91 protein-coding genes, 1 tRNA gene and 2 pseudogenes (1 of these 94 running past the window's edge) are annotated in these 115343 nt (G+C 73.6%); 27 read left to right on the top strand and 67 right to left on the bottom strand.

Translation table 11 applies throughout. From position 1 onward, the window contains the following. The 3 genes from dusB to B124_RS10000 form a co-directional block, all read right to left on the bottom strand. Positions 1-524: the start of a tRNA dihydrouridine synthase DusB gene (gene dusB, locus B124_RS10010; RefSeq protein ID WP_496502368.1), read on the bottom strand. Its footprint begins 613 nt before the window's first position; only the first 524 of its 1137 coding nucleotides appear in the window; it begins with the start codon at positions 522-524; the stop codon falls past the left edge of the window. 163 nt (positions 525-687) lie between these two features. Beyond that, positions 688-2658 (bottom strand): protein kinase domain-containing protein, encoded by a 1971-nt coding sequence (locus B124_RS10005; protein ID WP_496502459.1) that lies wholly within the window; start codon positions 2656-2658, stop codon positions 688-690. A 223-nt stretch (positions 2659-2881) separates the two neighbouring features. After that, positions 2882-4411 carry an MFS transporter gene (locus tag B124_RS10000; RefSeq protein ID WP_496502458.1) on the bottom strand — a complete coding sequence of 510 codons (1530 nt, stop codon included), beginning with the start codon at positions 4409-4411 and terminating at the stop codon, positions 2882-2884. Positions 4412-4749: 338 nt separating this feature from the next. On the opposite strand from B124_RS10000, the gene B124_RS09995 reads away from it, so the two are divergent. Beyond that, positions 4750-8463, top strand: a complete 3714-nt coding sequence (locus tag B124_RS09995) for an AfsR/SARP family transcriptional regulator (RefSeq protein ID WP_496502367.1) — start codon at positions 4750-4752, stop codon at positions 8461-8463. 75 nt (positions 8464-8538) lie between these two features. Here B124_RS09995 and B124_RS09990 read toward each other — a convergent pair whose 3' ends face one another. From B124_RS09990 to B124_RS09980, 3 genes are all read right to left on the bottom strand, one after another. Continuing rightward, entirely contained in the window at positions 8539-9696 is a 1158-nt protein-coding gene (locus B124_RS09990) for an MBL fold metallo-hydrolase (protein WP_496502366.1), read from the bottom strand. Between the two features lie 167 nt (positions 9697-9863). After that, positions 9864-10100 carry a hypothetical protein gene (locus B124_RS09985; protein WP_496502365.1) on the bottom strand — a complete coding sequence of 79 codons (237 nt, stop codon included), beginning with the start codon at positions 10098-10100 and terminating at the stop codon, positions 9864-9866. Positions 10101-10304: 204 nt separating this feature from the next. Beyond that, positions 10305-11687, bottom strand: a complete 1383-nt coding sequence (locus B124_RS09980) for a glycine--tRNA ligase (protein WP_496502364.1) — start codon at positions 11685-11687, stop codon at positions 10305-10307. Positions 11688-11884: 197 nt separating this feature from the next. On the opposite strand from B124_RS09980, the gene B124_RS09975 reads away from it, so the two are divergent. The 4 genes from B124_RS09975 (at position 11885) to B124_RS09960 (ending at position 15193) form a co-directional block, all read left to right on the top strand. Continuing rightward, positions 11885-12952 (top strand): metal ABC transporter substrate-binding protein, encoded by a 1068-nt coding sequence (locus B124_RS09975; RefSeq protein ID WP_496502363.1) that lies wholly within the window; start codon positions 11885-11887, stop codon positions 12950-12952. A 26-nt stretch (positions 12953-12978) separates the two neighbouring features. Beyond that, on the top strand, positions 12979-13752 hold the full coding sequence (locus B124_RS09970; protein WP_496502362.1) for a metal ABC transporter ATP-binding protein: 774 nt from the start codon (positions 12979-12981) through the stop codon (positions 13750-13752). After that, positions 13752-14675 (top strand): metal ABC transporter permease, encoded by a 924-nt coding sequence (locus tag B124_RS09965; protein ID WP_496502457.1) that lies wholly within the window; start codon positions 13752-13754, stop codon positions 14673-14675. Before B124_RS09970 ends, B124_RS09965 begins: the two co-directional genes overlap by 1 nt. Before the next feature lie 98 nt (positions 14676-14773). Continuing rightward, entirely contained in the window at positions 14774-15193 is a 420-nt protein-coding gene (locus tag B124_RS09960) for a Fur family transcriptional regulator (RefSeq protein ID WP_496502361.1), read from the top strand. Between the two features lie 58 nt (positions 15194-15251). Here the strand turns inward: B124_RS09960 and B124_RS09955 are convergent, their stop codons facing one another. The 9 genes from B124_RS09955 to B124_RS09915 form a co-directional block, all read right to left on the bottom strand. After that, positions 15252-16106 (bottom strand): isoprenyl transferase, encoded by an 855-nt coding sequence (locus B124_RS09955; protein ID WP_496502360.1) that lies wholly within the window; start codon positions 16104-16106, stop codon positions 15252-15254. Between the two features lie 125 nt (positions 16107-16231). Next, positions 16232-16978 carry a DNA repair protein RecO gene (recO, locus tag B124_RS09950; protein ID WP_496502359.1) on the bottom strand — a complete coding sequence of 249 codons (747 nt, stop codon included), beginning with the start codon at positions 16976-16978 and terminating at the stop codon, positions 16232-16234. Positions 16979-17083: 105 nt separating this feature from the next. Further along, positions 17084-19042, bottom strand: a complete 1959-nt coding sequence (locus tag B124_RS09945; RefSeq protein WP_496502358.1) for an exo-alpha-sialidase — start codon at positions 19040-19042, stop codon at positions 17084-17086. A 154-nt stretch (positions 19043-19196) separates the two neighbouring features. After that, complete coding sequence (locus tag B124_RS09940) at positions 19197-19889, bottom strand: FadR/GntR family transcriptional regulator (protein ID WP_496502456.1); 693 nt, start codon at positions 19887-19889, stop codon at positions 19197-19199. 101 nt (positions 19890-19990) lie between these two features. Beyond that, the gene (locus B124_RS09935) at positions 19991-20695 is read right to left on the bottom strand and encodes a response regulator (protein ID WP_496502357.1); all 705 of its coding nucleotides are present in this window, start codon (positions 20693-20695) and stop codon (positions 19991-19993) included. After that, positions 20692-22044, bottom strand: coding sequence for a sensor histidine kinase (locus tag B124_RS09930; protein ID WP_496502356.1), 1353 nt, complete (start codon positions 22042-22044; stop codon positions 20692-20694). The genes B124_RS09935 and B124_RS09930 overlap by 4 nt, the downstream gene beginning before the upstream one ends. A 101-nt stretch (positions 22045-22145) precedes the next feature. After that, the gene (locus tag B124_RS09925; RefSeq protein WP_496502355.1) at positions 22146-24296 is read right to left on the bottom strand and encodes an MMPL family transporter; all 2151 of its coding nucleotides are present in this window, start codon (positions 24294-24296) and stop codon (positions 22146-22148) included. A 140-nt stretch (positions 24297-24436) separates the two neighbouring features. Continuing rightward, on the bottom strand, positions 24437-24703 hold the full coding sequence (locus tag B124_RS09920) for a protealysin inhibitor emfourin (protein ID WP_496502354.1): 267 nt from the start codon (positions 24701-24703) through the stop codon (positions 24437-24439). Between the two features lie 10 nt (positions 24704-24713). Next, on the bottom strand, positions 24714-25841 hold the full coding sequence (locus B124_RS09915) for a M4 family metallopeptidase (RefSeq protein ID WP_496502353.1): 1128 nt from the start codon (positions 25839-25841) through the stop codon (positions 24714-24716). 277 nt (positions 25842-26118) lie between these two features. Here B124_RS09915 and leuA point away from each other — a divergent pair, with 277 nt between their 5' ends. Further along, a complete protein-coding gene (leuA, locus tag B124_RS09910) occupies positions 26119-27885 on the top strand; it encodes a 2-isopropylmalate synthase (protein WP_496502352.1) in 1767 nt (588 codons plus the stop codon). A 149-nt stretch (positions 27886-28034) separates the two neighbouring features. Next, a complete protein-coding gene (locus tag B124_RS09905) occupies positions 28035-28784 on the top strand; it encodes a zinc ribbon domain-containing protein (RefSeq protein WP_496502351.1) in 750 nt (249 codons plus the stop codon). A gap of 155 nt (positions 28785-28939) precedes the next feature. Here the strand turns inward: B124_RS09905 and era are convergent, their stop codons facing one another. Together era and B124_RS09895 are read right to left on the bottom strand one after the other, a co-directional pair. Continuing rightward, complete coding sequence (gene era, locus B124_RS09900) at positions 28940-29869, bottom strand: GTPase Era (protein WP_496502350.1); 930 nt, start codon at positions 29867-29869, stop codon at positions 28940-28942. A 92-nt stretch (positions 29870-29961) separates the two neighbouring features. After that, complete coding sequence (locus tag B124_RS09895) at positions 29962-30972, bottom strand: aldo/keto reductase (protein WP_496502349.1); 1011 nt, start codon at positions 30970-30972, stop codon at positions 29962-29964. 62 nt (positions 30973-31034) lie between these two features. On the opposite strand from B124_RS09895, the gene B124_RS09890 reads away from it, so the two are divergent. From B124_RS09890 to B124_RS09875, 4 genes are all read left to right on the top strand, one after another. After that, entirely contained in the window at positions 31035-31919 is an 885-nt protein-coding gene (locus B124_RS09890; RefSeq protein WP_496502348.1) for a LysR substrate-binding domain-containing protein, read from the top strand. A 268-nt stretch (positions 31920-32187) separates the two neighbouring features. Then, the gene (locus tag B124_RS09885) at positions 32188-34305 is read left to right on the top strand and encodes a PhoH family protein (protein ID WP_496502347.1); all 2118 of its coding nucleotides are present in this window, start codon (positions 32188-32190) and stop codon (positions 34303-34305) included. 4 nt (positions 34306-34309) lie between these two features. Continuing rightward, a complete protein-coding gene (ybeY, locus tag B124_RS09880) occupies positions 34310-34807 on the top strand; it encodes an rRNA maturation RNase YbeY (protein WP_496502346.1) in 498 nt (165 codons plus the stop codon). After that, positions 34804-36120 carry a hemolysin family protein gene (locus B124_RS09875; protein ID WP_496502345.1) on the top strand — a complete coding sequence of 439 codons (1317 nt, stop codon included), beginning with the start codon at positions 34804-34806 and terminating at the stop codon, positions 36118-36120. Before ybeY ends, B124_RS09875 begins: the two co-directional genes overlap by 4 nt. A 156-nt stretch (positions 36121-36276) precedes the next feature. Here B124_RS09875 and B124_RS09870 read toward each other — a convergent pair. Next, a pseudogene (locus tag B124_RS09870) lies at positions 36277-37752 on the bottom strand (MFS transporter). A gap of 87 nt (positions 37753-37839) precedes the next feature. Here B124_RS09870 and B124_RS09865 point away from each other — a divergent pair. Beyond that, on the top strand, positions 37840-38733 hold the full coding sequence (locus tag B124_RS09865; protein ID WP_496502344.1) for a helix-turn-helix transcriptional regulator: 894 nt from the start codon (positions 37840-37842) through the stop codon (positions 38731-38733). Between the two features lie 157 nt (positions 38734-38890). On the opposite strand, the gene B124_RS09860 is transcribed toward B124_RS09865, so the two are convergent. Next, positions 38891-39241: an ArsR/SmtB family transcription factor gene (locus tag B124_RS09860; protein ID WP_496502343.1), complete on the bottom strand. Its 351-nt coding sequence runs from the start codon at positions 39239-39241 to the stop codon at positions 38891-38893. A 165-nt stretch (positions 39242-39406) separates the two neighbouring features. On the opposite strand from B124_RS09860, the gene B124_RS09855 reads away from it, so the two are divergent. Together B124_RS09855 and B124_RS09850 are read left to right on the top strand one after the other, a co-directional pair. Further along, a complete protein-coding gene (locus B124_RS09855) occupies positions 39407-40156 on the top strand; it encodes a hypothetical protein (protein WP_496502342.1) in 750 nt (249 codons plus the stop codon). 204 nt (positions 40157-40360) lie between these two features. Further along, positions 40361-40723 carry a cytidine deaminase-like protein gene (locus B124_RS09850; protein ID WP_496502341.1) on the top strand — a complete coding sequence of 121 codons (363 nt, stop codon included), beginning with the start codon at positions 40361-40363 and terminating at the stop codon, positions 40721-40723. A gap of 200 nt (positions 40724-40923) precedes the next feature. Here the strand turns inward: B124_RS09850 and B124_RS09845 are convergent, their stop codons facing one another. The 8 genes from B124_RS09845 to hrcA form a co-directional block, all read right to left on the bottom strand. Beyond that, positions 40924-41754, bottom strand: a complete 831-nt coding sequence (locus B124_RS09845; RefSeq protein ID WP_496502340.1) for an SAM-dependent methyltransferase — start codon at positions 41752-41754, stop codon at positions 40924-40926. Positions 41755-41901: 147 nt separating this feature from the next. Next, positions 41902-42807: a ribonuclease Z gene (locus B124_RS09840; protein WP_496502339.1), complete on the bottom strand. Its 906-nt coding sequence runs from the start codon at positions 42805-42807 to the stop codon at positions 41902-41904. Between the two features lie 16 nt (positions 42808-42823). Further along, positions 42824-43183, bottom strand: a complete 360-nt coding sequence (locus B124_RS09835) for a histidine triad nucleotide-binding protein (protein ID WP_496502338.1) — start codon at positions 43181-43183, stop codon at positions 42824-42826. 76 nt (positions 43184-43259) lie between these two features. Further along, positions 43260-46655, bottom strand: coding sequence for a S41 family peptidase (locus B124_RS09830; protein ID WP_496502337.1), 3396 nt, complete (start codon positions 46653-46655; stop codon positions 43260-43262). Positions 46656-46836: 181 nt separating this feature from the next. Next, the gene (locus tag B124_RS09825) at positions 46837-47586 is read right to left on the bottom strand and encodes a 16S rRNA (uracil(1498)-N(3))-methyltransferase (protein ID WP_496502336.1); all 750 of its coding nucleotides are present in this window, start codon (positions 47584-47586) and stop codon (positions 46837-46839) included. Further along, positions 47583-48677, bottom strand: coding sequence for a nitronate monooxygenase (locus B124_RS09820; protein ID WP_496502335.1), 1095 nt, complete (start codon positions 48675-48677; stop codon positions 47583-47585). The genes B124_RS09825 and B124_RS09820 overlap by 4 nt, the downstream gene beginning before the upstream one ends. 146 nt (positions 48678-48823) lie before the next feature. Continuing rightward, on the bottom strand, positions 48824-49957 hold the full coding sequence (gene dnaJ, locus B124_RS09815) for a molecular chaperone DnaJ (protein WP_496502334.1): 1134 nt from the start codon (positions 49955-49957) through the stop codon (positions 48824-48826). Beyond that, a complete protein-coding gene (gene hrcA, locus B124_RS09810; RefSeq protein ID WP_496502333.1) occupies positions 49958-50983 on the bottom strand; it encodes a heat-inducible transcriptional repressor HrcA in 1026 nt (341 codons plus the stop codon). It lies immediately after the preceding gene. A gap of 143 nt (positions 50984-51126) precedes the next feature. On the opposite strand from hrcA, the gene B124_RS09805 reads away from it, so the two are divergent. From B124_RS09805 to B124_RS09785, 5 genes are all read left to right on the top strand, one after another. Next, positions 51127-51831 (top strand): MBL fold metallo-hydrolase, encoded by a 705-nt coding sequence (locus B124_RS09805; RefSeq protein ID WP_496502332.1) that lies wholly within the window; start codon positions 51127-51129, stop codon positions 51829-51831. Between the two features lie 25 nt (positions 51832-51856). Beyond that, positions 51857-52684 (top strand): DUF3097 domain-containing protein, encoded by an 828-nt coding sequence (locus tag B124_RS09800; RefSeq protein ID WP_496502331.1) that lies wholly within the window; start codon positions 51857-51859, stop codon positions 52682-52684. Between the two features lie 505 nt (positions 52685-53189). Continuing rightward, positions 53190-54422 carry a helix-turn-helix domain-containing protein gene (locus tag B124_RS09795; RefSeq protein ID WP_496502330.1) on the top strand — a complete coding sequence of 411 codons (1233 nt, stop codon included), beginning with the start codon at positions 53190-53192 and terminating at the stop codon, positions 54420-54422. A gap of 122 nt (positions 54423-54544) precedes the next feature. Next, a complete protein-coding gene (locus tag B124_RS09790; protein WP_496502329.1) occupies positions 54545-54964 on the top strand; it encodes a recombinase family protein in 420 nt (139 codons plus the stop codon). Then, positions 54961-55158 (top strand): hypothetical protein, encoded by a 198-nt coding sequence (locus B124_RS09785; RefSeq protein WP_496502328.1) that lies wholly within the window; start codon positions 54961-54963, stop codon positions 55156-55158. The genes B124_RS09790 and B124_RS09785 overlap by 4 nt, the downstream gene beginning before the upstream one ends. Before the next feature lie 356 nt (positions 55159-55514). On the opposite strand, the gene hemW is transcribed toward B124_RS09785, so the two are convergent. The 4 genes from hemW to lepA form a co-directional block, all read right to left on the bottom strand. Further along, positions 55515-56753 carry a radical SAM family heme chaperone HemW gene (hemW, locus tag B124_RS09780; RefSeq protein ID WP_496502327.1) on the bottom strand — a complete coding sequence of 413 codons (1239 nt, stop codon included), beginning with the start codon at positions 56751-56753 and terminating at the stop codon, positions 55515-55517. Between the two features lie 150 nt (positions 56754-56903). Then, on the bottom strand, positions 56904-59285 hold the full coding sequence (locus B124_RS09775) for a SpoIIE family protein phosphatase (RefSeq protein ID WP_496502326.1): 2382 nt from the start codon (positions 59283-59285) through the stop codon (positions 56904-56906). 594 nt (positions 59286-59879) lie between these two features. Then, positions 59880-61772 (bottom strand): AMP-dependent synthetase/ligase, encoded by a 1893-nt coding sequence (locus tag B124_RS09770; protein ID WP_496502325.1) that lies wholly within the window; start codon positions 61770-61772, stop codon positions 59880-59882. 185 nt (positions 61773-61957) lie between these two features. After that, positions 61958-63826 carry a translation elongation factor 4 gene (lepA, locus tag B124_RS09765; RefSeq protein WP_496502324.1) on the bottom strand — a complete coding sequence of 623 codons (1869 nt, stop codon included), beginning with the start codon at positions 63824-63826 and terminating at the stop codon, positions 61958-61960. A 189-nt stretch (positions 63827-64015) separates the two neighbouring features. Between lepA and rpsT the strand changes: the two genes are divergently transcribed. After that, positions 64016-64282, top strand: coding sequence for a 30S ribosomal protein S20 (gene rpsT / locus B124_RS09760; RefSeq protein WP_496502323.1), 267 nt, complete (start codon positions 64016-64018; stop codon positions 64280-64282). Positions 64283-64459: 177 nt separating this feature from the next. Here the strand turns inward: rpsT and B124_RS09755 are convergent, their stop codons facing one another. Together B124_RS09755 and holA are read right to left on the bottom strand one after the other, a co-directional pair. Next, positions 64460-66250, bottom strand: coding sequence for a trypsin-like peptidase domain-containing protein (locus tag B124_RS09755; protein WP_496502322.1), 1791 nt, complete (start codon positions 66248-66250; stop codon positions 64460-64462). A gap of 38 nt (positions 66251-66288) precedes the next feature. Continuing rightward, a complete protein-coding gene (gene holA, locus B124_RS09750) occupies positions 66289-67305 on the bottom strand; it encodes a DNA polymerase III subunit delta (RefSeq protein WP_496502321.1) in 1017 nt (338 codons plus the stop codon). A 59-nt stretch (positions 67306-67364) separates the two neighbouring features. Here holA and B124_RS09745 point away from each other — a divergent pair, with 59 nt between their 5' ends. Further along, positions 67365-67652 carry a hypothetical protein gene (locus tag B124_RS09745; protein WP_496502320.1) on the top strand — a complete coding sequence of 96 codons (288 nt, stop codon included), beginning with the start codon at positions 67365-67367 and terminating at the stop codon, positions 67650-67652. Positions 67653-67683: 31 nt separating this feature from the next. On the opposite strand, the gene B124_RS09740 is transcribed toward B124_RS09745, so the two are convergent. The 10 genes from B124_RS09740 to B124_RS09695 all read right to left on the bottom strand — a co-directional run bounded on the left by B124_RS09740 (position 67684) and on the right by B124_RS09695 (position 81462). Next, a complete protein-coding gene (locus B124_RS09740) occupies positions 67684-68568 on the bottom strand; it encodes a YceI family protein (protein ID WP_496502319.1) in 885 nt (294 codons plus the stop codon). Between the two features lie 207 nt (positions 68569-68775). Beyond that, positions 68776-69570 (bottom strand): hypothetical protein, encoded by a 795-nt coding sequence (locus B124_RS09735; RefSeq protein ID WP_496502318.1) that lies wholly within the window; start codon positions 69568-69570, stop codon positions 68776-68778. A gap of 188 nt (positions 69571-69758) precedes the next feature. Continuing rightward, a complete protein-coding gene (locus tag B124_RS09730) occupies positions 69759-72353 on the bottom strand; it encodes a ComEC/Rec2 family competence protein (RefSeq protein ID WP_496502455.1) in 2595 nt (864 codons plus the stop codon). A 214-nt stretch (positions 72354-72567) separates the two neighbouring features. Beyond that, positions 72568-73611, bottom strand: a complete 1044-nt coding sequence (locus B124_RS09725) for a helix-hairpin-helix domain-containing protein (protein ID WP_496502317.1) — start codon at positions 73609-73611, stop codon at positions 72568-72570. A gap of 583 nt (positions 73612-74194) precedes the next feature. Continuing rightward, positions 74195-75055 carry a DegV family protein gene (locus tag B124_RS09720; RefSeq protein ID WP_496502316.1) on the bottom strand — a complete coding sequence of 287 codons (861 nt, stop codon included), beginning with the start codon at positions 75053-75055 and terminating at the stop codon, positions 74195-74197. 159 nt (positions 75056-75214) lie between these two features. Then, positions 75215-75991: a hypothetical protein gene (locus tag B124_RS09715; RefSeq protein WP_496502315.1), complete on the bottom strand. Its 777-nt coding sequence runs from the start codon at positions 75989-75991 to the stop codon at positions 75215-75217. A gap of 370 nt (positions 75992-76361) precedes the next feature. Beyond that, a complete protein-coding gene (leuS, locus tag B124_RS09710; RefSeq protein ID WP_496502314.1) occupies positions 76362-79217 on the bottom strand; it encodes a leucine--tRNA ligase in 2856 nt (951 codons plus the stop codon). Positions 79218-79474: 257 nt separating this feature from the next. Continuing rightward, positions 79475-79708 (bottom strand): hypothetical protein, encoded by a 234-nt coding sequence (locus tag B124_RS09705; RefSeq protein WP_026276023.1) that lies wholly within the window; start codon positions 79706-79708, stop codon positions 79475-79477. A 3-nt stretch (positions 79709-79711) separates the two neighbouring features. Continuing rightward, positions 79712-79894: a hypothetical protein gene (locus B124_RS09700; protein ID WP_496502313.1), complete on the bottom strand. Its 183-nt coding sequence runs from the start codon at positions 79892-79894 to the stop codon at positions 79712-79714. A gap of 68 nt (positions 79895-79962) precedes the next feature. Further along, positions 79963-81462, bottom strand: coding sequence for an MFS transporter (locus tag B124_RS09695; protein ID WP_496502312.1), 1500 nt, complete (start codon positions 81460-81462; stop codon positions 79963-79965). 107 nt (positions 81463-81569) lie between these two features. Here B124_RS09695 and B124_RS09690 point away from each other — a divergent pair, with 107 nt between their 5' ends. Next, the gene (locus B124_RS09690; RefSeq protein ID WP_496502454.1) at positions 81570-82493 is read left to right on the top strand and encodes a helix-turn-helix transcriptional regulator; all 924 of its coding nucleotides are present in this window, start codon (positions 81570-81572) and stop codon (positions 82491-82493) included. Between the two features lie 411 nt (positions 82494-82904). Here the strand turns inward: B124_RS09690 and B124_RS09685 are convergent. The 6 genes from B124_RS09685 to B124_RS09660 all read right to left on the bottom strand — a co-directional run bounded on the left by B124_RS09685 (position 82905) and on the right by B124_RS09660 (position 86796). After that, a tRNA-Ala gene (locus B124_RS09685) sits at positions 82905-82977 on the bottom strand. A 100-nt stretch (positions 82978-83077) separates the two neighbouring features. Beyond that, positions 83078-83713: a histidine phosphatase family protein gene (locus tag B124_RS09680; protein WP_496502311.1), complete on the bottom strand. Its 636-nt coding sequence runs from the start codon at positions 83711-83713 to the stop codon at positions 83078-83080. Further along, positions 83706-84137 carry a ribosome silencing factor gene (rsfS, locus tag B124_RS09675; RefSeq protein ID WP_496502310.1) on the bottom strand — a complete coding sequence of 144 codons (432 nt, stop codon included), beginning with the start codon at positions 84135-84137 and terminating at the stop codon, positions 83706-83708. Before rsfS ends, B124_RS09680 begins: the two co-directional genes overlap by 8 nt. A 100-nt stretch (positions 84138-84237) precedes the next feature. Then, positions 84238-85923 (bottom strand): LCP family protein, encoded by a 1686-nt coding sequence (locus B124_RS09670; RefSeq protein ID WP_496502309.1) that lies wholly within the window; start codon positions 85921-85923, stop codon positions 84238-84240. Positions 85924-86020: 97 nt separating this feature from the next. Next, positions 86021-86620, bottom strand: a complete 600-nt coding sequence (gene nadD / locus B124_RS09665; RefSeq protein WP_496502453.1) for a nicotinate-nucleotide adenylyltransferase — start codon at positions 86618-86620, stop codon at positions 86021-86023. After that, the gene (locus tag B124_RS09660) at positions 86617-86796 is read right to left on the bottom strand and encodes a hypothetical protein (protein ID WP_496502308.1); all 180 of its coding nucleotides are present in this window, start codon (positions 86794-86796) and stop codon (positions 86617-86619) included. Before B124_RS09660 ends, nadD begins: the two co-directional genes overlap by 4 nt. A gap of 249 nt (positions 86797-87045) precedes the next feature. Here B124_RS09660 and B124_RS09655 point away from each other — a divergent pair, with 249 nt between their 5' ends. Then, positions 87046-88122 (top strand): M48 family metallopeptidase, encoded by a 1077-nt coding sequence (locus B124_RS09655; protein ID WP_496502307.1) that lies wholly within the window; start codon positions 87046-87048, stop codon positions 88120-88122. Positions 88123-88271: 149 nt separating this feature from the next. On the opposite strand, the gene B124_RS09650 is transcribed toward B124_RS09655, so the two are convergent. The 5 genes from B124_RS09650 to proB all read right to left on the bottom strand — a co-directional run bounded on the left by B124_RS09650 (position 88272) and on the right by proB (position 93507). After that, the gene (locus B124_RS09650; protein WP_496502306.1) at positions 88272-89357 is read right to left on the bottom strand and encodes an SCO2583 family membrane protein; all 1086 of its coding nucleotides are present in this window, start codon (positions 89355-89357) and stop codon (positions 88272-88274) included. A gap of 167 nt (positions 89358-89524) precedes the next feature. After that, positions 89525-90016 carry an SCO2584 family spore wall biosynthesis protein gene (locus B124_RS09645; protein WP_496502305.1) on the bottom strand — a complete coding sequence of 164 codons (492 nt, stop codon included), beginning with the start codon at positions 90014-90016 and terminating at the stop codon, positions 89525-89527. Between the two features lie 195 nt (positions 90017-90211). Continuing rightward, on the bottom strand, positions 90212-91519 hold the full coding sequence (locus B124_RS09640) for a glutamate-5-semialdehyde dehydrogenase (protein ID WP_496502304.1): 1308 nt from the start codon (positions 91517-91519) through the stop codon (positions 90212-90214). 180 nt (positions 91520-91699) lie between these two features. Beyond that, positions 91700-92185: a DUF8830 family protein gene (locus B124_RS09635; protein WP_496502303.1), complete on the bottom strand. Its 486-nt coding sequence runs from the start codon at positions 92183-92185 to the stop codon at positions 91700-91702. Between the two features lie 248 nt (positions 92186-92433). Next, positions 92434-93507: a glutamate 5-kinase gene (proB, locus tag B124_RS09630; RefSeq protein WP_496502452.1), complete on the bottom strand. Its 1074-nt coding sequence runs from the start codon at positions 93505-93507 to the stop codon at positions 92434-92436. Positions 93508-93880: 373 nt separating this feature from the next. Here proB and B124_RS09625 point away from each other — a divergent pair, with 373 nt between their 5' ends. The 3 genes from B124_RS09625 to B124_RS09615 all read left to right on the top strand — a co-directional run bounded on the left by B124_RS09625 (position 93881) and on the right by B124_RS09615 (position 97901). Continuing rightward, positions 93881-95995 (top strand): hypothetical protein, encoded by a 2115-nt coding sequence (locus B124_RS09625; protein WP_496502302.1) that lies wholly within the window; start codon positions 93881-93883, stop codon positions 95993-95995. A 309-nt stretch (positions 95996-96304) separates the two neighbouring features. Then, a complete protein-coding gene (locus B124_RS09620) occupies positions 96305-96880 on the top strand; it encodes an IS607 family transposase (RefSeq protein WP_496502301.1) in 576 nt (191 codons plus the stop codon). After that, positions 96861-97901 carry a hypothetical protein gene (locus tag B124_RS09615; RefSeq protein ID WP_496502300.1) on the top strand — a complete coding sequence of 347 codons (1041 nt, stop codon included), beginning with the start codon at positions 96861-96863 and terminating at the stop codon, positions 97899-97901. Before B124_RS09620 ends, B124_RS09615 begins: the two co-directional genes overlap by 20 nt. Here the strand turns inward: B124_RS09615 and obgE are convergent. The 8 genes from obgE to B124_RS09575 form a co-directional block, all read right to left on the bottom strand. Then, the gene (obgE, locus tag B124_RS09610; RefSeq protein ID WP_496502299.1) at positions 97898-99337 is read right to left on the bottom strand and encodes a GTPase ObgE; all 1440 of its coding nucleotides are present in this window, start codon (positions 99335-99337) and stop codon (positions 97898-97900) included. The two genes, B124_RS09615 and obgE, sit on opposite strands and share 4 nt — an antisense overlap. A gap of 180 nt (positions 99338-99517) precedes the next feature. After that, on the bottom strand, positions 99518-99775 hold the full coding sequence (gene rpmA, locus B124_RS09605; protein ID WP_496502298.1) for a 50S ribosomal protein L27: 258 nt from the start codon (positions 99773-99775) through the stop codon (positions 99518-99520). A gap of 13 nt (positions 99776-99788) precedes the next feature. Next, positions 99789-100112 (bottom strand): 50S ribosomal protein L21, encoded by a 324-nt coding sequence (gene rplU, locus B124_RS09600; protein ID WP_496502297.1) that lies wholly within the window; start codon positions 100110-100112, stop codon positions 99789-99791. A gap of 192 nt (positions 100113-100304) precedes the next feature. Next, the gene (locus tag B124_RS09595; protein WP_496502296.1) at positions 100305-101654 is read right to left on the bottom strand and encodes a phospholipase D-like domain-containing protein; all 1350 of its coding nucleotides are present in this window, start codon (positions 101652-101654) and stop codon (positions 100305-100307) included. Between the two features lie 202 nt (positions 101655-101856). Continuing rightward, on the bottom strand, positions 101857-106434 hold the full coding sequence (locus tag B124_RS09590) for an Rne/Rng family ribonuclease (RefSeq protein WP_496502295.1): 4578 nt from the start codon (positions 106432-106434) through the stop codon (positions 101857-101859). Positions 106435-106655: 221 nt separating this feature from the next. Continuing rightward, complete coding sequence (locus tag B124_RS09585) at positions 106656-107447, bottom strand: TIGR03936 family radical SAM-associated protein (protein ID WP_496502294.1); 792 nt, start codon at positions 107445-107447, stop codon at positions 106656-106658. Between the two features lie 192 nt (positions 107448-107639). Further along, a complete protein-coding gene (locus B124_RS09580; RefSeq protein ID WP_496502293.1) occupies positions 107640-108482 on the bottom strand; it encodes a hypothetical protein in 843 nt (280 codons plus the stop codon). A gap of 162 nt (positions 108483-108644) precedes the next feature. Further along, entirely contained in the window at positions 108645-109199 is a 555-nt protein-coding gene (locus B124_RS09575) for a GNAT family N-acetyltransferase (protein WP_496502292.1), read from the bottom strand. A gap of 176 nt (positions 109200-109375) precedes the next feature. On the opposite strand from B124_RS09575, the gene B124_RS09570 reads away from it, so the two are divergent. Further along, positions 109376-109837 (top strand): hypothetical protein, encoded by a 462-nt coding sequence (locus tag B124_RS09570; RefSeq protein ID WP_496502291.1) that lies wholly within the window; start codon positions 109376-109378, stop codon positions 109835-109837. Positions 109838-110038: 201 nt separating this feature from the next. Here B124_RS09570 and B124_RS09565 read toward each other — a convergent pair whose 3' ends face one another. From B124_RS09565 to B124_RS09545, 5 genes and pseudogenes are all read right to left on the bottom strand, one after another. Continuing rightward, positions 110039-110425: a rodlin gene (locus B124_RS09565; protein ID WP_496502290.1), complete on the bottom strand. Its 387-nt coding sequence runs from the start codon at positions 110423-110425 to the stop codon at positions 110039-110041. 128 nt (positions 110426-110553) lie between these two features. Beyond that, positions 110554-110865: a hypothetical protein gene (locus B124_RS09560; protein WP_496502289.1), complete on the bottom strand. Its 312-nt coding sequence runs from the start codon at positions 110863-110865 to the stop codon at positions 110554-110556. 322 nt (positions 110866-111187) lie between these two features. After that, positions 111188-113155, bottom strand: coding sequence for a TIGR03960 family B12-binding radical SAM protein (locus B124_RS09555; RefSeq protein WP_496502288.1), 1968 nt, complete (start codon positions 113153-113155; stop codon positions 111188-111190). A 90-nt stretch (positions 113156-113245) separates the two neighbouring features. Next, entirely contained in the window at positions 113246-114940 is a 1695-nt protein-coding gene (locus B124_RS09550; RefSeq protein WP_496502287.1) for a CYTH and CHAD domain-containing protein, read from the bottom strand. A 137-nt stretch (positions 114941-115077) separates the two neighbouring features. Continuing rightward, positions 115078-115343: pseudogene (locus B124_RS09545) on the bottom strand (IS110 family transposase); the annotation flags it as partial.

Genomic DNA, 115343 nt, shown 5'->3' with positions numbered 1-115343 from the left:
AGGGCGATCGCCGTGACGCCCTCCTCGACGGCGATCCGGCCCGCGTCCAGGTACGTCAGGTGGTCGTCGTCGATGCCCTTGCGCATCTTCATCGTCACCGGCAGGTCACCGGCGCCCGCGACGGCCTCGCGGAGGATGGCGCGCAGCAGGTTCCGCTTGTACGGGAGCGCCGAGCCGCCGCCCTTGCGGGTCACCTTGGGCACGGGGCAGCCGAAGTTGAGGTCGATGTGGTCGGCGAGATCCTCGTCGGCAATCATGCGGGCGGCGCGGCCGGTGTACGTGGGGTCCACCCCGTAGAGCTGGATGGACCGCGGCTTCTCCGTGCCGTCGAAGTGGACGAGCCGCATCGTCTTGGCGTCCCGCTCGACCAGCGCCCGCGTCGTGATCATCTCGCTGACGAAGAGGCCCCGGCCGCCGGAGAACTCCCGGCACAGCGTGCGGAACGGCGCGTTCGTGATCCCCGCCATGGGCGCGAGCACCACGGGCGGAGAGACGGTGTGCGGGCCGATCTGCAACTCGGACATGCGGGGGACTACCTCGATGTGTACGGGGACGGACCCTCTATTGTCCCTCACCGGGGCGCGGGCGCGTACCGTACGTCCTCCCGGCCCCACGTCAGCGGTCCTCGTCGCGGCGTACCCGCACCGCAAGCGCTGGCCCCCCGGCCGCCGTGTCCGGCGCGGGGCGTCAGCTCCGCAGCGCGCCCCAGGTGTCGGGGCCCACCTGGCCGTCGACCGCCAGGCCCCTGGCGCCCTGGAACTGCTTGACCGCCGCCTCCGTGCTCGGGCCGAACATGCCGTCCACGCCGCCGTCGCCGAGGTCGTAGCCGCGGGCGCGCAGGATGCACTGGACCTGCACCACGCGCTCGCCGCTGTCGCCGCGCTGGGTGAGGGCCGTGCCCGAGTAGTACGTGCACGAGTCCGCCGGGTCCGCGGGCGGCGGCGACGTCGTGGCGGGGGCGGTCGGCTTCGCCGACGTGGCGTCGGGGCGGGCGGGCTCCCCGGTGGGGGCGGAGGTCTCGCCGGGGTCCTCGGTCGGCTGCGCGGTGCCCGCGGCGGACGGGCTCGGGGACGGGGAGGCGGACTCCTCGCCCCGGTCCCCGTCCTCCTCCTTCGACGGCTTCACCTTTCCCGGCCGGCCGCCCGCCGAAGCGGGAGCGCTGGAACTCCGGTCCGCCCCGCGCGCGTTCGCCGCGTCGTCGCCGTCGTCGCCGTCGCCGTCGCCCAGCCACCCCGGCACCGTGAACGCCAGCGCCGCCACGGCCGCCACCGCGACGGCGGCGCCGGCCAGCATCAGCGGGCGGCGGCGGCGCGACGGCGGGCGCCGTGCCGGGGTGCCCGCGGTGTCCTGCGGGCCCTGCCCGTACGGGGTGAACTGGCCCTGCGGCACGGCCTGGCCCTGCGGCACGGCCTGGCCCTGCGGCACGGCCTGGCCGTACGGCTCCGCCTGCCCCTGCGGCACGCCCGGTTGCGGCCCGCCCGGCGGCTGGCCGCCAGGCCCGTACGCACCTGCCGGCCCCGGGGCTCCCAGCCCCGGCCCCGGCCCGCCGGCGCCGCCCGCCGCGGACCCCGCCGCCGCGTTCAGCGCCTCCGGCGGCATCGGCGGCGTGTGCGACTCCGGCGCCGGTCCGAACCCTCCCCCTACGCCCGGGGGCGTGGGGGTACCCCCGGCCCCCGCGCCCGTACCGGAACCGGAACCCACGGCACCGGCACCCGCTCCGGGGCCGGGGCCGGGGCCGGGGCCGGGGCCGGGGCCGGGGCCGGGGCCGGGGTCCAGGTCCAGGTCCAGGCCGCCCAGCCGCATCGTCTCCGCCGCGCCCGGCAATGGGGGTACCCCCGCCAGGAAGGGCGCAGCCGGCGGGGGAGGCTCCCCCGCCGCCACCGCCGCCAGCAGCCGCCCCGCGCGCAACGCGTCCGCGCGCCGCCCCGGGTCCTTGTCCATCAACTCCCGCAGCGCCCCCCTCAACGCGCCCGCGCGCCGCGGCTCCGGCAGCGGCTCCACGACGATCGCGCTGATCGTCGACCACGTGGACGACCGGCGGAACGGCGACATGCCCTCCACCGCCGCATACAGCGTCGCGCCCAGCGACCACACGTCCGATGGCGGCCCCGGCAGCTCGCCGCGGGCCCGCTCGGGGGACAGGTAGTCGATGGAGCCGACCATCTCGCCGGGGGCGGTCAGCCGCGTCGAACCGTCGTCGCCCGGGTCGTCCATCGCGGCGATGCCGAAGTCCGTGAGGACAACGCGGCCACTGCGGGCCAGCAGGATGTTCGCGGGCTTCACGTCACGGTGCAGGACCCCCGCCCGGTGCGCAGCGGCAAGAGCATCGACGACCTTCGCGCCGATGCCGGCGGCCTCCGCCGGATCCAGCACGCCGCGTTCGCGTATGACGTCGTCCAGCGAAGGCCCGTCGATCAGCTCCATCACGATCAGGGGCCGGCCCTCGTGCTCCGTGACGTCGTGCACGGCGATCACGCCCGGATGGTCGACACGGGCCGCGGCCCGCGCCTCCCGCTGCATCCTCAACCGCAGCTCCCGCGCGTCGTACGCCGCGCCCTCGCCGAACGCGCGCAGCTCCTTCACCGCGACCTCACGGCCCAGGACCTCGTCCACGGCACGCCACACCGTGCCCATGCCGCCCTGTCCGAGCCGCCCCACCACGCGATACCGCCCGGCAAGCCGCCGGCCGACCCCCGCTTCGCTCTCCCCCACGACTGCCCTTTGCCGTCCGGTGCGCGCGCCGGTCCGATGCGCGCACGGTGTCCGTGCCTGGGGGCAGCCTAACGGGCCAGGGTGACAACGGAGGCGGGCGTGCCCGCCGGGGCGCGGAGCGCGCGGAGGGGCACCGCGGCGCGCACGGCACCCCCGCGGCCCCCTCCGCTCACTTCTCCGCGCCCACACCCGCACCCCTGCCCCCGTCTTCGTCCCCGCCGCCACCACGCAGCGCCGTGAACGCCACCGCCGCCACCGCCAGCGACAGCACCGCGCTGAGCACCCCCACCGCCGCCAGCCCACCCGCGAACGCCTCCCGCGCCGCCCCCAGCAACTCCGCGCCCAGCGGCGCCGGCAGCTCCTCCGCCACCGCCGTCGCACCCGCCATGGTGTCGCGCGCCCCGTCCGCCGCCGCCGCCGGCGTGCCGGACGGCACCCCGCCGTCGACGTCGGCCCGGTACACCGCCGTGCCCACGCTCCCCAGCACCGCGATGCCCACCGCCACGCCCAGCTCCGTACTCGTCTCGCTGATCGCCGACGCCGCCCCGGCCTTCTCCGGCGGCGCCGAGCCGACGACCAGCTCGGTGCCGAGCGCCAGCGCAGGCCCGAGGCCCGAGTTCACCAGCGCGTACGCCACGACGATCACCGCGATGTCCCCGGAACCGCCCGGCTCGACCCGGCTCAGCAGCAGAAACCCCGCCGCCGACGCCACCAGCCCCGCACCCATCACCGGCCCCGGCCGGAACCGGCGCGCGCACACCGGTGCCACCACCGAAGTGAGGACCAGTACCCCCGCCGGCGGCAGCAGCCACAGCCCCGCGCGGAGCGCCGACTGCCCCGCCACCAGCTGGAGATACTGCGTCACGAACAGATACGTGCCGCTCACCGTCACCGCGCTCACCCAGAGGATCAGCAGCGCACTGCGGAACGACCGGTCGGCGAACAGCGCCAGATCCAGCAGCGGGTTGGCCAACCGCCGCTGCCTGCGCAGGAACAGCGCCCCCGCGCCCACCCCCGCCGCGGCGGCCAGCAGCGGTACGACCGCGAGGCCGTGCGCCAGCTCCTTGATCGCGTACGTCACGGAAAGCATCGTCACCAGCGACAGCACCACGCTCGCCGGATCCACCCGGCCCGCGTCCGGGTCCCGCGACTCCGGCAGCACCAGCGGCCCCGCCACCAGCAGCAGCGCCATCACCGGAATGCCCAGCAGGAACGCCGACCCCCACCAGAACTTCTCCAGCAGCGCCCCGCCCAGCACCGGCCCGAGCGCGACGCCGAGGGAGAACATCGCCGCCCAGATCGCGAACGCCAGGCCGCGCTGCCGCGGGTCGAGGAACAGGTTGCTGATCAGGGAGAGCGTCGACGGCATCAGCGTCGCCCCGGCCACGCCCAGCAGCAGCCGGGCGACGATCAGCGCCTCCGGGCCCGGCGCGTACGCGGCGGCGACGGACGCGGCGCCGAAGGCGGCGGCGCCGGTCAGGAGCAGCCGGCGGCGGCCGATGCGGTCGCCGAGCGTGCCCATGGTCACGAGGAAGCCGGCGATCATGAAGCCGTAGATATCGATGATCCACAGCATTTGTGTATTGGTGGGCTGCAGGTCGGCCGCGAGGTGCGGCACGGCCAGGTGCAGGACGGAGATGTCGAGGGCGAGGAGGAGGGTGGGCAGGGCCAGCACCGCGAGCCCGGCCCATGCGCGCAGCCCGGCGCGGTCGCCGGCGCGGCCGGGGGCGGGAGCGGGAGCGTCGGAGGCGGGGGTGAGGTCGGTGTTCACGGAGTCCCTCCGGGGGCGGGCGGTCGGGTCGGTGGGGGCTGCAGGGGTCTGTGGGGGTCGGGGGGCGGTGGGGTCGGCCGGCCCGTCGAGTCGGCCCGCCGAGTCGGTGCTACGGGGCCGACTGTGGGGCTCCGCGCTCTCGGCCCACTCCAGATCCGCTCTCGGCCGGCGTCCGCGACTCCCCCGCACCCGCGCCCAGGCACCCGGACCCGGCACCCCCGCGGATGCGAGTACGCGTTGTCGGACCCGCTGCGTACCGTTGAGGTATGCGATTCGGGGTCCTCGGTCCACTGGCGGTGTGGACGGACGTCGGCGAACCGGTCAAGGTCGCCGAGCGGAAGGTGCGCGCGCTGCTCGCGGACCTGCTGCTGTACGAGGGCCGTACCGTCTCCGCCGGCCGCCTCATCGAGGATCTGTGGCCCCCGGACGCCCGCCCCGCGAACCCGACGGCGACGCTGCAGACCCGCGTGTGGCAGTTGCGCCGCGCGCTCGCCGCCGCCGAGCCCGGGGCCCGCGAGCTGGTCATACGCGAGCACAGCGGCTACCGCCTCGCGGCAGAGCCGGAGTCCGTCGATGCCGGCTGTTTCTCCTCCCTCGTCACGCAGGCTCGTGCGTCCGACGCACCGGACGTACGGGCGGGGCTGCTGCGGGAGGCGCTGGCGCTCTGGCGGGGCGGCGCCTACGAGGACGTGGCCGACGAGGACTTCGCCCGCGCCGGGGCGGCCCGGCTGGCGGAGAGCCGGCTGACGGCGATCGAGGAGCTGGCCCACGCCCGGCTCGCCCTCGGCGAACACGGGCCGCTCACCGCGGAGCTGGGCGACCTCGTCGAACGCCACCCACTGCGGGAGCGGCTGCGCGCGGCGCACATGACGGCGCTCTACCGGGCGGGGCGGCAGAGCGAGGCCCTGGCCGCGTACGGCAAGCTGCGCCGGCACCTGGCCCGGGAGCTGGGCCTGGCACCCGGCCCGGAGCTGGCGGCGCTGCAGCGGGCGATCCTGGCGCAGGACCCGGCGCTGGCGCCGGAGGCCCCGACGGAGGCCGGGACGGGCGCGGGGGCTGTCGGCGTGGCTGGGCCGGGTGCGGCGGAAACGGATGCGGCGGACCCGCGGGCGGCGGACACGGGTGCGGCGGGAGCGGGGACCGCCGACCCGGGCACCGCAGCGGCGGGCAGGATGCGCAACGTCCCCGGCACCCCCATGCCGGGCATTCCGGCGACCGCCGCCACGCCCGCGCCCGGACCCGAACCCGCCCCGCCACCGTCCAACCTCCCCGCCCCCGTCACCGAACTCATCGGCCGCGACCGCGAGGTCACCGACGTACGCAAACTCCTTCACACCGAACGCCTCGTCACCCTCGGCGGCCCCGGCGGCGTCGGCAAGACCCGGCTCGCGCTCGAAGTCGCCGCCCAGGCCCTCACCGACGCGCCCGGCGACTTCCCCGACGGCGTCTGGCTCGCCGAACTCGCCGGCCGCCGCTGCGACGACGACCCCGCCGACGTCGTCGCCCACGCCCTCGGCGTCCATGACACCGACGGCCGCCCCACCCACGACGTCCTCGCCGACGCCCTGCGCGCCAAACGCCTTCTCCTCGTCCTCGACAACTGCGAGCACCTCGTCGAGTCCGTCGCCCCGCTCGCCGCCGGCCTCCTCCGCGCCGCCCCCGGCCTGCGTATCCTCGCCACCAGCCAGGAGCAACTGGCCATCGCCGGCGAAACCCTCTACGCGGTACCGCCGCTGGCCCTCCCCGCACCCGGGGCCGCCGAAGACGCGGACCGCACCGCCGCGTCCGCCGACTGCCTGATGGAATCCAGCGCGGTACGGCTCTTCCTCGCCCGCGCCGCCGCCGCGGCCCCCGGCTTCCGGCTCGGCCCCGACGACACCGCCGCCGTCGCCACCGTCTGCCGCCGCCTCGACGGCATCCCCCTCGCCCTCGAACTCGCCGCCACCCGCGTCCGCGCCCTCGGCGTGCACCGGCTCGCCGAACGCCTCGACGACCGCTTCCGCCTCCTCGCCGCCGGCAGCTCCCGCCGGGACGCCCCCGAACGGCAGCGCACCCTCCGCGCGATGATCGAGTGGAGCTGGGAACTCCTCACCCCCGCCGAACAGGCCGTCCTGCGGCGGCTGTCCGTCTTCGCCGCCGGCACCACGCCTGCCGCCGCCGAAGCCGTCTGCGCCGGTACGGACATCGCCCCCGCCGACATCGCCGACCTGCTGGCCCGTCTCGTCGACCGCTCCCTCGTCGTCGCCACCCCCGGCCCCGAAGGCCCCCGCTACGGGCTGCTGGAGTCGGTCGCCGCGTACGGCCACGAAGAGCTGACCGCCGCCGCCGAACGCCCCCGCGCGCTACGCGACCACGCCGCCTACTACGCCACCCTGGCCGAGCGCGCCGCACCCCACCTCTTCACCCGCACCCAGGCCCGCTGGCTCACCTGCCTCAACGCCGAATCCCGCAACCTGCGCAAGGCCCTCGACACCGCCACCACGACGGGTGACGCCGCCCTGGCGCTGCGGCTGGCGAACGCGCTGGCGTGGTACTGGTACCTGCGCGGACGCCACCGCGAAGGCACGAGAGCGCTGACGCGGGCGCTGGAGACGGGCAGGGCGACGGCGGCGGGGCCCGCGGGCGTCGCCGGGCTACGGGCCACCGTCGCCGCCTGGCACGCCGGCTTCGCCCTGCTCGACGCGGCGGCCCACGTACCGCCGGACGCCGAGACCGACGGAGCCGGTGCGTACCGGACATGGGGAACGCCCGGCGACGACGGCCCGTACCCGCAGCCCGCACCGGACGGAACCGGCAACAGCCCCGGCCCCGATACCGCCGGAGCCACGACCTACGGGACACGCGGGCCTCGGGGCGACGGCCCGCGGCCGGCCGGCGGCGGCCACGGCCCCCGCCCCCGTCCCACGGCTCTTCCCGCTCCCCCCGCCGCGACCGCCGAGTCGGACACCGCGACCGCCGAGCCGCCCGTCCCCAGGGCCGCCGCCGACAGCCGGGCAGTGTGGTTCCTCGCCTACGTCGAGGCCGGCTACGGCAGCATCCCCCGCGCCGCCGTGCTCACCGACCGGGCGCTGGGCGCGTTCCGTGCCCGCGGCGACCGCTGGGGCGAGGCCGCCGCGCTCGTCGTCCAGGCGATCGTGGCGCTCTTCAGCGGCAACCTCGCCGCGCTCGCGCGGAACTCCGCGACCGCCGCCCGCATCTTCGACGAACTGGGCGAGGACTGGGGCCGGCTCGAAGCCGGCGAGGTCATGGCCAGCCACGCCGAGATCACTGGCGACTACGCACGAGCCGCGCGGCTGCACCGCGACGACGCCCGCCGGGCGGAGAAACTCGGCCTGTGGGCCCAGCAGTCGTACCGGCTCGCCGGGCTGGGCCGGGTCACGATGCTCACCGGTGACCTGCCGGAGGCACGGCGGCTGCACGAGCGGGCCAGGTCGCTGGCCACCGCGCACTTCGACCCGGTCGGCGAGGAGTTCGCCGAGATCGGCCTCGGGATGGTGGCCCGCAGGGCCGGCCGGCCCGAGGTCGCCGAGGCGCATCTGCGTCCGTGGCTGGCGTGGTGGCGCGGGCACAGCAGCCTGGCGGCTTCGCGGGGAGTGGCGCTGATCGCGGTGGAGCTGGGCTTCATCGCCGAGCAGCGCGGAGACATCGCGGAGGCGCGGGCCTTGCAGCGCGAGGCGCTGGCCGCCTCGCTCGGCTCGGAGGACCCGCGGGCCACGGCGCTGGCGCTGGAGGGCCTGGCGGGCGTCGAAGTGCTGGCCGGCGACCATGCGCCGGCGGCCCGCCTGCTCGGCACCGCCGCCGCCCTGCGCGCGGCGTCGGGCGCGCCGCTGCCGGCGGCGGAGCGGGGCGACGTCGACCGGATCACGGCCCGTGCGACGGCGGCTCTCGGCGCGGAGCCCTTCGCCGCCGCGTACGAAGAGGGCCGCACGATGCACCCTGCCGACCACCCGGCCACGCACTCCGCCCCGTACCCGGCCTGACCCCGAGCCGACACCGGGCTCCGCCCGCAGCGAGCACCCCCGGCGCACCCCACCCGCCCCGCGGCCCTGCCGCGGCTACCGTTCCGCCGGCCTCGGCTTCGCCGCCGCCTTCGGGCCCCCGGCCTTACGGCCACCGCCGGTGCCCGGCTGCGGGCGGCGCTCCGGCGCGGCGATCTCCTGCCACCACGGCGTCATCGGCAGGTCCCGCGCCGACGGCTCGAAGGGCTCGCCCGGCCGCGGGATCGCCGTGCGGACGCCGTCCGCGGCCCCCGCGGCGGCGGTGCGCTCCGCGGGCTCCTCCCAGCGGTGCGGGGCAAGGTTGAACGTGCCCCAGTGGATGGGCAGCAGCACCCCGCCGCTCAGGTCGAGGTGGGCCCGTACGCCCTCCTCCGGGGTCATGTGGATGTCCGGCCAGAAGTCGCTGTACGCGCCGATCTGCACCATCGCCGCGTCGAACGGCCCGTGCTCGGCGCCGATCCCGGCGAAGCCGGGGAAGTAGCCGGTGTCGCCGCTGTGGAACACCCGGTGCTCCGGGCCGCGCACGGACCAGGACGCCCACAGCGTGCGCTGCTTGTTGCGGATGCCGCGACCGCAGAAGTGCCGGGCGGGCGTCGCGGTGAGGGTCAGGCCGGCGGCCTCGGTGGACTCGTGCCAGTCCAGTTCGGCGATGCGGTCCTGCGGCACGCCCCAGCGCTCCAGGTGCGCGCCGACGCCGAGGGGCACGGCGAACAGCACATCGCCCGCGACCGCCTTGCGGAGTTCGCGGACGGTCGGCATGTCGAGGTGGTCGTAGTGGTCGTGGGAGATGACGACCGCGTCGAGCGGGCCGAGTTCGGCGAGCGGCAGGGGGGCGCGGTGGAAGCGGCGCGGGCCGGCGAAGGTGAACGGCGAGCAGCGGTCGCCGAAGACCGGGTCGAAGAGGACCCGGCGGCCGTCGATCTCGGCGAGCACGGTGGCGTGGCCCAGCCAGGTCAGGCGCAGCCCGCTGGCCGGCGGGGCGGACAGGTCGGGGCGCTGTACGGGGATGGGCCCGGCCGGTCTGCGGCCGTCGCGGCGGAGCAGGGCGCGGATCATCTCGCCGCGGGAGCCGCCGCCGGGCTGCGGGCTGATGGCGGCGGGGACGGGGTTGCGGAACGCGCCGGCCTCCGGGTCGTAGTTCGGCGAGTTGAGGATCCGCGCCAGCCGGGCTCCCGCCGGCTCGGCGCCGAAGGACGCGGGGCGAACTCGACGCATGGGCTACTCCTTGGTGTCGGACTGTGGGGTCAACGGCGGCGGGGACGGTGGTGTTCCGGTTTGCGCGAATCCGTCCTGCCGCGTTGCCTCAAAGCCGGGTGACGACGGCTGCGGAGAGCCGGGCAGAGGGCCGGGCGGCCCGGCGGGGGGAGGCGGTGGTGCGGGGGCTACGTCCCCGGGGCGGGTGGGGCCCCGGAGCCGGTGTCCCCTCCCCCGGCGGCGGCGCCGTGTGCCTCCGCGAGGTGTTCCTCCGCCTTGAGCCAGGGCAGGAACTGGGCGGCTCTGCTCCAGTCGCAACTGTCACATCGCAGTGTGCGCCGGGTGCCGGCGCCCGTGACGTGGACGGTGTGTTCACGGCCGTCCGGGTCGGTGGCGGTGACCCGGCTGGTGGCCCTCGCGTGCATGGCGCCTCCTGCTGCTGGCTCGTGCCGTGCGTGGCTCCTGCTGGCCTGGCGGTGGGGCTCAGTGTGCAGCAAGGGACCCGCGTGCCGCAGCTTGCCGCACGTTTTCCGTACGGTCCCTCCCGTACGGAATGCCTGCGGTCCCCGCATACGGCGACGGCGCCCTTCCCGGCCCGGGGAGGGCGCCGTCGCCGTACAGCGGGCGGGTCAGCAGCCGAGGAGGCGGCCGGCGAGGTAGGTCTCGACCTGGTCGAGGGAGACGCGCTCCTGCTTCATGGAGTCGCGCTCGCGGACGGTGACGGCGTTGTCGTCGAGGGTGTCGAAGTCGACGGTGATGCAGTAGGGGGTGCCGATCTCGTCCTGGCGGCGGTAGCGGCGGCCGATGGCGCCGGCGTCGTCGAACTCGATGTTCCAGTGGCCGCGGAGGTCGGCGGCGAGCCCCTTGGCCTTGGGCGAGAGCTCGGGGTTCCGGGAGAGCGGCAGGACCGCGGCCTTGACGGGGGCGAGGCGGGGGTCGAGGCGCATGACGGTGCGCTTTTCCATCTTGCCCTTGGCGTTGGGGGCCTCGTCCTCGACGTAGGCGTCGAGCATGAAGGCGAGCATGGTGCGGCCGACACCGGCGGCGGGCTCGATGACGTACGGGGTCCAGCGCTCGCCGGCCTCCTGGTCGAAGAAGGAGAGGTCCTGACCGGAGGCGGCGGAGTGGGCCTTGAGGTCGAAGTCGGTGCGGTTGGCGATGCCCTCCAGCTCGCCCCACTGGCTACCGGCGAAGTCGAAGCGGTACTCGATGTCGACGGTGCGCTTGGAGTAATGGGAGAGCTTGTCCTTGGGGTGCTCGAACCAGCGGAGATTGGCCTCCTGCATGCCGAGGGCGGTGTACCAGTTCCAGCGCTGCTGCAGCCAGTACTCGTGCCAGGTCTCGTCCTCGCCGGGCTTGACGAAGAACTCCATCTCCATCTGCTCGAACTCGCGGGTGCGGAAGATGAAGTTGCCGGGGGTGATCTCGTTGCGGAAGGACTTGCCCGTCTGGGCGATACCGAAGGGCGGCTTCTTCCGCGAGGAGGTCTGGACCTGAAGGAAGTTGGTGAAGATGCCCTGGGCGGTCTCGGGGCGCAGGAAGGTCTCGGAGCCGGCGTCCTGGGTGGGGCCGAGGTGGGTGGCGAGCAGGCCGGAGAACTGCTTGGGCTCGGTGAAGGCGCCCTTGTTGCCGCAGTGCGGGCAGTTGATGTCGGCGAGGCCGCCGGCCGGCGGGTGGCCGTGCTTGGCCTCGTACGCCTCTTCGAGGTGGTCGGCGCGGAAGCGCTTGTGGCAGGACGTGCACTCGGTGAGGGGGTCGGTGAAGGTGGCGACGTGCCCGGACGCCTCCCAGACCTCGCGGGCGAGGATCACGGAGGAGTCGAGACCGACGACGTCGTCGCGGGAGGTGACCATGGAGCGCCACCACTGGCGCTTGATGTTCTCCTTGAGCTCTACGCCGAGCGGGCCGTAGTCCCAGGCGGCGCGCTGACCGCCGTAGATCTCGCTGCACGGGTAGACGAAGCCACGGCGCTTGCTCAGGCTGACGATGGTGTCGATCTTGTCGGCGGCCACGGTGCTCTCTTCATTACGACGACGAAGCGGTGCTCCAGGTTACCGGCGGCGGTGCCCCTGGTTTCAAATCGGGGTCGGGCGGTGCGGGGATAACGGGGGGCGGCGGAATGCGTCCGGGTGGCCGCGGGGCGCTCGGGAGGCGGTCGCCGGGTCTTCTCCGTACAATTTTTTGACAATCGTTTCCATCTTTGATGAAAATGAGTGTCATGAGAGCTAGCCGCCGGTCCATATCCGGCCTCACGTCCGCCGCGGCTGCGGCGCTGTCCGCCACCGCGCTGCTGGCCCTGTCCGCCTGCGGCGACGGGTCCTCCGGCACCACGACGGAGGACGGCAAGCTGCGGGTGACCGCGTCGTTCTACCCGATGCAGTTCCTGGCCGAGGAGATAGGCGGGCAGCACGCGGAGGTCTCGACGCTGACGAAGCCGGGGACGGAGCCGCACGACCTGGAGCTGAGCCCGCGGCAGACGGGGGACCTGGCGGACGCGGGGCTGATCATCTATCTGAAGGATATGCAGCCGGCGGTGGACGAGGCCATCGAGCAGTCGGGTGCGGAGCACGTCGTGGAGGCGTCGGAGTTCACGTCGCTGGAGAAGCACGGCACCGAAGAGCACGGGGACGAGGGGCACGGGGACGAGGGGCACGGGGACGAAGAGCACGGGGACGAAGAGCACGGGGACGAGGGGCACGCGGCGGAGGAAGAGGCCGGGGAGGGCCACGAGGGGCACGACCACGGCGGCGAGGACGGCACCGACCCGCACGTCTGGCTGGACCCCGTGCGCTACGCGGAGGTCGCCGAGGGCGTCGGCAAGGCGATGGCGAAGGCCGACCCGGACCACGCCGCCACGTACAAGAAGAACGCCGCGGAGCTGGCGGACCGGCTGCACAAGCTCGACGCCGAGTTCGCCGCCGGGCTGGAGAACCGCCGTACGGACACGTTCGTCACCACCCACGCCGCCTTCGGCTACATCGCCGACCGCTACGGCCTGATCCAGGAGTCGATCACGGGCGTGAGCCCGGAGGCGGAGCCGAGCGCGGCCCGGATGCAGCAGTTGCAGGACATCGCGAAGGACGACGGGGTGACCACGGTGTTCTTCGAGACGCTGGTCAGCGACGAGACGGCGCGCACCCTCGCGGGTGACCTCGATCTGAAGACGGACGTGCTCGACCCGATCGAGGGCGTGACGGACAAGTCGAAGGGTGACGACTACTTCGAGATCATGGAAGCGAACCTCGTGGCGCTGCAGCAGGCGCTCGGGGCGAAGTGAGCCGGGTCTCGGCGAAGGGAGCGGGCGTGAGCGAGCCGGTGGTGAGCCTGCGCGGCGCGCACGCGTCGCTGGGCGGGCGCGCGGTGCTGGGCGGGGTGGACCTGACGGTGGGCCGCGGCGAGGTGGTCGCGCTGCTGGGGGCGAACGGCTCGGGGAAGTCGACGACGGTACGGGCCGTGGTCGGCCGGGTGCCGCTGACGTCGGGCGGCCTCAAGCTGTTCGGGACGCCGCTGGGGCGGTTCCGTGAGTGGCGGCGCATCGGATACGTACCGCAGCGTTCGACGGCCGCCTCCGGGGTGCCGGCGTCGGTGCGGGAGGTCGTGTCGTCGGGCCGGCTGTCGCGCTCGCGGCTGCGCCCGCTGGGGCGGGCGGACCGGGCGGCGGTGGAGCGCGCGCTCCAGGTCGTGGGGCTGGCGGACCGGGCGAAGGACTCGGTGAACCGGTTGTCCGGCGGGCAGCACCAGCGGGTGCTGATCGCGCGGGCGCTGGCCGCCGAGCCGGAGTTGCTGATCATGGACGAGCCGCTGGGCGGCGTGGACCTGCCGAGCCAGCGGATCCTGGCCGAGGCGCTGACCGAGCAGGTGGAAGCCGGTGCGTCGGTGCTGCTGGTGCTGCACGAGCTGGGGCCGCTGCAGCCGTTGATCGACCGCACGGTGGTCCTCGACGGCGGTGTGGTGGCGCGGGAGTACGGGCGCGGCGAGACGGACGCCGCGGCGCAGGTGCACGACCTGGCGTGCCACCCGCACCCGGGCGAGGCGGGCGAGCCGGCCGAGGCGGACAGAACGGGGCTGCTGACATGATGCTGGAATTCCTTGAGCCGCCGTTCATGCAGCGTGCGCTGCTTGCGGCGCTGCTGGTGGGGATCGCGGCGCCGTCGGTGGGCATCTATCTGGTGCAGCGCCGGCAGGCGATCATGGGCGACGGCATCGGGCATGTGGCGCTGACCGGTGTGGCGCTGGGTTTCCTGCTGAACACGAGCCCGGTGTGGACGGCGGTGCTGGTCGCGGCGGCGGGCGCGGTGGCGATGGAGCTGATCCGCTCGTACGGGCACACGCGCGGTGATCTGGCGCTGGCGATGCTCTTCTACGGGGGCATGGCCGGCGGCGTGCTGCTGATCAACCTGGCGCCAAACGGTTCGACGGCGAACCTGACCACGTACCTCTTCGGTTCTGTGACGACGGTGTCGGACTCCGACGTGGTGGCCATCGTGTGGCTGTCGGTGTTCGTGCTGCTGGTGACGCTGGGGCTGCGGCGCCAGTTCTTCGCGATCTGCCAGGACGAGGAGTTCGCGAAGGTCACCGGGCTGCCGGTGCGGACGCTGAACCTGCTGCTGGCGGTGACGGCGGCGGTGACGGTGACCGTGGCGATGCGCGTGGTGGGGCTGCTGCTGGTCAGTGCGCTGATGGTGATCCCGGTGGCGGCGGCGCAGCAGGCGACGCGCGCCTTCGCGGCGACGCTGGCGGTGGCGGTGGCGATGGGGGTCGTGACGACGCTGTCGGGCACGGTGTTCTCGTACTACGTGGACGTGCCGCCGGGCGCGACGATCGTGCTCTTCGCGCTGGGGCTGTTCTTGCTGGTCACGGCGTTGGCGGTGCCGCTGGCGCGGCTGCGGTCCCGGGCCGGCGGCGAAACCGGCGGCACGGGCGGCGGCACGGGCATTTCCGGGGACGGCGCCCTGGCGGTGAAGGGCGCAGGTGCGCGGGCCGGGGGCGGGTCGCGGTGAGGATGGCGGCGGCAGCAGTGCCCGGTTATGCGGTTGCGGCTGGCACAATGGCGGCTCGTGGGGCGGACAGGGCTTCGAGCGAGCAGCAGGAGGCAAGGGTGACGACCGCAGGTCCCCCGGTACGCGGCCGGTCGACGCGACAGCGGGCGGCGGTGGCCGCGGCGCTGGCGGAGGTCGACGAGTTCCGCAGCGCTCAGGAGCTGCACGACATGCTGCGGCACCGCGGCGAGTCGGTGGGCCTGACGACGGTGTACCGGACGCTCCAGTCGCTCGCGGACGCGGGCGAGGTCGACGTGCTGCGGACGACGGAGGGTGAGGCGGTGTACCGCCGGTGCAGCACCGGTGAGCACCACCACCATCTGGTGTGCCGGATGTGCGGCAAGGCGGTGGAGGTCGACGGTCCTGCGGTGGAGCGCTGGGCGGAGTCGATCGCCTCGGAGCACGGGTTCGCGGACGTGGCGCACACGGTCGAGGTCTTCGGCACGTGCGCGGAGTGCGCGGCGCAGCAGCGCGGCTGAGCAGGCCGGTATCGGGCTGAGCGGTACGGCGCCGGGCGCGCCCCGGCGACGGCCCGGGTCAGCTCGTGTGCGCCTCGTGGCCGATCTCGTCGGGGTCGGTCTCGTTCGGGATGGCGCCGCCGAAGCGGCGGTCGCGGGAGGCGTACTCGACGATGGCGCGCCACAGGTCCCGGCGGTCGAAGTCGGGCCACAGGATGTCCTGGAAGACCATCTCGGCGTAGACGCTCTGCCAGATGAGGTAGTTGGACGTACGCCGCTCGCCGGAGGGCCGGATGAACAGGTCCACGTCCGGCATGTCCGGGTAGTAGAGGTACTTCGCGACGGTGCGCTCGTTCACCTTCTTGGGATCGAGGCGGCCGGCGGCGACTTCGCGGGCGATGGCGGCGGCGGCGTCGGCGATCTCGGCACGGCCGCCGTAGTTGACGCACATGTAGAGGGTCATGGCGTCGTTGCCGCGGGTCTGCTCCTCGGCGATCTGGAGCTCCTCCACGACGCTCTTCCACAGCTTGGGCATGCGTCCGGCCCAGCGGATGCGTACGCCCATGGCGTCGAGTTCGGTGCGGCGGCGGCGGATGACGTCGCGGTTGAAGTTCATGAGGAAGCGCACCTCGTCGGGTGAGCGCTTCCAGTTCTCGGTGGAGAAGGCGTACACGGAGAGGTTCTTCACGCCGATCTCCAGGCAGCCTCTGACGACGTCGAGGACGACGGCCTCGCCGACCTTGTGGCCTTCGGTGCGCGGCAGGCCGCGCTCCTTGGCCCAGCGGCCGTTGCCGTCCATGACGATCGCGACGTGTCCGGGGACCAGCTCGCCGGGCACCTTCGGCGCGCGGGCGCCGGAGGGGTGCGGCTCGGGGGCCTGGTAGGCGCGGCGGTGCCGGGTCAGGGAAGCGCCGCGGATCCCTCGTCGTGCCATGTGCCGTGCTCTCCCGTTCCTCGGCGTGGGCCGTGTCTTTCCCGTCCGGTTCCCGTCCGGTGCTCGTCTTGCTGCTCGGCTGGTGCCCGCCTGCCGCCGGTCTCATGGCGGCCGGGCCGTCCCGGCTACCTTTCGACGTGGCGCAGCGAGCGCAGCCCCCGCTCCAGGTGCCAGTGCAGATAGGCGGCGACGAGGCCGCTGCCCTCCTTGACGTGATGTGCTCCACAGCGGTCGGCGGCGTGCCAGTCGCCGGTCAGGAGTGCGCCGAGCAGCGCGAGTACCTCGGGTGACGGTACGACGCTACCGGGTACGCGGCAATCGCCGCACAGCACTCCCCCCGCGTTGACGGAGAAGAACCGATGGGGCCCGTCGAGGCCGCAGCGGGCGCAGTCGCCGAAGCTGGGGGCGTAGCCGTTGACGGCGAGCGAGCGCAGCAGATAGGCGTCGAGGACGAGCTGGGGGGCGTGGGCGCCGCCGGCGAGGGTGCGCAGGGCGCCGACGAGCAGCAGGTACTGCTGGGTGGCCGGCTCGCCCTCCTGGTCGGTGAAGCGTTCGGCGGTCTCCAGCATGGCGGTGCCGACGGTGTAGCGGGCGTAGTCGACGGCGATGGCGGCGCCGTAGGGGGCGATGGTCTCGGTCTGGGTGCACATGGGCAGGCCGCGGCCGACGAGGTCGCTGCCGCGGGCGAAGAACTGGACGTCGACGTGGCTGAAGGGTTCCAGGCGGGCGCCGAACTTCGATTTGGTGCGCCGTACGCCGCGGGCGACGGCGCGGACGCGGCCGTGGCCGCGGGTGAGGAGGGAGATGATCCGGTCCGCCTCGCCCAGCTTCTGGGTGCGCAGCACGATGCCGTCGTCGCGGAACAGGGTCATGGGCCCATTCTTGCGTACGCGGCCACCGTGCGCGCCCGCGTACGGGCCGGAGGGGGCCGGCCCCGGGCTGTGGCAGCCCGGGGCCGGCCCCTGCGCCCGGACGGGCTACCGGGGGTTGACGGTGTCGAGCGGGAGGCGGAGCTGCTGGCCCTTGGGCACGGCGGCGTTGTCGTTGCGGATGGCGGTCAGCTCGCCCTGGTTGAGGGCGCGATGGTAGATGCGCATGTCGTCGAGGTAGCCGTGGAAGCGGTTGGCACCGTCGAGGCGCTGGCCGATGTCGATGCCGCCGATGCCGAACTCCTTTCCGGCGGTGGGTGAGCCGGGCGGGGCGGCGGCGGAGGCGGAGGCGTCGTCCACGCTGAGGGTGAGCTTGCCGTCGGCGCGCTTGAGGGTCACGAAGTGCCAGGCGTTGTCGTTGTACGCCCCGGGGGTCTGGACGCTGACGGCGGCCTGTTCCATCTGCATGCGGGCGATGACGCGGTTGTTCTGGGGCTCGGCGCGCAGCCAGACGGAGGGGGCGTTGCCGCCGACCCCGTAGGCCCACATGATCGCGTGGGCGCCGCTGGTGCGGCCGTACTTGAACCAGCCGGTCCAGGTGAAGTCGCCGTCGCCGACGTCGAGGGAGTCGTTCCACGGGATCTCGACGCGGGCGTCCACGTGGTCGTCGGCGTTGTCGAGGTAGAGCGACTGACCGAACCGGCCGGGGCGCAGGTAGGAGCTGCCGCGGACGTAGGCGGTGTTGTCGCTGCGGGAGACGTCGGGGGTCGTCGGTCCCGGTTCGGGGGCGGGGGCCTGCGGCGGGTCCTCGTTGGGCTGGTCGAGGAAGGCGTCGTTGAAGCGGGCCCAGCGGATCTGCTCGTACGGGCCGGCGGTGCCGGCTTCGTAGAGCAGGCCGACGCGGTCCTCGGCCAGCTCGACCATGTCGGAGTAGGCGGTGGGGCCCCAGTAGATGACGCGGCCCTGCTCCCAGGACTCCCAGGTGCGGCCGTCGTCGTGGGAGGCGCGTACGGACATGACCTTGCGGTCGGCGGGGTGGGCGGGCAGCGAGGCGAGGGCCTGGTCGCCGTGGCGGAGGGTGGCGCCCTGCACGACCGGGGAGACGAGGTCGGGCGTGGTGACGAAGGGGGCATCGAAGGTGGTGCCCCCGTCGCTGCTGACGGCGGCGGCGCGGTTGCCGGTGTCGGTGCCGCGCTCGTCGCGGGCGGCGGCGTAGACGGAGCCGTCGCTGCGCTCGAAGAGGCTGAGTTCCTGGGGCTTGACGTCCGGCGGCTGGGTGGTGCGGGTGTCGTCGGCGCCGATCTTCCAGTTCAGGCCGCCGTCGTCGCTGTAGAGGAGGTGGGCGCCCAGGCTGCCGTCGAGGCCCTCGTGGTTGGCGCCGACGAGCATGCGGCCGGCGTGCTCGCCGGTGGTGAGCTGGATGCCGTGGCCGGGTCCTGTGGCGTACCAGCGGTCCCACTCGGGCTTGGACAGCTCGTCGGCCATGTTGCGGGCGGGGGTCCAGGTCTGGCCGTTGTCGGTGGAGTGCTGGAGGTAGGGGATGCGGACGGTGTCGTCGCCACCGGGGTTGTGGGTGCTGATCAGGGAGATGCGGCCGGTTTCGCGGTCGACGACCGGGGCGGGGTTGCCGCGGGTGTCGCCGTCGCCGGAGAGGACGACCTGCGGTTCTGTCCAGGTGGCGCCGTTGTCGGTGGAGCGGCGGAGCACGATGTCGATGTCGCCCGCGTCGCCGCAGCTGTTGACGCGGCCTTCGGCGAAGGCGAGGAGGGTGCCGTCGGCGGCCCTGGTGACGGCGGGGATGCGGTAGCAGAAGTAGCCGCCGGTGCCCTGCTGGAAGAGCACTTCCTCACTGAACTCCGGTGCGGCTGCGGTTCTCTGGGGGTTCTGGGGGTCCTGTGCGGTGGCGAGGGGGGCCAGTGCGGTCATTCCGGTGCCGAGGACCGCCGCGCAGGCCGCCAGCGCGGTGGCGCGGCGGGGGCGGAGGCTTCTTCGGCGGGAGCGGCCCTGGGCAGGCGCGAGGCGTGGCTGCATGTGGTGCGTCTCGCTTTCGTCGGTACGTCGGGGCACGTCGGGCACGTGGGGGGACGTGGACGGCGATGAAGGGCCCATGTCCTACGTAGGACGTGGGATGTCCACCGCGTAACGTAAAGCCAGCACTCCGTACGGTCAAGGGTCTGTCGCCAGCTACCCGCCGTTCACCTTCCGCCCATGCCTGCGTCGCTCACCCGACGCCGCGCATCGCCTTCCCCGCACGCGCCTCGATGCCGCGGAAGTGGGTGGTCATCGCGGCACGCACGCGCTCGCGGTCGCGGCCCCGCAGCGCGGCGACGATCTCCTTGTGGCGGCTGGCGGTCGTGCGCGGCGAGGGGTCCTCGGCCCAGCCGCGGACGCCGGCCACGCGGTGGAAGACGTTCCAGAACGCGCCGAGGAGCTGCGGGACCAGGGTGTTGCCCGTCGAGCGGTAGAGGACCTCGTGGAACTCGCGGTCCTCCTCGGGGAAGACCTCGCCCTGCGCGGCGCGGGACTCCATGCGCGCGACGATGGCGTCCAGCGCGTCGAGGTCGGCCTCGGGGATGCCCTCCACCACCCGGCTGACCAGGCCCTCTTCAAGGATCTCGCGGACCTGGAGGATCTCGGTGAGGGCGTGCGCGTCGTCGCCGCCGAGCTGCACCAGGGTGCGGAACGTCAGCCCGTCGGCGAGCGGGGTGAGCGACGCCTCGCCCACATAGGTGCCGTACCCGTGGCGGATCTCGACGATGTCGAGGGCCTGGAGCGCCTTGAGCGCCTCGCGTACGGAGTTGCGGCTCACCCCCAGGTCGTCCATCAACTCGGCTTCTGTGGGCAGCACCGCGCCGGGGCGCAGCCCCCGGTCGAGGATGAGCTGCATGATCTCGCGCTGGATCTGGCCGCCCATGCGCTTCCTGCGGTCCGAACGCGGCTGGGGGTGCTTCAGCTCCTGGGACATGGCAGTATCGTACGCACAAGGAGGGACATCCTACGTGTGCTATGGGAAGCTTATCCGGAAGACGAAGAAGATCCGGGAGTGATGAGCCCCGATTCGTAGCCGATGACGACCAACTGCGCCCGGTCCCGCGCCCCCACCTTGCCCATGATCCGGCTCACATGGGTCTTGGCCGTCAGCGGCGACAGCGCCAGCGCCTCGGCGATCTCGGTGTTGTTCAGCCCGCGCGCCACCAGCATCAGCACCTGCCGCTCGCGCTCCGACAGCGCGCCGATCGCCGCCCCGCCGTGCTGCGGCGCGGCCGGCTCCGGCGCCGCCGGCAGCCGCACCAGGCGCTCGATCAGGCGGGCCGTGGGGCCGGGCGAGAGCAGCGCGTCGCCGGCGGCGACGGTGCGGATGGCCTCCAGCAGCGCCGCCGGCTGGGTGTCCTTGACCAGGAAGCCGGAGGCGCCGGCGCGCAGCGCGGCCATGATGTGCTCGTCGGTGTCGTAGGTGGTGAGCACCAGGACCCGTACGCCCGCCAGGTCCTCGTCCGCGGCGATCAGCCGGGTGGCCTCGATGCCGTCGAGCTCGGGCATCCGCAGGTCCATCACCACCAGGTCGACGCGCTCGCTGCGGGTCAGCGCCACGGCCTCGCGGCCGTTGCCGGCCTCGCCGACGACCTCCATGTCCGCGGCGGAGTCCACGAGCATGGCGAACGCCTTGCGCACCAGGGTCTGGTCGTCGGCGAGGAGGACGCGGATGGGCTGGGCACTCATGCGGTACGGCTCCTGTCGGTGAGGGCGGTACGGGCCCCGGGGCGGTCGGCGGCGGCCGGGTCCGCGGCGGCGCGGTCCGCGGGATCGGCCGCCGCGGACTCCACGGACTCCACGGTCTCGTCGCTCTCGGCTCCGGCGGGTGCGCACGGCAGCACGGCGGTGACCGCGAAGCCCGGGGCGTCCGTGCGGCGGGCCGCCTCCAGGGTGCCGCCGACGCTGCGGGCCCGCTCGCGCATGCCGACGATGCCGTAGCCGGGGCGCGCGGTGCCGCCCGCGGCCGGCCCGGCGGCGGCCTGCGCCGGCACCACGGGACCGTCGTCCACGACGGCGATGCGCAGCGCGCCCGCCCCCTCGTCGTAGGTGACGGAAACCCGCACCTGCACGGCGGAACCGGCGTGCTGCACGGCGTTGGTCAGCGACTGCTGCACGATCCGGTACGCCGCCGCCCCCACCCCCCGCGGCACGTCGCGGGCCGCGTCGGCGACGTCCAGGTGCACCCGCGCACCGCCGGCGCGCGCCGCCGCCGCCAGGTCGGGCAGCCCGTCGAGGCCCGGCGGCGGCCGGGTGCCGTCCACGGAGTCGCCGCCGCGCAGCACCTGCAGCGTGGTGCGCAGTTCGGCGCGGGAGTCGCGGCAGGTGCCGGCGATGCCGTCAAGGGCGTCGGCGAGCGCCGCGCGGTCCAGCCGGCCGGGGTCGGCGACCAGCAGGTGCGCGGCCACCGAGGTCTGCACACCGATGAGGGTGATGCTGTGGGCCAGCAGGTCGTGCAGGTCCTGGGCGATGCGCAGCCGTTCCTCGGCGACCCGGCGGGCGGCGGTCTCCTCCCTTGTGCGTTCGGCCCGTTCGGCGCGTTCGACGATGGCGCCGACGTAGTTGCGGTGCACCCGTACCGCCTCGCCGAAGAGCGCGATGGAGATGACCCAGCCGGAGGTGCGCAGGAACTCGGTGCCCTGGTGGACGTCGCGCAGCGTCAGCATGACCACCGCGGCGACGACCAGTCCGCAGGTGACCAGCAGGGTGCGCACCCGCGGTCCGGCGACCGCGAGGGAGTAGACCGCGACCAGTATCGTGGGCGTCGGCGCGGTGTGGATGTTGGCGAGCGAGTGGTACGGGGCCTCGGGGACGAGCGACAGCACGAAGACGCCCATCGGGTAGTGCCGGCGCCAGGCGAGCAGCGCCACCATGAGCGTCAGCAGCAGCCAGCCCGCGGCGTCGGGCCGGTGCGCCGACTCCTCGACCTTGCCGAACAGCGCCAGACACGCGACGACGACGCCGACGACCGCGGTGAACAGAACGTCCCGGCGCGTCGGCTTCTTCAGCCCCGCCAGCCGGGTCCTCACTGACTGCATGACCACCATCCTCCCGTACGGCTCCGGAGGCGGAGCCCCCCGGTACGGACACGCCGTTCACGCGCGCGAGGCGCGCGCGTGAACGGCGTGCCGGGGCCGTGCTAGCGCACCGCCGCCGCGCCCGCGGGCTCCTGCTCCGGCAGCACGTCGGGGGCGGCCGGCACCGTCTCCTCACGTTTCGACAGCGGGCCCGGCCACCAGACCTTCTTGCCCAGCAGCCAGCTCGCGGACGTCACCAGGTAGGTGCGGACCAGGAACGTGTCCAGCAGGACGCCGACCGCGACGACGAAACCCAGCTCGAACATCATCACCATCGGCATCGTCGCGAGCGCCGCGAACGTCGCCGCCAGCACCAGGCCCGCCGAGGCGATCACGCCGCCGGTGCGGCGCAGCGCGGTGAGCGCCGCGGTGCGGGTGTCGGCGCCCTTGGTCGCCTCCTCGCGCATCCGGTGCAGCAGGAAGATCCCGTAGTCGACACCGAGCGCCACGCCGAAGACGAAGGTCAGCAGCGCCAGTTCACCGCCGATGCCCGGGTAGCCCATGACCGGCTCGAAGACCAGGCCGCCGATGCCCATCGCCGCGCCCCACGACGCCACCACGGCGACGGTGAGGACCAGCGGCGCGACGAGGCTGCGCAGCAGGGCGATGAGGATGACGAGCACGGCGGCCAGGGTGAGGGGGATGACGAGCTTGCGGTCGCCGGAGTTGGCGTCCGCCAGGTCCAGCGCCTCGGCGCTGGGACCGCCGACGAGGGCGTCGGCGCCGTCGACGGCGCCGAGTTCGGCGCGCAGGGCGGCGATCGTACGGTCCTCCCCCGCGGACTGCGGCTGGTCGGCGGCGTAGACGGTGATCTCGCTGTACCCGTTGCCGGAGCGCGCCAGCTCCGCGGAGGCGACGCCCTCCACGCCCTGCGCGGCCGACAGGACGGCGTCCGCCTGCGCATCGTTGGCGATCACGGCGATCCCCTGGGCGCCCTGCTCGGGGAAGGCGACCTTCAGCTTCTCCATCGCGGTGATCGACTCGGGCTTGTCGGTGAAGGAGTCCTCCTGCTTCAGGTTGCCCGGCAGGTTGAACGCACCCATCGCCAGCGCGGCGAGCAGCACCACGCCGCCGGCGAGGATCGCCACCGGGCGGCGGCCCACCGAGGAGCCCAGCCGGTCGAAGAACCCGCGCCGCTTGGGCTCGCTGCCGTAGGCGGGGACGAGCGGCCAGAAGATGCGGCGGCCGAAGAGCACCATCAGCGCCGGCAGCAGGGTCAGCATCACGGCGAGCGCGCACAGCACGCCGACCGCGCCGACCGGGCCGAGGCCCGCGGTGGAGTTGAGGTCCGCGGCCAGCAGGCAGATCAGGCCCGCCGCGACCGTGCCGGAGGAGGCGAGGATCGCCGGGCCGCAGTTCCGTACGGCCGTGAGCATCGCTTCCTGCGGCTCTCTCGTGCGGCGCAGTTCCTCGCGGTACCGGGCGACGAGCAACAGCGCGTAGTCCGTTCCCGCGCCGAAGATGAGCACCGTCATCACCGCGGAACTCATCGAGTTGACGGTCAGGTCGAACGCCTTGATGAGGCCGAAGACGATGGCCATGGCGCTCATCGCCGCCACGCCCACGCAGATCAGCGGCAGCAGCCACAGGACCGGGCTGCGGTAGGTGAGGATCAGCAGGATCGTCACGATGCCCGCGGTGGCGTACATCAGCGTGCCGTCGACCTGTTCGTAGACCGCCTCGGCGTCGGTCTGGAAGCCGGCGGGGCCGCCGAGTTCGACGGACAGGCCCTCGGGGGGATCGGCCACGACCTGGTCGCGGATCTCCTCGACGGCCTCCGTCTGGGCGTCCTCGTCGGGCAGTCCGGTGATCGAGAACGGCAGCATCAGGGTGGTGCCGTCCTCGGACGGTACGGCCTGCGGCGTGCGGTCCTGCGCCGTCTCGTACTCGCCGGCTATCTCGCCGGCGTGCTGCGCGGCGAGTTCACGGTCGGCTGCGGTGATGCCGCCGTCGCGCTGGTAGACGAGGATCCCTTCGAGGGTGTCGCCGCCGGGCAGTTGCCCGGTGATCTCGGCCACCTGGGTGGAGTCGGCGCTCCCGGGCAGGTAGTCGACGGCACGGTCGCGGGTCTCCCCGCCGAGCTGGCCCGCGAACGGCACGGCGATGGCGAGGATCACGATCCACAGGCCGAGCACGGCCCAGGGCAGCCAGCGGCGCCTGGATCTCGCGGCCGGGCCGGACGGCGCTTCGGGTGGTGCGGATACGGCGCCCATAGCGGGCTCTCCCTCCGGGAAGCAACGGGACTCGCCCCAGCTTCCCCCGGGAACCCGGCCCGGTGCTTCGCTCCCGGGTGCGAAACCGCACCTACTTCACGGGGTGACCCCCGCCCGTCATTGCTCCCCGGGGAGTACTCCTACGCACCCTCTGTCAAGACCGCCCTGACGACCGCGCGTTGGGCGTCGGTCAGCCGCGGGTCCGCGAAGTGCGCGGTGCGGCCGGCCGCCGTGAGGCGGTACGCGAAGCCGTCCGGTACGCCCGCGGGCGGGCCGGCGCCGCCCTCCGCGAGCGCCCGCCGGGCCAGGGCCTCCAGGCCGGCCGCGTCCGCGCGGCCGGCCGTGTCCAGGGTCGCCTCGCGGGTCAGACCCGCGAAGCCCCCGGTGCGGGTGACGGTGATGCGCATGCCCCCACGCCTACCCCGCCTGCGGCGGGGCACCCTCCGGGGCGGGGTTCTGCCGCGGCACGGTGGCCTCCGCGTCCGTGGGAACGCCCACCCGCGACCACGCCTTGAGCACCGCCTGCTGCTCGGCCCCGGCGCCGTAGCGGGCCTCGGCGGCGGCGACGGTGGCGGCGGCGAACGCCGTGAAGTCGGCCGTGGGGGTGAGGCTGCCGCCGGTCAGTACGTCGTACCAGATGCGGCCCGCGCGCTCCCAGGCGTTGCCGCCGAGGTCGGAGGCCAGCAGGTAGAAGGCGTGGTTGGGGATGCCGGAGTTGATGTGGACGCCGCCGTTGTCGGCGGTGGTGTCGACGTAGTCCGCCATCGTCGCCGGCTGCGGGTCCTTGCCGAGGACGTCGTCGTCGTACGCGGTGCCGGGGGCCTTCATCGAGCGCAGCGCCTCGCCGGTGACGGTGGGGGCGAGGATGCCGGCGCCGATGAGCCAGTCGGCCTGGTCCGCGGACTGGCCGAGGGCGTACTGCTTGACGAGGGAGCCGAAGACGTCGGAGACCGACTCGTTGAGGGCCCCGGACTGGCCGGAGTACTCCAGGTTCGCGGTGTACTGGGTGACGCCGTGCGCCAGCTCGTGGCCGATGACGTCCACGGCGATCGTGAAGTCGAGGAACACCTCGCCGTCCCCGTCGCCGAAGACCATCTGCCCGCCGTCCCAGAAGGCGTTGCCGTACTCCTCGCCGTAGTGGACGGTGGCGTCGAGCGGCAGCCCGGCGCCGTCGACGGAGTCGCGCTGGAAGCCCGTGAGGAACAGCTCGAAGGTGGCGCCGAGACCCGCATGGGCGCGGTTGACGGTGGCGTCCCTGCTGGCCCCGTCACCCTCTTCGTGGACCTTCGTGCCGGGCAGGTCCTGGGTGTGCTGCGCGTCGTAGACCGTGCGCTTCGGCTTGGCGTCCTCCCGTGCCGTGCGCGCGGCGGGCGGGGCCACGAGGCTGCGGACGGCGGTGGTGCGGCGGGTGCGCTGCTGTGCGTCGCGCTCCAGGGTGCGGCGCGCGCGGGCGGACAGGGCCGCGTTGTCCGCGCGGGCCAGCTTGTCCAGCATGTGGGGCGGCACGATGGTGCAGAACACGGGGTTACGTGAGATGGCGTCCATGACCGCAATGTGGCACTAAGTAGTCAACTTGTCACTCACCGAAGCGGATTGTTAGCGATTTCGAGTGGCGTGGTCCCCCGCGGGGTCTCGCATCGTGATACTGATCGGCCGGCGCCATCGCGGCTGGGCTACATTGGTCGGCATCGTGCGTTACGGGCTGCTTCTTCTTAGCCGCCGCGGCGAGGGTCTGCTGTCGTAGACCGACCCCCTCCCCGCGGAGTCCGGTGCTGCCACCCGTCGGTCGACGACCAGCTCGCGCGAAGGAGCCCACGCCACCATGGACCACCCCGGTAACGCCGTCGGCCGCGGTACGCCCGTCACCGCCGCCACCATCCGCCAGCAGCCCTCCGGCATGCCGGTGCACCGCTACCGCCCGTACGACGCCGTCGACATCCCCGACCGCACCTGGCCCGCGGGCCGCATCACCCGCGCCCCCCGGTGGCTCTCCACCGACCTGCGCGACGGCAACCAGGCCCTGATCGACCCCATGTCGCCGGCGCGGAAACGCGCCATGTTCGACCTCCTGGTACGCCTGGGCTACAAGGAGATCGAGGTCGGCTTCCCGTCCTCCGGGCAGACCGACTTCGACTTCGTACGCTCCATCATCGAAGACGGCGCCATCCCCGAGGACGTGACGATCTCCGTCCTGACCCAGGCGCGCGAAGAGCTGATCGAGCGCACCGTCGCGTCCCTGCAGGGCGCCCGCCGCGCCACCGTCCACCTGTACAACGCCACCGCGCCCGTCTGGCGCGAGGTCGTCTTCCGCGGCTCGCGCGACGCGGTGAAGCAGATCGCCGTGGACGGCACCCGGCTGGTCGTGGAGTACGCCGAGAAGCTGCTCGACGACCGCACCGTCTTCGGCTACCAGTACAGCCCGGAGATCTTCACCGACACCGAGCTGGACTTCGCGCTGGAGGTCTGCGAAGGCGTCATGGACGTCTGGCAGCCCGAGGACGGCCGCGAGATCATCCTCAACCTGCCGGCCACCGTGGAGCGCTCCACGCCCTCCACCCACGCCGACCGCTTCGAGTGGATGTCGCGGAACCTGACCCGCCGCGAGCACGTCTGCCTGTCCGTCCACCCGCACAACGACCGCGGCACCGCCGTCGCCGCCGCCGAGCTGGCGCTCATGGCCGGCGCCGACCGCATCGAGGGCTGCCTGTTCGGCCAGGGCGAGCGGACCGGCAACGTCGACCTCGTCACCCTGGGCATGAACCTGTTCTCGCAGGGTGTCGACCCGATGATCGACTTCTCGGAGATCGACGAGATCCGGCGCACCTACGAGTACTGCAACCAGATGGAGGTCCACCCCCGCCACCCCTACGTCGGCGACCTCGTCTACACCGCCTTCTCCGGCTCCCACCAGGACGCCATCAAGAAGGGCTTCGAGGCGATGGAGGCCAGGGCCGAGCAGAGCGGCAAGCCCGTCGAGGAGCTGGAGTGGGCGGTGCCGTACCTGCCCATCGACCCCAAGGACGTGGGCCGCTCCTACGAGGCCGTCATCCGCGTCAACTCGCAGTCCGGCAAGGGCGGCGTGGCGTACGTGCTCCAGCACGACCACAGCCTCGACCTGCCGCGGCGCATGCAGGTGGAGTTCTCCCGCATCATCCAGGCCAAGACCGACGCCGAGGGCGGCGAGGTCACGCCCGCGCAGATCTGGGACGTCTTCCGCGACGAGTACCTGCCCAACCCCGCCAACGCCTGGGGCCGCATCCAGCTCAAGGGCGGGCAGACGACGACCGACCGCGACGGCGTCGACACCCTCACCGTCCGGGCCGACGTGGACGGCGCCGAGACCACCCTCGTCGGCACCGGCAACGGCCCGATCTCCGCGTTCTTCCACGCCCTGCAGGGCGTGGGCATCGACGCCCGGCTCCTGGACTACCAGGAGCACACGATGAGCGAGGGCGCCAGCGCACAGGCCGCCTCCTACATCGAGGTCGCCGTGGACGGCAAGGTGCTGTGGGGCATCGGTATCGACGCCAACACCACGCGCGCGTCGCTGAAGGCCGTCGTCTCCGCGGTCAACCGCGCCGCCCGCTGACACCCGGAACACCCCGGGTCGTCCCCGGAACACCCCGGAACACCCCGGAGCACGCCCGGAGCGCCGAAGCGCCCCGTGCGCCGTCCGTACGCGGACGGGGCGCGGGGCGCGGCTCGTTCACACCGCCTTGACGTGCGCGAGGGCTGACGATGTCCGCCGGTGTGGTTAGCATCACGTCAGCGCGGCAGCGTTGCCGAAGCGTGAGGGAGGTCGACGTGACGCATATCTTCCGCCGGTTCGCCGGCGTGCGGACGTCCTGGCACACCGAGTCCGACGGTGAGTTCTTCTGCCCCGGCTGCGGCGGCGACCGCACCTGCCTCCGGCGCACCGGCAGAAGGCGGTTCACCGTCCTCGGCGTGCCCGTGCTCTCCCGCGGCACCGCGGGACCCGTCGTCGAATGCGCCGACTGCGGCGGCCACTTCGGCCTCGGCGCCCTGGCCGAACCCACCTCCACGCGCTTCGCGCTGCTGCTGCGCGACGCCACCCACGCCGTCGCGCTCGCCGTCCTCCACGCCGGCGGCACCTCCTCCCCCGCCGTACGCTGCACCGCCGTCACCGCGGTGCGCACCGCGGGCTACGACGACTGCACCGAGGAGCAGTTGCTGACGCTGCTGGCCGCCATCGAGGCCGACTCCGGGCGGATGCCCGACCTGTGCCCGGACCTCCCGCCGGAGCAGCGGAACTTCGAGGCGGAGCTGCGCGAGACGCTCGCGCCGCTGGCGCCGCACCTGGTGCCCGCCGGGCGGGAGTCGATCCTGCTCAGCGGCGCGCGCATCGCGCTTGCGGACGGGGCGTACACGCCGCCGGAGTGGGAGACGCTGGCCGTCGTCGGGGACGCGCTGATGCTGACCGCCTCGGACGTCGAGCGGCTGCTGACCTCCGCGCGCATGCCGTCCTGAGAGGCGCGGCGCGGCCCTCGGGTACGGAACGGCCCGGCGCGTACCGCACGTGCCCGTGACCCGTACGGCACGGGCGCACGCCCCCGTACAGGGCGGGCCCGCCCGGCTCGTACGGGACGCGCGCGGGACCCCGGTGCCTCCGCGCGCCCCCGCGCTCAGAACCCCAGCCGCCGCAGCTTCTTCGGGTCCCGCTGCCAGTCCTTGGCGACCTTCACGTGGATGTCCAGATACACCGGCGTGCCCAGCAGCGCCTCGATGTGCCCGCGGGCCTTGGTGCCGATCTCCTTCAGCCGCTTGCCCTTCGGCCCGATGACGATGCCCTTCTGGCTGTCCCGCTCGATGAACAGATTGGCGTGGACGTCCAGCAGCGGCCGGTCCGCCGGGCGGTCCTCGCGCGGCTCCATCTCGTCGACCACCACCGCGATCGAGTGCGGCAGCTCGTCCCGTACGCCCTCCAGAGCCGCCTCCCGGATCAGCTCGGCGACCATCACCTGCTCCGGCTCGTCGGTCAGCTCCCCGTCCGGGTACAGCTCCGGGCCCTCCGGCAGCAGCGGCACCAGCAGGTCGGCGAGCAGGCCGACCTGCTTGCCCTCGACCGCCGAGACCGGCACCACCTCGGCCCACTCGAAGCCCAGGTCCTTCGCCATCCGGTCCACGGCCACGAGCTGCGCCGCGACGGTGTCGGAGTCGGCCAGGTCCGTCTTGGTGACGACGGCGACCTTCGGGGTACGCCGCAGCCCGGCCAGCTCGGCGGCGATGAACCGGTCGCCGGGGCCGGCCTTCTCGTTCGCCGGCACACAGAAGCCGATCACGTCGACCTCGGCCCAGGTGGCGCGCACCGCGTCGTTGAGCCGCTGGCCCAGGAGCGTGCGCGGCTTGTGGTACCCGGGGGTGTCGACGAGCACGAGCTGCGCGTCGGGGCGGTGGACGATGCCGCGCACGGTGTGCCGGGTCGTCTGCGGCCGGCTGGAGGTGATGGCCACCTTCTGGCCGACCAGCGCGTTGGTCAGGGTCGACTTGCCGGCGTTGGGCCGGCCGACGAAGCAGGCGAAGCCGGAGCGGTGCCCGGTGTCAGGGGTGGTCATGGGGAGCATTCTCCCCGACCGCCGGCCGGCCCCGACCGCCGCTCCGGTCCCGGCGCCCGCCGGGGCGCCCCCGCCCGAGTGCCCCCCGGGTGCTACGCGTCCAGCAGCCGCGCCCCACCCTCCGGAGCCAGCCCCGCGAGGATCCCGTCGATCCGCGCCAGGGTGTCCGGGTGCAGCTCGACGCGGGCCGCCGCCACGTTCTCCTCAATGTGCGCCGGCGTCCGGCTGCCCGGGATGGGCACGACGTGGTCGTCCTGGTGCAGCAGCCAGGCCAGCGCAAGCTGCCCCGGGGTGAGCCCCAGGTCGGCCGCGACCGCGCGCAGCGGCGCGAAGCGGTCGTGGTTGGTCTTGAGGTACGCGGCGTCGAAGGCGCCGATGTTGCGGCGGAAGTCGCCGTCCGCGACGTCCGTCACGGAGCCGGTGAGGAAGCCCGTACCCAGCGGCCCCCAGGCGACGACGCCCACGCCCAGCTCGCGCGCCGCGGCGTGCAGCTCCGCGTCGACCGGCGTCCACATCGACCACTGCGCCTGCACCGCGGTGACCGGGTGCACGGCGTGGGCGCGGCGCAGCTGCTCTGCGGTGACGTTGGACAGTCCCAAGTGGCGGACCTTGCCCTCGGCGACCAGCTCGGCCATGGCGCCCGCCGTGTCCTCGATCGGCACCGCCGGGTCGGGGTAGTGCACGTAGTACAGGTCGATGCGGTCGGTCCGCAGATTGCGCAGCGAGCTCTCGGCGTAGCCGCGTACGTACCGCGGCTCGGCGTTGACCGTCAGGCTGCCGAAGGCGTAGTTGACGGGAGTCGTGCGCCCCCCGGCGCCCTCGGGGAGGCTGAGCCCGAACTTCGTCCCCAGCACCACCTCGTCGCGCCTCCCGGCCAGCGCCCGGCCGATCAGGCGCTCGTTGTGGCCGCCGGGTCCGTAGGCGTCGGAGGTGTCGACATGGACGGCGCCGGCGTCGAGGGCGGCCCGTATCGCCGTGACGCCGCGGTCGTCGTCGGTCTCGCCGTACACGCCGGGTGAGAGCACCATCGCGCCGTAGCCGATGGCCGGGGACTCCAGGGAGCCGAGGGTGCGGGCGGGAACGGTGTTCGAAGCTGTCGTCATGCCCGCAAGCCTCCGCGGAATTCGATGGCGGCGTCCAAGACCTACGGCTATAACCGGTGGCTATGGACGTACACGTACGCGACCTGCGCTATTTCACGGCGGTCGCGGAGGAGCTGAGCTTCACGCGCGCCGCCGAGCGGCTGTACGTCTCCCAGCCCGCGCTGTCCAAACAGGTCCGGGCGCTGGAGCGGCAGCTCGGCTTCCCCCTCTTCGAGCGGCGGGCGCGCACCGTCGCGCTCACCCCGCAGGGCGCGGCGCTGCTGCCGGCGGCGCGGGAGCTGACGGCGGGCTGGGCCGAGGCGGTACGGGCCGCGCGGGCCGCCGGGCCCGCCGGGTCGCTGGCCGTGGGCATGCAGACGGCGGTGGGGCGTGACCTGCAACGGGAGGTGCTGGGCCGGTTCCGCGAGCAGGGCTGGCGGATCTCGCTGCGGCTGGTCACCTGGGAGGACCCCACCGCGGGGCTGGCCGGCGGGGGCGCCGACGCGGCGTTCTGCTGGCTGCCGGTGCCGGGGGTGGGCACGGAGCTGACGGCGAAGGTCCTCGTACGCGAGGAGCGCTGGGTGGCGCTGCCGCTGAACCACCGGCTGGCCGGCCGGACGGAGGTGGCCTTCGCGGAGCTGCTCGACGAGCCGTTCGTGGCGCTGCCGCGGTCGGCGGGCCCGCTGCGCGACTTCTGGCTGGCCACGGCGGAGCGGGACGGGCGGGAGCCCGTGGTGGCGCTGGAGGCGTCGTCGCCGGAGGAGGTCTTCGAGGCGGTGGGCGCGGGTCTTGGCGTGGTCCTGCTGGCGGAGGGCAACGCGCGGCTGTACCCGCGGCCGGACCTGGTGTCCGTGCCGGTACGGGGGCTGGCGCCGTGCGAGCTGGCGCTGGTGTGGCGGGCGGACGACGGGCGGCGGGAGGTCGCGGAGTTCGCGGCGGCGTTCCGGGAGGCACCGCCGGCGGCGTAGCCGCGGGCCCCGTACCGGCAGGAACCCGTATCCGCGGGGCCCCGCGGTACCGCAGTGGGCCCTGAGCAGCCGCCCCCGCGTCTCCCACACGTCTGGCGTACCGTCCTCGAAACTCACTGGCCACAGCCGCACCTCACCCCGTTACGATGGCGTCAGGGCCTGCGCGTGGAGCAGGCGCCGGGACCCCGGGGCGTGGTCCGTCCGGCGGGCCCCCTCACAGTTACGCGAGCGAAGAAGTGGGATGAGATTCAGGCCCGAGGGCCGGCCCATGACACAGACACCCGTAAGCCGCACCCCCGAAGAGGGACAGGCCCGCGCCCACATCACCATCCCGGCAAAGCACCCCATGGTGACGGTGCTGGGCTCCGGAGACGCCCTCCTGCGGGTCATCGAGAAGGCGTTCCCCTCCACCGACATCCACGTCCGGGGCAACGAGGTCAGCGCCGTCGGCGCCGCCGAGGAAGTCACCCTCGTCCAGCGTCTCTTCGACGAGATGCTCCTCGTCCTGCGCACCGGAGCCCCCATGACGGAGGACGCGGTGGAGCGGACGATCGCCATGCTCAAGTCCGACCGCGACGACGAGGCCGGCGGCCACCACGCCCCCTCCGAGGTCCTGACGCAGAACATCCTGTCCAACCGCGGCAAGACGATCCGCCCGAAGACGCTCAACCAGAAGCGCTACGTCGACGCCATCGACAAGCACACCATCGTCTTCGGCATCGGCCCCGCCGGCACCGGCAAGACGTACCTCGCCATGGCCAAGGCGGTCCAGGCCCTGCAGTCCAAGCAGGTCAACCGCATCATCCTGACCCGCCCCGCGGTCGAGGCCGGCGAACGCCTCGGCTTCCTGCCGGGCACGCTGTACGAGAAGATCGACCCGTACCTGCGCCCGCTGTACGACGCCCTGCACGACATGCTGGACCCGGACTCGATCCCGCGCCTGATGGCGGCCGGCACGATCGAGGTGGCGCCGCTGGCATACATGAGGGGCCGGGCGATGCCGCTCTTCACCAAGGTGCTCACCCCGGACGGCTGGCGCCCGATCGGCGACCTCCAGGTCGGTGACCTGGTGATCAGCTCCAGTGGCGAGCCGACCCCGGTGCTGGGGGTGTATCCCCAGGGTGAGAGGGACATCTACCGCGTCACCGCGCAGGATGGTTCGTGGACGCTGTGCTGCGGCGAGCACCTGTGGACGGTCAGGACCGCCTCGGACAAGCGTCGCAACAAGCCGTGGCGGGTCCTGGAGACCCAGGAGATGATCGGCAACCTGCGTACCGCACACGCGCGCAGGTACGAGCTGCCGCTGCTGACCGGACCGGCGCAGTTCCCGGCCCGCGACGTGCCGATGGACGCGTACGCGCTGGGCCTGCTGCTCGGCGACGGCTGCATCACGGGCGCCACCACGCCGGCGTTCTCCACTACCGATCCGGAGCTGGTACCGGCCCTGGAAGCGGCCCTGCCGGGCGTCACGGTTCGGCGGAAGGGGCCCGTGGACTACGTCCTCAACCGCGAGACGGCGCCCGGCGACGTCATCACGCTGGAGAACCCCGTCACCCGGGACCTGCGGACACTCGGTCTGCTCGGCTCGCGGTCGGTCTCCACGTTCGTGCCCGACGACTACCTGTACAACACACCCGAAGTCCGTCTGGCCCTTCTCCAGGGCCTGCTCGATACCGATGGAGGTCCGGTCACTCAGTCTGACCGGACGTGCCGGATTCAGTACACGACAACGTCAACCCTGCTCCGCGACGACATCATCTCCCTTGTCCAGTCCCTGGGCGGCGTCGCCTGCACCCGTCGCCGGGCGGCCGAAGGCCGGAAGCCCGGGCGGGCACGGGGTCGCGACGTGCACCACCGCCGCGACGCGCACATCGTCGACATCCGGCTCCCCGAAGGCATCGAGCCCTTCCGGCTCGCGCGCAAGCGCGAGAAATACCACGCCGCCGGTGGTGGCGGCCGTCCGATGCGGTTCATCGACAGCATCGAGCCGGCGGGCCGCGAGGAGACCGTGTGCATCCAGGTGGCGGCGGAGGATTCGCTGTACGTGACGCAGGACTACCTGCTCACGCACAACACGCTGAATGACGCGTTCATCATCCTCGACGAGGCGCAGAACACGAACGCCGAGCAGATGAAGATGTTCCTCACCCGGCTCGGGTTCAACTCGAAGATCGTCGTCACCGGTGACGTCACCCAGGTCGACCTGCCGGGCGGGACCAAGAGCGGGCTGCGTCAGGTGCAGGGCATCCTGGACGGCGTGCAGGACGTCCACTTCTCCACTCTCACCAGCAAGGACGTCGTCCGGCACAAGCTGGTGAGCCGGATCGTCGAGGCGTACGACAAGTACGACGTCAGAACCGGCGTCGACAGGAACGGCAGGGCCTAGACCCGTGTCCGTCGAGGTCAACAACGAATCCGGGGTCGAGACCGACGAGGAGGCCGTGCTCGACGTCGCGCGGTACGCGCTCGCGCGGATGCGGGTCCATCCGCTCTCCGAGCTGTCCGTGATCCTCGTCGACCCCGCCGCGATGGAGCAGTTGCACGTGCAGTGGATGGACGAGCCGGGGCCGACGGACGTGATGTCGTTCCCCATGGACGAGCTGCGCCCGCCCGCCAAGGACGACGAGGAGCCCGTGCAGGGGCTCCTCGGTGACATCGTGCTCTGTCCCGACGTCGCCCGCCGGCAGGGCGCCGCGGCGCCCACCGGCCACTCCATGGACGAGGAACTCCAGTTGCTCACGGTGCACGGGGTGCTGCACCTCCTCGGCTACGAGCACGAGGACCCCGCGGAGAAGGCCGAGATGTTCGGCCTGCAGAAGGCGATCGTCGACGGCTGGCGCGCGGAGCGCGGCGTGACCGGGCCGTCACCGGCGCCCACGGAGCGATGACCGCCCGGCTGATCGCCGCGGCGGTCGTGCTCGTGGGGGTCGGCTGGCTGGCGTCGTGCGCGGAGACCGCGCTGGCGCGCACGACGCGGATCGCCGCCGAGGACGCGGTACGGACCGGGCGGCGCGGTTCGGCGAAGCTGCTGGCGGTGACGTCGGACCCGGTGCGCTATCTGAACGTCGCGCTGCTGGTGCGGGTCGGCTGCGAGACGGCGGCGGGCGTGTTCGTCACGTACGGCTGCCTGCGCTACTTCGACCGCACCTGGGAGGCGCTGACGGTCGCGATCGGCGCGATGGTCCTCGTCTCGTACGTCGCGATCGGCGTCTCGCCGCGCACGATCGGACGGCAGCATCCGGTGGTGACCGCGACGGCCGCCGCGTACGTGCTGCTGCCGCTGGCGCGCGTGATGGGCCCGGTGCCGCGGCTGCTGATCCTCCTCGGCAACGCGCTGACGCCGGGGAAGGGCTTCCGCCAGGGTCCGTTCGCCTCGGAGGCGGAGCTGCGCGCGATGGTGGACCTGGCGGAGAAGGAGTCGCTGATCGAGGACGAAGAGCGGCGGATGGTCCACTCCGTCTTCGAGCTCGGCGACACGCTGGTGCGCGAGGTGATGGTGCCGCGCACGGACGTGGTGACCATCGAGCGGTACAAGACGCTCCGGCAGGCGCTGACGCTCGCGCTGCGCTCGGGCTTCTCGCGGATCCCGGTGACGGGCGAGAGCGAGGACGACGTCGTCGGCGTGGTGTACCTGAAGGATCTGGCGCGGAAGGTGCACATCAGCCGGGAGGCCGAGGCGGAGCTGGTGTCGACGGCGATGCGGCAGGCGGCGTTCGTACCGGACACCAAGAAGGCCGCGGACATGCTGCGGGAGATGCAGCAGCAGCGGATCCACGTGGCGGTCGTCATCGACGAGTACGGGTCGACGGCGGGGATCGTGACGATCGAGGACATCCTGGAGGAGATCGTCGGCGAGATCACCGACGAGTACGACCAGGAGCTGCCGCCGGCGGCGGAGCTGGGCGGTGGCCGCTACCGGGTCACGGCCCGGCTGGACATCGGCGACCTGGGCGAGCTGTACGACCTGGAGCTGGACGACGAGGACGTGGAGACGGTCGGCGGGCTGCTCGCGAAGCAGTTGGGGCGGGTGCCGATCGCGGGGGCGACGGCGGAGGTCGACGTGACGCACGACGCCTCCGACCCGGGGCTGCGGGCGCTGCGGCTGACGGCGGAGTCGCCGGCGGGGCGGCGGAACAAGATCGTGACGGTGCTGGTGGAGCCGGTGCGGGAGGCGGAGACGGAGGCGGAGGAGCGGGGGTAGGGGTACGGCACGGGCGTACGCCCCGGTCCGTACACCGCGGTCCGTACGGCACGGACGTCCGCCCCGGCCCGTACGCCGTGCGCGACGGCCCCCGTACGGGGAGGCGCGGGCCCGGCGTCTTCCGCCCGCCGGCCCCGCGCCCCCCGCCTTTCCCGGCTACGCCGCCGCGCGCGCGGCCCCGCGGCGCAGGCCCACCGCGACCAGCAGCGCCACCGTGACCAGCACCGCCGCGTCCGCCGCCAGGCCCATCCGCAGGCCGTCGAGCAGCCCGCTCTGGCTCGCCGCCAGCGCGCTGAGCAGCGGGATGCCGACGGTCAAGCCGAGCTGCTGGGCACTGGTGACGACGCCGGTGGCGAGGCCCTGCTGCTCGTTCGGCACCCCGGAGGTCACGGTCAGCCCGTACGCGACGATCGCCCACAGGTGGAAGAACGCGGCGACCGCGCCGAAGACGATGACCAGCCACACGCCCGCCGCCGAGTCGCCGATGAGCACCAGCGGCGCGGTGGTCACGCCCTGCAGCAGCAGCCCGGCCTGGAGCGTGCGGTGTGCGCCCCAGCGGGCCACCAGCCGGGGCGCGACGGTGCCGCCGGCGGCGGCGGTCAGGCCCATGACGCCGAAGATCAGCCCGGTGCCGAGGGCGCTGATGCCGCGGATCTCCTGGAGTTAGAGGGTGCCGAGGAAGACGACGGAACTCATCATCGAGAACGTGGCAAGACCGCCGAGCGCGCCCCACCCCACCGTCGGGCGGCGCAGCAGCGGCAGCGACACCAGCGGCTCTTCTGTCCTGGCCTCGACGGCCGCGAACGCGACGAGCAGCGCGGCGCCGACGGCGAGGGTGACGGGCACGTCGGGCCTGCCGAAGCCGTGCTCGCCGGCCGTGGACAGGGCGTAGATCAGCGCGAGGAGGCCGCCGGTGACGGTGGCGGCGCCGGGGATGTCGAGCCGGGGACGGCGGTCGGGGCGGCTCTCGGCGAGCACTCCGGGCGCCACGGCCAGCACGGCGACGGCGGCGACGGCGAGCAGCGCCATCGTGGAGCGCCAGCCGAACGCCTCGGTGAGTACGCCGCCGAGGAGCATGCCGGCGGTGAAGCCGAGCGCCATGATGCTGCCCATGATGCTCAGCGCCCGGGAGCGCTGCGGGCCTTCGGGGAAGCCGGTGGTCAGCAGGGCCATGCCGGTGGGGACGAGGGCGGCGGCGCCGAGGCCCTGGAGGGCGCGGCCGGCGAGGAACGTCGCGGGGTTCCACGCGAGCGTGGCGAGGACAGACGCGACGGCGAAGACGGTGAGGCCGGTGAGGAAGAGCCGGCGGCGGCCGTAGAGGTCGCCGATGCGGCCGAAGAGGAGCAGGAAGCCGCCGGAGGGCAGGGCGAAGGCGGTGACGGCCCACTGCAGGCTGGCCTGGCCGAGGCCGAGGTCGGCGCCGAGTTCGGGGAGGGCGACGTTGAGGATGGAGAAGTCGAGCGCGACCATGAACTGGGACGCGCACAGGAGGAGGAGCACCAGCCGGGCTCGGCCGGTGAAGCGGACGGGGGCGGCGGCCGGGCCGGCCGCGGTGCCGGCCGGCGCGGGTTCGCCGGCGGTGGCGGTGGCCGTCTTCTCGTGGGCGGCCGGGGCCGTGGTCTCGGATGGCATGGGAACAGAGTCCGGCGGCCCTGGGTTTGCTGGGGAGCGGGAACTTATCCTGGTGGCCGTACCACCAGCTACGGACGAGGGGGATCCATGGCAGCGACCGTCACACCGTCCGCGGGCGGCACGAGGTCCCGCAGGCACCGGGAGCTGCGCGAGTTCCTGATGACCCGCCGGGCGCGGGTGAGCCCCGCCGAGGCGGGGCTGCCGGACGGCGGCGCCCGGCGCCGTACGCCGGGGCTGCGCCGCGAGGAGGTCGCGGTGCTCGCGGGCGTGGGGGCCAGTTGGTACCAGTGGCTGGAGCAGGGACGGGACATCACGGTCTCGCCGCAGGTGCTGGACGCGGTGGCGCGGGTGCTGCGGCTGAGCGCCGTCGAGCGGCGGCATCTGTACGTGCTGGCTGGACTGAACCCGCCGGCCCGGACGGCGGAGTACGACCCGGACCATCTGTGCGACGAGCTGAAGCGGGTCATCGACAGTTGGATGCCGCTGCCGGGGCACATCATGGACGCGTACTGGAACACGATCGCGCACAACGACGCGGCGGCCATGATCTTTGGGATGCGGCCGGAGATCTCCGAGAACTGCCTGGTCAACTTCTTCACCGACCCCGTGTACCGGTCCCGTTCGACGCGCTGGGCGCAGACGGCTCCGATCGTGGTCGCGGAGTACCGGGCGGCGATGGCGGAGCGGCTGGACGACGAGGGCTTCCAACTGGTCGTCGACGGGCTGGCGGAGGAGAGTGAGGAGTTCCGCGCGCTGTGGAGCAGCGGGGACGTGGCCGCCGCCGGGCAGACGGCGAAGGAGGTCGAGCACCCGGTCGCGGGCACGCTTTTCCTGGTGAGCACGCATTTGCAGTTGCCGGCCCGGCCGGATCTGACGATCGTGCTGCACAACGCGGTGGAGGGCACGGGCACGGCGGAGAAGCTGCAGTGGCTGACGACCCCGGAGGGCCGCCGCGAGGGCCTGCGGCGCATCGCGGGCTGACGGCCGCCCTTACTCTCCCCCACCCCCGCCGCTGGCCCTGGCGCTGGAGGAGCTGGCGTTCGCCGCCACCGGGCTCTTGGCCGGGCGCGTACGGGAGTTGACCGGTGGGTTCAGCGGCGTAGGTCCCGGTATCCGCCCAGCGTGCGCAGCGCGCTGATCAGCGTCGGCCGGTATCCCGGACAGACCTGCTCACCCCGCCGAGGACGCCCACGGCCTGGAGCAAGCCGGGGAATCCCCGCTCGAACTCCTCGAAACGCAGGGCATTCATCCGGCGGCGCCCCTGGTTGTACTGACTGAGGATCCCCGCCTCGCGGAGCACCCGGAAGTGGTGGCTCAGCGTCGAGGGCGCCAGGTCGAGGCCGAACGTTCCGCAGGCCCTTTCACCCTCGGCTGCCAGCAGACGCACGATCTCGCGCCGCGCCGGATCGGCCAGCGCCTTCAGCACGTCGTCCAGCGACACTTCACCGACAGGCGGCTGATCCAGCGGCTCCCAGCGGCCCGTCAGCATCGTGGCCCCACCCTTCCGAGACATGACGGCATTTCTTCGACAGTCCTTGAAGAGTACAACCCCCTTCCCTTACTCTTCGATACCTGTCGAAGAGATTGGACCACCGTGAACCACCCATTCCATCCCCCGCCTCGACGCCCCACCAGGTCTGCTACCCGCGCCGCCTTGGCCGCCATCGCGACCGCGCTGCTCACCGGGGCACTCGCCGCTCCCTCCGCGGCCACCCCCGCGCTGCCTGACCCCGCCCCGGGCGGTCCCGCCCACCCTGTGGAGCCGGAGGTCGAGGGCCCGGCCAACATCGACACGCTCGACGCCGCCGTACGACCCGACGGCGGCACCCGCGACGGCATCCTCGTCACCTTCGACCGCCGCAGCAGCACCGCCTCCGGCGAGAAGCCGGCCGCGCCGGGCCGCTTCGTCTTCCTCTTCGACAAGTCCATCAGCTTCCACCCGGAGCACTTCCCCACCTGCGACCGCGAGACCATCGAGACGGCCGGCCCCGCCGCCTGCCCTCCGGAGTCCCTGGTGGGCACCGGTCGGGCGGAGACGTACGGGCAGGACGGCGCGGCCGAGGTGAAGGTCTTCAACACCACCTACAACGGCGACGGACGCGGCGTGCTCATCACCATCCCGGCGACGGGCGCGATCTTCGAGAACACCCTCGAACGGGTCTCTGTGCCCTACCGGCCTGACTACCGCTGGGCGTTCGACGAGCTGATCGTGCCAAGTAGCATCTCGCCCCAGGAACGACCGGCGAGCAGCCGGTTCACAGTCGAGTTCGGCGCCACCCGCGAGGCGAACGGGACCACCTACAGCTTCGCGGAGAGCACCGCCCCGCCCGGCCGGCCCCTGGACTTCGGGCTGTGGAGCCGGTTCGTCACCGGCCAGGTCGTCCTGCCCACGGCCCGCGGCTGAGCCCTGACCGGTCCGGCCCGGGACCGGCCCTCGTCTCACGGAGGCGTTCAACGTGCTCGACTGCCGGAACCGACTCACAGGCGCCAAAGTCGACGTGCTGTGAACGGCATCGCAGGGGGATGGACGACGGCGGGAGGGCCTGCGGAGCGTCGCGGGCTGAGGGCCCGGGGTGGGCCGGTCGGGCGGGGACGGCGGGTGGTTCGTATGCTCGGCGGTATGAGCGAGAGCAGCCCGCTGGACCCCGAGGACCGCAAGATCATCACCCTGGCCCGCAGTACGCGTGCGCGCAACGCCGTGCCGGAGGGCGCGGCGGTACGGGACGAGACCGGCCGCACCTACGTCGCCGGCACCGTGGCGCTGGACTCCCTGCCGCTGACCGCGCTCCAGACGGCCGTGGCGATGGCCGTCGCCAGCGGGGCCACCTCGCTGGAGGCCGCGGCGGTCGTCACCGAGGCGGCGGCCCCGGCGGACGCGGACCTCGCGGCCGTCCGCGACCTCGGCGGCCCGGGCACCCCGGTCCTGCTGGCCGCGCCGGACGGCGAACTGCGCAGCACCACCCGGGCCTGACGGCCGGGGTGCGGCGGCGTCCTACGGCCCCCGCGGAGCCGGAGCCGGGTCCGGCTCCGGGCGGAAGCCGATCGTCGCGACCGCCCGGCGCAGCGGCCAGCGGCGGCGGGCGCACGGCGTGAGGCCGTCCGTTGACAACGCCCCGCACACCGGCAGCCGGCCGCCGAGGGCACCCACCGCTCCCAAGTCGCGGTGGCGCGTCAGGGCTTTCGGGCGACGCCGCAGTAGTGTGCGACGTCGATACGCGCGCCGACCTGCGGAGTCTCCGCGGGGTCCGGGCGCCAGCGAGGACAGGAGACGACTCCGGGCTCAAGCAGCTCCAGGCCCGCGAAGAGGCTCTCGACCTCGGCGGCCGAGCGGATGACCAGCGGAGAGCTGCCCCGGCCGTTCCAGAGATCCGCCACCTGGCGCATCGCCTCGGTGTCGACCTCGGTCGTCGGGTGGGAGATCACCAGATAGCTGCCTGGCGGCACCGCGTCCATCAGCCGGCGGATGACCGCTCGCGCCTCCTCGACATCGGGCATGTGGTTCACGATGCCCAGCATGGTGACGGCGACCGGCCTGGTGAAGTCCAGGGTGTGCGCCGCGTCCCGGAGGATCTCCTGCGGATCGTGCACGTCGGCGTCGATATAGGCGGTGGCGCCTTCGGCGGTGCTGGTGAGCAGGGCGCGGGCGTGCGCAAGGACCAGGGGGTCGTTGTCCACGTAGACGACCCGGGCGTCGGGGGCGGTGCGCTGGGCCACCTCGTGGGTGTTGTCGGCGGTGGGCAGGCCGGTGCCGATGTCCAGGAACTGGCGTATCCCGAGCCCGCCGGCGAGCAGCCGGACGGAGCGCATGAGGAACAGCCGGTCCTCACGCGCCGACCTGACCAGGGCGGGGGCCATGGCGAGCATCTCGTCCCCCGCCTTGCGGTCGACGGCGTAGTGGTCCTTGCCGCCGAGCCAGTAGTTCCACACCCGCGCCGAGTGCGGCACGGTGCTGTCCACCCGGGAGTTCGGGTCGAGGGCGTCGTTCGGCAGGGGTTCATTCATCGCGGTGACCTTCTGGCTGTCGTCAAGGGCGTGCCGCTACATACTCGCCGATGGCCGGGGGGCGCGCAGCGGAACCCCGGGTTGTGCCGGGCCGCCGCTCGCGGCAACGCACCACCGCGCCCCGCGGCGTGCCGCCCCCCGCCGCCCTCAGCGCCGCGCCGGCACCGCCACCCGGCCCAGGTCCGTCGCCACCGTCAGCAGCCCCTCGTACCCCGCCTCCCGCGCCTCCCGCGCGAAGTCCGCCGGGTCCGGATAGCGCTGCGAGAAGTGCGTCAGCACCAGGTGCCGTACGCCCGCCGCGACCGCCACCCCCGCCGCCTGCGCCGCCGTCAGATGCCCGTACTCGATGGCCAGCGCGGTCTCCGCGCCCAGGAACGTCGACTCGATGACCAGCAGGTCCGCCTCCTCGGCCAGCGCGTACACCCCCTCGCACAGCCCCGTGTCCATGATGAACGCGACCCGCTGCCCCGGGCGCGGCTCCGAGACCTCCTCCAGGTGCACGCCCCGCAGCGAACCCTCGTGCTGCAGCCGCGAGATGTCCGGCCCCGCGATGCCCGCGCGCGCGAGGCGGTCGGGGAGCATCCGGCGGCGGTCCGGCTCGACGAGGCGGTAGCCGTACGCGTCCACGGGGTGGTGCAGCCGGCGGGCCTCAAGGGTGTACGCGGACGTGGTGGCGATCGTGCCGTCCGCCTCGACCGGGCCGGCCTCGACGACCGCGGTCTCCCGGTACGCGCTCGCGTACCGCAGCCGCTCGTAGAAGTGCAGCCCGCTCGCCGGGAAGTGGACGGTGACGGGGTGCGGGACGCGGTCGAGGTTGAGGCGCTGGATGATGCCCGGCAGGCCCAGGCAGTGGTCGCCGTGGAAGTGGGTGATGCAGACGCGGCTCAGGCCGTACGCGGCCACGCCGGCGCGCAGCATCTGGCGCTGGGTGCCCTCGCCGGGGTCGAAGAGGACGGCGTCGCCGTCCCAGCGCAGCACGTAGCCGTTGTGGTTGCGCTGGCGGGTGGGAACCTGGCTGGCGGTGCCGAGGACGACGAGTTCGCGGGCGGACAACTCCGGGCGGCCCGCCCTACCCGGGCGGCCAGTTCAGGCCGCGCCCGCCGAGCACGTGGGCGTGCGCGTGGAAGACGGTCTGGCCGGCGCCCGCGCCAGTGTTGAACACGACGCGGTAGCCGGTGCCGTCGATCTTGTCCTCGGCGGCGACCTCGGCCGTCTCGCGCAGCACGTCGGCGGTGAGCTGCGGGTCGGCGGCGGCGAGGGTGCCGGCGTCCGCGTAGTGGGCCTTGGGGATGACGAGGACGTGGGTGGGCGCCTGCGGGTTGATGTCGCGGAAGGCGATCGTCGTCGCGGTCTCGCGGACGATGGTCGCGGGCACCTCCCCTGCGGTGATCTTGCAGAACAGGCAGTCGGCCTGCGGTTCCCCGGCCATGTTCCCGGCCTCCTTCGTACGAGTCGGGCGATACGGGCCGCATCGTACCCCGCGGCCCGTACCCGGCGCCCTGCCGCTACTCCCCCGCCGGCTCCGGCGGCGGGCCCGCCGCATCCGGCGACGACTCCGGCTGCGCCGGCTCCGACGACGCCTCCCCCGGCGACGCCTCCCCCGGCGACGCTTCCCCTGGCGAAGCTGGCCCCGGCGCCGCCTCCCCCGGCGTCTCCGGCGGCGCCGCCGCCGGGCTGCGCTCCAGCTCCGCCAGCGCCAGCCGCACCGCCGTCTCCAACTGCGGGTCGCGCCCCTGCGCCCAGTCCTCCGGCGTGAGCTGCACGTCCACGTCCGGATCCACGCCGTGGTTCTCCACGTCCCAGCCCGGCCCCTGGAGCCAGATGCCGTACTTCGGCTGCGTCACCAGCGTGCCGTCGACCAGCCGGTACCGGCTGTCGATGCCGACGACCCCGCCCCAGGTGCGCCGCCCGACGATCGGCCCGATGCCCAGCGCCCGGATCGCCGCGCTGACGATGTCGCCGTCGGAGCCGGAGAACTCGTTGGCCACGGCGACCACCGGGCCGCGCGGCGCGTCCATCGGGTAGCTGACGGGCCTGAGCCCGCGGGCCGCCTCCCAGCCGACGATCCGCCGCGCCAGCTTCTCCACGACGAGCTGGGAGGTGTGCCCGCCGCGGTTGTCGCGGACATCCACCACCAGGCCCTCGCGGGCGACTTCGACGCGCAGGTCGCGGTGGATCTGCGCCCAGCCGGGGCCCTGCATGTCGGGTACGTGGAGGTAGCCGAGCCGGCCCTCGGAGGCGTCCCGCACGTACGCGCGCCGGCCGGCGACCCAGGCGTGGTAGCGCAGCGGCTCCTCGTCGGCGGTGGGCACGATCACGGCGTAGCGCACGTCGCCGCCGTCGGCGGGCAGCACGCTCAGCTCGACCGGCTTGCCCGCCGCGCCCACCAGCAGCGGCGCGGGCCCGGCCAGCGGGTCCACGGGCCGGCCGTCGACGGCCGTGATCGCGTCACCGGGGCGGACGGCGGCTCCGGGCGCGGCGAGCGGGGAGCGGGCGTGGGGGTCGGAGGTCTCGGACGGCAGTATCCGCTCGACGCGCCATCTGCCGTCGTCCGCACGGGTGATGTCGGCGCCGAGGAGCCCCTGCCGCCGCTCCGGGGCGCCCGCGGGGGCGCCGCCGCCCGGCGGGACGACGTACGCGTGCGACGTGCCCAGCTCGCCCTGCACCTCCCACAGCAGGTCGACGAGGTCGTCGTGGGTGGCGACGCGGTCCAGCAGCGGACGGTAGCGCTCCAGCACGCCGTCCCAGTCGACGCCGCCGAGGTCGGCGCGCCAGAAGTGGTCGCGCATCAGCCGGCCGGCCTCGGCGTACATCTGCCGCCACTCCGCGGCCGGGTCGAGCAACTGCCGTACGCGCGAGAGGTCGACGGTGACGTTGTCGCCGTCGCCGTCGTCGAGGTGGCTGGCCTTGCGGTCGGCGGGGACGACCTTCAGCTTGCCGTCGGTGCGCAGCAGGAGCCGGGTGCCGTCGCCGGTGACGGTGAAGCCGTCGGCGTCGTCGGCGAGTTCCTCGACGCGCTGCTTGCCGAGGTCGTAGCGCTCCAGCCGGGTGGTGGGCCCGTCGTCGTCGGGGCCCGCGGTGTCGGTGCCCAGGATGCCGCGCAGCGGGTGGACGAGCCACAGCAGGCCGCCTTCCGCGGCGCGCAGGGTCGAGTACCGGGAGGCTTCGACGGGGAAGGGCAGGATGCGGTCGGCGAGGCCGTCGAGGTCGATGCGGGTGACCGGCGGGGTGTCGCCGGAGCCGGCGTCGTCGCCGTCGTCGGAGCCGCCGCGCTCGGGGGCCCGGCCGTGGCGCTGCGGGCCGAACGGCGAGGGCGTCTCGGCGGCCAGCGTGATCAGGTGGGGGCGGCAGGCGTACGGGAACGACAGGTCGAAGACGTGGCTGTCGTAGACGGGGTCGAAGGCCCGCTCGGACAGGAACGCCAGGTGTTTGCCGTCGGCGGTGAACGCCGGGGAGAAGTCGCGGAAGCGCAGCGGCGTGGCCTCGGCGACGGCCAGCCCGTCGGTGGTGGCCAGCCGTAGCTGCCGCAGCTCGCCGGGGCCCGGGTGGGACCAGGCCAGCCAGGCGGAGTCGGGCGAGAACACCAGCCCGCTGGCGTCGCCGTACGCGCTGGCGTCCACCTCGCGTACGTCGCCCGAGGCGCGTTCGACGAGCAGCACCCGGCCGTCGTGCGCGGCGACGGCCACGCGGCTGCCGTCCGGCGCGACGGCCAGCGCGGTGGCGCGGCCGAGGCGCCCGGCGGCGACGCGGCGGGGGGTGGCCCCGGCGTCGCGGCCGGCGGCGGGGGTGAACTCCAGCGCGTCCTCGCCCTCGGCGTCGGTCACGAACACCACGTGCTCGGCGCCCTCGGCCCGGAACACCCGCGGCATCCGGGCCCGTACGCCCGGCTCCGCGGCCAGCGCACGGGCCGGGCCCTCGCGGTGGGTCACCCAGTGCAGGGTGCCGCGGATCTCGACGGCGCTGCCGCGGCCGGTGTGGTCGGGGCGGGCGGCGCCGAGGTTGTAGCGGGCGCGCAGCGGGCGGGGGCGCAGGTCGGTGCGCTGGCCGCCGAGGCGGATGTCGAGGCGGCGGGGCTCGGTGCCTTCGTCGAGGCCGTCGAGGAGCCACAGTTCGCCGGCGCTGGCGTAGACGACGCGGGTACCGTCGGTGGCGGCGTGGCGGGCGTAGAAGCCGCCGAGTGGGGTGTGGCGGCGCAGCGCGGCGTACGGGTCGGGGGCTGCGGGATCCGGGAGGTCCGCCAGGTCCGCGGAGTACAGCGCGCCGGTGCCCTCGTGGTCGGAGAGGAACGCCAGCCGCCCGCCGGCCCAGAGCGGATACTCGGCGTTGCCGAGGACGGCGTCCAGCCCGGCGGGCCGGGTGAACTCCGCGTCGGGCGCGGTGCGCACCCACAGCCGGCCGGCGGTGCCGCCGCGGTAGCGCTTCCAGTACGCCGCCTCCCGGCCCATGGTCGCGGTGAGCAGCGCGACGCGGCCCTCCGGCCCGTACGCGACGTTCCCGACGGGGCCGAACGGCAGCGTGTGCGCGGGCCCGCCGTCGGTCGGCACGGCGCGCGCCCAGGTGCGGCGCAGCGAGTACTGGCCGTGGGTGGTCAGCGCCAGCACGTCGCCGTCGGGCGTCCAGCCGCGTACGGAGGTCTTGCCGCTGCCCCAGTACGTCAGCCGCACGGGCGCGCCGCCGTCGACGGGCGCGGTGAGGACCTCCGGGTCGCCGTCGCGGGTGGAGGTCCAGGCGACGCAGGTGCCGTCGGGGGCCAGGCGGGGGTGGTCGACCGGCATGTTGTCGGCGCTGACCCGCCAGGCCCGGCCGCCGTCGAGGGGCGCGGCCCAGACGTCGTCCTCCGCCGTGAAGGTGATCAAGTCGCCGTGCAGGTGCGGGAATCGCAGGTAAGCAGGCTGAGTCACGCGATCATCCCATCATGCGAAGGCGGCACTCACCACCGCTTTGCGGTGCGGTGTGACCTTCGTCCTGTAGTCGCTCTGTCCCGGAGTGGAACGAACCGGGACGTAAGCCCGAACTCCTTGGGAAATACCCGCGATCCCAGCGTACGGAACGTCAGGATCCGGGCGTAGGTGGCCTCTCGCCTCAGGACCACCGGCCGGTCGCCGCGAGCACCACCGCACCCGCCGCGGTGCCGGCGGTGGAGGTGCGCAGCACGGTCGGCCCCAGCCGGTACGCCCCGGCGCCCGCGCTCTCGAACGCGGCCAGCTCCTCCGGCGCGACCCCGCCCTCGGGGCCGACCACGAGCACGATCTCCCCCGCCCGCGGCAGCGCCGCCGCGGCCAGCGGCGCGGCGCCCTCCTCGTGCAGCACGGCGGTGAACGCCGCGCCCGCGAGCAGCGGCAGCAGCTCCTTCGTCGAGTGCAGCCCGGCGATCTCGGGGAAGCGCAGCCGGCGGGCCTGCTTGCCCGCCTCGCGGGCGGTGGCGCGCCACTTGGCCAGGGCCTTCTGCCCGCGCTCCGCGCGCCAGCGGGTCACGCAGCGGGCCGCCGCCCACGGCACCACCGCGTCCACGCCGGTCTCGGTCATAGTCTCGACGGCCAGCTCGCCGCGGTCGCCCTTCGGCAGCGCCTGCACGACGGTCAGCCGGGGGCTCGGCGCCGGCTCCTCGCGCACCTCGGCGCAGGTCACCAGCAGCCGGTCGCGGCCCTGTGCGCCGGCCACCGTGCCGTACGCGCCGCGCCCCGCGCCGTCGGTGAGGACGACGTCCTCGCCGGCCTGCAGCCGCCGTACGGACACCGCGTGCCGCCCCTCGGGCCCGGTCAGCGCCAGCACCGCGCCGGGGCGGGCCGCGTCCAGCACGGCGGCGTCGGCGACGAAGACCGGCGCGGTCACAGCACGCCCCCGGGGACATCGCCGGCGGGCTGGGTCGTCCCGGTGAGCGCTTCGGCCAGCTCCCGGGCCAGCAGCTCCACCAGCTCGGCGGCGGGCAGTTCGCGCGCCAGCCGGTAGCCCTGGCCGGCCCACAGCGCCATGCCCTGCGGGTCGCCGACGCGGGCGGCGGCGGCGCGCAGCGGGGAGGTCAGGTGGTGCAGTTGCGGGTAGGCGGCGGGGGCGTACGGGCCGTGTTCGCGTACGAACCGGTTGACCAGCCCGCGTGCGGGGCGGCCGGAGAAGGCGCGGGTCAGCTCCGTACGCGTGAACACCCCGCCGGTGACGGCCCGTTTGTGCACCGCACTGGCGCCGGACTCGGGGCAGACCAGGAACGCGGTGCCGAGCTGCGCGGCGGCGGCACCGGCCGAGAGCACCGCGGCGATCTGCCCGCCGCGCATCAGCCCGCCGGCGGCGATCACGGGGACGTCGACCGCCTCCAGCACCTCGGCGAGCAGCGTGAGCAGCCCGCGGCCCACGTCGTCGTCGCGCGGGTCGTTGCGGAAGCCGCCCTGGTGGCCGCCGGCTTCGACGCCCTGCACGCACACGGCGCCGGCGCCGGCGGCCTGCGCGCGGCGCGCCTCGACGACGTTGGTGACGGTCACGACGGTGTACGTGCCGGCGCGGGCGAAGGCGTCGAGCACGGCCGGCTCGGGGCAGCCGAAGGTGAACGACACCAGCGCCACCGGCTCGTCCAGGAGTATGGCCACCTTGGCGTCGAAGGCGTCTTCCGTGCCGGCCTCGGCGTCGCCCAGCCGGGTGCCGTACCACTCGGCCTCGCCGGCCAACTGCTCGGCGTACGCCTCGATCTGGGCGGGGTCCGGCGGCGCGGAGGGCTGGGGCATGAAGAGGTTGACGCCGAAGGGGCGGTCGGTGACGGCCCTCAGCTGGCGGATCTCCTCGTACATCGCCTCGGGGGTCTTGTACCCCGCGGCGAGGAACGCCAGGCCGCCGCCCTCCAGCACCCCGGCGGCGAGCTGCGGGCAGGATGCGCCACCGGCCATGGGCGCCTGCACGATCGGAAAGGTGAAGAGATCGTTCAGCTCGGTGGGCATGGCCTCATCCTGTCATGCAGGCCGGCCGTCGGCGGCCCCCGCCGGATCATGGAATGCGCACGTCTTCACGCACCGGGGACGCGTACGCCCGACCCGCCGCACCGGGGTCACCTCACCCGACGGGACCCCGGCGGCGACCAGTACGGCTAGCGTCCGCTCCAGGCGTCTTTCAGCCGCGAGAACAGCCCCTGCTGGCCCGGCTTGAACTGGCCCAGCGGACGCTCCTCGCCGCGCAGTTGGGCGAGCTGCCGCAGCAACCGCTCCTGCTCCGGGTCCAGCTTCTGCGGCGTCTCGACCTCGACGTGCACGACCAGGTCACCCCGGCCGCCGCCGCGCAGGTGCGTCACGCCGCGCTGGTGCAGCGGAATCGACTGCCCCGACTGCGTACCGGGACGGATGTCGACCTCTTCCAGGCCGTCGAGCGTCTCCAGATTGACCTTCGTGCCCAGCGAGGCCGCCGTCATCGGGATCGTCACCGTGCAGTGCAGATCGTCGCCGCGGCGCTGGAAGATCGGGTGCGGCAGCTCGCGGATCTCCACGTACAGGTCGCCCGCCGGGCCGCCGCCCGGGCCGACCTCGCCCTCGCCGGCGTGCTGGATGCGCGTGCCGGTGTCGACGCCCGCGGGGATCTTGACCGTCAGGGTGCGCCGCGAGCGCACCCGGCCGTCGCCCGCGCACTCGGGGCACGGGTTGGGCACGACCGTGCCGAAGCCCTGGCACTGGGGGCAGGGCCGGGAGGTCATGACCTGGCCGAGGAAGGACCGGGTGACCTGCGAGACCTCGCCGCGACCGCGGCACATGTCGCACGTCTGCGCCGACGTGCCGGGCGCCGCGCCCTCGCCGTTGCAGGTGCCGCAGACCACCGCGGTGTCGACCTGGATCTCCTTGGTGGCGCCGAACGCCGCCTCCTCCAGCTCGATTTCGAGCCGGATCATGGCGTCCTGGCCGCGGCGGGTGCGCGACCGCGGCCCGCGCTGGCCCGCGGTGCCGAAGAAGGCGTCCATGATGTCGGAGAGGTTGCCGAAGCCGCCGGCGCCGAAGCCGCCGGCCGCGGCGCCGTTCTGCGACAGCGGGTCGCCGCCGAGATCGTAGACCTGCTTCTTCTGCGGGTCCGAGAGCACCTCGTAAGCGGCGTTGATCTCCTTGAACCGCTCCTGGGTCTTCGGATCCGGGTTCACGTCCGGGTGCAGCTCGCGGGCGAGCCTGCGGAACGCCTTCTTGATCTCTTCCTGCGACGCGTCGCGTCCGACGCCGAGGACCGCGTAGTAGTCCGTGGCCACTTATGACTCCGCCAGGATCTGTCCGACGTACCGTGCCACTGCGCGTACCGCTCCCATCGTTCCGGGGTAGTCCATGCGGGTAGGTCCGACCACGCCGAGCTTGGCGACGGCTTCACCGGTGTCGCCGCCAGAACCGTATCCGACGGAGACGACCGAGGTGGAGGTGAGTCCCTCATGGTCGTTCTCGTGACCGATACGTACCCTCATGCCCGGCTCCTTCACCTCACCGAGCAGCCGCAGCAGCACCACCTGCTCCTCCAGCGCCTCCAGCACCGGCCGGATGGTGAGCGGGAAGTCGTGGTCGAAGCGGGTGAGGTTGGCGGTGCCGCCGATCATCAGCCGCTCCTCGGTCTCCTCCACCAGCGTCTCCAGCAGCACCGACAGCACGGTCTGCACCGTGCCGCGGTCGTCCGCAGGGAAGGACTCGGCGAGGTCGGCCACCAGCCGCGGCACGTCGCTGAACCGGCGGGCGACGACCCGGCTGTTGAGCCGGGCGCGCAGGTCGGCGAGGGACTCCTCGCCGAACGGCGCCGGGCAGTCGATGAGGCGCTGCTCGACGCGGCCGGTGTCCGTGATGAGCACGAGCATGACGCGCGCGGGGGCGAGTTGGAGCAGCTCGACGTGGCGCACGGTCGAGCGGGTCAGCGACGGGTACTGCACCACCGCCACCTGCCGCGTCAACTGCGCGAGCAGCCGCACCGTGCGCCCCACGACGTCGTCGAGGTCGACGGCGCCGGACAGGAAGTTCTGGATGGCCCGCCGCTCGGGCGCGCTCAGCGGCTTGACGTCGGCGAGCTTGTCGACGAACAGCCGGTAGCCCTTGTCGGTGGGGATGCGGCCGGCGCTGGTGTGCGGCTGGGCGATGAACCCCTCGTCCTCCAGGGCGGCCATGTCGTTACGCACCGTGGCCGGGGAGACACCCAGGCGGTGCCGCTCGGTGAGCGCCTTGGAGCCGACCGGCTCCTCCGTGCCCACGTAGTCCTGCACGATGGCGCGCAGCACTTCGAGCCGGCGCTCGCTGAGCATGCTGCCCACCTCCGCACTCATCGGTCCCGTCCGGTCGTTCTGCCGCTGGCACTCGACGGCGGGGAGTGCCAGGGTTCCGGGCCAGTGTACGGCCGGGTACGGCAGCTCAGGCAAGGCGACCGGTCACGGTATAGCGTCGGGGCATGAGTGGCGGTTGGGAAGAGCTCGCGCCGGACGTCGTACGGCGCCGCCTGCCCCGCTGGGACGCGACCGCGGGGGCGGTGGGCGGCGCGGAAGGCGTGCTGCTCGTGGACACGGGCGCCTCGCTCAGGGAGGGCGCGGAGCTGCGGCAGGCCGTACGGGACCGCTTCGGCCGCCCCGTGACCCGTATCGCGCTCACGCATCCGCACTTCGACCACGTGCTCGGCACCGCCGCCTTCGCCGGCGCCGAGGTCTACGGCCCCGCGGGCATGGCGGCGCTGCTCCGCGGGCCGGGCCGGGACGAGCTGCGCGCGGACGCTGTACGCCACGGCCTGGACCGGGACGCGGCGGCGGAGGCCGCCGACGTGCTGGTCGCCCCGCGGCACGCGGTGTCCGGCACGTACCCGCTGGACCTCGGGGGCGGCCGGGAGGTGCTGCTCGCCGAGCTGGGCGCGGCGCACTCGTCGCACGACATGGCGGTGTACGTCCCGGGCCGGCCGGCCGTCGTGTTCTGCGGCGACCTGGTGGAGGAGTCGGGCCCCCCGCAGGCGGGCCGGGACGCGGACCCGGCGCGGTGGCCCGCGGCGCTGGACCGGCTGCTGGCGCTGGGCGGGGACGAGGCGGTGTACGTCCCGGGGCACGGCGCGGCGGTCGGCGCGGACTTCGTCCGGGCCCAACGCGACGAGCTGGCGCGGGGCTTGCCGTAGCACCTTCTTGTCGTAGTCTCGCCCCGTGCGCCGCTACGACACCGACCTCACGCCCCCCTGGAAGAAGCCGCAGCAGCCCGCCCCCGAGGTGCCGGCCGACCCGGACCTCGTGGTGGAGGAGGTGACCACGGGATTCTGCGGCGCGGTCATCCGCACGGAGAAGACCGCCGAGGGCCGGACGGTGACCCTGGAGGACCGCTTCGGCAAGCACCGGGTCTTCCCGCTCACCCCCCGCGGCTTCATGATCGACGGCAAGCCGGTCACCCTCGTACCCCCCGGCCGCACCCCCCGCCCGTCGGGCCCCCTGCTCTCCGCCTCCGGCTCGATCGCCGTCCGCGACCACACCCCGCGAGTGGCCCGCGCCGGCCGCATCTATGTCGAGGGCCGCCACGACGCGGAGCTGGTGGAGCGTGTCTGGGGCCACGACCTGCGGGTCGAGGGCGTGGTGGTGGAGTACCTGGAGGGCGTGGACGACCTCCCGTCGGTCGTCGCCTCCTTCGCCCCGGGCCCGGACGCCCGCCTGGGGGTGCTGGTGGACCACCTGGTGCCGGGCACGAAGGAGTGGCGCATCGCGGAGAGCGTGACCAGCGCCCACGCGCTGGTGGTGGGCCACCCGTACGTGGACGTCTGGGAGGCGGTCAAGCCCTCGTCGGTGGGCATCGCGGCGTGGCCGAAGGTCCCGAGGGGCGAGGACTGGAAGACGGGCGTCTGCCACGCACTGGGCTGGCCCAGGGACACGGGCGCGGCGTGGCGCCGCATCCTGGGTTCGGTACGGACGTACCGGGACCTGGAGCCGGCGCTGCTGGGGCGGGTGGAGGAGCTGATCGACTTCGTGACGGCCCCGGGGACGTGAGGGGACGGGGCGGGGTCCGGGCGGGGTCCGGACCGGGGGTCCCAGGCGGGGTCCGGGGCGCAGCCCCGCCGGGGGTCCGGGGCGCAGCCCCGAGCGGGTCCGGGGCGCAGCCCCGCGGGGTCCGGGGCGCAGCCCCGCCGGGGGTCTCGGGGGCGGAGCCCCCGAGTTTCGGGAAGGGGCGGGGACGGGGAACACCCCTTCACTCCGCGACCCGCCCCCGTAGCACCAGCGCCGAACGCGCGTACCGCCGCAACCCCCGCCCCCCGCCACACCCCCCGGCACGCACCGCGGGGAAATCGGGCCGTAACTCGCAGTAACACCCCCCTGATTCGGCCCAAACCGACCCCCGAAAGCCGACTTTCGCCCCGCGGCATGCAGCCCGCCGCCCCCGGGCCCGCAACTCGTGGCAACGCGTCAGCAGCAAGGCGTCAGCGATCTGATCCGAAGAAATCCCCGCCCTATGCTGGCGAGTGGAGGGCACACCACGTCGAACGGGGGTTGCCTCATGGGCGACGACAGCTCAACCGGAGCCCGGCTGCGCGGCTTTCGCCGCCGCCGCGGCTGGACGCAGGAACAGCTCGCCGAGGCCGCCGGGTTGAGCCCAGGCGTGGTCAAGAAGATCGAGCGCGGCGGGACCGCACGCGTGGAGACCTACCACGCCCTTGCCCGCGCGCTGAGGGTCAAGACCTCCGCGTTGTTCGAGCCAGCCGGGCCGCGGCAGAACCCGCACGCGGACGACGCCAACCTGGACCTGCTCCCCCTGCGGCGCGCGATCTCCCCGCCGGTGACCCTCTCGGGTCGCCCCCGGCTCGACGCCGCCACCGAGGAACCCGACCTCAAGCGGCTACGGGCAACCGCCACCGCCGTCGCGCTGGCCTACCACCGCGACCACTACCCGCGTGTCGCGGAGTTGCTGCCAGAGCTGATCCGCTCCGCCCACACGGCCGTCGGCCACTTCGGCAGCGGCGCCGAACGGGACGCGGCCCTGGCCCTGCGCTCCGAGGCCCTGCAACTCGCCGGCCGCTACCTGACCCAGGTCCGCGCCTACGACCTGGCGCACATGGCACTGCGCGACGCCGTGCGCGACGCGGCCCGGATCGGCGACCGGCTCAACGCCGCGTCCGCCGTCATCGGCCAGGCGTGGATCCTGCTGCGGCAGGCCCGCTTCGACGAGGCCGAACGGCTCGCAGCGGACACCGCCGACGAGGTGGAGCCGCGGATCTCCCGGGCCTCCCGCGAGCAGTTGGCTGCGTGGGGATGGCTGCTGCTGCGCGCCAGCGCCGCCGCGGCCCGGAACAACCGCCCCGACGAGGCGAAGGAACTCGTGCAGCTCGCCCGCACGGCCGGCGCCGCACTCGGCGCGGAGGTCACGGAGCACCTGCGAGGCTGGGGTACGTTCGGGCCGCTGACCGTCGACCTCAAGGCGATCGAGAACGAACTGATCGCCGAACGACCCGACCGCGTACTGGAGATGGCCGGCCACCTGCCCCGCGGGGTGGGCAAGGCGACGTCGGACAACTGGAACCGGCACCGCCTCGACGTCGCGCGTGCGCACGCGATGCTGCGGCACGGCAACGAGGCCACCGACGTGCTGATCGCGCTACGGCGGGACGCTCCCGAGTGGTTGCGTCACCAGCGGCTCGCCGCGATCACGTTCGAGGACGTACTGAAGACCCGCAAGCGCAGCCTCACGGGGCCCCAGCGGCAGATGGCGGAGTTCCTGGCCGTGGACGGCTGACGGACACGGTGCGTGCCCCCTCGGACAGGCGCACAGCAATCTGCCACGTTCCGTGCCTGTAGGTACACACTCGGCGCCCCTACGGTCGGTGACGACCTGATCACCGACGACAGGCGAGCGTGATGGAGACTCCCGACACCCACCCGCACCGGCCCACGCTGGCGTTCATCTACGACCGGCACGCCACACTGACGACCGCCGCGCTGGACGAGCGCATAGCGCGATGTCGCCGGTATGCCGTCGAACAGGGCTGGGTGGTCGCCGGAGAGTGGGTGGACCGCGGGGATCAGGCGCTACGTGCCTGGCAGCGGGCGCAGTGGGAGATGCTCACCTACGCCATGCGTCAGGCCGCCGCACCCGCCGTGTGCCTGGTGAACACCTGGGACCGCATCAGCTGGGACCGAGCCGACAGCGCGATCCTGCGCCTCGCGGTCCACCAGGCGGGCGGTCACTGCGTCACCGCCGCGGGAGAGAACGACCTCGAACTGGGCCACGGGCGAATCACCGTCAGCGCCCCGCTGTCACCGAAGGGACGACCGTGACCACTCCCCCGCGCCGTACCTCCACGGCCGGCCCGATCCACCTGTCCGACGTGTTCCCGCCCGCGGACGCCGCTCCGGCCCCGGGCTGCGGCAGGTGCGCCGAACTGGCGGCGGACCGGGCCGCGGCCCGCGGGAAGGGCGACTGGTCGGCGGTGAGCGACGCCAACGTCCTCATCCGCCGCCATCCCCACTGAACCCCGCCTCCCGGCCGCCGGGGCAGACCGCGGCCGAGAGGCGGACCCGGGGCGGGCGACGGTACTCACTCCCGCCCCGGGGCGGGGGCGTACGCGTGCGGGATCGGCGGAGGAATCCGGTCGTAACTCGCGGTAACAGCCCTTGATTCGGCCCGTATCCGCCCTCGCCGGCCGACTTTCGCCCGTCCGCACGCACCCACCTGCGGACCGGACCGCAACCCCACGCCCGGCCCGGCTCCGGCCTCGGTGAAACCCGCGTTGTCAGCGGAGGCGCATACCCTTGGGCGGGTGTGCGGGGATCACGGGGATCACGCGAGATCGTGCGTTCTGTGCACTGTGGGGCGCCGGGCGGACCCTCAGTCCACCAGGTCCCGGACCACCCCGTCCGCCAGCAGCCGCCCCCGCAGCGTCAGCACCAGCCGCCCCTCCTCGTAAGGACCGCGCTCCAAGAGGCCGTCCCCCACCGCCCGCGACGCCGCCGACGCCCCCGCCGGCCGCAGCAGCGACAGCGGGCATCCCGCCGACAGCCGCAGCTCCAGCAGGATCCGCTCCACCCTGCGGTCCTCCTCCGTCAGCACCTCCCGGCCCGCCGCCGGCGACCGTCCCGCCGCCAGCGCGGACGCGTACGGCGCCGGGTGCTTGACGTTCCACCACCGCACCCCGCCCACGTGGCTGTGCGCCCCCGGCCCCGCGCCCCACCAGTCCGCACCGGTCCAGTACAGCTCGTTGTGCCGGCACCGTGCCCCCGTGCCGTCCCCCGCGCCGCCCTCCGCAGCCGCCCAGTTCGACACCTCATACCAGGTCATCCCCGCCGCCGACAGCTCCTCTTCGGCGATCAGGTACCTGTCCGCGTGCACGTCGTCGTCCGTCGGCGGCACCTCGCCCCGCCGGATCCGCCGCGCCAGTTGCGTGCCCTCCTCGACGATCAGCGCGTACGCCGAGACGTGGTCCGGCCCCGCGCCCAGCGCCGCCGCCAGCGACGCCCGCCAGTCGTCGTCCGTCTCCCCCGGCGTGCCGTAGATCAGGTCCAGGTTCACGTGCGCGAACCCCGCCGCCCGCGCCTCCGCCACGCACGCCTCCGGCCGCCCCGGGGTGTGCGTGCGGTCCAGCACCCGCAGCACGTGCTCCCGCGCGCTCTGCATGCCGAACGAGATCCGGTTGAACCCGGCCTCCCGCAGCGCCGCCAGATACTCCGGATCCACCGACTCCGGATTGGCCTCCGTAGTCACCTCCGCGTCCGCCGCGAGGCCGAACTCCGAGCGGATCGCCGCCAGCATCCGCCCCAGGTCCGCCGCCGGCAGCAGCGTGGGCGTACCGCCGCCGAAGAACACCGTCTCGACCTCGCGCGGATCGTCGCCGAGCACCTTGCGGGCGAGGCGGACCTCCTCGGCGAAGGTGGCGGCGTAGTCGTCCCGGGAGGTGCCGCGCAGCTCGGCGGCGGTGTAGGTGTTGAAGTCGCAGTAGCCGCAGCGGGTGGCGCAGTACGGGACGTGGGCGTAGAAGCCCAGCGGGCGGTCGGCGGCCCCGGCGAGCGCCTCGGCCGGCAGGCTCCCGTCCACGGGCGCGGGCTCGCCATCGGGCAGTACGGAGGGCATGCCCCCATTGTCACCCGTCCGCCGGAAAGCCCCGCCGACTCGCTGACTCGCTGACTCGCTGCCCCGCAGACCCCTGGCCCCCGGCCCCGGGCTCCAGCCATGACGGTCTCCAGCCACGGCACGGCCCCGCCCTCAGCCCCGGACCCGGTGTCAGTACCCGCCCGGCTCCGTCCCCCGCGCCTGCAGCACCATCATCGCCAGGTCGTCCCGCGGCGGCACCGGCGCGAAGTCGTGCACCGCCGTCCTGATCCGCTCCGCCACCGCCGCCGCGCCCAGTCCCCTGCAGCACGACAGGGCCTCCGCCAGCCCGTCCCCGTCGTCGAACAGCCGGTCCCCGTACCGCCGCTCCGTCACCCCGTCCGTCACGCACAGCAGCGTGTCGCCGGGCTCCAGGTCGAACGACTGGCTGTAGTACTCCGCGTCGTCCAGCACTCCCAGCAGTAACTGCGCGTCCGCCGCCGCCCGCACCCCGCCGTCGCTGCGCAGCAGCAGCGGCAGCGGGTGGCCCGCGCTGGCCACGGTGCACCGGACGCCGCCGCCGTCCTGTTCGTACGGTACGAGCTCCCCGTACAGCAGCGACAGGAACCGTGCCTGCTCCGGCGGCAGCCCGAAGGCCGTCGCCGCCTCCACCGCCTCGAAGGCGTGCTCCACGAGCGTGCGGTTCAGGCCCGCGAGGACGTCGGCGACGCCGTAGCCCTCGCGCGCCAGCAGCCGCAGCACGGGGCGGGCGAGGCCGGTGACGACCGCCGCCTCGGGGCCCTGGCCGCAGACGTCGCCGAGCGCGAAGCACCAGCGGTCGCTGCCGCTGGGGAAGAGGTCGTAGAAGTCGCCGCCCGCGGCGGCGCCCTCGGCCGGCTCGTAGACGACGGCCGTGTCCATGGCCGGCATCTCCGCGATGCCGCTGGGCAGCAGGCCGCGCTGGAGGACCTCGCTGATGGTCACCTGCCGGGTGTACTGGCGGGCCGCGGAGACGGCGTGCGCCACGCGGCGGGCGAAGTCCGTGACGACGGCGACGACGTCGCCACTGATCCGGGCGACGCCGGCGCGGCCGAGGAGCAGCGTGCCGACGCGCCGGCCGCCGGCGACCAGCGGGCAGGCCAGGGCGGGGCCGCCGAGCCCGTAGCCGGGGTCGCCGGGGCCGCGGGCGACGGCGCCGGTCCCGCCGGGCCAGGACACCGGCACGGGGCGGGCGTCGGACGGCGGCAGCGGGCACTGCTCCAGGGCGTGGCGGAGCGGGGAGATCCGCTCCTCGGCGGCGTGCCAGACCTGGGCGAGGCGCGGCTGGGTGCCGTCGGCGCCTTCGAGCCAGACGGCGCTCCAGTCGGCGAGCCGGGGCACGAGGAGCTGGGTGGCCAGCGAGGCGACCATGTCCTCGTCGAACTGCCCGGCGAGCATGTCGGAGGTCTCGGCGAGGAACGAGAAGGCCCCGACGCCGGCCCAGGGGCCGCCGCCGCGCAGGTCGGGGTCGGTGGCGCTGCGCGGGGTGTGCGCGGTGGCCTGGCTGGGCAGGCGGAGCGCGGCGGTGTGGGCGACGTGCAGGTCGGCGGGGTCGTCGTCGGCGAGGTCGTGGGCGCCGCGCGCGGTCTCGCCGCCGGAGCCGTCCGCGTGGTGCGGTACGCCCCGGCCGTGGGCCTCGCCGCCCCCGTCCCCGGGTACGCCGCGGGTGCCCGCCTCGCCGGTCTCCCGGCCGGGTTCCCCGGCGGCGGCCGAGTCGGCGGCGGCTCGTTCGTCGCCGGCCGAGTCGCCGGCCGGCCCGTCCGCGACGTCACGCAGCGGGCCCATCCGGAACCAGACCGTCTTCTCGCTGCGCCGGTGCTCGACGCCCCAGGCGTCGGCGAGGGCGGCGACGAGCTGCAGTCCGTAGCCGTACGACTCCTCCGGCGCCGGCAGCGGCATCACCCGGGCCGCGTGCCCGTCCGTGACCTCCACCAGCAGCGTCGGCTCCGCGGCCGGCCCGCCGCCGGCCGCGCCGTCCCGCGCCAGACCGGCGGCGGTCGCATCCTCGGCGACCAGCCGGCAGCGCACCCGTACATCGGTGCCGGCGTGCACCACGGCGTTCGTGACCAGCTCGCTGGTCAGCAGCTCGGCGTCGTCGACCTCGGGCCCGGCGCGGCCGGCCAGCAGCTCGTGTACGAACCGGCGGGCCGCCGCGGCGGCGGGCATCCCGGCGGCGAGCGTCAGGGCGACGTCGGTCACGCCCTGCGCGCCGCCGGCGGCGTCCTCGGCCGCACCTTCCCCGGCCGCACCGTCCGCGGAGTCCTCCGCAGAGCTCTCAGCAGGGCCGTCCGCGGTCTCGCCGTCGCCGTCTCCGCCGCTCCCCCGGGCGGCCGTACGGTACGGCCCGGGCGCGGCGCCGCCGTCGTGGGCCTCTACGCCGTGCGCCGGCGGCACGTCCTCCGCACCACCCGCAGCACCCGTACCGTCCGCACCGCCCATACCGTCCGCGTCGTCGGCACCTTCCGCGCCGTCGCCGCCGTCTCCGCTCTCCCTGCCGTCCGGCTCCGCGGGCTCTCTTCGCACAACCGACACCACGGTGGCTCGACGTGCGGCCTGCACTGCGAAGGTCGTCCCCACTGTCCTCTCCCGGCCCAATCCCGGCATACGGGCGTTCCCCACGTAGCCAGAGTGACAGACTGAGCTCGCCCAGATGCACCATGTGACACAACTGGTGACCGGATATGGCCCATCCGCACCCCGCCGCACCGCCCGTATCACCCCTCCTGCCACTCCCGCCCGGCGCTTCACGCCGACTGCGGGCGGCGCGGGGCCGGGTCCGGCGCAGCGGCGAAGCCACAGTTCACCGCGGTGGGCACACGCGCGTACGGGACCGGGGCACCCGCCGGTACGGCCCGGGCCCCGCCCCGGTGCGGGGCCGCGACCGCCGTCAACGAGATCGCGCGGCACACCCGCACGAGGGGCGTGACCAGCACCCCCCGCGCCGCCCGCACACCCCAGAACACCCTTCCCGTATCCCACGGGCGCCCGTGGACAACACCCCGTGGATGGCCGCAGACGCCCGTGGACGACGACAGACACACGCCCGCGCACCGGCCGCAAGCGGCCACGGAGGTACGGGACTTCCGGCCCCGCTTCCGGACCCCCGTACGCCGTCGGAGCAGCCGCGGCTCAGGCTTCCCTGGCGCCCGCGTACATGTCGTCGATCAGGTCCTTGTACTCCCGCTCCACCACCGGCCGCTTCAGCTTCAGGCTCGGCGTCAGCTCCCCGTGCGCGACGTCGAGGTCCCGCGGCAGGATCCGGAACTTCTTGATCGTCTGCCAGCGCTGCAGCCGCTCGTTGAGCTGCCTGACGTACCCCTCGACCATGTCCCGCACCTCCGCCGAGGCGACCAGCTCCGCGTACGGCCGGCCCTCCAGTCCGTTCTCCTTCGCCCAGCCGGCGAGCGCGGCCTCGTCGAGGGAGATCAGCGCGGTGCAGAAGTTGCGGTCGGCGCCGATGACCAGGATCGAGCCGACGTACGGGCAGACGGCCTTGAACTGGCCCTCGGCCTCGCTGGGCGCGATGTACTTGCCGCCGGAGGTCTTGATCAGGTCCTTCTTGCGGTCGGTGATGCGCAGGAAGCCGTCGTCGGACAGCTCGCCGATGTCGCCGGTGTGGAACCAGCCGTCCGTCTCCAGCACCTCGGCGGTCGTGTCGGCCAAGCCGTGGTAGCCCTGCATGACGCCGGGACCGCGCAGCAGGATCTCGCCGTCGTCGGCGATCCGCACCTCGGTGCCCGCGAACGCCTTGCCGACGGTCCCCGTGCGGTACGTGTCGTCGCGGTTGACGAAGGCGGGGCCGGCCGTCTCGGTGAGCCCGTAGCCCTCGAGGACCGGGATGCCGGCGCCATCGAAGAAGTACCCGATCTCCGGGGCCAGCCCGGCGGCGCCGGAGACCATGCCCTTCATCCGGCCGCCGAAGGCGTCCCGGAACTTGCCGTAGACCAGTTTGTCGGCGAGGGCGTGCTTGGCGGTCAGGCCGACGGGCGCGGTGCGCTTGCCGGTGCGGCGGTGGTTGTCCTGGGTGACGCGCGCGTACTCGCGGGCGACCTCGGCGGCCCACACGAAGATCTTGTACTTGGCGCCGCCGCCGGCCTTCGCCTTGGCGACCACGCCGTTGTAGACCTTCTCGTAGGTCCGCGGTACGCCGCACATCTTCGTGGGCCGGACGGCCGGGAGGTTTTCGATGATCTTGTCGATCCGGCCGTCCACGGCCATCACGTGCCCCACCTTGACCTGGCCGGAGAGCAGCGCCTTGCCGAAGACGTGCGCCAGCGGCAGCCACAGGTACTGCACGTCGTCGGCCTCGACGAGCTTGACGTCCTCGATGGCGTAGCCGATGTACGACCAGGTGTCCTGCGACAGCCGCACGCCCTTGGGCCGGCCCGTGGTGCCGGAGGTGTAGATGAGGGTAGCCAGCTGCTCGGGGCGCAGCGCCGCGATCCGCTCGCGTACGGCGTCGGGCTGCTTCTCCAGGCGGTCGGCTCCGCGGCGCTCCAGCTCGGCGAGGGAGAGTACCCAGCCGTCCGGGTCGCCCTCGGCGGCGACCGCGTCCTCGGCGGCGACCACCACGACGTGCTCCAGGTCGGGCAGTTCGGCCCGCTGCTCGCGCACCTTGGCGAGCTGGGCGGCGTCCTCGGCGACGAGCACGCGGCTGCCGGAGTCGGCGAGGATGAAGGCCGTCTCCTCGGCGTTGGTGTTGGGGTAGACGGTGGTGTTGGCGCCCCCGGCGCAGAGGATGCCGAAGTCGGCGAGGATCCACTCCAGCCGGGTGCTGCAGGCGACCGCGACCCGCTCCTCGGGCTGCAGGCCGAGGTCGAGCAGCCCGGCGGCGATGGCGAAGACCCGCTCGGCGGACTGCGCCCAGGTCAGCGACCGCCACTCGTCCCGCTCCCCGCCCGCGGCGGGGACGGGGTACTGGAACGCCTCCCGGTCGGGGGTGGACTCGACGCGGTCCAGGAAGAGCGCGGCGACGGACGGCGGGCGGCTGTCCAGCTTCGTCTGGGTTTCGGTCTCGGTCACTGCATCCTCCGGCCCTGCTCTTCGCTGGTAACTGGCGAGTAACCAGCAGATTAGAGGGTGACCGCGGGCGGCGTAAGGGTTTGCAAGGCGTCGGATAGGTCTCGAAGCCGGGCCGGCGGGTGCCCCGCGCCGGCCCGGTCCCTACGGCTCCGCCTGCGGTCCGCCGCCGCGGGCGCCCGCGGCGGCTACTTCTTCGCCTTGCCGTCGCTCTCATCCGAGGACAGCACGGCGATGAACGCCTCCTGCGGCACCTCCACGCTGCCGACCATCTTCATCCGCTTCTTGCCTTCCTTCTGCTTCTCCAGCAGCTTCCGCTTGCGGGAGATGTCACCGCCGTAGCACTTGGCGAGGACGTCCTTGCGGATGGCGCGGATGGTCTCGCGGGCGATGACGCGCGAGCCGATCGCCGCCTGTACGGGCACCTCGAACGCCTGCCGCGGGATCAGCTCCTTGAGCTTGGCGACGAGCCGCACACCGTAGGCGTACGCCTTGTCCTTGTGCGTGATCGCGGAGAACGCGTCGACCTTGTCGCCGTGCAGCAGGATGTCGACCTTGACGAGCTGGCTGGACTGCTCGCCGGTGGGCTCGTAGTCGAGGGAGGCGTAGCCGCGGGTCTTGGACTTGAGCTGGTCGAAGAAGTCGAAGACGACCTCGGCGAGCGGCAGCGTGTAGCGGATCTCGACGCGCTCCTCGGAGAGGTAGTCCATGCCGAGCAGCGTGCCGCGGCGGTTCTGGCACAGCTCCATGACCGAGCCGATGTACTCGCTGGGGGTGAGGACCGTCGCCCGTACGACCGGCTCGTAGACCTCCTCGATCTTGCCGACCGGGAACTCGCTGGGGTTGGTGACGACGTGCTCGGTGCGGTCCTCCTCCACGACGCGGTAGATCACGTTGGGCGCGGTGGCGATCAGGTCGAGGTTGAACTCGCGCTCCAGCCGCTCCCGGATCACCTCCAGGTGCAGCAGGCCGAGGAAGCCGACGCGGAAGCCGAAGCCGAGCGCCGCCGAGGTCTCCGGCTCGTAGACCAGCGCGGCGTCGTTGAGCTGGAGCTTGTCCAGCGCGTCGCGCAGCTCGGGATAGTCGGAGCCGTCGACCGGGTAGAGCCCGGAGAACACCATGGGCTTGGGGTCCTTGTAGCCGCCGAGCGGCTCGGTGGCGCCCTTGCTGAGCAGGGTGACGGTGTCGCCGACCTTGGACTGGCGGACGTCCTTGACGCCCGTGATCAGATAGCCCACCTCGCCGACGGACAGCCCGTCGGCCGGGGTCATCTCGGGCGAGTTCGTGCCGATCTCCAGCAGCTCGTGCTGGGCGCCCGTGGACATCATCCTGATCCGCTCGCGCTTGCCGAGCGTGCCGTCGACGACCTTCACGTACGTCACGACGCCGCGGTACGAGTCGTAGACCGAGTCGAAGATCATCGCGCGCGCGGGCGCGTCCCTGACCCCCACCGGCGCCGGCACCTGCCGGACCACCTCGTCCAGCAGCTCCTCGACGCCCTCCCCGGTCTTCGCCGAGACCCGCAGCACGTCGGCGGGGTCGCAGCCGATGAGCCCGGCCAGCTCGGCGGCGAACTTCTCCGGCTGCGCGGCGGGCAGGTCGATCTTGTTCAGCACCGGGATGATCGTGAGGTCGTTCTCCATCGCGAGATAGAGGTTCGCCAGGGTCTGCGCCTCGATGCCCTGGGCGGCGTCCACCAGCAGGATGCAGCCCTCGCAGGCGGCGAGGGAGCGGGAGACCTCGTACGTGAAGTCGACGTGCCCGGGGGTGTCGATCATGTTGAGGATGTGCGCCTCGCCGCTGCTCCCGCCCGCCGAGGGGGACCACGGCATGCGTACGGCCTGGGACTTGATCGTGATGCCGCGCTCGCGCTCGATGTCCATACGGTCGAGGTACTGCTCGCGCATCTGGCGCTTGTCGACGACTCCGGTGATCTGGAGCATCCGGTCGGCCAGCGTCGACTTGCCGTGGTCGATGTGCGCGATGATGCAGAAATTGCGGATCAGCGCGGGCTCGGTACGGCTGGGCTGCGGCACGGTGGTTTCGGTCGCGGGCACCTAGGGGTCCTGTCGGGAGAAAGGGCGTGTCTGCACTCGTCGCCCCCATGGTCCCATGCGCGGGAGGCCGGGGACGGTTTGGGCGGCTGTCGCGGCTGCTGGTAGCCTGAGCCACTGTGCCTGGACCCGGTGAGGTCCGGCAGAGCAGGTCCACAGGACATTTTCCGAACATCTTCAAGAGGCAGCTACGTGGCGAACATCAAGTCCCAGATCAAGCGGATCAAGACCAACGAGAAGGCCCGGCTGCGCAACAAGGCCGTGAAGTCCGAGCTGCGCACCGCGATCCGCCGTACCCGCGAGGCCGTCGAGGCCGGGGACGCCGAGAAGGCCGTGGAGGCGCAGCGCGCCGCGGCCCGCAAGCTGGACAAGGCGGTCAGCAAGGGCGTCATCCACAAGAACCAGGCGGCCAACAAGAAGGCCGCGCTCGCCAAGCGCGTCCAGGCCCTCCAGGGCTGACCTGACAGCAGCACCGAGAAGACTGCGCGCCGCTGCGGTGAGCGCCGGTCCTCTTCCCGTGATACCGGCCGGGCCCTCTACCCCGGCTCGCGGACAGACTTCGTAGTACGCCACGCTACGTGGATGCCCCCGGACCCACTCCGGGGGCATCGCTGTGTCCGGGGCCGCCCGCGGGGCCTACAGTCCCGCCTTCGACTCCAGGTAGCGCTGCAGCGCCCCCGTTGCGGCCGTCTGCGCCGCGTCGCCCACCCTGCGGAGAAAGGCCAGCAGCCGCGACCGGGCGTCCCTGCGCTCCTCGGCGGGCGCGTCCGGGTCCTCGACCTCGTGTACGTCCGATTCGAGGGCCGCCGCGCCCGCGCCGCCGAAGCGGGCGATCAGGTCCAGCAGATCCTTCGCCGGGGTGCCGAGATGGGCCGTACCGGCGACGTTCTGCAGCACGGTGCTCTCCCAGGCGTGTATGAACTGCGGGTTCACATTGATCGTGTACGCCGCTCCCGGCCGGTCGGGAAGCCGGATCGCCGCCGCAGGCGCCGCCTGGGGGACCAACTGGTCCACCGACGCCTCCGCAGCCGGTCCGGTACCCGGCTCGGTGCTCGACCCGGTGCCGTCGGTCAACTCGCTCTCCAGCCGGTGCCGCAGCCGCAGCAGCCGGGACTCACGCTCCTGCCGCATGTCCAGCTCCAGCCGCCGTCCCTCCTTCGCATACCGGCTCACCATCTCCGCCGCCGCCGGACCGTCAAGACCCATCGCGCGTATCTGCGCCTCGGCAACGGGCGCGTCGTCGACGCACTGGGCGAGGAAACGGGAGAAGTCGTCGAACTCGTCGGCCAGGCCGGCGCGGCCGGACAGCTCGGCCCCGCCGAAGAACTTGTAGACCTGGCCGGCCGCGGTGGCGTAGCCGTCCTGCCGGATCCCGCGGCGGCCGGTGGCGACGAGCCACTGCCGGAAGAGCGAGATCAGCCGGTCGGCCTCGGCCGCGTAGAGCCGTCCGTGGGGGATGTAGACGCGGAACAGGAGATGGGGGTCCTCGGGGGTGGTGGTCCCGGTGGTACTGCCGTCCGCGGCCGGGCTCGCGGCGTACGTATCCGCCCAGAGCTGTAGCGCGGCGGACAGGTCCGCGTAATCCCGGCCCTTCGTCCGGTGGACGTCCTGGGCAAGTTCCCTGACGAAGGCCCCGACAGGCGACGGGTCCCCCTGCGCCGACGACGCGACGATCGACTGCCACATGTCCGGCCAGAGCCGGTACTGTGGCACAGGCCGCAACATCCCCCGGCGCGCCCACGCCTCGGTAATGATGTCCGTCAGCAGGTCCGGATCGATGTCGACGCGGTCCAGGAGAGCGCGCAGATCCCGCTTCGCCTCCGTGCTGAAGCCGGGGGTTGGCAACCGCTCCGCCAGCTCCGGCACGTACCGCGCCATCACTTCCACCGGCATCATCCGTGTCGTATCCCCCCAGTCCGCCCGGACGGAACTCACCAGCATGCCGACGACCTCCCCGGAATCCGGCACGTGGACCGCCGCGCCCCCGAACCCCGCGAGATCCCTCCCTCCGTGGACGGCGTTGAGCTGGATCCACCCGGCCCCCAAGGGCTCCGCGGCAGCGATCTCAAAGGCTGCGTATGCGCCGTCGTCATAGCCGCTGGGGAAGCCTTGCACCGATACGCGCTGACCGGACCGCGGACGCCAGGGAAAGGCAGGCAGCCGGACCGGTGCGGCCGCCACCCGGTGCCGCAGGTGCAGCAGCGCGATGTCGACGAGCCCCTGCCCGCAGGGGACGACATCGACGGCGGTGGGCTCCGTCTGCACCATCGAGACCCGCGTGTTGGCGCTGTCGACACTCACAACCCGTGTGCCGCTTACCACGTACGCACACGTCACCACGAGATCCGCGGTCACCAGCCACCCGCCGCCGGCCGGCGTCCCGTCCACCGTGATCCGCACCCAGGACTGGCCTAACTCCTCCGCCACGTTCGCCTCCTCCACCCGCAACCCGATCGTCGCATGGTCTACGGGCGGGGGCGGGCGGCGGTGGCGATGGCGACCACCGCTTTTTCCAGGGCGTAGGCCGGGTCGTCCGAGCCGCCCTTGACGTCCGCGTCCGCCCGGGCCACCGCGCGCAGGGCCGTGGCCACGCCGTCCGCGGTCCAGCCGCGCATCTGCTGGCGGACCCGGTCGATCTTCCAGGGGGGCATGCCCAGCTCGCGCGCCAGGTCCGCGGGGCGCATGCCGCGGGGGGCCGAGGCCAGCCGGCCGATGGAGCGGACGCCCTGGGCGAGTGCGCTGGTGAGCAGGACGGGGGCGACGCCCGTGCCCAGCGCCCAGCGCAGGGCCTCCAGGGCCTCGGCCGTACGGCCCTCGACGGCCCGGTCGGCCACCTCGAAGCCGGAGGTCTCGGCGCGGCCGGTGTAGTAGCGCGCGACGACGGCGTCGTCGATCGTGCCGGCCACGTCGGCAGCGAGCTGCGCGCTGGCGCTGGCCATCTCCCGCAGGTCGGAGCCGATGGCGTCGACCAGCGCCTGGCAGGCGGACGGCGTCGCGGTGCGGCCCGCGGCCCGGAACTCGGCCTTCACGAACGCCAGCCGGTCCGCGGCGCGGGTCACCTTCGCGCAGTCGACCTCGCGGGCGCCGGCCTTGCGCGCCGCGTCCAGCAGGCCCTTGCCCTTGGCGCCGCCGGCGTGCGCCAGCACCAGCGTGATCTCCTCGGCGGGGGCGGCCACATACGCCTTGACGTCCTTCACCGCGTCGGCGGCGAGGTCCTGCGCGCCGCGGACGACCACGACCTTGCGCTCGGCGAAGAGCGACGGGCTGGTCAGCTCGGCGAGCGTGCCGGGCTGGAGGGCGTCGTGGGCCAGCTCGCGCACGTCGGTGTCGGGGTCGGCGGCGCGGGCGGCGGCCACGACCTCCTGCACCGCGCGGTCGACCAGCAGGTCCTCCTGGCCCACGGCGAGCGTGACGGGGGTGAGCGGGTCGCCGCCGCCGCTCGCGGCCCTGCTGGTCCTGGGGTTCCGGGTCGTCGCTGCCATCGCCGTACAGCATCCCACGCCGGTACGACATCGCCGCCGGCCACGGGCACAATGGCGGCGTGAGCGACCTGACCTTCGTACTCGTGCTGCCCGACCGCGACGCCGCCCGGGAGGTGGCCGAGCAGGCCGCGGAGCGCTTCGGCCTGGCCGGGGAACCGCAGGTGATCCGCGACGCCCTGGCCGGCGAGGACGACGCGGAGGACGCGCAGTGGCTCGTCGTCGTCGAGGACGCGCCGGAGGCGCTGGCGGCGGGTCTTGAGGAGCTGGCCGAGTCGTACGAGGGCTGGCTGGAGGGCTCCGCGGACGTACCCGATGGGCCGGAGGGCCCGGAGGTACCGGAGGGTTAGCCCCGGCCCCGCGGCACGCCCGGGGCCCGGGTCAGCTTGCGGCGACCACCTGGATGTCCAGTTCGATCTGGATGCTGGAGCCCACGACGGCGATGCCGCGGGCGAGCATGTGCTGCCAGTTGAGCGTGAAGTCCTCGCGGTGCAGCTCGGCGGTGGCCCGGCAGGCGGCGCGCAGTTCGCCCTCCATGCCGTAGCCGGTGCCGAGGTAGCGGGTGTCCAGGGTGACGGTGCGGTTGACGCCGTGGATGGACAGCGCGCCGGTGACGCCCCAGCGGGCGCCGCCGCGGTGGAGGAAGCGGTCGCTGGCGAACTCGATCGCGGGGTGGCGCTGGACGTCGAGGAAGTCCGGGGAGCGCAGGTGGTCGTCGCGCATCTTGATGTTGGTGTCGATGCTGGCGGCGTCGATGGCGACGCGCATCATCGAGTCCTCCATGCGCTCACCGATGCGCAGGGCGCCCCTGAAGGCGTTGAACCGGCCGCGGACGCGCGCCATGCCGATGTGCTGCGCGACGAACGCGATGGTGGTGTGCGCCGGGTCGATCTCCCAGTCGCCGGGCGGGGGGAGTTGCGGCAGCGGGGAGGAGCTGAGCGCGACGTCGCCGAGGGCGTGGTGGGCGCCTTCGGCGACCTCGACCTCGCCGCGGTACGGGCTGAAGCCCTCGGCGTTGACGGAGAGCCGGTAGCTGCCGGCCGGGACCGAGACGACGAAGGTGCCGAACGGGTCGCTCTCGCCGCTGACGACCCTGCGCCCGGCGGCGTCGGTGAGCACGGTCTCCGCCCGCGGCAGCGGCTGGCCGACCGGGTCGAGCACCCGGCAACTGAGCACCCCCGCGTGCGCGGGGACCTGCAGGCCGACCACTCCGGCGCCGCGCCGGGCTGCCGTGGCCGAGGATCTGCGTCGTAGGCGACCGATCATGGAGCATCCACCCCCGTGGAATTTCAGTGACTCGGACACTCATTCGAGCACTGGTGTGGCTTTCGATGCAAACCGGAGGTTCGTTGCCGGGTTGTGGCGGCTGGTACGGGGTTGGGCCAAGTGCCGGAGTTCAGCGGTACGTTCGCTCAGCCTCCGGCATGTGGGAGCGGGGGCGGGATGCCGGATGATCGGAAGGAAACGACCTGGCTAGTCGCCGTACGGGGTGCCGAGCGGCGCGGCGCCGGCCGCCTCGGCCGTGGCCGGGTCCACGGTGTCGACGGTGACGAGTTCCTCGCGTCCTGAACCGCCGGAGATGTCGAGAGTGAGGACGGGCCCGACGCCGGGTGCGTACAGCTTGTGTTCGAGCACACGCGGTTCGAGGGCGTTGGTGTCCTTGGTGAGCAGAGCATTTCTGTAGTGCCCGGCAGGAACTTCAACCTGCTCGCCGGTGCTCAGCACCTCGCCGTTGTCCTCGGCTTCGCCCTTGAAATACTCCTGGCGGTATCGCTGGCCGTCAGCCGGACTACCGGCGACGATGACCCCGGGCAGGGCGCCGTCGACACCGGCCTCCCACGATCCGGCGGTGGCGGAGAGCCTTCCCTTGCTGAATTCCGCGGTCTTCTCACCCAGGTACCAGATGTTTCCCTGGGAGTCCTGGGCGTACCAGTCGATGGTGTCCTCGATCAATTCGCCGTTCTCGGTCACAGTGTCGCGTACGACGCGGGCGGTAATCCCGTTGGCGATCTTCTTCTTCTGGTTGGCGACCGTCACAACGACCTTGAGCACGTTGCCTTCTTCGTCCACCTCGCGGTAATTCCAGCGCCTGCCAGGCTTCATCGGCCAGTACTTGTTGTCGATGTCGACGGTGAACTCTCCCGGGGCCGCGGTGAAGGGGTCGTCGCCCTGCGGGAGGTCGGGTGCGTCGGAACTGTCCCCGCAACCGACCAGGGGGAGAAGCGCGCCCGCGACGCAGAGGGCGGCTAGATGGGGGTGGGCCTTCATGGCGCTGCTACTCCCTGACCTTGTCGCTGCTGCTTTCAGATGAGACGGCAGTCACAGATATGCGCTCACCGGAATCTAGCACTTCCGAGGGGCCATACCGCCACGTACGGCGCCGTCATCCGTGAAGTGAATTCTGCCGGGTACGGACGGAGTCGAGATCTTCCGGGATTTCCCGCTGTTTGATGCCGCTACCGCTTTCCGCCGAGGGTGGCGGAGGGGGTGCGGTCTTCGCCGTCGTCTCCCCGCGCGGTGAGGGCGATGGGGCCGTGCTCGTCGGTGCGCAGCACCGCGGCGCCCTGGGCGCGCAGGGCGGCGACGGTACGGGGCGAGGGGTGGCCGTACGGATTGCCGGCGCCCGCGCTGACGAGGGCGAAGCGGGGTGCGAGACGCCGCAGCAACGCGTGGTCCTGGTAGGCGGAGCCGTGGTGCGGGACCTTCAGGACGTCGACGCGGGGCAGCCGGGGGACGGCGGTGTACAGCGCGCGCTGGGCGGGCGGCTCCAGATCCCCGGGCAAGAGCACGGTGAGGCCCGCGGTGCGTACGAGGAGGGTGACGCTGGCGTCGTTCGGCTCGGCCGGGGGCGGTGCGCCCGCCGCCGGCCACACCACCTGCCAGGACAGCCCGCCCACCCGGCGCCGCTCCCCCGGCCGGGCGCGGATCACCGGCACCCCCGCGGCGGCGGCCGTACGGCGCACGGCGGCCGCCTGGCCCGGCGGCTCGTCGAGGCCGCCGACCTGGATGGCGCCCACGGCCCGGCCGCGCAGGACACCGGCCAGGCCCGCGACGTGATCGTCGTGGAAGTGGGTGAGGACGAGCAGGGGGACGCGGCGGACGCCGAGGGTGCGCAGGCAGCGGTCGACGAGCGCGGGGTCGGGGCCGGTGTCGACGACGACCGCCTGCCCCTCGCCCGCGGCCAGCGCGAGCGCATCGCCCTGGCCGACGTCGCAGGCGACGAGGCGCCAGCCGGCGGGCGGCCAGCCGGTGAGGACCCGGGTGAGGGGGACGGGGCGGAGCACGGCGAGCAGGACCAGCAGGGCGCAGGCGGCGCAGAGCCACCGGCGGCGGGCCAGGCGCCGCAGGCCGAGCAGCAGCACCGGGGTCACGGCGGCCAGCGCCAGCCCGCCGTACCAACTGCCGGGCCAGCCGTACGTGGCGCCGGGCAGCGCCGCCCCGGTCCTGGCGACACCCGCGATCCACTCCGCCGCCCAGCCCGCGGGCGTCGCCAGCAACTCGGCGGCCGGCAGCGCGGGCAGGGCGACGGCGAGCGCCGCGAACCCCAGGACCGTGGCGGGCGCGACGGCGAACCCGGCGAGCAGGTTGCACGGGATCGCGACCAGGCTGACCCGCGCCGCGAGCACGGCGACGACGGGCGCGCACACCGCCTGCGCGGCACCGGCCGCGGCCAGCGCCTCGGCGAGCCGCGGCGGCACGCGGCGGGCGCGGAGCGCCGCGCTCCAGCGGGGCGCGAGGGTGAGCAGGGAGGCGGTGGCCAGCACGGAGAGGAGGAAGCCGTACTCCCGGGCGAGCCACGGGTCGTACAGGACGAGCAGCAGAACGGCGGCGGCGAGGGCGGGGAGCAGGGAGCGGCGCCGGCCGGTGCCGAGGGCGAGCAGGGTGATCAGGCCGCAGGCCGCGGCCCGCAGGACGCTCGGCTCTGGCCGGCAGACGACGACGAAGCCGAGGGTGAGGAGCCCGCCGAGGAGCGCGGTGGCGCGCAGCGGGATGCCGAGCCGCGCGGCGAGCCCGCGGCGCTCGGCGCGGGCGGCGAGGTGGGGCGGGCCGATGAGCAGGGCGAGGACGATCGTGAGGTTGGCTCCGCTGACGGCGAGCAGGTGCGTCAGATCGGTGGCGTGGAAGGCGTCCTCCAGTTCGGCGGGGATACGGGAGGTGTCGCCGACGACGAGCCCGGGCAGCAGCGCGCGGGCGTCGGCGGTCAGCCCGTCGGTCGCCTCGCGCAGCCCGCCCCGCAGGGCGCCGGCGGCGCGCTGCGGGGCGCTGGGCCCGCGCACGGCGACCGGCGGTCCGTCCCCGGCGACGCGCAGCACGGCGCCCACGGCCCGGCCGCCCTCGGAGTCCGGCGAGACCCGCGCCTCGACCCGCACCCGGGTCGAGGGCAGCAGCCCCAGCCACGCCCGCCGCGCCGCGGAGCCCCGGGGCTGCACGAGGACCAGCACGGGGGTGCGCACGCGGGTGGTCCTGGGGGTGCCCGCGGTGGCGGGCGGGGTGGGCGCCGGGCCGGCGGCCCCACGTGCGGGATCGACGAGGGGCACGGTGGCCGGGTGGTGAGGTGCGGTGGCGGGTTCGTGGGGTGCGGTGGCGGTGCCGGCTTGGGGTGGGGGCGACGTGTCGGCGGGACGGGTGGTGACGAGACGGGCTTCGGCTCTGACGAGTACGGCGGCGGGGGCGGCGGCCGGGCCGCGGACCTGCGGCCGGGTGAGACGGGGGTCTGCGGTCACCTCCACCTCGACGGTGGCCTGCCCGTACCGCTCGGCGACCGCGGGCAGCGGACCGCGGTGGAGGTCGGCGCCGTGCAGCACCGCAACCCCCGCTCCCGCGGCGCCGCACAGCAGGACGGCGGCCCCGGCCGCCAGCACCCGCGGCGCGGCTGCGGCCGGGCGGCCGGCGGTGCCGGCGCGGTGCCCGGGCTGCGGCCGGTGCCGTCCGCCGCGACGGTGGGCCACCGCGAGCAGCGCCAGCCCGGAGACCGTCGCCAGCACGCACGCCACCGGCACGGCGGCGCCCTCGCGGCCCAGGGCCAGGGCTGCCGCCGCCCAGGCGGCCAACGCCGGCGGCACCAGCCGCAGATCGGCCGGCCCTTCCCCCGCCGCGCCCGGCGCGCCCGCCGCACCGGTCGGGGCCGCCGCTCCGTCCCCCGTGCGCGCAGCCGGCAACAGCCCGCGGACGCCGTGGTGTTCCCGGGGTGACGGGGGTGACGGGGATGACTGGCGTGAAGAGGTCTGCCCGGGTGCCGCGGCGGTGGGCGTGGTGGGGGCCGGATCACGGCTGGACATGGGGGCGGAGGTCCGCGAAGCGGCTGTCGCCGATGCCGTTCACGTCGCGGAGTTGCTCGATGTCGGTGAAGCCGCCGTTCTGGTCGCGGTAGTCGATGATGTGCTGGGCCAGCACGGGGCCGATGCCCGGCAGTGCGTCGAGCTGTTCCGGTGTCGCGGAGTTGAGGCTCACCACCTCCGCGGGTCCGGCCGCCGGTGAGCTGCCTCCCCCGGCCGGTGGGCGCGCGCCGGGGGCCGGCGGCCCGGCGGGGGCGCCCGGCGCCGCCGGTGGCGGCGGCTCGCCGACGACGATCTGCTCGCCGTCGACCAGTGGCCGCGCCCGGTTGAGGCCGTCCGCCCCGGCGCCGGGGCGGACGCCGCCCGCGGCGCGTAAGGCGTCCTCGACCCGGGACCCGGCAGGCAGCCGGTGGACACCCGGCTCATGCACCTTGCCGACGACGTCCACCACCACATCCGCCGCTGCCTCCGCCCCGGGCTCCCGGGCGGCATCCGGCACGGCGGCCTCCGCGGCGGGCGGTGGCGCCGAGCCGCGGGCCTCCGGCGGCTGTACGGACTGGGGCCGGCCGGACCAGAAGTGGTACGCGGCCAGGGCGACCCCGGCGACGAGCACCAGCGCCAGGGCCGCGCACGTCGCGGGCTCCAGCCCGCACCGCAGCCGGATCCACACCGGCAGCCGCTCCCGCACCGCCGCCCCCCACCGCTCCCACCACCCCGCTTCCTCCCGGCCCGCCTCTCCCCGGCCCACCTCCTTCCGGCCCGCTTCCTCCAGGCCCGCCTCCCTCCGGCCCACGGCCGGTTGGCCGCCGCCTTCCCCCGCGCCCGGCCGGGCGGCGGGCCCGGAGTCCGGAACGACGGTGCGAGCGGCGGCGGGGAGGGCCGGCGCGGCGCCGGAAGCGGGGACGGGCTCGGGGACGGGCTCGGGGATGAACCCGGGAGCACGGGCGGTCACGGAGCCGGCGGCGGACGCGGGCACGCGCACGTCAGCAGGGCCCTCCACCGCGACACCACGGCCGCCCACGGCACGGCGCACGATCCGCCGCTCCGGCCCGCGGGGCTCCGCTCCCGCGGACCGTGCCGCTCTGCCCGCATCCGCCCGGCCCGCCTCCGACGGCAGAGCCCGCGCACCCGGCGCCGGGCCGGTGGGCATATCCACCGCGCCCCGCACCGCCTCAGCCCGTCCCCGCTCCACCGGCGCCGGCACCAACCGCTCCGCACCGACCCGCCGGGGCCGCTCTCCCGCCCCCTTCGGGGGAAAGTGCGGGGGGTCCTTGCTGGACCAGCGGAGCCGCGGTGGTGGTTCGCCGGGCGGGCGGCGGGAGCGCGGGGGCGGGGGCGTGAGCATCGTCGTTGCTCTGTGCCGCAGCAGCTCCCGCGGCGTGCGCGGGGCCGCCACCGCCGCCACCGCATCCCGCCGCGGGGGCGCCCCGCGCGCGGCCCTTCCCGGCCCGCCCGCCGCCGCGCTCCCGCGCAGGCGGCGCCGTCGCGGCCCGTGGCGGCCCGGTCCCCTGGTCTCCGTACGTGCGCTCATGACCCGAAGGTACGAGCCCCGCCCCCACCCTCGGCGATCACCGGCAATTCCTGTGGATAACTCGCCAGTTGTGGACAACCCGCGGCTACGCGCCGCCCCGCCGCGACACCACCGCGCCCAGCAGCCCCGGCCCCGTGTGCGCCCCGATGACCGCGCCCACCTCGCTCAGATGCAGCTCCCCCAGCCCCGGCACCCGCTCCCGCAGCCGGTCCGCCAGCTCCGCCGCGCGCTCCGCCGCCGCCAGGTGGTGCACCGCGACGTCCACAGGTCCCGGCCCCGCCACCGCCCGTTCGAGCACCAGCTCCTCCAGCCGCAGGATCGCCCGGCTCGCCGTACGGACCTTCTCCAGCAGCTCGATCCGCCCCTCGTCCAGCCGCAGCAGCGGCTTGACCGCCAGCGCCGAGCCCAGCAGCGCCTGGGCGGTGCCGATCCGGCCGCCCCGGCGGAGGTAGTCCAGGGTGTCGACGTAGAAGAACGCCGACGTGCCCGCCGCCCGCCGCTCCGCCGCCGCCACCGCGTCGTCCACGCCACCCCCCGCCTCCGCCGCCTCAGCGGCGGCGATCGCGCAGAAGCCGAGGGCCATCGCCACCATCCGGGTGTCCACCACCCGCACCGGCACCGGCGCCTCCTTCGCCGCCAGCACCGCCGCGTCGTACGTCCCGGAGAACTCCGCCGACAGATGCAGCGACACGATGCCCCCCGCGCCCGCCTCCGCCGCCTTCCGGTACGTCTCCGCGAACAGCGCCGGGCTCGGCCGCGATGTCGTCACCGGGTTCCGTTTGCGCAGCGCCTCCGCCAGTGAGCGGGCGGAGATCTCGGTGCCCTCCTCCAGCGCCCGGTCGCCGAGGACGACGGTCAGCGGGACGGAGATGATGCCGTGCCGCCGCATCGCCTCGGGCGGCAGATAGGCCGTGGAATCGGCGACGATCGCGACATCGGGGGACATGGCCCAGACCCTACTGGGCTCGCGGAACACCCCGCATCCGAGGGCCCGCACCCGTGCCCGCGCACCAAGCGGGCCGCCGAGGTCACGCCGGGTGCCCAGCCCCCGGACAGCCGGCTCCGGCCCCCGGACAGCAGCCCCCGGGCAGCGGGACCGGCAGTGCTACGCCGACTCCGGTTTCCGCATCTTGTCGATCTTCGACAGCAGCGCCTGGAAGGCGTCCTGCCCCTCCGCCGTCCCGCCGGACGACAGCGCCGGCGGCTGCTTCGGCGACCTGCCCGCGCCGTCCGAAGGCCGCCTGTCCGCGCCGGACGGCACGCCGTCCGCGGCGCCCGCGGGACCAGAGGCACCCGGGGCGGCCCCAGCCGCCTCCGCCTCCTGCTCCGCCGCCGGCGTCCAGTGCCGCAGCGCCCCCGTCTCCAGGTCGATCTGCGTGGTCAGCGCGTCCAGCCCGTCCCCGTCCTCCGCCGTGTGCCGCGCGCGGTCCTGCGCCGCCCAGCGCAGCGAGTTCGCCGACTGCACGATCCGCTCCGCGCGGCTGCGCAGCTCCGGCAGCCGCTCCGCGACGCGCGACTTGTCCGGCTCCCGCTCCAGGTGCCGCAGCTCGCCGTCGACCTGGCGCGCGTACTCGTGGAGCCGGTCCAGCAGGCCGATCGACTCGCGCAGTCCGGGGTCGCCCTGCACGGCGTGCTCCAGCTCGCGGCGGGTGGCGTCGATGGAGTTGCGCAGGGAGAGCCGCAGGCCCGCGATGTCGCCGGCCGCGCCCGGCTGCACCGCGCGGCGGGCCTTGAGCGTGGTCTCCTGGACCGTTCTGCGGGTGTCGGCCACCGTGCGCTCGACGCCGCGCTTGACCGCCCGCGTCGCCTTCACGGTCAGGACCACGCCCGCCGCGACACAGAGCACGAAGAACAGCGCCAGCAGGGCGACGACGACGTCCATCGTCCTCCTCCTTCGGTGGGATTCCCCGCCTTCAGGCGGGGGGCAAAACCGATCTTGAGACACGGGCGGCGCGAAGCGTTACGGCTCCGCTACAGTGTGTGCCCTGCCCACGGGCAGCGGTCAGGGCTTGGCCGTCATGAGGCTCCACCGAGCCAAGTGAGAAGCCACCTCGTTCACGGGGTGGAGGAGTCACGAGGTCTGCATCCCTCCATCACGGGCAGCGCAGGCCGGGGCGGCCACGGCAGGCGGTCTCCCTCCAGCCTACGGGTACGGAGCAGGCCGGGCGGCCCCATCAGGCCCCCCGGCCTTCCCGGAATCATCCCTTAGGGAACGCTTCGGCCCCTGGACCCGGCCCCAGCGCCCCGCGCGCTCAGATGACCACGTTCACCAGCTTCGGCGCCCGTACGATCACCTTGCGGACCGGTGCCCCGCCCAGTGCCCGCTGCACCGCCTCGTCCGCCAGCGCCGCGGCCTCCAGCTCCGCCTCCGCGATGTCGGGCGACACCTCCAGCCGGGCCTTGACCTTGCCCTTGACCTGCACCACGCACGTGACCGTCTCATCGATCACGTACCGCGGATCGGCGACCGGGAACGGCGCGTAGACCACGGTCGTGTCGTGCCCCAGCCGGTGCCACAGCTCCTCGGCGACGTGCGGCGCCAGCGGCGCGACCAGCTTCACCAGCACCTCGGCGACGCTCCGCGGCACCGAACGCAGCTTGGTGACGTGGTTGTTCAGCTCCGTCACCTTCGCGATGGCGGTGTTGAAGCGCAGCCCTGCCATGTCCCTGGTGGCGCCGTCGACGGCCTTGTGCACCGCCCGCAGCGTCTCCTCGTCGGGCTCGGCGTCCACGACGGTGACGGCGCCGGTCGACTCGTCGACGACGTTGCGCCACAGCCGCTGCAGCAGCCGGTACTGGCCGACGACCGCGCGGGTGTCCCAGGGCCGGGAGACGTCCAGGGGGCCCATCGCCATCTCGTACAGCCGCAGCGTGTCCGCCCCGTACTCGGCGCAGATCTCGTCCGGAGTGACGGCGTTCTTCAGGGACTTGCCCATCTTGCCCAGCTCGCGCCGGACCCGCTCGCCGCCGTACCAGTAGCCGCCGTCGCGCTCCTCGACCTCCGCGGCGGGCACCGGGAAGCCGCGGGCGTCGCGGTAGACGTACGCCTGGATCATGCCCTGGTTGAACAGCTTGTGGAACGGCTCGGAGGACGAGACGTACCCCAGGTCGTACAGCACCTTGGACCAGAAGCGGGCGTACAGCAGGTGCAGCACGGCGTGCTCGGAGCCGCCGATGTACAGGTCGACGCCGCCGTGCGGCTTGCCCTCTGCCGGGCCCATCCAGGCGCGCTCGACCGCGGGGGCGACCAGCCGCTCGGCGTTGTGCGGGTCCAGGTAGCGCAGTTCGTACCAGCAGGAGCCGGCCCAGTTGGGCATGGTGTTGGTCTCGCGCCGGTAGCGCCGCGGGCCCGAGCCGTCGCCCAGGTCCAGGGTGACGTTCACCCAGTCCGCGTTGCGCGACAGCGGGGTCTCGGGTCGGCTGGCGGCGTCGTCCGGGTCGAAGGTGCGCGGGGAGTAGTCCTCGGCACCCTTCACCTGAGGGAGCTCCAGCGGCAGCATCGACTCGGGCAGGGCGTGGGCGATGTCGTTCTCGTCGTAGACGATCGGGAAGGGCTCGCCCCAGTAGCGCTGGCGGCTGAACAGCCAGTCGCGCAGCCGGAAGCTGACGGTGCCCTCGCCGACGCCCTGGGCCTCCAGCCAGGCGATGATCTTCCGCTTGGCCTCGGCCACCTCCAGGCCGTTCAGGTCGATGCCCTCGCCGGCGGAGTTGATCGCGGGTCCTTCGCCGGTGAACGCCTTGCCGTCGAAGTCCGCCGGCGGCTGCACGGTGCGCATGATGGGCAGTTCGAAGACCTCGGCGAACGCCCAGTCGCGCGCGTCCTGCCCGGGTACGGCCATGATGGCACCGGTGCCGTAGCCCATCAGGACGTAGTCGGCGATGAAGACCGGGACGCGGTCGCCGTTGACGGGGTTCAGCGCGTACGCGCCGGTGAACACGCCCGTCTTCTCCTTGGCCTCGGCCTGCCGCTCCACGTCGGACTTGGCGGCGGCCTGCACGCGGTACGTCGCCACCGCCTCCGCGGGCGTGGCGTGCCCGCCGGTCCACACCTCGTGGGTGCCCTGCGGCCAGCCGGCCGGGGTGATCGCGTCGACCAGCGGGTGCTCGGGCGCCAGCACCATGTAGGTGGCGCCGAACAGGGTGTCGGGGCGGGTGGTGAAGACCGAGATGTGCGCGTCCTCGTGGCTGTCGACCGGGAAGTCGACGCGGGCGCCCTCGCTGCGGCCGATCCAGTTGCGCTGCTGCAGCTTGATCGCCTCGGGCCAGTCCAGCTCGTCCAGGTCGGCCAGCAGCCGGTCGGCGTAGGCGGTGATACGCATCATCCACTGCCGCAGATTCGCCTTGAAGACGGGGAAGTTGCCGCGCTCGGAGCGGCCGTCGGCGGTGACCTCCTCGTTGGCCAGCACGGTGCCCAGGCCGGGGCACCAGTTGACCGGCGAGTCGGAGGCGTACGCCAGGCGGTAGCCGCTCAGCACCTCGGCGCGCTCCTCGGACGTCAGCTCCGCCCAGGGCCGCCCGCCGGGCGTCTCGCGCTTGCCGGTCTCGAACTGCTCGACCAGGGTGGCGATCGGGCGGGCGGCGCCGGCCTCCTCGTCGTACCAGGACTCGAAGATCTGCAGGAAGATCCACTGGGTCCACTTGTAGTAGTCCGGGTCGATCGTGGCGAACGACCGGTCCGTGTCGTGCCCCAGGCCCAGCCGGCCCAGTTGGCGGCGCATGGAGGCGATGTTCGCCTCGGTGGTGACGCGGGGGTGGGTGCCGGTCTGCACCGCGTACTGCTCGGCAGGCAGGCCGAAGGCGTCGAAGCTCATGCTGTGCAGCACGTCGTGGCCCGTCATCCGCTCGTAGCGGGCGAAGACGTCGGTGGCGATGTACCCCAGCGGGTGGCCGACGTGCAGACCCGCACCCGAGGGGTACGGGAACATGTCCATGATGAACTTCCGGGGCCGGTCCGACGCCGCGGCCGTGTCAACCGCGTAGGTGCCCTCACGCGCCCAGAAGTCCTGCCAGCGTGCCTCGATCTCGGCGGCCAGGGCCGCGGTGTAGCGGTGCGGTGCCGTCGGCGGCACCGACTCGGTGGCGGCGGCGGTGGTCGTCTCGCTGCTCATCGTCCTCAAAGCTCCTGGTGGTCTCTGCCTGCGGTCCGGATGCGGAAACGAAAAATCCCCTCGCACAGGAGGGGACGCCGCGCTGAGTGTTTCCTGCCGTCAGCGCGGCCCGCTAAGCAGAAGGCGTCGGGCACGCATGGGGTCAGGGTATCGCAGCCCGGAGGGGGCCGAGTGAAGCCGAGGGGATTCGAACGCCTGACCCTTTACGTGCCGCGTGCCCGCTCTGCCGGACGGGCCGTACCGACGGCCCCGGGCAGTCAGGCCGTCGCGAACGAGTAGAAGCGCTTGAGCGTGCAGTGCTCGTCCAGCAGCCGGCCGTAGATCGGCTCGCCCTCCAGCTCCCGGTACGTCTCGATGGGGTCACCCTTTATGATCAGCGCCCGCGCGCACTCCTCGCACCAGTACTGGTAGTCGGGGTTGAGCGGCTCCATGTCGCGCACGATGGGGGTGCCGTTCCCGCACCAGTCGCACTTCCTGCTGTGTGCTCCCATCACTCAGCTCCAGCTATGGCCGCAGGCCGTGCACACATAGGAAACTCCGCCGTTGTCACCGAGCACCTGCGCGACGTGCGCAGAACCGCAGGCCGGACAGTGCAGGGCGGAGGCGCAGGAGGCGCCGTACGCTCCCGGCCGGCGGGGTTCGGCCGCCGGCTGCCTCCCGGTGGCGCACGAAGGCATCTCGCAGCCCTCCCTTCGGCTTCCGCCCTGTGAGGATGCTGTGATTCTGCCACGCGCGAGCCGGGCGGTCAGCGCCGATACCGGTACCGAACCCCCGCAAGCAGCCCGAGAACCCCCACACCGGCCAGCGCGAGGGAGGCGTCCCAGGTCGCGTCCGCGGAACTCTGCGCCGTCAGCGCGCCCACGCGCTCCAGGTACAGGGTGCCGATCGTCGCCACTCCGATGAGGCCGCCGAGCTGGGCGGTGGTGGTCAGCAGGCCGCTGGCGTGCGGCGCGTCCTCGGGGCGTACGAGCGCGAGTGCGCCGGTCAGGCTGGGGCTGAAGGCGAGCGCCAGGCCGAGGCCGACGCCGGTCAGCGCGGCGTAGAAGCCGGGGCCGCCGTCGCCGCCGTCGCGCATCGACATCCCCACGGCCAGGAACGACACCGTGAGCGTCGCGAAGCCGGTCGGCACCAGCGCCGGGCGCAGCCGCTCCGGGAGCCGCTGCCAGGTCAGCCCGGCGACGCCGAAGGCGGTGGCGGTCGGGACGAAGGTCAGCCCCGCGCGCAGCGCGCCGAAGCCGAGCCCCGACTGCAGATGCAGCGCCATGACGAACATGAACGCGCCGTTGAGCACCATCGCAAGCCCGGCGCGCACCACGGCCACGGGCATCCCCGGCGCACGCACCACGCGCGGCGGGAACAGCGGCACGCCCCCGCGCCGGCCCAGCATCGACTCGTACGCCGCGAAGGCAGCCGCCGTCACGACGCTGCCGCCCAGCATGACCCAGCCCCAGGCGGGCCAGTCCAGTTCCTGGCCGAGCACCAGCGGCACGGTGAACAGGGTCACCGCGGCGGCCAGCAGGAGCAGCCCGCCGCGGTCGAGCGCGCCCCCGTAGACCGGGCCGCCGCCCGCCGCGGCCCGCGGCTCGTCGCGCGGCAGCAGCCGGGCGCCGAGCGCGAGCAGGGGCAGGCCCACGACCACGTTCACCAGGAACACCGGGCGCCAGCTCCAGCCGAACAGGTCGGCGCTGACCAGGACGCCGCCCACGATCTGCCCGGCCGCCGCGCCGGTGGCCAGGACGGCCGAGTAGACGCCGAGGGCCCGGACGCGCTCGGTCCCGGTGAAGGTGCGCTGGATGAGGCTGAGCACCTGCGGGATCATCGCCGCCGCGCCCGCGCCCTGCACCAGCCGGAACGCGATGAGCTGGCCGGGGGTGGCGGCCAGCCCGCAGGCGAGCGAGGCGGCGGTGAAGAGCGCGAGCCCGCCGAGGTACATGCGGCGGTGGCCGAGCATGGCGCCGAGCCGGGCGCCGGTGATCAGCAGCACGGCGTACGAGATGACGTACCCGGCGATGATCAGTTGCAGCTCGGCACCGGAGGTGCCCAGGTCGGTGCGCATGGTGGGGGCGGCAACGTTGACGATGAAGACGTCGAGCAGCGCCATGAACTGGCCGGCGAGGACGACGCCGAGGAGCCAGCCGGTGCGTATGCCGGGAGCGTTGTCAGTGCCGGGCGCTTTACTGGAGGCATCGGCGGTGCCGGCCGTCCGGGCGCCGCCGACCTGGGAGGTCGTGGTGGTGTCAGGCATACCGCGAGCATCTCCCGGGTTCTGTACTGGTAATGAGAGCCTGCCGATGCTGGTACTGACAGCACCTGGCACGGCGGGCCGAGCACCCCGACCCTGGGGAGATGAGCATGACGACGACGGCGAGCGGACGCCGCCGGCCGGAGCTGGCCGCCTTCCTGCGCAGCCGCCGGGCGCGGATCACCCCGGCGGACGTCGGCATGCCGCCGGGCCCGCGGCGCCGCACCCCGGGGCTGCGCCGCGAGGAGGTCGCGCAGCTCTCCGGCGTCGGCGTCACGTGGTACACGTGGCTGGAGCAGGGCCGGCGCATCAACGCCAGCCCCCAGGTGCTCGACGCGGTGGCCCGCACGCTGCGCCTCGACGCGATGGAGCGCGAGCACCTGTACCACCTGGCCGAGGTGCCGTACGCGCCCGAACCGGCCGCCGCCGTCCAGTCCGTCGGCCCGGAGGTGCGGGACATCCTGGGCGCCATGGACCTGCCCGCGGCGGTCTACAACGCGCGCTATGACGTGCTCGCCGGCAACGAGCTGTACGAGCGGATGTTCCCCGCCCTCCGCGCCGCCGGGCAGGGCGAACAGAACGTGCTGTGGCAGCTCTTCTCGGCCCGCGCCTGCTGCTGCGCGATGGTCAACCGGGACGAGGAGCTGCCGATGCTGGTGGCCACCTTCCGCGGGGCGTACGGGCGGCACATCGGCGAGCCGTCCTGGGAGCGGCTGATCCGCGCCCTGTCCGAGACGAGCGAGGACTTCGCGAGGATGTGGCGCAGCGGGGACGTGGCGCCCCCGGGCTCGCGCATCAAGGTCGTGCAGCACGCCTCGGTCGGCAAGCTGCGCTGCATATCGACGTCCCTGTCGATCACGGGCATACCGGAGACCCGGATCGTGGTCTACTCCCCGGCGGACGAGGCGAGCCGCGCCCTGCTCGACTGCCTGCGGAACCTCGCGGACCCCCTGATCGGCTGCCCGGCCCACGCCCGCCCGCTGTCGCAAGAGCGGGCCCGCCGCGCAGCCCTGAACAGCCCGGACCTGGGGTGAGCCGGCGGGGTGCGGGTCCCCCGGAGGCGCGGGTCCCCCGGAGGGATGGGTTCCCTGGAGGGATGGGTTCCCTGGAGGGATGGGTTCCCTGGAGGGATGGGTTCCCTGGAGGCGCGGGTTCCCCGGAGGGATGGGTTCCCTGGAGGGATGGGTTCCCTGGAGGGATGGGTTCCCTGGAGGCGCGGGTTCCCCGCAGAGACGGGTCCCCCGGGGGGATGGGGGTGCGGGGGCGAAGCCCCCGCCCGGCGCGGACGAAGTCCGCGCAGAAACGACAAAGGCGACCCGGTCCGCGCCTTCCGCGGACACACGCCGCCTATCGACGGGTGGGGGCGCGGGGGCGAAGCCCCCGCAGAAACGGCAAAGGCGACCCGGTCCGCGCCTTCCGCGGACACACGTCGCCTATCGACTTTGTGGAGCTAAGGAGAATCGAACTCCTGACCTCTTGCATGCCATGCAAGCGCTCTACCAACTGAGCTATAGCCCCGCGTGTTCCCTCGCCGTTCCCGGCGGGCGAACGAGCTAAAGCTTAGCGGGAAGTCGCCCGGAAACAAAAATCGGTTACCGGGAGGGGAGCCCGCCCCGCCTCACGTGTCGTCGCCCAGCACCGGCTCCGGCAGGCTGCCCGCGTTGTGCTCCAGCAGCCGCCAGCCGCGCACCGACTCCCCCAGCACCGACCAACTGCAGTTCGACAGCCCGCCCAGCGCCTCCCACGTCCGCGGCTCGATGCCCAGCAGCCGCCCGATCGTCGTCCGGATCGTGCCCCCGTGGCTGACCACCACCAGCGTGCCGGCATCCGCCAGCTTGTCGGCGTGCGCCAGCACCACCGGCGCCGCCCGGTCCGCGACCTCGGTCTCCAGCTCCCCGCCGCCGCGCCGCACCGGCTCGCCGCGCTTCCAGGCGGCGTACTGATCGCCGTGCCGCGCGATGATCTCGTCGTGCGTCAGCCCCTGCCAGACGCCCGCGTACGTCTCCCGCAGCGCGCTGTCGTACGTCACGTCAAGGCCCGTCAGCGACACCAGCTCCGCGGCTGTCGTGCGCGTGCGCACCAGGTCGGAGCTGATCATCGCGTCCGGCCGCAGCGCCGCCAGCAGCCGGGCGGCGCGCCGCGCCTGGAGGACGCCCGTCTCGGTCAGCTCGATGTCGGTCTGGCCCTGGAAGCGCCGCTCCAGGTTCCACGCCGTCTGGCCGTGCCGCCACAGGACGATCCGGCGGTCACGCATCCCGCCGGGCCCCGTCGCCGTGCGCCTGCGCGTACTCCTCGGCCCGGCCGCGGGTAGCCACCGCGTCCGGCGGCAGGCCGAGCTGCGGGCAGTCCTTCCACAGCCGCTCCAGCGCGTAGAACACCCGCTCCTCGGAGTGCTGCACGTGGACCACGATGTCCGAGTAGTCCAGCAGGACCCAGCGGCCGTCCCGCTCGCCCTCGCGCCGCACCGGCTTGGCGCCGCGCTCCTTCAGCAGCGCCTCCTCGATGCCGTCCACGATCGCCTTGACCTGGCGGTCGTTGGGCGCCGAGGCGAGCAGGAAGGCGTCGGTGATGGCGAGGACGTCGCTGACGTCGTACGCGACGACGTCGTGCGCGAGCTTGTCGGCGGCGGCCTGCGCCGCGGTGCTGACCAGGTCGATGGAGCGGTCCGTTGCGGTCACTGGCGGGGCTGTCCACTTCTGTAGGGAACTCGGGGTATCACTCTGGATACGTATTCCAGGATCTCACGCCAGTACGACAGCCCCGCGGGTCCCGGCCCAATCACCCCTCGTAGTCCTGGCCGAGGACGACCACCACGTCCGCGTTCGCCGGCGTCTTGCCCTTGACCACCGCCTTCTCCGGCAGCCCCAGCGTCTTGGCGACCTGCACGGCCTGCTCCTTCGCCGCCGCGTCCGCGTACCGCACCTCGGAGGTCACCGCCGGCTCCGCCGCCTGGCCGCCGTCGACGAACGTGAAGCCGCCGTTGACCAGCGCGACCTTCGCGTTCTCCGCCGGCTGCGCGCTGCCCGCGCCGTTCTGCACGCTGACCCGCGCCGCCGTGGCCCCCTCGGGGCTCTTGACCGTGCCGCCGAGGACGTCCTCGACGATCTTCTGCGTGGCCTGCTCGCCCGGCCGGCCGTCGCTCCCGACGGCCAGCGTCTCGGTCGCGTACGAGCCCTCCTTGGCCAGCTCCGACAGCGACGCCAGCGACGCGGCCAGCTCGGCCTCCGACAGGGACGGGTCGAGGACCATGCCCATGGACTTCACCAGGCCCTTGGCGCCCGCCGTGTCGCTCGGCAGGCTCTTCAGCACGGCCTGCATGACCTGTCCGAAGCGCTGCAACTGCGCCGTCTGCGGCTCGCCGTCCTCCTGGTGGGTGGCGTAGGCGATGGCCGCCTCGCCGTTGAGCTGGCGCTTGGGGCCCTTCTCGACCAGCGGTTCTTCGCCCTTCTTCGCCCCGGGCACGGTCGCGTCGGCGTCGAGGGTGATGCCGCCGACGCCCTCCACGAGGATCTCCAGGTACGGGGTGTCCAGCCGCCAGCTCCCCTTGATCTGAGAGCCCAGCAGCCCGTCGATCGCGTCCCGGGTGGCGCCGGCGCCCTGCTCGTCGACGGACTGGCCGAGGGTGGTGGCGGTGCCGTCGTCGCCGGAGACGGCGAGGTCGTTGGGGAGCAGCACGGTGGTGCCCTTGCCGGTGGTGGCATTGTTCACGAGCAGCGCCGTCGCGCTGCCGCCGCCGTCGGTGTCGTGCAGGTGCACCACGAGGGTGTCGCGCTTCTCCTCGCCCGCCGCCGCGGGCCCCTCCTCGCCGCCGGTGAAGGGAAGGCGGTCGGTGGCCCACAGGAAGCCGCCGCCGCCGAGCACGGCGATGACCATGACGAGCAGCAGCGCGACGCGGCGGTTACGGCCGCGGCGCTTGGCCTCCTCGCGGCGCTCGGTGCGGCTCTCGGTGAACTTCAGCCAGTCGATGACGTCTTCGGAGGACTCGGTCTCGTCCTCGACGAAGGAGAACTGCTCGGTGGCGTACTCCGGCGGCCGGGGGCCCGGCCGGCCCTGGCCCGGGGGCTCCCCCGGCGGGCGCTGCTGCGGGATGCGTCCCCAGTCGCCGTCGGGCACCACGGGCGTCACGGGCTGCTCGCCGGAGTGCGCGGCCGGGCCGTAGGGGTCGTAGTCGTAGTCGTATCCGACGGCCGGGGGCGGGGCCTGCGGGGCGTAGTGCTGCTGCGCCCGGGGGTGGGGCGGCCGGGCCGGGTAGGGGGCGTGGGGCTGCTGGGCGTGCGGCTGGGGGGGCGGCTGCTGGGCGTACGGGTCGTAGTCGTAGCCGTAGCCGGATCCCTCGCCGCCGGGGTCCTGGACGGCCCCCTGCCGGTCGTAGTCGTAGCCCTGCTGGCCGTACGGGTCGTAGCCGCGGGCGTAGGGGTCCTGGTACGGGTCGTGGCCCTGCGGGCCGCGGTATCCGTCGTTCACTGGTGCCCCTTCCATAATGGGCATCCCCGCCCATGGTTCCCCCCGTGCTTACCCTTCGCTCCCCGTGCGGCCCCGCCGTCCCTCCGAATCCTGCGCGTCAGTCCCCGTCCCGGTAAAGCCTTCGTTTGTTGATGTAGCGCACTACCCCGTCTGGCACCAAATACCAGACCGGTTCGTCCCGAGCCACCCGTTCCCGGCAATCCGTGGACGAGATGGCGAGCGCGGGAACCTCGACCAGCGACACCCTGCCCTCCGGCAGCCCGGGGTCGTGCAGGTGGTGACCCGGCCTGGTCACCCCGATGAAGTGGGCCAGCGAGAACAGCTCGTCCGCGCCCCGCCAGGTGAAGATCTGGGAGAGTGCGTCGGCACCGGTGATGAAGAACAGCTCCGCGTCCGGTTCGAGCTCGTGCAGCTCCCGGAGCGTGTCGATCGTGTATGTCGGGCCCTCGCGGTCGATGTCGATGCGGCTGACCGAGAACTGCGGGTTCGAGGCCGTGGCGATCACGGTCATCAGATAGCGGTCCTCGCGCGGCGAGACCACCTTGTCGCCCTTCTGCCACGGCTCCCCCGTGGGCACGAAGATCACCTCGTCGAGGTGGAAACGGGCGGCGACCTCGCTCGCCGCCACCAGGTGGCCGTGGTGGACGGGGTCGAACGTCCCGCCCATCACCCCCAGTCTTCGCTGCACCGCCGTCAGCGGTCCCGGTTGAAGCGGGTGGTGATGAAGAGCAGGAGCAGCAGGATGAACAGGGCGCTCCCGCCGACGAAGTAGGCGTTGAGGGTGGAGCCGTCGCTCTCGTGCTCGCCGCCACCGCTCCCGGATGCGGAGGCGAGGGTCACGGCGAGGTCGTGGGCGGCAGTCAGAGCGCTCATGGTCACTGTGGCCAATCCGTGTCGTCGGGTGGGCGTGCCTCGACATCGTAAGCGGGTCCGCGACAGCCTCCCACGCCGACTCCGCCATCGGGGGCGGCCGGACCCGGCGGCCGGACCGGCGCCCGGCAGGCCGCCGAGGTCACCGCCGGGTGCGGATGCCGTGACGAACCTGCTACGGAACTCCCGGCAGCGCCGGCCCGTTGTCGCACTAGCCTTGGGGGTCAGCCGTACGGGGAGGGGACGGACAGCATGCCTGAACTCAACAAGAACGTGCCGAGCCGAGAACGCAAGAGGTTCCCCGGCATCTCCTCGCGGGCGTACGAACACCCCGCTGACCGCTCCGCGCTCGTCTCGCTGCGCAAGCTCACCGGGTTCGACAAGGTTTTCAAGGCGATCAGCGGCATGCTGCCGGAGCGCTCGCTGCGGCTGCTGTTCCTCTCCGACTCGGTGCGGGTCGGCGACCAGCAGTTCCAGCACCTGCACGACATGCTGCGCGACGCCTGCTACATCCTGGACCTGGAGAAGGTCCCGCAGATGTACGTCAAGCAGGACCCCCAGCCCAACGCGATGTGCATCGGCATGGACGAGCCGATCATCGTCGTCACCACCGGCCTCGTCGAGCTGCTCGACGAGGAGGAGATGCGGGCCGTCGTCGGGCACGAGGTGGGCCACGCGCTGTCCGGCCACTCGGTGTACCGCACGATCATGCTCTTCCTCACCAACCTGGCCCTCGCGCTCGCCTGGATCCCGCTGGGCGCCCTGGCGATCCGGGCCATCATCGCCGCGCTGCTGGAGTGGTTCCGCAAGTCGGAGCTGTCCGCGGACCGCGCCGGGCTGCTCGTCGGACAGGACCTCGAGGCGTCGATGCGCGGGCTGATGAAGCTCGCCGGCGGCAACCACCTGCACGAGATGAACGTCGACGCCTTCCTCGAGCAGGCCGAGGAGTACGACGAGGGCGGCGACGTCCGCGACTCCGTCCTGAAGATCCTCAACGTGCTGCCCCGCAGCCACCCGTTCACCACCATCCGCGCCGCCGAGCTGAAGAAGTGGTCGGAGAGCCGCGACTACCAGCGGATCATGGACGGCCACTACCCGAAGCGCGACGAGGACAAGGACGCCTCCGCGCGCGAGTCCTTCCGCGAGTCGGCCAGCAGCTACGCGGACACCGTGAAGAACAGCAAGGACCCGCTGCTGCGGCTCGTCAACGACATCGCGGGCGGCACCGCCGACATAGGCGGCAAGCTCCGGGACCGCTTCAACAGCCGCGGCTCGTCCGGCTCCGCCCCGGCCGACGGCTCCGGCCCCTCGGACTCCTCGCCGAGCTGAGCACCGTCCCCCCTCCGCTCAGCGAGCAGCACCCACGGTCACACGGCGCCGCCGCCCCCTCGTCCCGGGGGCGGCGGCGTCGTCCGTACGGTGACCGCGGCCGTCGCCCGGTCCGTACGCCCGCATGACAGCCGCGCGGCACCCGCGTGCTACGACGCCTTCGCCGCCGGCCCCGTGTCCAGCACCCCGCACAGCGAGCCGCTCAACTGCCCCGGCGTCGCGAACGGGTTGGTGCCGTGCGGCGCCTTCTGCGGGGCCCGCTCGCCGGCGAGCAGGGGCCGCAGATACGCCGAGGCGTCCGCGGTGCACGCCAGCGGACCGGCGGTCAGCGCGGTCTCGGCCAGCTCCAGTTGCCGGTCGCGCAGGTCGTCGTGGTCGAAGCGGATGCGCACCTGGCGGCGCACGGTGAACAGCGACGCGTCCGCCCGCCCGGGTGAGTCGGCGGACGACTTCGCGGGGCGCAGCGCGTAGACGAAGACGTGGTCGGCGCTGACCTCCAGCTCCTCCTCGCTGACCTCCGCGAACGTCACCGCGCCGTCGACCCGTACGCCCCGGTCGGCCAGCCGCACGTGCTCGGGGTCGAAGCGGACCATCCAGCCGGTCGCGGCGTGCCTGCCGTCGTCGGCGGGGCGGGCGAGGCTCTGGTCGAACTGGCCGTGCTGCTGCGGGTCGAGCTGGACGCGTACGCCGCGGACGTTGCCGCCGGTGAGCGTGTCGCCGTCGACCGCGGAGGAGACGAGGTAGTCCTTGCTGGCGGTGAGGGCCTGGACGACCTGTTCCTCGGTGAAGTGGAGGGTCGCGTCGGGGTCCGGCAGCTCGATGCCGTCGGCGCCGGTGCCGAAGTCCGCGGCGGGGCTGCCGGCGACCAGCTCGCCGGGCTCGCCGCCGGGCACCGGGCCGTCGGGCGTCAGCGGGACGACGCTGCTGCGCAGCGGCGCCGCGGCGGGGGCGCCGGGCTGCCGGTAGGGGTGGCGTACACCCATGTAGATGGCGGTGCCGAAGGCGAGCGCGATGAGCAGGACGAGCACCAGGGCCTGCCGGGAGGCGCCGGGCCGCTGGGGGCGGCGGCTGCGCACGGCGGGGGTGTGGTCGCCGACGCGCTCGCGGGCGGAGTACTCCTCCAGGCGGGCAGCCTTGACGAACGCCTCATCGAAGACGATGGAGCGGTATTCGTCGTCTCCGCCTCCCGGGGCGCGCTCGGGTGTCCCGTCGGGCGGGCCTTCGTGCCCGGCCATATACAGAAGAGTAGGTCCGCACCGCGTCCCGTAAACCGGCGCGTCAACGCCAACTTGCCGCTGCGCCGGTGGGGGTACCGCCCACGCCCGCAGGGCGAAGGGGGAGGGTGAGGATCAATCGGGCGGAAGCGGTTGCCGCACATCGGTGGCTGCGGGCCGGTCCGGGGTCAGCGCGGGGTGAGCAGCGGCTCGCGGGCGCCTTCGCCGGTCGTGGCCGAGGGGCTGGAGCCGCCGGGGGGCGGGGCGTCGTCGCGCCCGTCGGGGCCGGAGCGGTACACCGCGGCGAAGGACAGCGCGACTATGCCGACGCCGAGGAGGAGGGCGAGCAGCAGGGCGACGGGGCGCTGCCAGTGCCCGTGGCCGCGGTACGGGCGCAGGGCGCCGCCGTAGGGGCCGTACGGGTCGGGGGCATCCGGGTCGTCCCAGCCGTCGTACAGCCGGTCGTCCTGCGCGGCGTCGTCGAGGACGGCCTCGGCCTGGGCGCGGGCCTCCGCGGCTCCGACCATGCGCTCCACGGCGCTGGGCTCGTGGAAGTGGGCAGAGCGGACGAAGTCCTCGTCGAGGACCACGGCGGCGAACTCTTCGTCCGCGCCTCCGTGGTGGTGGCTGTCGGGCTCGTCACCGTCGGCGTACGGCCTGCCCCCCACATCGTCCGGCACCCGACCAGCGTAAACCGGGACAGTCGGGATGCGCCAGGCAGTACGGGATTCGGGCGACGGGTCCCGGCCGCCGCCGCGGCCCCGCGCGGCAGGCGGGACGGGCCCCGGAAGGCGTCTGTACGGCCCTCTCGCGGCCCCGGGGCCGCTGCCCGGCCGTCAGGGCCCCAGCGGTCCGTTCGGCGGCAGGACCGCGGGCTACTGGCCCTTGAGCTGGCCGTCGCCGGTGACGACGTACTTCGTCGAGGTCAGCTCCGGCAGCCCCATCGGCCCGCGGGCGTGCAGCTTCTGGGTGGAGATGCCGATCTCCGCGCCGAAGCCGAACTCCGCGCCGTCGGTGAACCGGGTGGAGGTGTTCACCATGACCGCCGCGGAATCCACCAGAGCGGTGAATCGGCGGGCCGCGGCGGTGTCGCGGGTGACGACGGCCTCGGTGTGGCCGGAGGACCAGCGGCGGATGTGCGCCACCGCGTCGTCCAGGGAGTGCACCACGGCCGCGGCGATGTCGTACGACAGGTACTCCGTGGCCCAGTCCTCGTCGCCGGCGAGGGGCACCTCGACGCCGGCCGCGGCGCCCGCCTTCACCCAGGCGTCGTCGCCGTGCACGGTCACGCCCGCGGCGCCCAGGGCGGCGAGGGCGCGGGGCAGGAAGACGTCGGCGACGGCCTGGTGGACGAGGACGGTCTCGGCGGCGTTGCACACGCTGGGGCGCTGGGCCTTGGAGTTGACGAGGATCTTCTCGGCGAGGTCGAGGTCGGCGTGCTCGTCCACGTACACGTGGCAGTTGCCCGTGCCGGTCTCGATCACCGGGACCGTGGACTCCTCGACGACGGTGCGGATGAGGCCGGCGCCGCCGCGCGGGATCAGCACGTCGACCAGGCCGCGGGCGCGCATCAGCTCGTGTACGGACTCGCGGCTCTGCCCCGGCACCAACTGCACCGCGTCCGGCGGCAGCCCGGCGGCGGTCAGCGCGTCGCGCAGCACGGCGACGAGGGCGGCGTTCGAGGCGTACGCGGAGGAGGAGCCGCGCAGCAGCACCGCGTTGCCCGACTTCAGGCACAGGGCGGCGGCGTCCACGGTGACGTTGGGCCGGCCCTCGTAGATGATGCCGACGACGCCCAGCGGCACGCGCACCTGGCGCAGCTCGAGACCGTTCGGCAGCGTGGAGCCGCGGACCACCTCGCCGACGGGGTCCGGCAGCCCGGCGACGTCCCGGACGTCGGAGGCGATGCCGGCGATCCGCTCCGCGGTCAGGGTCAGCCGGTCGACGATGGCGTCGGAAACCCCGTCGGCCCGCGCCCGGGCGACGTCCTCGGCGTTGGCCGCGACGACGTCCGCGGCGCGCGCTTCGAGTGCGTCGGCGACGGCCAGCAGGGCGGCGTCCTTGGCCGCCCGGGGCAGCGGGGCGGTCATCGCCGCGGCGGTACGGGCGCGCTGGGCGGCCTGGCGGACCGGGGACTGGGTTTCGCTGCTCATGCCGAGCAGGGTAGTCGGCGGTGCCGGCATCGCGGACGGGCCGTATCACTCCGCGAGACGCGAGCACCGGCGGGTGCGTGCTCCCGCGCTGTACCCCCTGCGCGTGCGCCGGTAGCCGCCTGGGGGCGCGAAAGCTGCCACACGCGCCGGGGCGTACGCCCCCCGTGAACCCAGCGCCGCCCGGTGCCGCGCCGGATCACCCCCCGCGGCTCAGAACGGATGCACCCCCACCGGCACCGCCGGAGCCGGCCCGTAGCCGTCGGCGATGCGCTGGTGGTACGTCTCCCGCGCGATCACCTCCAGACCGACGATCTCCCACGGCGGCAACTGCGCCGACGCCCGGTGCTCCCCCCAGAGCCGCAGCGCCACGGCCGCCGCGTCGTGCAGGTCGCGGGCCTCCTCCCAGTAGCGGATCTCGGCGTGGTCGTTGGCGTAGCGGCTGGTCAGCAGGAACGGATGGTCGTGCGCCAGCCGCTCCAGACCGCTCCTGATCTCCTTCAGCGGGGCCTCGGGGCCTGCGACGCTCAGTGTGACGTGCCACAGCCGGTGGGCACCGGCCGCGGCGGGTCCGCCGGCGTCCGCCCCGGTCGCCGGCTCCTCCACGCTGCCCGTATGCCCACCTCCGGTCCCCTTGACGCTGGTCAGCGTCCGCTGTGCCGTTCCCCGGGGCACCGCCCCTGGACGCCCTTGTGTCACGGGCGGCCTCCTGAATACGAGTCTGCAACGGGCTGCGCGCCGCGGCAGCCCCATACAACAAAGTTGACCAGCCGACGCGCCCGCCCGTGGTGCTTTTGCCCAAGGTCTCTTCCGCGACACCGGTTTTTCGCGCGCCGCGCGCCGGTCTCACGCGGGCCGCGTCACCCGCCGGGCGTCACCCCTCTGCGGATGACATGCCGCCCGCCGCGCACGGGCGCCTCAGTTGTCGCCCACCCGCTCCGCGCGCCTCACTTGTCGAGCAGCACGAGGTCGTCCCGGTGCACGACCTCGCGCTCGTACGCCGGGCCCAGCTCTCTGGCCAGCTCACGCGTGGAGCGCCCGAGCAGCCGCGGCAGCTCCTCGGCGTCGAAGGCGACGAGCCCGCGGGCGACGGCCCGGCCCGCGGTGTCCCGCAGCTCCACCGGGTCGCCCGCGGTGAACCGGCCCTCCACCTCCTTGATCCCCGCCGGCAGCAGCGAGGTGCGCCGCTCGGTGACCGCCCGTACGGCGCCGTCGTCCAGCACCAGCGCACCCTGCGGGGTGGAGGCGTGCGCCAGCCACAGCAGCCGACCGCGGGCGCGCCGCCCGGTGGGGTGGAAGTACGTGCCGGTGGGCCGTCCGGCCAGCGCCGCGTCCGCGTGCACGGCGGAGGTCAGCACGACGGGCACGCCCTCGCCGGTGGCGATCCGGGCGGCCTCCACCTTGGTCGCCATGCCGCCGGTGCCCACCCCGGCCCGCCCCGCGGGCCCGAGCCGGACGCCGGCCAGCTCGCCGCGGTGGCGCACCTCGGCGATGCGTGAGGTGCCGGGGAGGGTCGGCGGGCCGTCGTAGAGGCCGTCCACGTCGGAGAGGAGCACCAGCAGGTCGGCGCGGGCCAGGTGGGCGACGAGGGCGGCGAGGCGGTCGTTGTCGCCGAAGCGGATCTCCTCGGTCGCCACGGTGTCGTTCTCGTTGACGACGGGCACCGCGCCCATGGCGAGGAGCTGCTCCAGGGTGCGCTGCGCGTTGCGGTAGTGGGTGCGGCGGCTCATGTCGTCGGTGGTCAGCAGCACCTGCCCGACCCGCCTGCCGTAGCGGGCGTACGAGGCGGTGTAGCGGGCCATCAGCAGCCCCTGCCCGACGCTGGCCGCCGCCTGCTGCCTGGCCAGGTCGCGGGGGCGCTTGCCGAGGCCGAGCGGCGCCAGACCGGCGGCGATGGCCCCGGAGCTGACGAGCACGATCTCCCGGCTGCCGTGCTTGGCCAGCGCGTCCACCAGCGCGTCGACTCGGTCCGCGTCCAGCCCTCCGGCCGCCGTGCTCAGCGAGGACGACCCCACTTTCACGACGACCCTGCGGGCATCCGCCGCGGCTTCCCGACTCGCCCCTGCCACCTGTTTACCCCTGCGCTTTCCCGGCCCGCGGCCCGTCCGTCCCCGTACCTTCGGACCTGCGAATCTACGCCACCGGCCGGCCTTCCTGCGGCGCCGTCCACGGTACGGACGGCCGCCGGGACCGCCGGCAACGACGCCGATCTCAAAAACGAAAAGGCCAAAGAGGCCCGCTACACGCATTTGCGCCCGATTGGCGGCCCATGCCGGGTGGAGAATTGTCTCGCGCCCCGTGAGCGTCATACGGTCTGGGGTCAACTCCCTACCAACCCCGGAACCACACACTCCGGGACCGCCCTCACCACGTTCCTGCCAGGAGTCAGCACCCGTGCCTTTCGCCGGTATCGCCCCCCGCCGCCGCGCCGTGCAGCTCATGGCGCTGACAGCGCTGCTCGCAGCGTATTGCGCGCAGCTCGTCGGGGCGCTCAAGCCCAACGTGCCACTGCTCGTCGCCGCAGCCGCCGGCGGCCTCGCCCTCGACCTCTATCTGCAGCACCGGCAGCCCGGGCTGCTCTCCCTGCTCAGCAGGGTCCGCTTCGACGTCATGGTCCGCCAACTGCTGCGCGACATGCTCATCCTCTTCGGCCTGCTGCAGATCGACGGCATCGAGCCGCTGCAGGAGCAGTCGCCGCTGACGGTCATGCTGCTCTCGACGTACCTGGTGCACTTCCTCATCCAGGGCGTCACGATCATGGTGCGCCGGGACCGTACGGTGCCGGTCGTCACCCGCAACGTCGACGTCTCCGCGCTGGGTCTCGCGCCCGCGCCGCCCCGGATCCTCGCCCGCCGCTCCAGCCACCGCCTGCTGTACCTCTCCGTGCCGGTCACGGTCGGGCTGCTGACCACCGCCGGCACCGCGGACGCCGTCTGGGGCATCCTGGGCCTCGGCATCTCGCTGGCGCTGAGCCTGGGCGGCGCCCTGTACCTGGCGACCTGGCTGCTGCCCGGCAAGCGCACCGTCGACGACCAGCGGGTACGCGAGTGGTTCGCCGAGTGGCTGCAGGAGTACCGCCCGACGGTCGGCCTCTACTTCTCCGGCGGCGCCACGTCCGCGTACCAGGCCAACATGTGGGTCTCCACCCTGGCCGCCCTCGACGGCAAGCCGCTGATCGTGCTCCGCGAGCGCTTCATGGTGCAGAAGATCACCGCCACCGACGTGCCGATCGTCTGCCTGCCCAAGGTCGCCGACCTGATGCTCCTGGAGCACTCGACGCTGAAGATGCTGCTGCACCCCGCGAACTCCGGGAAGACCTCGCAGGTGCTGCGCATCCCCACCATCAAGCACGCCTTCACCAACCACGGCGAGAGCGACAAGCTGTCGAGCTGCAACCCGTACGCCAAGGCGTACGACGAGGTCTGGGTCGCAGGACCCGCGGCCCGCGACCGCTACCAGCTCGCCGACATCGGCGTCGACGACCACGACGTGGTGGAGGTCGGCCGCCCGCAGCTCGCGCCGATCCAGCCGTACGCGGGCCCGCCGCCCGCCGACGGCCTGACCACCGTGCTGTACGCCCCCACCTGGGAGGGCTGGGACGGCAACCCCGGCAACACCTCCGTCGTGCTGGCCGGCGAGAACATCGTGCGCGAGCTGCTCGCCGACCCCGGGGTCCGGCTGCTCTACAAGCCGCACCCCCTGACCGGCTCGGTCGACCCGCGCGCGGGCGAGGCCAACCAGCGAATCCAGGCTCTTATTGCCGAAGCGAACGCCGCTATGGTCGCCGAGGCCGCCACGGGCGCCGAAAGCGAGGACGGCCGGGGCACGGCGCGGCCGGGGCCGGAGGCCGCCGCCGCGCTGGCCCTGGCGCAGGCGCGGCTCGACGAGCTGGCCACCACCTCCTTCCGTACCGGCGCCGACGAAATCGAGCGCATGCTCGTGCAGTCCTCCCCCGAGGCCGGCCGGGCCGAGGCCGTGCAGGCCGCGACCGCCGCCTGGGAGGAGGCGTACTGGGCCTCGCTGCCCGCGTGGGAGCACCAGGTCATCACCGACTCCCGCCCCGGCATCTACGCCTGCTTCAACGTCGCGGACGTGCTGGTCAGCGACGTCTCCAGCGTTATCTCGGACTACCTGACCAGCGAGAAGCCGTACGCGGTCGCCAACACCAGCGGTCTGACGGAGGCGGAGTTCAAGGCGGAGTTCCCGACCGTACGGGCCGGGACCATCCTCGGCCCGAAGGCCAAGCAGGTCCCCGCCCTCCTCAAGGCCGTCCGCGACCCGGAGCACGACACCCTGGTGCGGGCCCGCGCCGAGCTGAAGGAGCACCTGCTCGGGCCCTCCGACCCGCCGTCCCTGGTGCGCTTCAACGCCGCCGCGGTGGCGCTGTGCGCCAAGGCCGACGCACGCGCGGCACGCATGGAGGCGCGAGGGGAGTCCGATATCCCTTCACAGCGTCGGGACGCGGCCGAGGAGCTGGAGCTGGAGCCGGAGGAGCCGGCAGGCGTCTAGGCCGCGTCCCCGACACGGATCAGCTGACGGACGAGGACGCCGACGCGGTCGCGGAGGCGGGCTTCGACCCCGAGGAGGACCCGGACCAGGAGGAGACGTGAACGGCGGCGGCCCGCGGGAGCACATCCCGCGGGCCGCCGCCGTCGTTCGTCACGGCTCCCGTCTCACGTGTCAGTCGAAACTCAGGCGAAGGTCAGACGGCAGTAGTCGGTAGTCAGGCGGTAGTCAGGCGAAGGGGTGTCCATCTGTTGGTCTGGGAAGTCGGGTGAGTGAGCGTAACCATGTATGAGCGAGTGTCGTTGTCAGGGTGTGAATCTGACGGAGTGGGCGAAGACGCAGGGCGTGCATCCGCAGACCGCGTATCGCTGGTTCCGTGAGGGGACGTTGCCGGTACCGGCTCAGCGGGTCGGCCCGCGCACGATCCTGGTGAACATCGAGGCGAACACCGCGCCGGAAGCGGTTGGCGGTCTGGGCCTGTATGCCCGCGTCTCCTCTCATGATCAGAATGATGATCTGGAGCGCCAGGCAGCCCGGCTGACTCGCTGGGCCGCGGCCACCGGCCGTCCGGTGGTCCGGGTGGAGTCGGAGATCGCCTCGGGTATGAACGGTGCCCGCACGAAGGTGAAGCGGCTGCTGGCCGATCCGGCGGTGACCACGGTTGTCGTGGAGCACAAAGACCGCCTCGGCCGGATGAACGTCGAACTCGTTGAGGCCGCCCTGTCCGCGACCGGGCGGCGTCTGGTCGTGCTGGACGAGGGCGAGGTCGAAGACGACCTCGTGCAGGACATCGTGGACGTGCTGACGTCGTTCTGCACTCGCTTGTACGGGTGCCGGTCGGCGAAGAACCGCGCCAGGAAGGCACTCGATGCGGCTGAGCATGGCTGAGAGGAAGCAGGACCGGCAGATCGCCCGCCCGTTCGTCGCCGACGGGCCGTCCGGCGTTTCGATTCGGGACCGTCTCAAGGGCCTCACGCCCGAGGACGAGAAGGTGTTGCGGGCCGCCTGCGAGCACATGGGCCGTCTCGCTTCCGCTGATCTGGCCCGGCGCTGCCGTGACGGCCTGGACCACTCCACCGACACGTGGGCCGCCCGGAAGCGGGAGTTGACCGCCGAGTCCTCCTCGCGGTGGGCCGGTTCGGTCACCTCCCGCACCCACGACCAGTGGGGTCTTTCCCGCCGAGCCCAGCACCTGCACCTGGCGTCGCTGGACGCCGGTATCCGCACCCTGCGCCACCGCCTGTCCCTCCCGCTCGGCAACCCGACCGGTGCACCCCGGCGTTTCGACTACGACCTCAGCGGTTCGGCCAGCCATCGTGACGCCCAGCTCCGGCACGCCCTCACCCGCCTCCTGCACTGGGCGCAGGCGTGCGGAGTGCAGGCCATCGCGATCGAAGACCTGGACTTCACCGACTCCACAACCCGCGAGAAGCACGGCCGCAAGAAGAAGTTCCGGCAGCTCATCTCCGGCATCCCCACCGGCAAACTCCGCGCCCGGCTTCTGTCGATGTGCGCGGAAGCCGGTATCGGCGTGATCGCCGTCGATCCCGCCTACACCTCCAAGTGGGGCGCGGAACACTGGCAGAAGCCTCTGACCAGCAAGAAACGACAGACTTCCCGACACGCCGCCGCCTCGGTGGCGATCGGTAGGCGCGCCCTCGGGCACGCGATCCGGCGACGGACGACACCGCCCCGCCAGCACCAGAGCGATGCTGGCGGGCATCGGACCGCCCAGGCCGGACCACGTGACCAGCGGCGTGAGGAACCCCGCCCCCACGTCCCCGGACCACGCACGCGATGTGTGCAGCCGGACGCGGCAGGAAAGCGGGCGACCAGCGCATCCAAAACCGTTCGGAATGCGCCAGTTGGCCAGGTATGGGTCCAAGACTCACTCCTGCTCACTGATTAGGAACGGTCGAACTCCTCGTACTCCTCCTCCGCCCGCTCCGCCTCCCGCTCCCGGCGGCGCTGCGCGGCCGGGCGCGGGGCGTCGAAGCGGTGGTCCTCGCCGCGCCGGCCCAGCATCTCCGCGCCGGAGGCCATGGCCGGCTCCCAGTCGAAGACGACGGCGTCCTCGCCCGTGCCGATGACGACGTCGTCGCCGGGCCTCGCGCCGGCCTTGCGCAGTTCGTCCTCGACGCCCAGCCGGTTCAGCCGGTCCCCGAGGTAGCCGACGGCCTCGTCGTTGCCGAAGTCGGTCTGGCGCACCCAGCGCTCCGGCTTCTCGCCGGTGATGCGGAACAGCGCCCCGTCCGCGCCGCCCTCGCGGGCGACGGTGAAGCCGGCCTCGTCGACGGCGTGCGGGCGGATGACGATCCGCGTCGACTCCTGCCGGGGCCGCGCCGCGCGCGCCGCGGAGACGAGGCCGGCGAGCCCGTACGACAGCTCCTTCAGGCCCGTACGCGCGACCGCCGAGACCTCGTAGACCGTGAAGCCGCGCTCTTCGAGGTCGGGGCGGACCATCTCGGCCAGGTCGCGGCCGTCCGGGATGTCGGTCTTGTTGAGGACGACCACGCGCGGCCGGTCCTCCAGACCGCCGTACGCGCGCAGTTCCTCCTCGATGACGTCGAGGTCGCTGACCGGGTCGCGGTCGGACTCCAGGGTCGCGGTGTCCAGCACGTGCACGAGCACCGAGCAGCGCTCGACGTGCCGCAGGAACTCCAGGCCCAGACCGCGGCCCTCGCTGGCGCCCGGGATGAGGCCGGGGACGTCGGCCATCGTGTACGTCACGGCGCCGGCGGTGACCACGCCGAGGTGGGGGATCAGGGTGGTGAAGGGGTAGTCGGCGATCTTGGGCTTGGCCGCGGAGAGCACGCTGATCAGGGACGACTTGCCGGCGCTCGGATAGCCGACGAGCGCGACATCGGCGACGGTCTTCAGCTCCAGCACCACGTCGCGCGCGGTGCCCGGCTCGCCGAGCAGCGCGAAGCCGGGCGCCTTGCGGCGCTGCGAGGCGAGCGCCGCGTTGCCCAGGCCGCCGCGCCCGCCCTGGGCGGCGACGTAGGTGGTGCCGTGCCCGACGAGGTCGGCGAGCACCTCGCCGTCCCCGGTGCGGACGACCGTGCCGTCCGGCACCGGCAGGACGATGTCCTTGCCGTTGGCGCCCGCGCGGTCGCCGCCCTCGCCCGGCTTGCCGTTGGTGGCCTTGCGGTGGGGGGTGTGGTGGTAGTCGATCAGGGTGGTGACGTTCTGGTCGACGGTGAGGACGACGTCCCCGCCGTGGCCGCCGTTGCCGCCGTCGGGGCCGCCGAGCGGCCGGAACTTCTCGCGGTGTACGGAGGCGCAGCCGTGTCCCCCGTTGCCCGCGGCCACGTGCAGGGTGACGCGGTCCACGAAGGTGGTCATGAGGGTGTGCCTCCCGGCGGTGAGGAGCGGTCGGGGCTCGGGTATGCCGTACGGCACGCTCGTGCCGTACGACATCGTGGAACGCGCCGAGGGCGGCCCGGCTTCCCCGCACGCCGTCCGTGGCACGTGCGGAGCGGCGGACCGCCCTCGGATCAGATGTGTGGTGTCCGGAGCCGGAGCTTACTCGGCGTCCTGCACGATGTTCACGACCTTGCGGCCGCGGCTGGTGCCGAACTTGACCGAGCCGGGGATCAGCGCGAACAGCGTGTCGTCGCCGCCGCGGCCCACGCCCGTGCCCGGGTGGAACTTGGTGCCGCGCTGCCGGATGATGATCTCGCCGGCGCCGACGACCTGGCCGCCGAAGCGCTTGACGCCGAGCCGCTGGGCATTGGAGTCGCGACCGTTCCGAGTGGACGATGCGCCCTTCTTGTGTGCCATCTCTCCTCAGTCCTTACTTCGCGGCCGGCGCGGGGATCTCGGTGATCTTCAGCGCGGTGTGCAGTTGGCGGTGACCGATCCGCTTGCGGTAACCGGTCTTGTTCTTGTACTTCAGGATGTCGATCTTGTCGCCCTTGTGGTGGTCCACGACCTCGGCCTGGACCTTCACACCGTCCAGGACCCAGGGGTCGCTGGTCACGGTCTCGCCGTCGACGACGAGCAGGGTGGAGAGCTCGACGCTGTCGCCGACGCTCTTGCTGGCCAACCGGTCTACCTCGATGACGTCGCCCACAGAAACCTTCTGCTGGCGGCCGCCGGTGCGCACGATCGCGTACACGCGCTTCAGCTCTCTTTCTCATCGCGACGGAGACCCCTGATGCCAGCCGCCCGGCTGGAGCGCATGGGATGAGCGGCCTCTCCCGCCGCTCACGAGGTGGCTGCGGGAGGGATGTGCTCAGGAGCCTGGCGTGCCATGCAGACACGCCGACGTTCAAGGTTACGGGCCCCTTGACCACCTGGTCAAACCGGGCTAGCGGAACGCGCGCTCGCCGTCCTGGGGAAGCGGCTTCACACCCTGGCACAGGTTCGTCTTGTCCGCCGTCCCGGGCCACGCCACGCTCCGCATCGACGTGTAGTGGCCGAGGTACGTGTCGTGCACGGGGTCGCTGTCGATCTTGACGACGGCCTCGTCGTTCTCGCGCAGCGCGGGGCCGGTGAAGTTCTGCGAGCCGGTGAAGACCAGCTTGTCCCGGGCGCCGGCGTACATGCCGTCGATCAGCAGGTACTTGTTGTGCACGATGTACGGCGTGGTCAGCTTCCCACCCGGGTTCTGCGGGTCGCGGTCGTCGTTGTAGCAGCGCAGCGAGGGGCCGCCCTCGGTGTGCAGCACCTCCCAGGTGCCGGGGGTGCCGCCCTGGCTCTTCGCGCTGTCGGACTCGGCGTAGACGAGACTGACGCCGCAGCCCGCCTTCTTCAGCGAGACGAGCTTGTCGGCGATCGCCTTGCGGGTGATCTTGAAGATCGCGACCCGGACCAGGGTGCGCTGGGTCACGCCGGCGGCGTCCTTGTACGTGCAGCGGACGTTGTCGAGGACGGCGTGGATCGTGTCGGTGCTGTTGGTGGTGCCGGCCCGCGGGAAGAAGTACGCCTTGTACAGGCCATTGCTCGCGGTGACCGCGCGGTAGCGCCAGTTCGCCCACTGGGCGCCGGCCATGTCGCGGAAGTACTCCGCGTACGCCCCGTACATCGCCGGGTTGTCGGGCAGCAGCAGGGCGTCGTTGAAGAACTTCGTGTGCGCGGAGGGGGTGGAGTTGGACGTCGTCTGGACGACGACGTTCCGGGCGCCCTCGACCTCTGAGAAGAGCCAGAACTTGTTGTGCATGATCGACGCCCCGTACTTCGGGTCGCCGAGGCAGGACTTGTCGACCGGGCAGAGCTTCACGAACGACGCCGCCCCCGTGCTGGTGCCGAGCGCCGCCTTCAGGGTCGCGTACGCGGGGTTGTCCGGCCGGTCGCTGCGGCTGGACTCGTCCAGCAGCACCTGCACGTTGACACCGCGGTCGCGGGCGCGCAGGAGCGCGTCCACGACCGGCTGCTCCCAGATGTGGTAGACCGCCACCTTGATCGTCGAGCCGGGGACCGCCGCGTCGGTCAGCTCGATCAGCCGCGTACGGATCGCGTGCTGCTCGTCCGCGGTGCCCAGCGGGTCGTTGAAGATCGGCCCCTCGATCCACACCCGCGGCTCCGCCGCGGCGCTGCCCGCACTGCTCACGGCGTGCACCCCGGCGGCGGACAGGACGGTGGCCAGCGCGACCGCCTGACGCGCGCCCTTGCGCGGCGCGACAGCCCGATGGCGTCCGGTGGGCTTGAACACGGACATGAAAACAACGACCCCCTGGGGTGCACGGCCGGCGGCTGCTGCCTCGATCTGCCGTGCGGTGGGGGCGCCCGCGCGCTCGAGTGCGGTGTATCCAAACCGGCACACGAAGCCGATGTCAAGTGCGCGGACATCGGGGGCGAAAGCCCCTCGCCCCGCCGGCGGACCGGCGGGGCGAGGGGCGTCCGGGACCGTCCCGGGGGCGTCAGTCCTCCGCGGTGACGGAGACCGAGGGCGGGGAGCCCTGCTCCGCCGCGGCGGTCTTCTTGACCGACTTCTTGGCCGTGGCCTTGGTCGCCGTCTTGGTGGCGGCAGCCCTCTTCGCGGTGGTCGTCGCGGCCTTCTTCGCGGTGGTCTTCGCCGTCTTCTTGGCCGCGGCCTTCTTCGCCGTCGCCTTCTTGGCGGAGGCGCGCTTGGCCGCGGTCTTCTTACGGGCCCGGGGCTTCTCCGCGCCGTCCGCCTCCGGGGCCGGCTCCACGGCCGCCGCGGTCTCCGCCGGCGCCGCGGCCACGGGCGCCGCCTCCACCGCGGCGGGCTCCGCGCCCGCCGGCTCCGCCGCAGCCGGCGGGCCGCCCGGCGACATCGCCTTGCGGGTCACCCGCCGCCGCGTACGGGCCGGCCGCGCCGGCTCCGCGGGCTCGCCGGCCACCGGCTGCTCCGCCTCGACGGGGACCTCGGCCGGGGCCTGGGCCGGAACGGCCTTGGCCTCCTTGGCCTCCTTGGCCTCCTTAGCCTCCTTGGCCTCGCCGTCCCTCGCCTCCCTGGCTTCCTTGCCTTCCTTGCCTTCCTTGGCTTCCTTGCCTTCCTTGCCCTTCTTCTTGCGCTTGCCGCCGCCCGCCCCGGCCGCCGTGGCCTGGTCCATGTGCACGATCACGCCGCGCCCGCTGCAGTGCGCGCAGGGCTCGGAGAACGACTCCAGCAGGCCCTGCCCGACCCGCTTGCGGGTCATCTGCACCAGGCCCAGCGACGTCACCTCCGCGACCTGGTGCTTCGTACGGTCGCGGCCCAGGCACTCCAGCAGCCGGCGCAGCACCAGGTCCCGGTTGGACTCCAGCACCATGTCGATGAAGTCGATCACGATGATGCCGCCGAGGTCCCGCAGCCGGAGCTGGCGCACGATCTCCTCGGCCGCCTCCAGGTTGTTCCTGGTGACCGTCTCCTCCAGGTTGCCGCCCTGCCCGGTGAACTTGCCGGTGTTGACGTCGACCACGACCATCGCCTCGGTCCTGTCGATCACCAGCGAACCGCCCGACGGCAGCCACACCTTGCGGTCCAGCGCCTTCATGAGCTGCTCGTCGATCCGGTACGTGGCGAAGGCATCCACCTCCGACGTCCACTTCGACAGCCGCTCGACGAGGTCCGGGGCCACGTGCGAGACGTAGCCGTGGATGGTGTCCCACGCCTTCGCGCCGCTGACGATGACCTTCGAGAAGTCCTCGTTGAAGATGTCGCGGACGACGCGGACGGTCATGTCCGGCTCGCCGTACAGCAGCGTGGGCGCGTTGCCGCTCTTCGCCTTCTTGAGGATGTCCTCCCACTGCTTCTGCAGCCGCTCCACGTCCCGGCGCAGCTCGTCCTCGCTGGCGCCCTCGGCGGCCGTACGGACGATGACGCCGGCGTCCTCGGGGACGATCTTCTTCAGGATCGTCTTCAGCCGGGCCCGCTCGGTGTCGGGCAGCTTGCGGCTGATGCCGGTCATCGAGCCCTCGGGCACGTACACGAGGTAGCGGCCGGGCAGCGAGACCTGGCTGGTCAGCCGGGCGCCCTTGTGGCCGATGGGGTCCTTGGTGACCTGGACCAGGACGGACTGGCCGGACTTCAGCGCGTGCTCGATACGGCGGGGGCCGTTGGCGAGGCCGAGGGCCTCGAAGTTGACCTCGCCGGCGTAGAGGACGGCGTTGCGGCCCTTGCCGATGTCGACGAACGCGGCCTCCATGGAGGGCAGGACGTTCTGCACCTTGCCGAGGTACACGTTGCCGACGTACGACGCCGACTGCTCCTTGTTGACGTAGTGCTCGACGAGGACGTTGTCCTCCAGCACGCCGATCTGCGTACGGTCGCCCTGCTGGCGCACCACCATGACGCGCTCCACCGCCTCGCGGCGGGCCAGGAACTCGGCCTCGGTGATGATCGGCACCCGCCGCCGGCCCTGCTCGCGGCCCTCGCGGCGGCGCTGCTTCTTCGCCTCCAGCCGGGTGGAGCCCTTGATGGACTGCACCTCGTCGCTGGGCTCGGCCTTGGCGCGGGGCTCGCGGACCTTGACGACGGTGCGCTCCGGGTCGTCGGGAGCCCCCTCAGCGCCCTCCGCGCCCTCGGTACGCCGACGCCGGCGGCGGCGCCGGCGGCTGCTGGTGCTGCTGGGCGTGCCGCCCCTGGCGCGGTCGCCTTCCTCGGCCTCCTCTGCGGCGCCCGCGGCCTCGGCCTCGCGGGCCTCCTCGCCGTCCTCGGCGGATTCGTCGCCGCGCTCGCCGTCCTCGGCGCCCTCGCCACGGCGCCTGCGCCGCCCGCCGCGGCGGCGCCGGCGGCGGCCACGGTCCTCGCCGTCCTCCTGGTCCTCCTGCTCGTCGCGGTCCTCCGCGGTGCCCGCCTCGGCGGTCTCGGCGGTCTCGCCGCCGGTCCCGGCCTCGGCCTCCTCGGCCTCCTCCGGTTCCTCGGCCTCCTCGGGCCCCACGGCCGCCTCGGCGGCGGCGCGCTGCGGCGTCTGGAAGGCGGGCTCGGTGAACACGGGCGCCTGGAACAGCGCGAGCGGCGCGGCCCCGAAGCCGGGCGCGGCCTGCTCGGCACCGCTTTCGGAGAACTGCCCGGCGCCGTCGGCGGCGGCCGGCTCCGCGGAGGCGGCGGCGCGGCGGGTACGGCGACGGGGCGCGGCGGTGCCGGCGTCCTCGGGGGATTCGCCGGACGCGCCGGGGACGTCACCGGCCGGAGCGGTGACCCGGCGGGTACGGCGACGGGGGGCACCGGAGTCGGCGGCGGCCTCGGCGGCGGGCTGCTCGCCAGACGCGCTGGCAACCTCCGCCGCGGGCTCACCCGCCGGAGCAGTCGCACGGCGAGTGCGGCGACGGCCAGTGCCGGAGTCGGCGACGGTCTCGTCAGCGGCCTGCTCACCGGAGGCGCTCGCCACCTCCGCGGCAGGCTCACCCGCCGGAGCGGTCGCACGCCGGGTACGGCGACGGCCGGTACCGGCCTCGGCAACGGCGTCGGCGGCGGCCTGCTCACCAGACGCACTCGCCGTCTCCGCCGCGGGCTCACCCACCGGGGCGGTCGCACGCCGGGTACGGCGACGGCCAGTGCCGGCGGCCGGCTCGGCGGCGTCGGCGTCCGTGCCCGTGGCGGAGTCGGCCGCCTCTGCGGCTGCCGCGGGCTCGGCGGCGGGCTCGACGTGGGTGGGCTCGCCCGCGGGGGCCGTGACCCGGCGGGGCCTGCGGCGCCGGGTGCCCGCGGCGGGCTCGGCGGCGTCCTCTCCGGCGGCGGACGCCGCGGCGGCCTGGTCACCGGGCGCGGCGTCCGCCGCGGCCTCCGCCGTCTCGGCGTCGGCCTTGCGACGGCGTACGCGACGGGTGCGCGGCGCCGGCTCCTCGTCGGCGGCCGGGGCTCCGGCGGGCTCGGCCGGGGCCGCGGCGGCGGCCGGCTCCGCGGTCTCCGGCGTACCCGCGCTGCGTACGACACGGCGGCGCTTGCGCCCCTTCGGGGCAGCGTCGGCGTCCTGCTCCGGCCCGGCGTCCGCGGCGGCGGGGCCGGCGTCGGCCTCCGTCGCCGGCCGCGGCGCGCCCTCGGCGACCGGTTCTGCGACCGGCTCGGCCGCCGGTTCCGGTGCCGGCGTCTGCGACGCCGGCTCGGTGCCGCCGGCCGGGGTGCCCGCCGTGCGGGTCACCCGGCGGCGCCTGCGGCGGGGGCCGGATTCGGCGGAAGCGTCGGCGCCGTCGGCCTCTGTTTCGTTGTCGGCCACGGTCTGGGCTCCCTCGTTGGTGCTTGCATGGTGGTCTGTGGTCGCGGCCTCCCCGGCCGCGGCGGGCTGCCGCGCGGCACCGGCGGCGGCCGTCGGCTGCGGCGTCCCCGCATCCCGTACGACCCGCCGCCTCCGCGGCGGCGCGGCCTCGGCGACCGGCTCGGTGCCGGTCTCGTCCGGGGCGGGCGCGGGGGCGGTGTAGTGCCCGGACGCCGCAGGCTCGGGCTGGCCGCTCGCGGGCACGACGACGGTGTCCGGCCCGGTGGCCTCCGGCGTGCCGGCGTCACGTACGACGCGCCGCCGCGAGCGCCTCGCCGGCGGGGCGACCGCGGCATCGGCACCCGGCGCCGCCCCGGCGGTGTCCTCTCCGGCTAGGGCCTCTCCGGCTGCGGCCGCGGGCGTGCCGGCGGCCCCTTCGCCGTCTTCTTCGTCGTCTACGGCCGGTTCCCCGGCACCGGCAGCCGCGGGCACGGCGCTCTGCGGCTCAGCCGCGGCCGGCTCCGCGGGCCCCGGACCGGCCGCGGCACCGGCCGGCGGCACATCGGCCGCCGGCAGAGCAGCACCGGGACCGCCCGCCGCTCCCGCGGCGGGCTCGTACGTCAGTGCCGGCTCCGGGTTCCCGGTGGCCGGCTCCGTGGTTCTCAGCGTCATGTCCCCGCTGATCGGCAGGGACGTGCTCGGTGACACCTCCCCCGCCGGCTCCGCCGCCGCGCGCCGGCGGCGGAAGGGCAGGCGGTCACTGGGGGTGTCGAGTGGTCCGCCAATGGCGGCTTCGGCATCGCCGGTGCTGCCCGCGGAAGGCGACTGCGCTTCCGAAGGCTCAATCGGTTCGAGCATGCGGGCGGTTCTCCCGTCACGCCCCCGGGCGCCACCCCCCGGTACGGCGGCGGCCCGTGCCGTGCACAGGGCCACCGCCCGGGACGTATGCGCCGCGCGAGGGCTCTTGTCTCGCTCGCCGGGCCCGCCTCCTCAGGCGGACCGGCGAAAGTCTGCTGGTCCATGCGCCTGCCGGGCCCGGGGTGGCTCCCTCGTCCACCGGCGGCGCTTCGACACCGTCCCTACCCGGTGCCGTCCCCTGCCGTGGGCGGGGTTCCGCTCGCGGCCTGCGGTGTGGCGGCGAGGACCTTGGCATCGTCGGCATCGTCGCGGTCCGGCGCAAGCGGATCGGTCACCGTACCGGTCTCCGCGTCGAGCGGCCCCTGCGCCAGCCTGGTCACCGCTGCCGGGACCGGCGGCGCCAGGTCAGCCGCGACTCGCAGGCCGGACAGGACGTCGTCGGGTCGCACGGCAGGTGTCAGGTGCCGCACTACCAGGCGCAGTATCGCACAAGGACCCGCCTGCGGCCTATCGCCCCCGTCCGGGAGCACCTCGAGCGCGGCCACCGCACCGCGCGTGTCGAAGGTCCTCATCCCCTTCTTCGTCTGCCGTTTCACCTCGACCGTCGCCGCGGCCAGGAAGGCGCGGACCGCCTCCTCGGCCGTGGCGGGCGGCACGCCGTCGAGCCGCAGCTCCCACACCGACGCCCCCAGCCGGTCGGCGAGTCCCGGAGTGCGGGCCTCGACGGCGTCGACGACGTCGAGACCGGCGGGCAGGGACTCGTCGAGCAGCGCGCGCAGCAGCTCCGGGTCGCGGGCCTCGGTGAGCGCGATCTCCAGGTACTCGGCCTCGCTCGCGGTGCCCGTGGGGGCCGCGTTCGCGTACGAGACCTTGGGGTGCGGGGTGAAGCCGGCGGAGTACGCCATGGGCACCTCGGCCCGGCGCAGCGCCCGCTCGAAGGCGCGCTGGAAGTCGCGGTGGCTGTTGAACCGGAGGCGGCCGCGCTTGGTGTAGCGGAGTCGGATGCGCTGCACCGGGGGTGCGGGCGGCGGGCCTTCGGGCTGTCGCTTGCCCAGAGTCGTTCAGTCCTTCGTCCGTGAGCTTGTCCTGCCCCCAGGGTACGTGCCCGTCTTCCGGCGGCCTCCCCTCCGTCTGCTCTCCGTCCGCCTTTCATATGCGTCGTACGGACGCCGCGTTGGCCGCCGGCGGCGCCGCGCGACGAGGGCTCAGCGGTGTCCCGGCTGGTGCTTGACCAGGTCCACCGCGGGTCCGGGGGCGCCCGCGGGCGGCGGTCCCGCGGCACGCGGCGCCGCGCCGCGAGCCGGCTCCCGCGGGGCGCCGAAGAGCGCGGCGCGCAGCTCCATGCGGGTGCGGCGGGCCGTCGCCCGCGCCGCCGCGACGGCGTCCCGGCCGGCGCGCCAGGCGCCGCGGAGGGCACGGCCCAGGGGGCGGGCCGTGGCGTTCCACAACCAGCGGGTGATCCGCCCGGCGACGGACCAGGCGGGGGCGATGACGTAGCGCCAGAGGAGGAGGAAGGGGAGCAGGAGCGCGCTCAGCACCCAGCCGACGACGGTGAGGAGCCCGCGGAGCAGCCACAGCAGGCCGGTGCCGAGCGGCTTCAGGACGTACGACCAGAGCAGCGACGCGGGCGCCGCCACCAGCCACCGCCACGCCCACGCCAGCCCCGCCGCCAGGGCCCTGGCCGCGGCGGCGATCCCGCGGCCGACGGGGCGCAGGACGTAGCGGTACAGGGCGGTCGCGGGGACGACGACGAGGACGTGCAGCAGCCACCGCAGGCCGTGGCCGGCGGGCGTCATGAGGGACTTGTAGAGCCAGGCGGCCGGCGCCGCGACCAGCCAGCGCCAGGCCCACGCCAGGGGCGCGGCGACGGCCCGGCGCCAGACCCACCGCACGCCGCGGCCCAGCGGCGCCAGCACCCGCCGGTACAGCCACACCGCCGGCCGGGCCACCAGCCACTCCGCCAGCCACAGCAGCCCGGTGCCGAGCCCCTTCGCGGCGGCTACGAACACGTCCCACACCGCCCGCACCGGCACCACGAGGACGATCACGACCCACCGGACCGGCGCCGCGAGACAGCCCCCGCCGCCCGCGTCACCGCCGGGCGATGCCGATCCGTACCGTGCCTGCTCCGGTGCCCCGTACCGTTCCCGCTCCTGGGCCACAGCCCTCATCCCCCTCGTCCGCCCGCGCGGACGCACCCCCGTGCACCGCTACGTCCGCGCCGCCCCCGTGGCGACCCAGTAACGCAGCTTCAGTCCCCGCCGGTCCTCGAACACGCCCCCGTTGGCCTCGATGACCTTCCGCGACCCGACGTTGTCGTGGTCGCACGTCACCAGCACCTCCGCCAGCCCCAGACCGCGGGCCACGGGCAGCGCGCCGCGCAGCATGGCGGTGGCGTGGCCCCGCCGGCGGGCGGTGGGCCGGACATCGTAGCCGATGTGCCCTCCCTGCTCCCGCAGAAAACCGGTGAGCGAGTGGCGTATGGCGACCCGGCCGAGATAGGCGTCCCCCTCCACGTACCAGAGCGTGGTGCAGTGCACCCAGCCCGGGCGGATGATCGGGATCGTCTCGTCGGCCTCGGCGCGCAGCCCCGCGACGTACGAGGCGAAGACGGCGGGGTCGTGCCAGCGCCGGCGCCAGCGGCGGAGGTCCTGGCCGATGGACGTGTCGTCGCCGACCGCGCCCCGGCCCTCGGCCTCGAACTCCTTCATCGCCTCGGCGAAGGAGGCACGAAATCGAACGTCCGGGGTGGTCAGTTGCGGCATCGGGCCATGCTTACGGGCTTCGCGGCGCCCCGGCAACCGGATAACCGGAGGTCACAACGTATTCACAAAACAGTTGGGGCAACTGCACACGGTGAGGCTCATGGGGGAATTTTCGTTAATCAAAGGTTTTGTGGAAGCATGACGGCGAAAGTGCCGTTTCCTCACTGGTGGTGACCATGGGCCAGCACGCCCTCCGAATCCCCTCCCGTACGCACCGCGCCCTCCTGCGCGCCGGCCTGATCGCGGCGGCGGCCGGCTCCGCGCTCGCGGCCGGCGGAGCCGCAGGAGCCGCCGAGGCCCCCGCGGACGGCCCGCCGGGCACGGCGCTGGACACGCTGGGCAAGCTGAAGGCCGGCGAGGACAACAAGATCGACACCAAGCAGGTCGCCGCGGCGCTGCACGGCGTCGGCCAGGGCGTGGAGACGACCTGGCGCACGACGCTCGGGCCGCTGACGGCCCTCCAGCTCAACCCGCTGGCCAAGACCGGCTCCGACCCGCTGGACAACTCGATCAGCACCGCGCCCGGCGCGGGCGGTGCGCCGCTGAGCACGGCGGCGATCACCGGGCCGCTGGCCGAGGGCGCGTCGCTGAGCGAGCTGCCCACCCTCGGCCCGCTCGTCTCGGGTCTCGTCGGCTGACCTCTCGTCGGCTGACCGCAGCCGCCCGGCAGAGCGGCGCAGACGGCCCGCGGAGCGTGCTCCGCGGGCCGTCTGCGTGCGCCGTGGGCCGGCTCATCCCGTACGGGCCGGCCCGTACGCGCCCCGCACAAGGCCCCGGCCCGGGGCGAGTACGTGACTCGCCCCGGGCCGGGTACCGGGATTCCCCGTGTGGTGCGGGGGTCAGCCGGCGTTGTTGCCCGCGCCGTTGCCCGAGAGGATCGGGAAGTCGTCCAGCAGGTGGGACAGCGGGGCGTCGCCCTGGTCCGCGCTGGAGTTCTTGGCGCAGGTCTGGTTCTGGTTCTGGCTCAGGATCTCGGAGATGCTGAGCACGTTCTTCGCGACCTGCGGCAGCGCGATGCAGGTGTCGTTGAACGAGCCGTTGACCAGGGCCATGTTCGGGCTCATGTAGCCGCCCGTCTGGGTGTTGCCGTAAGCCTGCGTCGAGCCGTTGCCGTTGGCGTACGGGCCGTCGCCGGCGTCGTCGACAGCCATCGCCTGCGGGGCGGCCAGCGCGGAGGCACCGAGCATGGTGACGGCGACCGCCGCGGTCTTCAGGTACTTCTTCATGGTGTTCTTTCCTTTTCCACCTGAGGGAACAACGATGCGGGCACGCTGTACAACTCCGCACCCTTGAGTGAGTTATCCGGAATCGCCCGTTCGGACGATCGGATGGTGTCCGGAGCGAAACCGACCGCTCAGGAGCCGCCGTACGACTCCGCGCCGGCGGGCGCCAGGATGTTCTTTGGCAGGGCGCCCTGGATGATGTAGTGCGCCGCTTCTTCGACCGGCCGGACAACCCCCCGGACCTGCGGCCCGTCGACCGGCAGGCTTTGCTGCACCACGTCGGTCACGGGCTGGTTGACCAGTCCCTCCACGGCCTGCCGGGCCGCGGCGTCCAGGCTCAGGTCCGGGTTGGTGAGCTCGGGATCGATTGCGCCCGCCGGGCCGGCAGTGCCGAGTGCCAGGGCGGCACCGCACAGGACCACGGCAGACTTGACGTACTTCACTTGGCATCCTTTCCGCCACGGAGTCTTCGGAGCGATTTCCTTACCGTCGGAGCGACGGCCGTTCTCCCGAAGCCCCACCTTCGTCATTCGAAACGAGGGCGGCGCAGAGACGACACGGCACGCGGAATAATCGCTTACAAGTCCCCCGCGCGGAGCAACAATGCGATTGTCGGCGGAATGCAGAAAAGCCTTCGTGAAATGCCAGGAAATGCCGACCGCATGCGGGCACAGCGAAGCCCCGAGCCGTCGTTCCGGCCCGGGGCCACCTGTCTTTTCGCCCGCACGTGCGGGTCTTCTCCTCCGGCCCGCCGGCCGGCCTGCGTCAACCTGTGTTTCCACCCGTCCGGCCGTCGACCACGCTCAGCGGCAGCAGCTTCTTGCCGCTCTCGCTCAGTTGTGGCCAAGTGTCGAACTGCGGGCACACGCCGCAGTCGAAGCAGGGAGTCCAGCGGCAGTCCTCGACCTCCGTCTCGTCGAGGGCGTCCTGCCAGTCCTCCCAGAGCCAGTCCTTGTCCAGGCCCGAGTCCAGGTGGTCCCAGGGCAGGACCTCCTCGTAGGAGCGCTCGCGCGTCGTGTACCAGTCGACGTCCACGCCGTGCGCGGGGAGCGCCTTGTCCGCGCAGCGCATCCAGCGCTCGTACGAGAAGTGCTCCCGCCAGCCGTCGAAACGGCCGCCGTCCTCGTAGACGGCGCGGATGACGTCGCCGACGCGGCGGTCGCCGCGGGAGAGCAGGCCCTCGACGATGCCGGGCTTGCCGTCGTGGTAGCGGAAGCCGATGGCGCGGCCGTGGCGCTTGTCGGCGCGGATGCGGTCGCGGAGCTTCTCCAGGCGGGCGTCGGTGTCTTCGGCGGAGAGCTGCGGGGCCCACTGGAAGGGCGTGTGCGGCTTGGGTACGAAACCCCCGATGGACACGGTGCAGCGGATGTCGTTGGACCGCGCGACCTCGCGGCCCTTGGCGATGACCTTGGCCGCCATGTCCGCGATCTGCACCACGTCCTCGTCGGTCTCGGTGGGCAGCCCGCACATGAAGTAGAGCTTGACCTGCCGCCAGCCGTTGCCGTACGCGGTGGCGACGGTGCGGATCAGGTCCTCCTCCGAGACCATCTTGTTGATGACCTTGCGGATGCGCTCCGTGGCGCCCTCGGGGGCGAAGGTCAGGCCGGAGCGGCGGCCGTTGCGCGTCAGCTCGTTGGCCAGGTCGATGTTGAAGGCGTCGACCCGGGTGGAGGGGAGCGACAGGCCGACCTTGTCCTCCTCGTAGCGGTCGGCGAGGCCCTTGGCGACGTCGCCGATCTCGCTGTGGTCGGCCGACGACAGCGACAGCAGGCCGACCTCCTCGAAGCCGGTGGCCTTCAGGCCCCGGTCGACCATCTCGCCGATGCCGGTGATGCTGCGCTCCCGTACCGGCCGGGTGATCATGCCGGCCTGGCAGAAGCGGCAGCCGCGGGTGCAGCCGCGGAAGATCTCCACGCTCATCCGCTCGTGCACGGTCTCGGCCATCGGCACCAGCGGCTGCTTCGGGTACGGCCACTCGTCGAGGTCCATGACGGTGTGCTTGGAGACCCGCCACGGCACGCCTGAGCGGTTCGGCACGACGCGGGCGATGCGGCCGTCGGGCAGGTACTCGACGTCGTAGAACGACGGGACGTACACCCCGCCCGTCTTCGCCAGCCGCAGCAGCAGCTCCTCGCGCCCGCCGGGGCGGCCCGCCGCCTTCCACTCCTTGACCACGTCGGTGATCGTCAGCACGGCCTGCTCGCCGTCGCCGATCACCGCGCAGTCGATGAAGCCGGCGATCGGCTCCGGGTTGAACGCGGCGTGGCCGCCCGCGACGACGACCGGGTCGTCGTCGCCGCGGTCGGCGGCGGCCAGCGGGATGCCGGCGAGGTCGAGGGCGGCGAGGAGGTTGGTGTAGCCCAGCTCGGTGGAGAAGGAGACGCCGAACAGGTCGAAGGCGCGCACGGGGCGGTGGCTGTCCACGGTGAACTGCGGCACGCCGTGCGTGCGCATCAGCTCCTCCAGGTCCGGCCACACGCTGTACGTGCGCTCGGCCAGGGTGTCGGCGCGCTCGTTCAGCACCTCGTAGAGGATCATGACGCCCTGGTTGGGCAGGCCGACCTCGTAGGCGTCGGGGTACATCAGCGCCCAGCGGACGTCGACCGCGTCCCAGTCCTTGACGGTCGAGTTCAGCTCACCGCCAACGTACTGGATCGGTTTCTGGACATGCGGCAGGAGGGCTTCCAGGCGGGGGAAGACCGACTCGGCGGTGGATGCGGGCGCGGCAGTCATCGGGAAAGCTGTCCTCGGCGGTCCTGTGATACGTACGCGGGTGACCATTCAGCGTAGCGCGCGCCCCGCGCGTGTCCCTCTTCGCGCTGCTCACAGATGCTTCCGCGACAGCCGCGACAGCCGCGACAGCCGCGGCAGCCGGTCGCGAAGCTGCGCCGCGCGCTCCTCCTCGCGCGCGTAGAGGACGCCGTACGTGAAGGAGGGCTCCCCCGCGGCCTGCGCCTGCACCGCGATCTCGCGCAGCGCGGCCCGCGCCAGCACCCCGTCCTGGTAATCGCCCAGCAGGTCCTGGACCTCCCGCATCAGCGACGTGACGGTCCTGGCCTCCCGGCCGAGGACGGGGCGGGCCGCCTCGGCGGCGTAGCGCGTGCGCTTGGCGGCCTTGCGGGTCTCGTGGATGGCGGTGTCGCGGTCGGGGCCCGGCGCGAGGTCGAAGGTCTGCTGCAGGGCGCCGGCGAAGCGCCGGTACTGCCGGTCGACGGCCTTGCGGAGTACGGGCTCAGCGGGGCGGGCGGCGGCGGGGCGCAGGGGCGGGTCGGCCAGGAGGTCGTCGAGGGCGTCGAGCAGGGCGAGGTAGCGGCGGCCGTCGAGCACGGCGGTGATACGGCGCCGGGAGCCGCTGCGGCGGGCGGCCGACCAGGTGCGCAGCCGGCCGCGGACGGGGCCGAGGACGAGCGGTCGCGGCAGCTCGGCCAGGCCGGCGTGGATGCGCTCGGTGAGCACCTCGCGGTCGCGGTCGATGCCGAGTTCGCCGGCCAGCCAGCGCAGTTCGGCGGAGACGGCGTCGGTGCGGGTGCGGTCGAGGACGGTGCGGTAGCCGCGGAACGTGCTGCGCAGGCGGCGGCTGGCGACGCGCATCTGGTGGACGGCGTCGGGCAGGTCGCGGCGGACGGCGGGGTCGAGTTCGACGAGGGCGGTGATCTGGGTGCGTACGTAGTCGAGGACGACGTCGCCCGCGGGGCGGGCGGCGGGCTCGGGGGGCTCGTGGCCGGCCGGCTTCTTCTTGGCGGCGGACTTCTTCCCGCCGCTCTTGGCGCGCTTGCCCTTGGCGCCCTTCGCGCCCTTCGCGCCCTTGCCGGCTTTGCTGCCCTTGCCGTCCTTCGCCTTCTTGCCGCTCTTCGGCTTCTTCCCGTCCTCCTCCGCCGCCTCCTCGCTCTTCTCGCCCTTCTCGCCCTTCGCCTCCGTCGCGGCGAGCGCCCGCGCCAGCTTCGACGCCGCCGCCGACCGCCGCAGCCCGGCTCCGGTCAGTACCGCCTCCACCGCGTCGAGCACCGCCGGGTCTGCCCCGGGGCTCAACTCGGCCTCCACCTCGGCCCAGCGCGCCGTCGCCCCCGTCTCCGGGCGCTCCGCGGTCACCCGGTCGACGGAGACCTCCGCGACCGGTGCGCCGTCCGCGTCGAGGAGTTGGTGTACGTCCCGCTCCGAGCGGATGCGGACGACGGGCGCCAGCTCGGCGTCCCGGGTGCGGGAGCGGACGAGTGCCGTGAGGCGGCGCGGTATGCCCACGCCGAGCGGGGCGCGGATCTCGTCGCGTACGCCGGGGGCCACCGGCAGCTTCAGGTGCCAGCCCGCGTCGTCGCCGCCCGTGCGGCGGCGCAGGGTGATGCCGTCGGCCGCCAGCCGGCGGGCGGCGGTGTCGTAGTAGACGGCGTCGAGCAGGGCGGTGCCCTGGTCGGCCACCGCCGCCACGCCGTCGGCACTCGTCAGGTCCGGCAGCGGGGGCAGCTCGCGGGTGTCCGCCGCGGCCTCGTACTTCCGCTCGATTTCGCGCACCGTGTCCACCATGAGTCGAATTTAGCCGCGCTCGGGCGTTTGGTCATGAGGTGCGCGGGGCCGGATCGGGGGAACGTGCCGGGTGGCGAGGGTCCCGGGGGTGTCCTAGCGTCGCGCCCAGAACGACAAGGAGCTTCCCAATGCTGATGTCAAGCCGCTGCCGTGACGGGTGGTGTGGCTTCGTAGCACGCTCCGTCGCGGATCATGGCCCACAGGACGTTGACGCGGCGGCGCGCGAGCGCCAGCAGCGCCTGCTTGTGGCCCTTGCCCTCGGCTCTCTTGCGCGCGTAGTACGCCTTGGAGGCTGGGCAGCCCTTAAGACTGGAGAGCGCGGAGAGGTACATAGCGTTGAGCAGGCCGCGGTGAAACCGGCGTGGTCTGCGGAGGTTGCCGCTGACGCGGCCGGAGTCTCGTG

The sequence above is a fragment of the Streptomyces sp. CNP082 genome, from assembly GCF_059570535.1.
The sequence above is the reverse complement of the archived record's forward strand: the minus strand, read 5'-3'. Positions and strand labels throughout refer to the sequence as shown.

Bases quoted from the DNA above. Each gene is read 5' to 3' on its own strand.
- B124_RS09995 (WP_496502367.1), top strand. From the start codon at position 4,750: ATGCGATTCGGGGTCCTCGGTCCACTGGCGGTGTGGACGGACGTCGGC.
- B124_RS09990 (WP_496502366.1), bottom strand. From the start codon at position 9,696: ATGCGTCGAGTTCGCCCCGCGTCCTTCGGCGCCGAGCCGGCGGGAGCC.
- B124_RS09985 (WP_496502365.1), bottom strand. From the start codon at position 10,100: ATGCACGCGAGGGCCACCAGCCGGGTCACCGCCACCGACCCGGACGGC.
- B124_RS09975 (WP_496502363.1), top strand. From the start codon at position 11,885: ATGAGTGTCATGAGAGCTAGCCGCCGGTCCATATCCGGCCTCACGTCC.
- B124_RS09965 (WP_496502457.1), top strand. From the start codon at position 13,752: ATGCTGGAATTCCTTGAGCCGCCGTTCATGCAGCGTGCGCTGCTTGCG.
- B124_RS09955 (WP_496502360.1), bottom strand. From the start codon at position 16,106: ATGGCACGACGAGGGATCCGCGGCGCTTCCCTGACCCGGCACCGCCGC.
- recO (WP_496502359.1), bottom strand. From the start codon at position 16,978: ATGACCCTGTTCCGCGACGACGGCATCGTGCTGCGCACCCAGAAGCTG.
- B124_RS09940 (WP_496502456.1), bottom strand. From the start codon at position 19,889: ATGGGCGGCCAGATCCAGCGCGAGATCATGCAGCTCATCCTCGACCGG.
- B124_RS09935 (WP_496502357.1), bottom strand. From the start codon at position 20,695: ATGAGTGCCCAGCCCATCCGCGTCCTCCTCGCCGACGACCAGACCCTG.
- B124_RS09930 (WP_496502356.1), bottom strand. From the start codon at position 22,044: ATGCAGTCAGTGAGGACCCGGCTGGCGGGGCTGAAGAAGCCGACGCGC.
- B124_RS09925 (WP_496502355.1), bottom strand. From the start codon at position 24,296: ATGGGCGCCGTATCCGCACCACCCGAAGCGCCGTCCGGCCCGGCCGCG.
- B124_RS09920 (WP_496502354.1), bottom strand. From the start codon at position 24,703: ATGCGCATCACCGTCACCCGCACCGGGGGCTTCGCGGGTCTGACCCGC.
- B124_RS09915 (WP_496502353.1), bottom strand. From the start codon at position 25,841: ATGGACGCCATCTCACGTAACCCCGTGTTCTGCACCATCGTGCCGCCC.
- leuA (WP_496502352.1), top strand. From the start codon at position 26,119: ATGGACCACCCCGGTAACGCCGTCGGCCGCGGTACGCCCGTCACCGCC.
- B124_RS09905 (WP_496502351.1), top strand. From the start codon at position 28,035: ATGTCCGCCGGTGTGGTTAGCATCACGTCAGCGCGGCAGCGTTGCCGA.
- era (WP_496502350.1), bottom strand. From the start codon at position 29,869: ATGACCACCCCTGACACCGGGCACCGCTCCGGCTTCGCCTGCTTCGTC.
- B124_RS09895 (WP_496502349.1), bottom strand. From the start codon at position 30,972: ATGACGACAGCTTCGAACACCGTTCCCGCCCGCACCCTCGGCTCCCTG.
- B124_RS09890 (WP_496502348.1), top strand. From the start codon at position 31,035: ATGGACGTACACGTACGCGACCTGCGCTATTTCACGGCGGTCGCGGAG.
- B124_RS09885 (WP_496502347.1), top strand. From the start codon at position 32,188: ATGACACAGACACCCGTAAGCCGCACCCCCGAAGAGGGACAGGCCCGC.
- B124_RS09875 (WP_496502345.1), top strand. From the start codon at position 34,804: ATGACCGCCCGGCTGATCGCCGCGGCGGTCGTGCTCGTGGGGGTCGGC.
- B124_RS09865 (WP_496502344.1), top strand. From the start codon at position 37,840: ATGGCAGCGACCGTCACACCGTCCGCGGGCGGCACGAGGTCCCGCAGG.
- B124_RS09860 (WP_496502343.1), bottom strand. From the start codon at position 39,241: ATGCTGACGGGCCGCTGGGAGCCGCTGGATCAGCCGCCTGTCGGTGAA.
- B124_RS09850 (WP_496502341.1), top strand. From the start codon at position 40,361: ATGCTCGGCGGTATGAGCGAGAGCAGCCCGCTGGACCCCGAGGACCGC.
- B124_RS09845 (WP_496502340.1), bottom strand. From the start codon at position 41,754: ATGAATGAACCCCTGCCGAACGACGCCCTCGACCCGAACTCCCGGGTG.
- B124_RS09835 (WP_496502338.1), bottom strand. From the start codon at position 43,183: ATGGCCGGGGAACCGCAGGCCGACTGCCTGTTCTGCAAGATCACCGCA.
- B124_RS09820 (WP_496502335.1), bottom strand. From the start codon at position 48,677: ATGCCCACCGAGCTGAACGATCTCTTCACCTTTCCGATCGTGCAGGCG.
- hrcA (WP_496502333.1), bottom strand. From the start codon at position 50,983: ATGCTCAGCGAGCGCCGGCTCGAAGTGCTGCGCGCCATCGTGCAGGAC.
- B124_RS09805 (WP_496502332.1), top strand. From the start codon at position 51,127: ATGAGTGGCGGTTGGGAAGAGCTCGCGCCGGACGTCGTACGGCGCCGC.
- B124_RS09795 (WP_496502330.1), top strand. From the start codon at position 53,190: ATGGGCGACGACAGCTCAACCGGAGCCCGGCTGCGCGGCTTTCGCCGC.
- B124_RS09790 (WP_496502329.1), top strand. From the start codon at position 54,545: ATGGAGACTCCCGACACCCACCCGCACCGGCCCACGCTGGCGTTCATC.
- hemW (WP_496502327.1), bottom strand. From the start codon at position 56,753: ATGCCCTCCGTACTGCCCGATGGCGAGCCCGCGCCCGTGGACGGGAGC.
- holA (WP_496502321.1), bottom strand. From the start codon at position 67,305: ATGGCAGCGACGACCCGGAACCCCAGGACCAGCAGGGCCGCGAGCGGC.
- B124_RS09740 (WP_496502319.1), bottom strand. From the start codon at position 68,568: ATGATCGGTCGCCTACGACGCAGATCCTCGGCCACGGCAGCCCGGCGC.
- B124_RS09735 (WP_496502318.1), bottom strand. From the start codon at position 69,570: ATGAAGGCCCACCCCCATCTAGCCGCCCTCTGCGTCGCGGGCGCGCTT.
- B124_RS09720 (WP_496502316.1), bottom strand. From the start codon at position 75,055: ATGTCCCCCGATGTCGCGATCGTCGCCGATTCCACGGCCTATCTGCCG.
- B124_RS09715 (WP_496502315.1), bottom strand. From the start codon at position 75,991: ATGGACGTCGTCGTCGCCCTGCTGGCGCTGTTCTTCGTGCTCTGTGTC.
- leuS (WP_496502314.1), bottom strand. From the start codon at position 79,217: ATGAGCAGCGAGACGACCACCGCCGCCGCCACCGAGTCGGTGCCGCCG.
- B124_RS09705 (WP_026276023.1), bottom strand. From the start codon at position 79,708: ATGGGAGCACACAGCAGGAAGTGCGACTGGTGCGGGAACGGCACCCCC.
- B124_RS09700 (WP_496502313.1), bottom strand. From the start codon at position 79,894: ATGCCTTCGTGCGCCACCGGGAGGCAGCCGGCGGCCGAACCCCGCCGG.
- B124_RS09695 (WP_496502312.1), bottom strand. From the start codon at position 81,462: ATGCCTGACACCACCACGACCTCCCAGGTCGGCGGCGCCCGGACGGCC.
- B124_RS09690 (WP_496502454.1), top strand. From the start codon at position 81,570: ATGACGACGACGGCGAGCGGACGCCGCCGGCCGGAGCTGGCCGCCTTC.
- B124_RS09680 (WP_496502311.1), bottom strand. From the start codon at position 83,713: ATGCGTGACCGCCGGATCGTCCTGTGGCGGCACGGCCAGACGGCGTGG.
- B124_RS09660 (WP_496502308.1), bottom strand. From the start codon at position 86,796: ATGAGCGCTCTGACTGCCGCCCACGACCTCGCCGTGACCCTCGCCTCC.
- B124_RS09655 (WP_496502307.1), top strand. From the start codon at position 87,046: ATGCCTGAACTCAACAAGAACGTGCCGAGCCGAGAACGCAAGAGGTTC.
- B124_RS09650 (WP_496502306.1), bottom strand. From the start codon at position 89,357: ATGGCCGGGCACGAAGGCCCGCCCGACGGGACACCCGAGCGCGCCCCG.
- B124_RS09640 (WP_496502304.1), bottom strand. From the start codon at position 91,519: ATGCCGGCACCGCCGACTACCCTGCTCGGCATGAGCAGCGAAACCCAG.
- B124_RS09615 (WP_496502300.1), top strand. From the start codon at position 96,861: ATGCGGCTGAGCATGGCTGAGAGGAAGCAGGACCGGCAGATCGCCCGC.
- obgE (WP_496502299.1), bottom strand. From the start codon at position 99,337: ATGACCACCTTCGTGGACCGCGTCACCCTGCACGTGGCCGCGGGCAAC.
- rpmA (WP_496502298.1), bottom strand. From the start codon at position 99,775: ATGGCACACAAGAAGGGCGCATCGTCCACTCGGAACGGTCGCGACTCC.
- B124_RS09595 (WP_496502296.1), bottom strand. From the start codon at position 101,654: ATGTCCGTGTTCAAGCCCACCGGACGCCATCGGGCTGTCGCGCCGCGC.
- B124_RS09590 (WP_496502295.1), bottom strand. From the start codon at position 106,434: ATGCTCGAACCGATTGAGCCTTCGGAAGCGCAGTCGCCTTCCGCGGGC.
- B124_RS09575 (WP_496502292.1), bottom strand. From the start codon at position 109,199: ATGCCGCAACTGACCACCCCGGACGTTCGATTTCGTGCCTCCTTCGCC.
- B124_RS09570 (WP_496502291.1), top strand. From the start codon at position 109,376: ATGGGCCAGCACGCCCTCCGAATCCCCTCCCGTACGCACCGCGCCCTC.
- B124_RS09565 (WP_496502290.1), bottom strand. From the start codon at position 110,425: ATGAAGAAGTACCTGAAGACCGCGGCGGTCGCCGTCACCATGCTCGGT.
- B124_RS09555 (WP_496502288.1), bottom strand. From the start codon at position 113,155: ATGACTGCCGCGCCCGCATCCACCGCCGAGTCGGTCTTCCCCCGCCTG.
- B124_RS09550 (WP_496502287.1), bottom strand. From the start codon at position 114,940: ATGGTGGACACGGTGCGCGAAATCGAGCGGAAGTACGAGGCCGCGGCG.